The sequence below is a fragment of the Pseudomonas anguilliseptica genome (assembly GCF_021375795.1).
GTDB lineage: Bacteria > Pseudomonadota > Gammaproteobacteria > Pseudomonadales > Pseudomonadaceae > Aquipseudomonas > Aquipseudomonas anguilliseptica_A.
On record NZ_JAEIOI010000001.1, the window covers coordinates 1,015,892 to 1,127,046 of the forward strand.

A 111,155-nucleotide genomic window follows, 5' to 3' on the forward strand; every position below is an offset into this window, starting at 1 on the left:
ATGGCGGTGTGGAACTTGGTGTCCCAGTTGACCAGACGCTTGCCGCGGTAGATCAGGCCGTCCTGATGCAGGCGCACAAAGGCTTCCTTCACTGCTTCCGAGAGACCTTCATCCATGGTGAAGCGCTCGCGCGACCAGTCCACCGAGGAGCCCAGGCGACGGATCTGCCGGGTGATGGTGCCGCCGGACTGTTCCTTCCACTCCCAGACCTTCTCCAGGAACTTCTCGCGGCCCAGGTCGTGACGACCGATGCCGTCGGCAGCCAGCTGGCGCTCGACCACCATCTGCGTGGCGATGCCCGCGTGGTCGGTGCCCGGCTGCCACAGGGTGTTGCGGCCCTGCATGCGACGGAAGCGGATCAGGCAGTCCATGATCGAGTTGTTGAAGCCATGGCCCATGTGCAGGCTGCCGGTGACGTTCGGCGGCGGGATCATGATGGTGTAGGGCTCGCCGGAACCTTGCGGGGCGAAGTAGTTGTTCTTCTCCCAGTTCTGGTACAGGGCGGTTTCGATGGCGTGCGGCTGGTAGGTCTTGTCCATGCGCGGCGGGACCCTTATGACGGCTAGACGGAAAAGCCGGCAAGTATAGCGGGGAAGACCTGTGTGGCGTAAGGGTAGGCGCGCGGTGGCTGACTTACGGCCGGCGCGGTGGCAATAGGCGACTTAGGCGGGCGTCCAGGCGGCGCTTCAGTTCGGCTTCGATCTGCGGCACGAAGTCGTCGATCACATCCTGCAGGATCAGCTGGGCGGCGGCGCGCAGTTCGCTGTCCAGGCGGTTCAGTTCGCTGTCGCGGCTGACGCTCTGGCTCACGGTTTCACGCAGGGTTTGTGCAATCGCTGGCTTGGGCGCAGGCGCTGGCACGGCGGTCACGGGCGGCGGCGTGACGATTTCCGAGAGCAGGGGGATGCTGTCCGGGTCGAGCGTGTCGATCAGCAGCGGCGGTTCGAGGTTTTCATCGCCCAGCAGTTGTCGGATCGACTCCAGGTCGTTCAGCAATTGAGCGGGTTTTTGCGGCGGTTTTGGGGTGTCCATGGTGTGCAACTAGAGTTCGACTCGTTTGGGATCATACCCGCGCTGCCGGTAGCTGCGGAAATTCTCCCGGCAGGCGGTCAGCAGATCGGGTTCCTGGTTGACGATTTCAATCACCCGGCTGAAGTGCTCAACTTGTGGTGACAGCGTGCTGCCCAGGTTAATCAGTACGCCCTGCGCGCGTGCAGGTTCCTCATCCAGGCCAATGACCACTTGGGCTTGGGCGTCTTCTTCGTAGAGGCTGTGCGGCACAAAGCTTTCCGCTTTGAAGCGCCACAGCAGTTCATCCACCTCGCTGCACTGCGCTGCATCGCTGCCGCGCAAAAAAACCGGCATACCCGCGCGCCAGGCTTTCATCGCCAACTGGCAGGCCGCACGCAGACGGTCGCCCGGGATGGCGGAAGAAAGGACGTAAAACTCAATTCGGGGCATTGCGATTCCGCGTATGGAAAAGCGTAGCCCGGATGCGGTCCGGGCTACAGGGTGGTCAGGCCTTGGCGCGATCCAGCAGGTATTGGGTCAGCATTGGCACCGGACGACCGGTTGCGCCTTTGTCTTTACCGCCGCTGATCCAAGCCGTACCGGCGATATCCAGGTGCGCCCAATGGAAATTTTTGGCAAAGCGCGAGAGGAAGCAGCCCGCGGTAATGGTGCCGGCTTTCGGGCCGCCGATATTGGCGATGTCGGCAAACGGGCTATCCAGTTGCTCCTGATATTCGTCATAAAGCGGCAGCTGCCAGGCGCGGTCGTCGGCGCTCAGGCCGGCGCCGAGAATCTGCTGCACCAGTTCGTCGTTATTGCCCATCAGACCGGAGACATTGCTGCCCAGGGCGACGATACAGGCACCAGTGAGGGTGGCGATGTCGATGACTGCTTGCGGCTTGAAGCGCTCGGCGTAGGTCAGGGTGTCGCACAGCACCAGACGGCCCTCGGCGTCGGTGTTGAGGATTTCCACGGTCTGCCCGCTCATGGTGGTGACGATGTCGCCGGGGCGAGTCGCGCCGCCACTCGGCATGTTCTCGGCACAGGCCAGCAGGCACACCAGGTTGATTGGCAGTTGCAGCTCTAGCACGGCCTTGAGGGTGCCGAATACGCTGGCAGCGCCGCACATGTCGTACTTCATCTCATCCATGCCGGCTGCCGGCTTGATGCTGATGCCGCCGGTGTCGAAAGTGATGCCTTTGCCGACCAGGGCGTAGGGTTTCTCGGATTTTTTGCCGCCCTGGTAGTGCATGACGATCATCCGTGGCGGCTGATCGCTGCCTTGGGCCACGGCGAGGAACGCACCTGCACCGAGTTCCTTGAGTTTTTTCTCGTCAAGGATGTCGACTTTCAGGTTTTTGTAAGCCTTGCCCAGTGTCTTGGCCTCTTCTGCCAGGTAGCTGGGATGGCAAAGATTTGGCGGCAGGTTACCGAGGTCTTTGGTAAAGGCCATGCCGCTGGCAATCGCCTGGGCGTGCGTGCTGGCGCGCTCGGCATCGGCCAGGTTGGCTTTTTCCGTGAGCAGGGTGATTTTTTTCAGCGCGCCGGCTTCGGCCTTCTGGCTCTTGAAACGGTCGAAGCAGTAGCCAGCATCGGCCAGGCTTTCCACCATCAGGCGGGTTTTGCCGTAGGCGTCGCGGCCTTTGACCTGCAGCACGTCGAGGGCCAGGACTGCATCGCTGCCCGCGAGGTTTTTCAGGCTGGCATAAACAGCAGTGATCAATTTGCGCAGTTGGCGGTCAGACAGTTCACTGTCTTTACCGGTGCCGACCAGCAGCAGGCGTTCGGCCTTGAGGCCGGTCAGGTTGTGTATTAACAGGGTCTGGCCGAGCTTGCCGGCCAGGTCGCCGCGCTTGAGCAGTGCGCTGAGGGCGCCAGTGCAGGCGGCATCGACAGCCTTGGCTGTAGTACCAAGGGTGCGGCCTTCGCCAACAGGGACAACCAGAGTGGCGGTTTTCAGTGTTTCCGGGCGTGCGCTTTTAACAATAAATTCCATTACGTGGTGTCCCCAAGACAACAAGTCGGTATTGCAGGATAATGCCGGCTATTTTCCGATGGTTCGTCAGTTGGGCGAGCCGGCAAGCAGTGCGGCTAGTTTGATCTTAGCCGCCTGAGCCTGACAACCCTGGAGTGTCTGGTTTGATCGTCTTCCGCTATCTGTCCCGTGAAGTGTTGCTGACCCTGAGTGCTGTAAGCGCTGTGCTGCTGGTCATCATTATGAGTGGTCGCTTTATCCGTTATCTGGCCCAGGCGGCGCAGGGGTTGCTTGACCCTGGGGTGCTGCTGCTGATCATGGCCTATCGGATTCCCGGCTTTTTGCAGCTGATTCTGCCGCTGGGATTGTTTCTCGGCATCCTGCTGGCCTATGGGAGGATGTACCTAGACAGCGAAATGACCGTGCTGTCGGCCACGGGTATGAGCCAGCAGCGGCTGTTTACCTACAGCCTGGCTCCGGCCGCAATTGTTGCCCTGTTGGCCGGCTGGCTGAGCCTGGGGTTGGCGCCACAGGGTGTTGAGCATGTAGCACGGATTCTCAACCAGCAAAGCGCAATGACAGAGCTGGATACCCTGGTGCCAGGGCGTTTCCAGTCCATGAAGAATGGCGCGCGGGTCACCTACACCGAGCAATTGTCCGAAGACCGTGGCTCGCTGGCTGGGGTGTTTATTTCCGAGAAACAGCTGACGAGCAAGGGTGACAAGGAGCGCGGGATTTCCGTCTTGGTGGCAGAGTCAGGCCATCAGGAAATCCAGCCAGACGGCAGCCGCTACCTGATTCTGGAAAACGGCTACCGCTATGACGGCAATCCGGGACAGGCCGATTACCGCGCCATCAAATATGAAACCTACGGTGTACTGCTGCCCAAGCCCGAGGTGGCTGCCGAGGTGACTGATCGCGAAGCCATACCAACCCGCCAGCTGATTGGTAGTACCAAAGAGCGGCTGCAATCTGAGCTGCAATGGCGTTTATCCATCCCTGTTCTGGTTTTTGTCGTCACCTTGCTGGCGGTGCCGTTGTCGCGGGTCAATCCAAGGCAGGGGCGGTTCCTTAAGCTGTTGCCGGCCATCTTTCTCTATATGGCGTACCTGGCGATGTTGATTGCAGCGCGTGGCGCGCTGGATAACGAGAAAATTCCCGCAGCGCTTGGCTTGTGGTGGGTGCATGGGGTGTTTGTGTTGATTGGGCTGTTGCTGCTGTACTGGGAACCCCTGCGTTTGCGCTGGGCTGCTCGCCGTGCCGTATTGGAGGTGGCCCGTGGTTAAGCTGGATCGCTACATCGGCGCACAGGTGTTTGTCGCCATTCTTGGGGTGCTGGGGATTATCGTCGGCCTGGCTCTGTTGTTTGCCTTTATCGATGAGCTGGGGGATGTCGAAGGGGGCTACAGCCTGCTCGATGCCAGCTGGTACGTACTGCTGACCGCGCCACGTCGCCTGTACGAAATGCTGCCGATGGCGGCCCTGATTGGCTGCTTGATCGGCCTGGGCTCATTGGCCAGCAACAGTGAACTGACCATCATGCGCGCGGCTGGGGTGTCGATCGGGCGTATCGTCTGGGCCGTGATGAAGCCGATGCTGGTGCTGATGCTGGTCGGCGTGCTGATTGGCGAATACCTGGCGCCGTATACCGAGAACCAGGCGCAGGCCACTCGGGCCATGGCGCAGGGCGGTGGCGAGGCGCAGACCGCCAAGCGTGGTTTGTGGCACCGCCAGGGGCAGGAATATGTGCACATCAACGCTGTGCAGCCCAATGGTGTGCTGTTCGGGGTGACCCGTTATCGTTTCGATGAAAACAAACGCATGCTCTCCGCAAGCTTTGCGCGACGGGCCCAGTACGAGGGTGATCACTGGCAGCTGGAAGAGGTGGCGACCACGCACTTCCAAGAGCGCAGCAGTGAAGTGATCAAGCAGGATCGCGAGCGCTGGGATGTCGAGCTGACGCCGCAGCTGCTCGGTACCGTAGTGCTGGCTCCCGATGCGCTGTCGATTACCGGGCTGTGGGGCTATATCCACTATCTCGCGGAGCAAGGGCTCAACAATAGCCAGTATTGGCTGTCGTTCTGGACCAAGGTGCTGCAGCCGTTGGTGACGGCGGCGCTGGTGCTGATGGCGATTTCCTTCATCTTCGGCCCGCTGCGCTCGGTGACCCTCGGTCAGCGCGTGTTCACCGGCGTGCTGGTGGGCTTCGTGTTCCGCATCGCCCAGGACCTGCTGGGTCCATCGAGCCTGGTGTTCGGCTTCTCGCCATTGTTTGCGGTGCTTATTCCTGCGGGTATCTGTGCCTTGGCGGGCGTCTGGTTGCTGCGCCGGGCCGGCTGATCAGGCATCAAAAAGCCGGCGTGTGCATCACTGCACACGCCGGCTTTTTTGTGCCTGGACACTGCCGCTCGGGTTCTGGCGGGATTAATCATCGCGCCGGGTTACTGGCAGGGTGAGCTACTTCTTGTGAATGTTCTTTGGCAGTTGGACGACCTGGCTCTCTGAATAGATGTCATGCCAGCTGCGCTTCTCTTTGTCCCAGAGCACCCAGAAAAAGCCCAAGCCACACAGCAGCCAGGAGCCAATCGCGACCAGAAAACGCAGCAGTGCCTGCCACAGGCTAATGGCGCTGCCGTCATGATTCTGGATGCGCAACCCCCACACCTGCATGCCCAGGGTCTGGCCATTGTGCGTCCAGAACTTGGCAAAGAAGCCGAACAGGCTGAGAAACAGCAGTGTCGATAGTAGAGGGTCGCCATCCAGTGCGCCGGCGTCGGACATCTGTTTGAGCTGCGCTTCGCCGTAGAAGCCCATCAGAATCAGCTTGTAGATAAAGGTCACTACGATCAGCAGTGCCACACACAGCAGAAAGTCATAAAACATGGCAGCAAAGCGGCGGATCAGTCCGGCGCTGGGGAAGTCACCCTGCGGGCGCAGCAGGTGGTTGGGCATAGTCGGCTCTTTACTCAATCGGCTGGCGGGATGGCGGCAAACAATACGGTATTCGCGGACGCCAGGGGGGTATTTTGCCTGCCGACTGGCGTTGCTGCGACTTTTGCGCTCATAAAAAAACCCCTGATGCTGCCATCAGGGGTTCTTCGAAGCGGCAGGATTACTCCTGGATTTGCACTTCGTCAGCTTGCATGCCTTTTTGGCCCTGCACAGCGATAAAGCTGACTTTCTGGCCTTCTTTCAGGCTCTTGAAGCCGTTGCCTTGGATCGCGCGGAAGTGCACGAACAGATCCGGACCGCTTTCAGGAGTGATAAAACCAAAACCTTTCTCGTCGTTAAACCACTTGACGGTACCGTTCTGACGATTCGACATGTTGTATTTCCTTGAAACTAGAGTTGATGACAGCCGCTACTCAAGATGAGGGGCTGATACTGGTTGCAAGGAGTAATGCGGCGTCGAGCGGGATGTAGCGGATCGCGATGATCTACTGCACCAGGTCACGATTTTCGGCGACCCATGCAAACACAGTGCGGAAACTCTACGCTAACTTTCGCGCAAATGCCAACCCCCGCCAGGGCATGCAAACGCTGGGCTTTGACAGGGTTTTACAGGGTTTTCGCTGGAGTATTTACTGCGCCTGAATATCGCATGCGAGGGTGGTCATGGAATTGCGCCAAGATTACGCCAGGCAATAAAAAAGGCCTTGAGTATCAAGGCCTTTCTTCGAATCTATGGTGCCCGGGGGAGACTCGAACCAAGCGCTACATGCTGCGTTTCTTATGGGGTGGCGTGCTGTGTGGTTTTCTATCTACTCACAAATCTACTCACTATTTTTTTTGTGCCTACCAAAACGCGGATTTTGGAGATGCACAAAAAAGGCTCCCCCCGTCGTTCGGAGGCAGGCAAAGCGCGGACTTTTTACCCTCCCCCTCCCTGGCTGCGAGCGGGGCGGTTTGGACGGGTTTTCGGTTCCGGTTCTGCGTTGGGCTGCGGCCAGTGTTTGCGAAGCCTCCGGGGCCACCAGGAACCGGAAGCGGGCAGCGCATGAAACACTCGTACATAGTCCGGCGGCGGGGCCCGAATTACCCGCAAGGGGCCACCCCTCCCGGAGTACCTTTTGGGGTGGGGGGGTGCCAGGGCATGAGAAGTAACGGCCATGTAACGTTGCAGTAACGCACGCGGCGTTACCAGCACCCGGTGGCGTGTGGTGTCAGCTCTATGGATATGCGGGGGAACCGGGGGAACTGGGGGAACCTCCAGCAATGGCGCGGCCTCCAGCGGTTCCCCCAGTAAAATGCTTGAGGGAACCGGGGGAACCGCTGGCAGTGGTGGCAGTGCCACACCGTGGCGTTTCCACCACAGTGGCGCAGCGCATACATATCCGGCATCGGGGGGGCAGCAAGAGCAAGGCCAGCATGGTTAATGCCCGGTGCCAGCACCAGGCGAGCACGGTGCAGACGCCGGCAGAGTCGGGGCAGGCTTGGGGGCGTCCGGTGGTGTGGTGTTCGATGCCTGGGCGCGTGGCTGCCACTCAGGATGCAGACGACGGTAGCGCTTAACGTCTTGGCGGGTGCGCTCTAGCAGCTCAGCCAGGGCGGCGGGGTCTAGTCGTGGGGGTGTGGTCTTGGTCATGCGTATGGCCTCCTTGCCTGCCCACTGAGCATAGCAACAGTGAAACCGCGTGCCACCTTGCTATGGCCTTTGGTGCGCTCTGCTGGTGGTGCTTTCGCGTGTGTGGGGGTGTTAACTCGGTTGTTAATCAACCCCTCTCGCGGGTTTCTTCGATTGAAAGCGTTGGGAGCGCCTAGTTACCGTTGGGTCACCAGCTTGTACCCACATTGGTCATAGCTGAACGTCGATACTGGTCTTATGATAATCGCTTCAATGTAGGATCAGGGAGATTGCCATGGATAGACGATTTATTGTGCTTGCTCTCGCGTTTGTGGCAGTAGATGCCAGCGCTACAAGGCTAAATAAGTGTGTGGATGAGAATGGACATGTAACGTTTACTCAGACAGCGTGCCCAGGTGGCCTGCCGGGCGAGTCAATAAATGTACTCAAGGGTGGTGCTGGCATGTCGCTGGGGCCATCAGGTCAGGTTACTGATAGTGAGTTGGCCGCCGAGTCTGAGCCAGGTGGCACCAAGTTCACTATTGTGGGTGATGATTCTGTATCTGACTGTGGCACTAGCTCTGATCAAGAAATCAGAGCGGCAGTTGTTCGAAATCAGGTGTTTGAAGGAATGACCGGCAAACAGGCAATCCAGTCTTGGGGTTCGCCTGATGTGATTAATCGCAGTTCCAGTGGCAGTGATCAGTGGGTCTATTATCGAGACGAAGTTCTGGCGCAGTACGTATATGTAGATAAGAAAGGGTGTGTGACCGGCTGGAACTAAAATCTCCCCTAAATTGAACCCGCTTCGGCGGGTTTTTATTGCTTGGTGAAAACTAATTCAGTATCAGAACCACTTAACTTTACTGCGTGTCGGGTGATTTTTCATGATGCCAGCCAATACCTTGACGATGCTCTGATTCATGATTCCATTCTCAAATTGGTTTGTGTCGGGGTACGGTTTTCCCGTAGTCACTCCATAGGCGTCTGGTCATACCGCTGGCGCAGCTCAGCACCAGCAAGGCAGTAGCGCCCCGTCGGTGCGTGACAGGATCGGCACGGCATGATGTGGTTATAGAAAGCGTTACGCGCTGCCAGCCATTCGCGTGACGCGGTGACGGCGGTTTGTATGTAGTGCTGCGGCGGGTCTTCTGCTTCTTTCGCCATATCGGGCAACAGGTGTTCAACAGGTGTTGCCTTTCGCACTCTGTGCTGTTTTCGACACTCTGGCGTTCGCTCGCTGCTCGGTTGCTGGTGCTGCTCCAGGTGTGCGGCTGGTGCTGTCGTGTGCGCCACGTTTTCGCTCACAACAAAACGTGGCGCGCTGCCTGTTTTCGCCTCGGTAAACAGGCCCGAAAGCAGGCTCATTGCCCACCCCCGCGCAGCGTAAACACCAATACACATGTTGCTCTAGTTTCAAAAAGTGTGGGAACAGTGGGAACAGTGGGAACAAGCGCTCTAAACCGGGCCTTCCAGACGTTCCCAAACCCTCGTTTTTGTTCCCACTTATTTTTTTGTGGGAACAGTGATAACCAAAATGCACAGTAGTGGCAGGTTCTTATATTCAGAATCTGGTTTGTGTTCCCACCTGTTCCCACTTCTTTTATTAGGTGGGAACGGCTACAACCCCCGTCGTTACTGGCTGTTCCCACTGTTCCCACTGTTCCCACCGATTTTAGGTTCCTGTGTAATTGTGTTTGTGGGGTAAGGGCTGTTTTTGGCGTTTTCATGCCTCGTTGCCCTCGCTGTCGATTGCCTCCGGGCTGATTGCATAAAGCCCGGATGTGCCGCCTCCAGGTAGGCGGTATTTCTTGGTGTGGCGCTTGCGGTCGGTGTCACGTTTGGCGATAGCGCCGGCACCCTCAAGCGCCTTGATGATCCGGCTCAAGCCGTACCCGTGGGCTGCCTCCACAAGTGCCGACTTGTTGAACAGGTACAGTCGTTTGGTGCCGAACAACTCCCAGTATCCGGCCCGGTTAAACACCTTGGCGTCGGGCGTAGGGTCGTCCACGTTTGAGAATCGGCTACTGCCGTGCTTGTCGATAAAGTCGAGTACACCAGCCAGGATTTGCCGGTCTTCTGCGTTGCCGCTACCCACTCGGCTTAGCCACTCTCCATACAACAACAGGCAGTCGGCCAAGGCATTGCCAGCGGCCCAAGGCAGCAAGCCATAAGCAACGGCCATTTCACCGGCCAGGGCGATCACGGCAAAGCGGTCTGCTACCCGTCCGGCCTGTGCGTTGTCTTGTACGAACTGTGCGCGCACTTGGGCGAAGTCTTGCAGTAGGCCGGGGCGGTCGTCGGTATCCAGCAGCCGCTCGACAAATGCCGGGCCTAAGTGGCCGTGCTGGTGCGCTACAGCGACGGTTAGTAGGCGGTGGAAGTCGGCACCCTCCATACCGTGCAACTGGTCAAAGGCGCGGTGTGTGCGTGTACCGGCGTTCACGTCCACCATGCGCAACTCAGCACCAGCATGGGCGGCGTTGCCTGATATAGCGGCGTGCTCAGCTAACGAACGCTCGCCACTGGATAGCGCCAGCAAGCGCCACGTCAGCTTAGGCCGGGCCTCACGTTCGCGGGTCATGGTGCCCTTGCCTTGCCCGTTGGCGAGTGAGTAGGCCATAGCCTGTACTTGCTTGGGGTCAGCGCGCTTGATTTCATCTAGGGGAAGGATGGTGTCGTTACGGCTTGAGGCTTCAATCTCAAGCCCGCCCTTGCTCATATCCCAGCTAGCGGCAAATACACCAGGATCACCCCATACCGACGATCCAACCAACTGCGCCAGTGACTTCCCGCTTGAGCTGTCGCCTACCAAGTGAACGCCGCCACCGACTACGCCAACCAAGCTCAGCAGCGGCCCCGCCAATGCGCAGCCAATGGCCAAGGTCAGTACCGGATTGCCCGCGCACTTAGCGGCCACCTCGGTTTGCCATTGCGCAAGCGAGCCGCTGGTGCTGTACAGGTTCAAACTGCGCGCCCCAGCCTGATAGCGCACGGTGTCGCTGCCTATGGTGCGGTGTGGCAGTACGAACGCGCCGGAGACGTGCCAGCCGGGCCGCGCCGTTGTGGTTATGGTTTGGTCGGGGCGCTGCTCTAGCAGGTACTCCATAAATTGCCCGCGCTTGCGTGGGGCGATGATTGCACCCATGCCGAACAGTGCGCGGCGGGCGTCTTCACCGCTACCCCCAAACACCTCCATTGGAATGATCCACTCCTTAGCGCCGTTATCGGTTAGCAGGCGCAGCAAGCGGCCCTCGCTGCCGTCGTCGCTGTTGATCGTGCGCGCCACTACGGTCATCGGTGTGGCTAGCCAATCGTCGGTGATAGGCCGGGCGCTTTCTTCGCCGTCATCGTCACCCACGGCGGCACGCTTGAAGCCATGCCAGTACACGCCAGGGCGCAGCTTGCGGCCCGTTTCATTTGCCACCCAATGCTCATAAACACCCCAGCATGGGCGGTCTGGTGCGATGGTTGGCGAGGCAGGCGACGGTACAAGGGATAAGGTCGGTTCGGCGCTCATTGGGCAGCCCTCCAGTTGGCGAGGTCGTTAAAGTCGGTTAACTCCAATGGTTCGGCACCTGACCACGGTGGCAGCACCAGCCCACAGCCCAGCGCGGCGGCGGCATTATTGGCTGCGGTCTTGCCGGGGTTGCCGTCGGTCATGCGGTCGTCGTCACCGGCTACGATCAACACGGCGTCGGGGTGCTGGCGCTGCAATCGCTGGCCAACTGGTAGCAGGTTCCCGGCATTCATCGCGCAGGCCACAGCGGCGCCGGTTTCCTCGTGAATGCTGGCCCCGGTTGCCCAGCCTTCGCAGATGTACAGCGGCTGGCCGGCAGTGATGGCGCCCAGGGTCGAACAGCAGCCCTTAACCATGCCCCCACTCAAAAACCGCTTGGAGCCGTCCAGGTAGATGCGCTGCAGATTGACCAGCACCCCGTCACGGCTCAGAGGCACCAGCAAGGCCCCGCCCCGCTGGCGTAGGGTGTGCGCTCGGCAGCCCTTGGCGACCAGGTACGGGTGGCCCGGATCGGCGCGCCGGGCATCACGCCACAGCCTGGCCGCATATTCGGCGGCGGCCTGCTGGCGCTGGTGCTGCTCGGCCTCACGCTGGCGGCGGGCCTGCTCGATACGCTGGCGCAGCTGCTCATGCTCTTGCGGGCTTGCTGCTGCCCGGCTGCTCCATTGGTGCCAGGTGCCGGCATCCTTCCAGCTGCCAAAGGCACCCGCTGCGATGCCGTCCAGGTGGAGCACATACCAGCCGTTGAAGGTGCCGGTCTTGTCTCCGGGGACGTGGAAGCGGTGAAGGGTGCCGTCTGCTACTGGCAGCCAATCAAGCGGGCCATAGGTGGCCTGCAGAGCGTCACGGAAAGCCGGCTCTACTTTCTCCAGGCAAGCCGAACCCGTCAGCGCACTTGCGCCGTTTTTGGTGTGCATAGGGCTATTCATGGCCTACCCCCACCCATGCGGTGCCGTCGAAGCGTTGAATGCGGACATCAGCCAGCGACACGGCGCTAAGCGTGGCTACCCAATCGGAAGGCGAACCGCCACGTTTGCGGCCTACCGTCTCCAGTTTGCGGCGTGTGGTGCTGCTCATTCCGGCTGTCTTGCAGGCGTCCGCCCAATTCATCAGGCGCGGATCATCAGCAGGCAGCGAGAACCGCACACAGCCAAACGTCGATAGCTGCTCCTTGAAGGTCAGCAGGCGCGGGCCATTGGGTGCCGTGACCATCTTTGTGGCGGTTGCCTCCCAGCGTGACGCACGGGAAAACCACAACAATGGCGTCTCGTTTTCAGCTCCGGCATTACTGGGTAGCAGCTCCCCATCAGCGAGAATCAAAGGCAGGTGGTGGTGCTCGGTTGTGTAGTGGTAGACCAAGCCAACAGCTTTATCAGGGCAAGCCGAACCCATCGGCGCACGGGCGCCGTTTTTGATGTGCATGGTGGTTACTCCTGCTGGGCGGGTTGCCAGAACCCGGTGGCTGCCAAAAAGGCGTGGCCGGGTTGCTCGGTTTCTCGGGCCTCGATTACCTGGCGCTTGATAGCGTGCGTCAGCTGCTCGGCCTGCTCGCGCTCAGTGCCGGGCAGATCAACCCGCACAATGCTCACCAGGGCAGCGGGCAGTGCGTCGCGGATCATGCCGGCCAGCTCCAGGGCCAGGCCGCCAATGGTCAGCGGTGGCAGTTCGCGGCGTCGCCCATCGCTGGGCTGGCAGACGGTGACGACGTGACCACGGGTGAGGCTGTGCGCCTCGATGTGATGATTCATTGCGCACCCCCGGTAGCGTTCTGCTCGTTAGCAACAGCCAGTTGCCCGGCTTCGTACAGTTCAGCGCCAGCGGCCAAGGCATAGCCACCCAAGGCGCGGACAGCGTGCGCCAGCCCATCAACGTCTTGTGCGCTTAGGTGATGCTCGGAACCGTCAGCGCCCAGCAAATTGCCCAGCGCTTCGAGCGCATGACCGAGGCTTAACAGACGGTCGCCATGATCCATAGCGCGGGCCGGTAATTGATTAAGCATGGCGCACCTCCTGGGCTTCCAGGGCGCGAGCGCGGGCCATAGCTGCGTTGTAGCGGTTCAGGCGAACGGACAGAGAAGAATCAGCGCGCAGGGCGGCCAGTGCTCGGGCCTTCCAGGCTGCTGCGTGTGATGCGGTCGGATTGAGGGTGTGCGAGTGATTCATGGGTGCGGCTCCTAGAGTTGAGGAGCTGCCACGATTCGCCGTCAAACGAATTGGGGTGGCAGCTGTTACGCATGGGTTGACGGACCGGGACTCTAGGAACCCGGCGCACCCGAAGGTGCCCCACACATAACAGCCGCCATAACGCTGAACTACAGGCACAAAAAAAGCGCCTGATGTCGTATGGTCGGCGCTTGTGCGCCTAGAAGTGTTCGGGCCGTCAAACCCGGTCACTGAATTTGCAGTGACGGCCACACGATAGCGCCGACGGTGACGCTTGGCAATGGTCGGGATGTTTTGCGCACTCATGCTGCGGCCACCCTCTTACCTTTGCGGCTCAGCATATCCAGCACCCGCTGGGCGCGGCGGCGCTCACTGCTGGGCAGGCTGTAGCGGATCACGTCACACGGGTGGCCCCAGTGGTTGGGCACCTTCTCCGGGATGCGCTCGAAGGTAAGGCCGTGGTCGTTGGCCAGGTCGCTGATGGTGCTGTTTAAGCAGTGGTCGCCAATGCGCTCAGCCTCGAAGCGGTTAAGCGGGCCTTGGCGCAGAAGGTGTGCCAGGACGCGACTAATCTTGCTCGGTGCCTTGGTATTGGTGCTGCTAAAATTGCCGGGCGAGTGGCTGGCTTCTGCATGTATTGGGGGGCTGGCCTTTTCCATTTTTAGGCCACCTCGCGCTGTGCGGCCAGCGAATCGCACCAGGCCAGCACCTCGGCTTCGATCCAGGCGACTGACTTCGGGCCAAGGGTGACTTGAGCGGGAAAGGTGCCAGCGGCAATGCGGCGGTAAATCTCGGACGTGGAAAGAGTGGTTAGGGTTTTGACTTCGGCCAGCTTGATAAAGCGGCGCGGGAATTGGGTCGGGGTGGTATGTGCGGCCATGGTGTAAGCCCTCCGGGCATTGCAAAGCGTTAATCAGGAATCAACGGCTGCAATGTTGGGCGGCGCGGCTCTGCAAGTCAGGGGACAAAATAACGCATTATTTTGTCTTTGCGCGGACTAGCCTTTTGCGCAGTTTTTCATCTGCTGCTTCGATGTCATCAAGGGAGAAGGTTTCTTTGGCTGCCGCAAGTTTCTTAAGGTCCAGGCGGCCCATAAAGTCTTCAGCCTCCTGGCGTGTCATGCCTTGGCGCATAAGGTCTTTTATTAGCCAATCAAGTTGTTTTGAATACCAAACGCCATATTTCTTTTTACGGTTCAGCCCTAGCGCTTTATTTGCGTCTTCACCGCACCCTATTTTTCTTAGTGCCTCGCCTAATACAGCAATGGTTCTTGGCCCTAAGTCTTGGCCTCTTCCCATTGCAATCAAATCGCCCAGGCTAAGCAGCGCTTCCCTAACCTCTTGGGTTGTACCGTGCTCGAGCATGTCAGCGTTGCTCGGGGCATAGGCCAGTTCGATTGCTGCCAAGTTAACAGTCACTCTGGGGCGTTTTCTTTGCTCGGCCACTGTCACGCCTCCCGGGCGTTACCCATGCTGAATAGATCGGCTGGTCAGGCGGGTGGGTGCCCGCTTTTCTCCCCGTCGGGATAGGCCAGCCAAAACCGTTAAGCCTTGCGCTTGATGCTCACCACGTTGGCGCCAGAGCAAAGCGCGTCTATCGAATCGGCCCACGCTTGCATCATGTCCCGGCGTTGCTCCAGGTAGGTGGCGTGGTTGTAGGTGTCGCGGATTTCGTCGTCATCACCGTGGGCAAGCTGGCGCTCGATCCAATCCCGGTTATAGCCACGCCCATTAAGTTCGGTGCTCAGCAGGTGGCGGAAGCCGTGGCCGGTTTGCCTGCCTTTATAGCCGGCGTCAGCCAATGCCTTGTTGATGGTGTTCTCACTCATTGGGCGGCTGGTGTTGTTGCGCCCGGCAAATACCAAGGCATAACCCCCGGTGACTTCTTGAAGCTGGCGCAGGATGGCAACGGCCTGACGTGGCAGTGGCACCGAGTGGTCGCGGCGGGCTTTCATGCGCTCTTTCGGAATCGTCCAAGTTGCGGCCTCAAGGTCGAACTCGGCCCAGGGGGCGGCGCGCAATTCACCAGGGCGCACAGCCGTCAGCACCAGCAGGCGGATGGCGTGGCGGGTCAGGGTATTGATGTTGGCTGCTTCGATCTTGCTCAGCAGTTCGGGTAACTCTGCACAGGTGACGTGCGGGTGGTGCCGCGTTGCTGGGGCGTGTGCGGCGATCACGTCCAGGTCGGTTGCTGGGTTGGCTTCTACTGCTCCCTGTGCCAGGCCAAAGCGGAAAATCTGGCTTAGCCACTGGCGGGTTTTCTTGGCGACGTTGTGTGCGCCCCGTGATTCGATCTTGCGAATAAGCGCGACCAACTCAGGGCGGGTAATCGCTTGGGCGGGGCGATGGCCAAGGGCGGGCAGCAAATCCGACTCTAGGTAAGCCGCCACTTTATCGGCGGTAGATTTTGCCCAGCGTGGCGAGCGGTAAGCGTGCCATTCCCGCGCCAGTGTCTCGAATGACAATGCCTCAAGTGCTTGCGCCTGTTTGGTGGCTTGGCGTTCTGCGCCGGGGTCGGTGCCTTCGTCCAGCAGTAAGCGGGCGTCATCACGTTTGCGGCGGGCGGCGGCCAAAGGCACGGCAGGGTAGGCACCCAAGGAAAGCATTTTAGCTTTGCCGTTGAAGCGGTAGCGGTAGCGCCACAGCTTGGAGCCGGTTGGGGCGACCTCTAAGCACAGGCCGTTGCTGTCGGCTAAGCGATACAGCTTGTCCTTGGGCTTGGCTGTTTTGATTGCGGAATCGGTCAGCGGCATGGTGCCCCCGTGTGAGCCATGCCGGGCGGCGTTTGGTGGCTCAGGTGTGAGTAGATTTATCGACCAAACTCGATCTACTCACAAATCTACTCACAATCCAGTGGGCTTACAAGGTAACGGTAGGGAACTGCGGGCAATAAAAAACCGGCTCAAGTGGCCGGTTCTCTAGGGTTTCAGGTCGTTTCGGTACGTCCTGAAATGTTTGTATGGTGCCCCGGGGGAGACTCGAACTCCCACTTCTTTCGAAAACGGATTTTGAATCCGCCGCGTCTACCGGTTCCGCCACCGGGGCACAATGGCGGCGCAGTATAGGGATGAGGTGGGGGTTGGTCAATCCACTTGCGTGGTCAGTTTGCATGATTTCCGGTAAGCTTTGCCGCCCTGCTAGACGACCCCCTTCCGACCATGCGCGTTGCCGACTTCAATTTCGAGCTGCCAGACGCTCTGATTGCCCGCCATCCTCTTGCCGAGCGCCGTGCCAGCCGTTTGCTGGTGCTGGACGGGCCGACGGGTGAGCTGGCGCATAAACAATTCAGTGATCTGCTGGACTATCTGCGTCCTGGCGACCTGATGGTGTTCAACAATACCCGGGTGATCCCGGCGCGGCTGTTTGGCCAGAAAGCCTCGGGCGGCAAGCTGGAGATTCTGGTCGAGCGCGTGCTGGACGCTCACCGCGTGCTGGCTCACGTGCGTTCGAGCAAGTCGCCCAAGCCGGGTTCGAGCATCCTGATTGACGGTGGTGGCGAGGCCGAGATGGTTGCTCGCCATGACGCGCTGTTCGAATTGCGCTTTGCCGAAGAGGTGCTGCCGCTGCTGGAGCGGGTCGGGCATATGCCGTTGCCGCCCTATATTGATCGGCCGGATGAGCAGGCCGACCGTGAGCGCTATCAGACGGTATATGCCGACCGTGCCGGTGCTGTCGCGGCACCTACCGCCGGGCTGCATTTTGATCAGCAACTGCTGGCGGCGATTGCCGAGAAGGGCATTGAGCAAGCCTTCGTGACTCTGCACGTCGGTGCCGGCACCTTTCAGCCGGTGCGCGTTGAGCGCATTGAGGATCATCACATGCACAGCGAGTGGCTGGAGGTCAGCCAGGATGTGGTCGATGCCGTGGCCGCTTGCCGTGCGCGTGGCGGGCGGGTGATTGCCGTCGGCACCACCAGCGTGCGTTCGCTGGAAAGCGCGGCGCGCGATGGCGTGCTCAAGGCGTTCAGCGGTGATACCGACATCTTTATCTACCCCGGTCGGCCGCTGCATGTGGTCGATGCGCTGGTGACCAATTTCCATTTGCCGGAGTCGACCCTGCTGATGCTGGTGTCGGCCTTTGCCGGCTATCCGGAAACCATGGCGGCGTACCAGTGCGCTATCGCCGAGGGTTACCGCTTCTTTAGTTACGGTGATGCCATGTTTATCACCCGCAACCCCGCGCCACGCGGGCCAGAGGAACAGCTATGACGCGCACTTGCCGCATGTCTTTTGAATTGTTGGCAACCGAGGGTAAGGCGCGCCGTGGTCGGCTGACTTTCCCACGTGGTGTGGTGGAAACCCCGGCCTTCATGCCGGTGGGCACCTATGGCACGGTCAAGGGTATGTTGCCGCGCGACATCGAGGCGATTGGCGCGCAGATCATCCTCGGCAACACCTTCCACCTGTGGCTGCGTCCTGGCACCGAGGTGATCAAGAAGCACGGCGATCTGCATGACTTTATGCAGTGGCAGGGGCCGATTCTCACCGACTCCGGTGGTTTCCAGGTTTTCAGCCTGGGTGCGATGCGCAAGATCAAGGAGGAAGGTGTGTACTTCGCTTCGCCGGTCGACGGTGCCAAGGTATTTATGGGGCCGGAAGAGTCGATGCAGGTGCAGCGCGACCTGGGCTCGGACATTGTGATGATCTTCGACGAATGCACACCGTATCCGGCCGAGTTCGATGTGGCCAAGCGCTCGATGGAGCTGTCGCTGCGCTGGGCCAAGCGCTCGAAAGAAGCCCATGGCGAAAGCACGGCAGCGCTGTTCGGCATCGTCCAGGGCGGCATGCATGAGGAATTGCGCAAAGTTTCCCTGGATGGCCTGGAGCAGATCGGTTTTGACGGTTACGCCATTGGCGGCCTGTCGGTCGGCGAGCCGAAAGAGGAGATGATCAAGGTGCTGGATTACCTGCCGCCGCAGTTGCCGGCCGATAAGCCGCGCTACCTGATGGGTGTCGGCAAGCCGGAGGATTTGGTGGAGGGCGTGCGCCGCGGTGTGGATATGTTCGACTGCGTAATGCCGACCCGCAATGCGCGTAACGGTCACCTGTTTATCGATACCGGCGTGCTGAAAATCCGCAATGCTTTCCACAAGCACGACGATTCGCCGCTGGATCCGACCTGCGACTGTTACACCTGTAAACATTTCTCCCGCGCCTATCTGCATCATCTGGATAAATGCGGCGAAATGCTGGGTAGTATGCTCAATACAATCCACAACTTACGGCATTATCAGGTGCTGATGGCTGGTTTGCGCGAGGCTATTCAACAGGGTACATTGGCCGCCTTTGTCGATGCCTTCTATGCCAAGCGCGGGCTGCCAACGCCGCCTCTGGATTGATCCCCAACTGTTTAAAGACCCTTGCAACAGGAGTGTTACATGAGCTTTTTTATCCCCGCTGCTTTCGCTGAAGGCGCCGCACCGGCTGCCGGTCCTGCTGGTAGTGGCTTTGAATGGGTGTTTCTGGTCGGCTTTCTGGTCATCTTCTATTTGATGATCTGGCGTCCACAGGCCAAGCGCGCCAAAGAGCACAAGAATCTGATCGGTGGCCTGCAGAAAGGCGACGAAGTGGTAACCAGCGGCGGTATTGCTGGCAAGGTGTCGAAAGTCTCCGATGACTTCGTGGTAATCGAAGTGTCCGATACCGTTGAGCTGAAGATTCAGAAAGTGGCTATCGCCGCTTCGCTGCCCAAGGGCACGCTGAAAGCGATCTAAGCAACACACCTTTACCATTCGACGGGGCGCTTCATGCGCCCCGCGTCATAACGGGCGGCGTCATGCTCAACAAATTCCCTGTCTGGAAATACCTGCTGATTCTGGCCGTGCTGGCAATCGGCGCTCTCTATTCCCTGCCCAATCTGTACCCGGATGACCCGGCGATCCAGATCAGTGGCAACAGCAGCGCGATGCGTGTCGAGCAGGCTGATCTGGATCGCGCAAGCCGCGCGCTGGACGCCGCTGGCATCAGCGTCAAGGCGACAACCCTGGCCAATCAGGGGCGTACAGGTCTGCTGCGTCTGAACAAGGCCGAAGATCAACTGCCGGCCAAAGATCTGGTGCGCAAGGCGCTGAACGATGAGTTCGTGGTGGCCTTGAACTTGGCGCAAACCACGCCGCAGTGGCTGCGTAACCTGGGCGGCAGCCCTATGAAGCTGGGGCTGGACCTTTCCGGTGGTGTGCACTTCCTGATGGAAGTGGATATGGACAAGGCGCTGGATGCGCGTCGCAAAGTCTACGAGGGCGAGGTCAAGAGCCTGCTGCGCAAGGAGCGTGTACGTTACCGCAGTCTGCCTGAGGCCAATGGCGCCATTCAGCTGGGCTTTGCCGATGAAGCTTCGCTGGAAAAGGCGCAGCGTCTGATTCGCAAGGGCTTCACTGATTTTGAACTGACCACTGTGCAGCGTGGTGAGCAGCAGGTGCTGCGTCTGGCATTGACCCAGGCCAAGCTGGCTGAAATTCGCGAGTACTCGATCAAGCAAAACTTGACCACCGTGCGTAACCGAGTCAACGAACTGGGTGTGGCCGAGCCGCTGGTGCAGCGTCAGGGTGCCAACCGTATCGTGGTTGAGCTGCCGGGTGTGCAGGATACCGCCGAAGCCAAACGTATCCTCGGCAAAACCGCCAACCTGGAATTCCGCCTGGCCGCTGAACCGGGCGCTGCCAAGGCCGCGACCGAGAGTTTTGAGTTCCGCCAGGAGGGCCGCCCGCCGGCACAGCTGGAGCGTGAGCTGATCATCACGGGTGATCAGGTAACCGATGCTCAGGCCAGCTTCGATGAGAATGGCAGCCCGCAGGTGAACATCCGTCTGGATGGCCGTGGCGGCGATCTGATGAACCGTGCAACCCGCAGCAATGTTGGGCGCAGCATGGCGGTGATTTTCATCGAGCAGAAGCCTGTCTCCCGTTATGTGCGCCAGGTTGTTGATGGTGTCGAGAAGGAAGTCGAGCTGCAGACCTTCGTTGAAGAGAAGAAGATCATCAGCCTGGCCACTATCCAATCGCCACTGGGCAGTCAGTTCCGTATCACCGGGCTTGACGGTCAGGGCGAGTCGTCCGAGCTGGCCTTGCTGCTGCGTGCGGGTGGTCTGGCGGCACCGATGTACTTTGCTGAAGAACGCACCATTGGCCCGAGCCTGGGGGCTGACAACATCACCAAGGGTATTGAAGCCTCGCTGTGGGGCATGCTCTTTGTGTCGTTGTTCATCATTGCCATCTATCGCTTCTTTGGTGTGCTGGCGACCATCGCTCTGGCGTTCAACATGGTCTTGCTGTTGGCGCTGATGTCGTTGCTCAGTGCCACCCTGACCCTTCCGGGTATTGCCGGCATCGTGCTGACCATGGGTATGGCGGTGGACGCCAACGTGCTGATCTTCTCGCGGATTCGTGAGGAAATTGCCAATGGCATGTCGGTGCAGCGGGCGATCCATGAGGGCTTTGATCGTGCCTATACGGCAATTCTTGATGCCAACCTGACCACCCTGTTGGTTGGCGGCATTCTGTTTGCCATGGGCACCGGGCCGGTCAAGGGCTTCGCCGTGACCATGTCGCTGGGCATCGTGACGTCGATGTTTACCGCCATTCTGGTGACTCGTGCCATGGTCAACCTGGTCTTCGGCGGGCGTGACTTCAAGAAGCTGTGGATCTAAGGGGTTAGATGATGCGTACGATCAACTTTATGGGCGCGCGCAACTTTGCGTTCGCCGTCACGATGCTTCTGACCCTGCTTGCTCTGGGTAGCTGGTTCTACAAGGGCCTCAACTTTGGCCTGGACTTCACCGGTGGCACGCAGATCGAGTTGAGTTACACCCAGCCTGCCGACCTTGGCAAGGTACGTGATCAACTGGCTGCTGCAGGTTATACCGATGCCGTGGTTCAGACCTTCGGTGCCACCACGGATGTGGTGGTGCGTCTGCAGGGTGATGATCCGAACCTGGGCAGTCAGATCGCTGCTGCCCTGCAGGGGGTTGGCGATGAGGCGGTAACCGTCAAGAAAGTCGAGTTCGTCGGGCCGCAGGTCGGTGAAGAGCTGCGTGACCAGGGTGGCCTGGGCATGCTGCTGGCGCTGGGCGGGATCATGCTGTACCTGGCGTTCCGTTTTCAGTGGAAATTCGCCCTGGGTGCCATCGTTTCCCTGGTTCACGACGTGGTTGTGACCCTTGGCATTCTGTCGTTTTTCCAGATCACCTTCGATCTGACGGTGTTGGCGGCTCTGCTGGCAATCATCGGTTATTCGCTGAACGACACCATCGTGGTGTTTGACCGCGTGCGTGAGAACTTCCGGGTGCTGCGCAAAACCAGCCTGATCGACAACATCAACATTTCCACAACCCAGACGCTGCTGCGCACCATGGCCACATCGATTTCGACATTGCTGGCGATTGCCGCGCTGCTGGTCTTTGCGGGTGACAACCTCTACGGTTTCTCCGTGGCGTTGTTCATGGGGGTGTTGGCGGGTACCTATTCGTCGATCTATATCGCCAACGTGGTGCTGATCTGGCTCAACCTGAGTGTGGATGACCTGATTCCCCCGGTAGTGGCTGAAGAGGTTGATGAGCGCCCCTGATTCTGTGCGTTTCATCGCAAATGGTTGAATGAGCCGGGCATGTGTTGAACTTGCCCGGTTTTTTTATGCTCCAAGGCTGGGAGTAAGGTGCGCTGAGCACCGCAGCGATAGGTCGAAGGAGGCGTGCATGAATAAGTCAATGTTGGTGGGTGCGGTACTGGGTGCAGTCGGCGTGACGGCGGGTGGCGCTGTGGCGACTTATAGCCTGGTCAGTGCACCGCAATATGCCGAAGTGCTAGCCGTGAAACCGGTAAAGGAAACTATCAAGACCCCGCGTGAAGTGTGCAAGGACGTTGCCGTGACGCGTCAGGCACCGGTCAAAGATGAGCATCAAATCGCCGGTACCGCCATTGGTGCGGTGGTTGGTGGGTTGCTGGGTAATCAGGTCGGTGGCGGTAATGGCAAGAAGCTGGCAACAGTTGCCGGCGCGGTAGGTGGTGGTTATGCGGGCAACAAGGCGCAAGAACACTTGCAAAGTCGTGACACCTACACCACCACGGAAACCCGCTGCAACACAGTGACCGACACCAGCGAGAAGCTGGTGGGTTATGACGTCAAGTATGAGTTGGATGGCAAAATCAGTCAGGTGCGTATGGCCAGTGATCCAGGTCGGCAGATTCCGGTGCGTGATGGTCAGCTGGTGCTGGTGGACTAAAGGCCGGCAGTTTTTCCAGGCACAAAAAAAGCGCCCCGCAGGGCGCTTTTTTTGTGGTCGCTGGTTAGCGTTTCAGCGAAGCCGACAGGTGCGGCTGAATGGCAGTCAGTACGGCCTTGAAGCATTTGGTGTTGCCGGCAACGATCTGACCTTTCTCCAGGAAGTCGTGGCCACCGCTGAAGTCACTGACCAGGCCGCCTGCTTCCTGAATCAGCAAGGCCCCTGCAGCCATATCCCACTCGGACAGGCCGAACTCCCAGAAGGCGTCGAAGCGGCCGGCAGCCACGTAGGCCAGGTCCAGGCTCGCTGCGCCAGCGCGGCGTACGCCGGCGGTCTGGCCGACCAGGCTGCGGAACATGCCGATGTAGTTTTCCAGGTTTTCCATCTGGCTGTCGCGGAACGGGAAGCCGGTGCCGAGCAGGGCGCCTTCGAGGCTCTTGCGGTTACCCACGCGCAGGCGGCGACCGTTGAGGGCGGCGCCACGGCCGCGGCTGGCGGTAAATTCTTCCTGGCGAACCGGGTCGATGATCACGGCGTGCTCAAGGCGGCCACGGTATTTGCAGGCGATGCTGACGGCGTAATGCGGGATGCCACGGATAAAGTTGGTGGTGCCATCCAGTGGGTCGATGATCCACTGGTAGTCTGCGCCCTCACCGCTGCCTTCACTCAGGCCGCTTTCTTCGCCGAGGATGCCGTGGTTCGGGAAGGCTTTGCGCAGGGCCTGAATGATCAGTTGCTCGGCAGAGCGATCAATTTCAGTCACATAGTCCTTGGCTTCTTTCTCGTCGACCGAGATGACGTCCAAGCGTTCGGTCGAGCGGAAGATCATTTCGCCGGCGCTACGGGCTGCGCGCAGCGCGATATTCAGCATGGGCTGCATGGATGTTCACCTGGGTCGTTAAAGAAAGCCGGCCATTCTAGCAGAAAAGTGCGGCGGTTGAAGTGCAACCTGCGCCTTGCGTGGCGCAAGGCGGGTTGCTTATGTAAGATTTGTCGCCTGACGTCATGCTCTGTGGGTGTTTGTGGTGCTGGAAAATATTCGCGTCGTGTTAGTGGGTACCAGTCATCCGGGGAATATCGGCGGCGCGGCGCGGGCCATGAAAAACATGGGCTTGTCGCAGCTGGTGCTGGTGGATCCACAGGACTTCACCAGTGATGAGGCTGTGGCGAGAGCGTCTGGGGCCACGGATATTCTGCAGGATGCGCAGGTGGTTGGCACCCTTGAGGAGGCACTGGTTGGGTGTCGCCTGGTGCTCGGCACCAGTGCCCGGGATCGGCATATTCCCTGGCCGATGCTGGAGCCGCGCGAGTGTGGTGTAACGGCTTGTGAGCAGGCGCGGCAAGGGGCTCAGGTCGCCCTGGTATTTGGTCGTGAGTATGCCGGCCTGACCAATGAGGAGCTGCAGCGCTGTCATTACCATGTGCACATTCCGTCTGATCCGACGTTCAGTTCGTTGAATCTGGCGGCGGCAGTTCAGGTGCTGGCCTACGAGGTGCGCGTGGCTTGGTTGGCGAGCGAGGGGCAGCCCCTCGCGCAGGTGTCGGTTGCCGACGAGGGTGACGAGCCTGTGACGGCTGACGAGCTTGAATCGTTTTACCGTCACTTGGAGCAGGCGCTGGTTGAGATCGGGTTTCTTGATCCGCTCCGGCCGCGGCATTTGATGAGCCGTCTGCGCCGTCTCTATGGGCGCAGTTCAGTCAGCAAGCTGGAAATGAATATATTGCGCGGCATCTTGACCGAGACCATCAAGGCGGCGCGCGGTGAGCACCATAAGGGGGAGAGGGCAGATGTTTGAGCGCATGCGAGAGGATATCCAGAGTGTGTTTCATCGCGACCCGGCGGCGCGCAATGCGTTTGAGGTGGTCACCTGCTATCCGGGCTTGCATGCCGTTTGGCTGCACCGTTTGGCGCATGCTCTGTGGGTGTCTGGTTGGAAGTGGTTGGCGCGCGTGGTATCAAACTTCGGGCGTTGGCTGACGGGTATCGAGATCCACCCTGGAGCGAAGATCGGTCGGCGTTTCTTTATCGACCATGGTATGGGCATCGTCATTGGTGAAACGGCCGAGATTGGCAATGATGTAACGCTCTATCAGGGGGTCACCCTGGGAGGCACTAGCTGGAACAAGGGTAAACGCCACCCGACGCTGGAGGACGGTGTGGTGGTGGGGGCGGGCGCCAAGGTGCTGGGGCCGTTTACAGTCGGTGCTGGTGCCAAGATCGGCTCCAATGCGGTGGTCACCAAGGAAGTGCCGGCGGGCGCGACAGCGGTGGGTATCCCGGGGCGGATCATTCTCAAGGTGGACGATGAGCAGGAGGCTAAGCGTCAGGCGATTGCCGAGAAGCTTGGGTTCGATGCTTATGGCGTGAGTCAGGACATGCCGGACCCGGTGGCGCGTGCCATTGGTCAGTTGCTGGATCATCTGCACGCGGTGGATGGGCGTCTGGAGGGTATGTGCGGTGCCCTCAAGTCCCTGGGCAGTGATTACTGCGCCAAAGATTTGCCGCAACTGCGTGACGAAGATTTCGCGGGCGTGGTCAAAGATGCGGACAAGCCGGCGGCCTGATGGTGTGAGGGGTGGTGGTTTGCTATGATGCGCGCCCCTTATGCTGCCTAATCCCGACTAACGTGCTAGGTCTTATAGTTGACTTAAATGCTCGGGAATTAGATAATCGCAGCATATTGCGATCACGCGGTAAGCCCTTATGCGATTAACCACCAAAGGCCGTTACGCCGTCACCGCCATGCTGGATTTGGCGCTGCACGCACAGCGTGGGCCGGTGTCACTGGCTGATATTTCCGAGCGGCAGGGCATCTCCCTTTCCTATTTGGAGCAACTGTTTGCCAAGCTGCGGCGCGGCAATCTGGTGTCCAGTGTGCGTGGGCCGGGTGGCGGTTATCAGTTGTCGCGCGACATGCGTGGTATCCAGGTTGCCGAAGTGATCGATGCGGTCAATGAGTCGGTCGATGCTACCCGCTGCCAGGGGCAAGGCGACTGTCACGCGGGTGATACCTGTCTGACCCACCATCTGTGGTGCGACCTGAGCCAGCAGATACACGAATTCCTCAGCGGCATCAGCTTGGCTGATCTGGTAACCCGACGAGAAGTGCAGGAAGTAGCCCAGCGCCAGGATCAGCGCCGCTGCAATGGCAGGACGCCGTTTCTGGATAAGATCGAAGCGTCCGCCGTTGATTGAGCGCAAGGCGCTGGCCAGCTGGCCTGAGACCTGATTAGGAGAAAGTTGATGAAATTGCCGATTTACCTCGATTATTCCGCCACCACGCCGGTTGATCCGCGTGTTGCGCAAAAAATGAGCGAATGCCTGCTGGTTGACGGCAATTTCGGTAACCCAGCATCGCGCTCCCATGTGTTCGGCTGGAAAGCTGAGGAAGCGGTTGAGAATGCTCGCCGCCAGGTGGCTGAGCTGGTCAATGCCGATCCGCGCGAAATTGTCTGGACGTCCGGTGCTACCGAGTCCAATAACCTGGCCATCAAGGGTATTGCCGACTTCTACAAGACGAAAGGCAAGCACCTGATTACCTCGAAGATCGAGCACAAGGCGGTGCTCGACACCATGCGCCAGCTTGAGCGCGAAGGCTTCGAAGTCACCTACATTGAGCCGGGCGAAGATGGTCTGATTACTCCGGCCATGATTGAGGCCGTGCTGCGTGAGGACACCATTCTGGTGTCGGTCATGCATGTGAACAACGAAATCGGCACCATCAATGACATTGCCGCGATTGGTGAGCTGACCCGCTCGCGCGGCGTGTTCTTCCACGTTGATGCGGCGCAATCCACCGGCAAAGTGGCGATCGACCTGGAGACCCTCAAGGTCGACCTGATGTCCTTCTCTGCGCACAAGACCTATGGTCCGAAAGGCGTCGGTGCGCTGTTCGTGCGCCGCAAGCCGCGTGTGCGTCTGGAAGCGCAGACCCATGGTGGCGGTCATGAGCGCGGCATGCGTTCCGGCACTCTGGCGACCCACCAATGTGTGGGCATGGGCGAAGCCTTCCGCATTGCCAAGGAAGAAATGGCTCAGGAAAACCAGCGCATCCTGGCCCTGCGTGAGCGCTTCTTCAAGCAGGTTGATGGTCTGGAAGAGCTGTACATCAATGGCAGCATGACCGCCCGTGTGCCGCACAACCTCAACCTCAGCTTCAACTACGTTGAGGGCGAGTCGCTGATCATGGCGCTCAAGGATCTGGCGGTTTCCTCCGGTTCGGCTTGTACCTCGGCCTCTCTGGAGCCGTCCTACGTGTTGCGCGCCCTGGGTCGCAATGACGAGCTGGCACATAGTTCCATCCGCTTTACCTTCGGCCGCTTCACCACAGATGAAGAAGTCGATTACGCCGCGCAGAAAGTATGCGAGGCAGTCACCAAGCTGCGCGAATTGTCGCCGCTGTGGGATATGTACAAAGACGGTGTCGACATCTCCAAGATCGAGTGGGCGGCGCACTAAGTAGTCGCCGAGCAAGAGCGACTCTCTGATGAGGAAGGAATACCAGCATGGCTTACAGTGAAAAGGTCATTGACCATTACGAAAACCCGCGCAACGTCGGCAAGATGGATGCGGAAGACCCGGACGTCGGCACTGGCATGGTCGGCGCGCCGGCTTGCGGTGACGTGATGCGTTTGCAGATCAAGGTCAACGAGCAGGGCGTTATCGAAGACGCCAAGTTCAAAACCTACGGCTGCGGTTCGGCAATCGCCTCCAGCTCCCTGGCCACCGAGTGGATGAAGGGCAAGACTCTGGATGAAGCCGAAACCATCAAGAACACTCAGTTGGCCGAGGAATTGGCCCTTCCGCCGGTGAAAATTCACTGCTCGGTACTCGCCGAAGACGCCATCAAGGCCGCAGTGCGCGATTACAAGCAGAAGAAAGGCTTGCTCTAAGGAGGTTTGTCGATGGCTATCAGCATGACCGAAGCTGCCGCTCAGCACGTGCGTCGCTCGCTTGAGGGGCGCGGTAAGGGCGAAGGTATTCGCCTGGGTGTGCGCACCACGGGCTGTTCCGGCTTGGCCTATGTGCTGGAGTTTGTCGATGAGGCCGCCAGCGAAGATCAGGTGTTCGAGAATCATGGCGTCAAGGTGATCATCGATCCCAAGAGCCTGGTCTACCTCGATGGCACCGAGCTCGATTTCGTCAAGGAAGGGTTGAACGAAGGCTTCAAGTTCAACAACCCAAACGTGCGCGGCGAATGTGGCTGCGGCGAAAGCTTCAATATCTGAGGCGCGTGTGGGCAGTCCTTGTCACTTTGCATTGTTTGACCTGCAGCCAGGCTTTCGCCTGGATCAGGAGTTGTTGGCCAGCCGTTACCGTGAGCTGGCACGGCATGTCCACCCGGACCGCTTTGCGGATGCCTCCGAGCGCGAGCAGCGCTTGGCGCTGGAGCAGTCCGCCAGCCTTAATGAAGCCTATCGGACGCTGAAGAATGCGCCGCAGCGTGCGCGTTATCTGCTGGCGCTGCGTGGCCCGGAGTTGCCGCTGGAAGTCACTGTGCAGGATCCCGGCTTTCTCATGCAGCAGATGCAGTGGCGTGAAGAGCTGGAAGAACTGCATGAGAGCGCTGATCTGGCCGGCGTGGCGCAATTCAAGCGGCGTCTGAAAGTGGCTCAGGATGAGCTCAACGAAAGTTTTGCCGTTTGTTGGGATGATGCGGCGCGGCGCGAAGAGGCCGAGCGCCTGATGCGTCGCATGCAGTTTCTCGACAAGCTCTCTCACGAGGTGCGCCAGCTGGAAGAGCGCCTCGACGATTAACGCTGGTATGCCCTTGCCGCGTACCTGATACCTAAGCACTGATTAATCATGGCCTTACTGCAGATCGCTGAGCCCGGACAAAGCCCCCAGCCACACCAGCGTCGACTGGCCGTGGGGATTGATCTGGGTACCACCAATTCGCTGGTCGCTGCTGTACGCAGCGGCCTGTCCGAGCCACTGGCCGATGCTGCCGGGCAGGTCATTCTGCCGTCCGCTGTGCGTTACCACGCCAATCGCACTGAGGTGGGGGAGGCGGCCAAGGCATCTGCTTCGGCTGACCCGCTGAATACCGTGTTGTCGGTCAAGCGCCTGATGGGGCGTGGCCTGGCGGATGTCAAACAGCTTGGTGAGCAGCTGCCGTACCGTTTTGTCGGCGGCGAATCGCATATGCCGTTTATCGAGACCGTGCAGGGCCCGAAAAGCCCGGTTGAGGTCTCGGCGGATATTCTCAAGGTGCTGCGTCAGCGCGCTGAAGCGACCCTGGGTGGTGAGCTGGTCGGTGCGGTGATCACCGTGCCGGCTTATTTCGATGATTCGCAGCGTCAAGCCACCAAGGATGCTGCGCGTCTGGCCGGGCTGAATGTGCTGCGTCTGCTCAATGAGCCGACTGCCGCAGCAGTCGCTTATGGCCTGGATCAGCATGCCGAGGGCGTGGTCGCTATTTATGACCTGGGTGGCGGTACCTTCGATATTTCCGTGCTGCGTCTGACTGGCGGTGTGTTTGAAGTGCTGGCCACAGGTGGTGACAGTGCCCTGGGTGGCGATGACTTCGATCATGCAATCGCTGGCTGGATAGTTGAGCAGGCCGGTATTTCCTCTGATCTCGATCCGGCACAGCAGCGCTTGTTGCTGGAGGCTGCCTGTGTCGCCAAAGAAGCCCTGACTGACAGTGCTTCGGCAAGCCTCAGCTATGCCGGCTGGACTGGCCAGTTGAGTCGTGAGCAGTTCGATACGTTGATCGAGCCGATGCTGGCGCGCAGCCTCAAGGCCTGTCGCCGTGCAGTGCGCGATGCCGGTATTGAGCTGGATGAAGTTGAAGCCGTAGTGATGGTTGGCGGCTCCACTCGGGTGCCACGTGTGCGTCAGGCGGTTGCCGAGTTGTTCGCCCGTGAGCCGTTGACCGATATCGACCCTGATCAGGTGGTGGCCATTGGTGCGGCGATTCAGGCTGATGCCCTGGCCGGCAACAAGCGCGGCGATGGCGAAGAGTTGTTGCTGCTGGATGTGATTCCCCTGTCGCTCGGTCTGGAAACCATGGGCGGGCTGATGGAGAAGGTGATTCCGCGCAACACCACCATTCCCGTGGCGCGCGCCCAGGACTTCACCACCTATAAAGATGGTCAGACGGCCATGATGGTGCATGTACTGCAGGGTGAGCGCGAGCTGATCAGCGATTGCCGCTCGTTGGCGCGCTTTGAGTTGCGCGGTATTCCGCCAATGGTCGCCGGTGCGGCGAAGATTCGCGTGACCTTTCAGGTGGATGCCGATGGTCTGCTCAGTGTTGCTGCGCGTGAACTGGCGTCGGGCGTCGAGGCGAGCATCCAGGTCAAGCCGTCCTATGGGCTGACCGATGGTGAAATCGCCCGCATGCTGCAGGACTCCTTCAAGAACGCTGGCGATGACAAGGTCGCCCGTGTGTTGCGCGAGCAGCAGGTCGATGCTCAGCGTCTGCTGGAGGCTGTCGAGGCGGCGTTGCTGGCCGATGGTGAGCGCCTGCTGGACGCTGATGAGCGCCTAGCAATCGAGGCGCAGATGCAGCAGTTGCGTGACTTGATGGCAGGTACTGATGGCTTGGCGATCGAGCAGCAAACCAAACGTTTGACCCAGGTGACGGATGCCTTTGCTGCGCGTCGTCTGGATGCCACGGTCAAGGCTGCATTGGCTGGCCGTAGTCTTGATGAGATTGAGGAATAAGCATGCCGCAGATCATTTTTCTGCCTCACGCCATATTGTGTCCGGAAGGGCTGGTGGTTGAAGTCGAGCCAGGCACGTCGGTGCTTGAGGTGGCGCATGAGCATCACATCGAGATCGAAAGTGCCTGCGGCGGTGTCTGTGCCTGTACCACCTGTCACTGCATTATTCGTGAGGGGTTTGATTCGCTGGCCGAGGCCGATGAGCTGGAAGAGGACATGCTCGACAAGGCCTGGGGCCTTGAAGCGCAGTCGCGTCTGTCCTGTCAGGCGATTGTCGGTACTGAGGATCTGACAGTCGAGATTCCCAAGTACTCACTCAATCACGCCGCTGAAGCACCGCACTGAGTTCAGGAGTTGTTATGAGTCTGAAGTGGGTTGATGTTCTGGAGATCGCCATTCAATTGGCTGAGTCCAAACCTGAGGTGGACCCTCGCTACGTGAATTTTGTTGATCTGCATAAGTGGATTCTGGCGTTGCCGGAGTTCAGTGACGATCCGCAGCGTGGTGGTGAGAAAGTCCTGGAAGCTGTCCAGGCTGCCTGGATCGAAGAGGCCGACTGATACGGCTTGTGTCGCGCCCTACGCATTTAACCGGAACCCGCGTATAATTCGCGGGTTTAATTTTTCGCTTTAATCATTGTTTCTGGAGTTTCACATGGCTGTTCAACGCACTTTCTCCATCATCAAGCCTGATGCCGTTGCTAAAAACGTTGTTGGCGAGATCACCACTCGTTTCGAAAAAGCCGGCCTGCGCGTCGTTGCTTCGAAAATGGTTCAACTGTCCGAGCGCGAAGCTGCTGGCTTCTACGCTGAGCACAGCGAGCGTGGCTTCTTCAAGGATCTGGTTGCATTCATGACTTCCGGTCCGGTTATCGTTCAGGTTCTGGAAGGCGAAAACGCTGTTCTGGCCAACCGTGAGCTGATGGGCGCTACCAACCCGAAAGAAGCAGCTGCCGGCACCATCCGTGCTGACTTTGCCGTTTCCATCGACGAGAACGCTGTTCACGGTTCCGATTCGGAAGCTTCCGCTGCCCGCGAAATCGCTTACTTCTTCGCTGCCACCGAAGTTTGCGCACGCATTCGCTAAGCGAATCGGGTGAGGGTGAAGCCATGACTGCATCGACCGGTAAAATCAATCTGCTGGGGCTGACCCTGGCAGAGATGGAGCAATTCTTCGAAAGCATCGGGGAAAAGCGTTTCCGTGCCGGTCAGGTGATGAAGTGGATTCACCACTTTGGCGTCGATGATTTCGCCGCCATGAGCAATGTCGGCAAGGTCTTGCGCGAAAAGCTCGAGGCCTCTGCTGAAATCCGCGGCCCGGAAGTGGTCAGCGAAGATATTTCTACTGATGGCACGCGCAAGTGGGTTGTGCGAGTGGCGTCAGGCAGCTGTGTCGAAACCGTGTACATCCCCCAGGGCTCGCGTGGCACCTTGTGTGTGTCATCGCAAGCGGGTTGTGCACTGGATTGCAGTTTCTGCTCGACAGGCAAACAGGGTTTCAATAGTGATCTCTCTGCTGCCGAGGTCATCGGTCAGGTGTGGATCGCCAACAAGTCGTTCGGCAGCGTGCCGGCGAAGATCGACCGTGCCATCACCAACGTGGTAATGATGGGTATGGGCGAACCGCTGCTGAATTTCGACAACGTCGTCGCCGCCATGAAGATCATGATGGACGACCTCGGCTATGGCATTTCCAAACGCAAGGTGACGCTGTCCACCTCGGGCGTGGTGCCGATGATCGACAAGCTCGGCGAAGTGATCGATGTGTCGCTGGCGTTGTCGCTGCATGCGCCGAACGATGCACTGCGTAACCAATTGGTGCCGATCAACAAGAAGTACCCGCTGGAAATGTTGCTGGCGGCGTGCAAACGCTATGTCTCGCGTCTTGGCGAGAAGCGCGTGCTGACCATCGAGTACACCCTGCTCAAGGATGTTAACGATAAGGTCGAGCATGCTGAGGAAATGATCGCACTTCTCAAGGATGTGCCTTGCAAGATCAACCTGATTCCGTTTAATCCCTTCCCGCACTCGGGCTACGAGCGGCCGAGCAACAATGCCATCCGCCGTTTCCAGGATCTGCTGCACAAAGCCGGTCACAATGTCACCGTGCGCACTACGCGCGGCGAAGACATCGATGCGGCATGTGGTCAGTTGGTTGGCCAGGTCATGGACCGTACCCGTCGTAGTGAGCGTTATATTGCTGTGCGTGAGTTGAGTAGCGAGGCCGAAACGCCAAGTTCCGCCGCCAATCGAACCTGAGGGGAGGATACCCATGACCTTGCGTCCCGCGTTATTGCTGTTGGCCGCCAGTCTGTTAGCCGGTTGCGTCACGACCGGTAATGTTGACCCAATGAAAACCGGCAAGGGCCGTGAAGAAGCCCGTGATGCTTATGTGCAACTGGGTATTGGGTATCTGCAGCAAGGGGAAACCGAACGCGCCAAGGTTCCGCTGAAAAAGGCGCTGGAACTCGACTCCTCAAATGCGGATGCGCATGCCGCACTGGCTCTGGTCTTCCAGATCGAGATGGAGCCGAAACTGGCTGATGAGCATTTTCGCAAGGCCATTTCACAGCGGCGTGATGATGCCCGTCTGCTGAATAATTACGGCAGCTTCTTGTTCGAGCAAAAGCGTTATCAGGAGGCGATGGAGCGTTATACCCAGGCGGCTCAGGACAACCTGTACCCCGAGCGGTCGCGGGTTTTTGAAAACCTGGGTTTGACTGCCCTGCAGTTGCAACAGCGCGAACATGCCAAGGCTTATTTCGAACGCTCTCTGCGTTTGAACAGTCGTCAACCCCGTGCGTTGATGGAAATGGCCCTGCTGTCTTTCGAGGATAAGCAGTTCGTTCCGGCCCGCAGTTATTACGAGAGCTATCTGCTTCTGGCGCCCCATGATGCGCGCAGCCTGTTGCTTGGCGTGCGCTTGGCGAAGGTGTTTGAGGAGCGCGACAATGCCGCGAGCCTCGGTCTGCAGTTGAAACGGCTTTATCCGGGTACCCCGGAATATCAGCAATACCTGTCGGAGCAATGATGAAAGCGGCGCATCCAGAAGTGCTAGCAGTTCCCCGTATCAATCCGGGTGAGACTTTGCGCAAGGCTCGTGAGAGTCGTGGTTGGACTATTGCCGAGGTCGCTGGCCAGCTTAATTTGACGCCGCAAAGGCTGAGCCAAATCGAGCAAGGCGCGTTTGACAAGTTGCCGGGTAATACCTTTGCCCGTGGTTATGTGCGCGCCTACGCCAAGTTGCTGGAAGTAGACCAGAATCGTCTGGTGCTGGAGTTCGATCAATTTACCGGTAGCGATGCTGCTGGCAGCAGCGTGCATAGCCTGAACCGTATCGAAGAGCCGGTGAGCTATTCGCAGCGTGTGCTGCGTATGGTCAGTTTTGTCTTGCTGCTCGCCTTGGCCGGTTTGAGCTTCTTCTGGTGGCAGGAGCAGGCTGAGCGTCGTGCGGAAGATCTCGCAGCGACCAACCTTGAGCATGTGGAAGTCGACGGCGCTGATGGCACAACGCAGATTCATCCGCTGGATGAGCCCGAAGACCAAGCGGTAGAAGCCGCTCAAGCCGAGGGTGAGGTCCTGCAACCGCTGCTGGATGAAAGTGCCACTGCCGTAACTGAGGCTGCTGCCGATCCGACGGTTACTGCGCCGGTCGCCGCTGTCGATCCGGCCACTACTGCACCGCAAACCCCGGTTACGGCTCCAGCCGTAACTGAAGCCGCAGCAGTTGAGGCGCCTGCACCGTCGGCTGTGGCTGCTCCCCAGCCTGCACCTGCTGCGCCAGTTCAGCTGGCAGCCGGTGAAGCACTGATCAGTGTGACCTTTATTGCTGATTGCTGGACTCAGCTAACCGATGCCAACGGCAAGGTGCTGTTCAGTGCCCTTAAACGTAAAGGCGATAGCCTGGAGTTGGCCGGCAAGGCTCCGTTGGAATTGCGTCTGGGTTTTGCCCGTGGCGCCCAGGTCAGCCTGAATGGCAATCCAGTCGATGTGGCTCCGTTTATCTCTGGTGAAACCGCGCGTCTGAAGTTGGGTGGGCAGTAACATGCATTGCGAGTCACCAATCAAGCGTCGCATTTCACGCAAAATCTGGGTTGGCTCGGTGCCGGTGGGCGGTGATTCGCCCATCGCTGTGCAGAGCATGACCAACAGCGATACCAATGATGTAGCTGCCACCGTGGCGCAGATTCGTCGCCTGGAAGATGCTGGCGCCGATATCGTGCGGGTTTCCGTGCCGGATATGGACGCTGCCGAGGCGTTTGGCCGAATCAAGCAGCAGGTTCGCGTGCCGCTGGTGGCCGATATCCACTTCGACTACCAGATTGCCTTGCGTGTAGCCGAACTTGGCGTCGATTGCCTGCGTATCAACCCGGGCAATATCGGTCGTGAAGACCGCGTGCGTGCAGTGGTTGAGGCTGCGCGCGACAAGGGCATTCCAATCCGCATCGGTGTCAACGCCGGGTCGCTGGAAAAGGACCTGCAGAAAAAGTACGGCGAGCCGACACCAGAGGCGCTGGTTGAATCAGCCTTGCGTCATGTCGAACACCTGGATCGGCTGAATTTCCCGGACTTCAAAGTCAGCGTAAAAGCGTCAGACGTGTTTATGGCTGTCGAGGCCTATCGCTTACTGGCCAAGCAGATCGAGCAGCCGCTGCACCTGGGTATCACCGAAGCCGGCGGTTTGCGCTCCGGTACGGTGAAGTCGGCGGTGGGCCTGGGTATGCTGCTGGCCGAAGGGATTGGCGACACCATTCGCATCTCTCTGGCTGCTGACCCTGTGGAAGAGATCAAGGTCGGCTTCGATATCCTCAAGTCCTTGCGCCTGCGTTCCCGTGGTATCAACTTCATCGCCTGTCCGAGTTGCTCACGGCAGAATTTCGATGTGGTGAAAACCATGAACGAGTTGGAGCAGCGTGTTGAAGACTTGCTCGTCCCGCTGGATGTTGCAGTGATCGGCTGCGTGGTCAACGGCCCTGGCGAAGCCAAGGAAGCCCATATCGGCCTGACCGGTGGTTCGCCCAACCTGATCTATATCGATGGCAAGCCGGCGCACAAGCTGGGTAATGACAACCTGGTCGATGAGCTGGAAAAGCTCATCCGCCAGAAAGCAGCCGACAAGGTTGCTGCTGACGCCGCGGTTATCGTGCGCAGCCAAGACAGCTAAGGAATTGAAGTGAGCAAGCCCCTGCAAGCCATTCGTGGCATGAACGATATCCTGCCCGAGCAGACCCCGCTTTGGCGTTATTTTGAAGGTGCAGTCGCCAGTCTGCTGGACGGTTATGGCTATCGGCAGATTCGCATGCCGATTGTTGAGTTCACCGAGCTGTTCAAACGCTCGATTGGTGAAGTCACCGACATCGTCGAAAAAGAGATGTACACCTTCGATGACCGTAATGGCGACTCTCTGACGCTGCGTCCGGAAGGCACTGCAGCCTGCGTGCGTGCTGTGCTTGAACATGGTTTGTCCGGCGGTGGGCAGACGCAGAAGCTCTGGTACATCGGCCCGATGTTCCGTCACGAGCGCCCGCAGAAAGGCCGTTACCGTCAGTTTCATCAGATCGGTGTGGAAGTCTTCAATATCGATGGCCCGGATATCGACGCCGAGCTGATCGCCCTGACCTGGCGCTTGTGGGGCCTGTTGGGCATTCGTGATGCGGTCAAACTTGAGCTCAACAGCCTGGGCACCAGTGCCGCGCGCGCGGTGTACCGTGATGCGCTGGTCGAGTTCCTGACGGCCCATGCCGATCAGCTGGATGAAGACAGCCGCCGCCGCATGGCAACTAACCCGCTACGCGTGCTCGACAGCAAAGTGCCGGAAACTCAGGCTTTGCTGGTCAATGCACCGAAACTAGCGGATTACCTCGATGAAGAATCACGTGTGCATTTCGAGGGGCTCAAGGCCCGTCTGGACGCCGCGGGTGTGCCCTATGTGATCAACCCCAAGCTGGTGCGTGGGCTGGATTACTACAGCAAGACCGTATTCGAGTGGGTGACCGATCAATTGGGCTCGCAGGGTACGGTGTGTGCCGGTGGTCGCTACGATGGCCTGGTTGAGCAGATGGGCGGCAAGCCGACCCCGGGCGTCGGTTTTGCCATGGGCATCGAACGGTTGGTGCTGTTGCTCGAAACTCTAGGTAAAGTACCGGCTGAAATTGCCCGTACCGTCGATGTTTACCTCTGTGCTTTTGGTGGGCCAGCCGAATTGGCGGCCTTGGCGCTCAGCGAGCGCCTGCGTGACGAGTTGCCGTGGCTGCGTCTGCAGGTGAATGCCGGCGCGGGGAGCTTCAAGAGTCAGTTCAAGAAAGCCGACAAGAGCGGGGCCTTGTATGCCTTGATTCTGGGTGAAGACGAACTGGCTAAGCAAATGGTAGGTTGCAAGCCGCTGCGCGGTCAGGGCGAGCAACAAGATATTGCCTGGTCGGCATTGGCCGATCACCTGGCGAACTGCGCCAATCAGGCCTGAGCGTCTGTTGAGTGATTTAGCGAATAGGAGTGTTGGGGTGGTTTCGCGTACTGATGATGAAGAACTGGCCGTAATCAAGGACTGGTGGCAGCGCAATGGCATGCCATTGCTGACCGGCGTCGTGCTGGCCCTGGTGGTGGTATTCGGCTGGCAGGGCTGGCAGAAGTACCAGAGCAACCAGTCCTATGGTGCTTCGCTGGTGTATCAGCAACTGCTGGAAGCAGCGCTGGACCCAAGCGGTAAACCAGATGCCGGTAAAGTGGCTGAGCTGGCCAACACCCTGAAGAATGATTACTCCGGTAGTCATTACGCTCAATACGGTCGCCTGTTCGTGGCCAAGGTGGCGGTCGAAGCCGGCAAGCTGGACGACGCTGCCAGCGAGTTGCAGGCGATTGTCGACAAACCGGCGGATGACAGCCTGGGCGAGTTGGCGCGTCAGCGCCTGGCACGCGTGCTGGCGGCTCAGGACAAGGCTGAAGACGCCCTGAAACTGCTGGATGCCAAAGTCGCACCGGCGTTTACCGCCAGCCGGGAAGAACTCAAGGGTGATCTGCTGGTGCAACTTGGCCGTGCTGATGATGCCCATGCCGCTTACGAGAAAGCCAAGGCCGCGCTGTCTGACGATGCCGCTGTCGGTGGTCTGCAAATGAAGCTGGATGATCTGGCAAAAGGGGATGCGTGACGTGATGCGCTGGAAGAATGCCGCACTGCTGGCCCTGGCCGTTCTGGCCGTAGGTTGCAGCAGCAATAGCAAGAAGGAACTGCCGCCGGCCGATCTACCCAAGTTCGAGGAAGAGGTGCGCCTGCAGAAGGAATGGAGTCGTTCGATTGGCGAAGGCCAGGGCGAAACCTTCAACATGTTGGTACCGGCGATTGACGGTGAGCAGATCTACGCGGCCGACGTCGAAGGTCTGGTTGTGGCCATGGACCGCATGAACGGCAAGGTCATCTGGAAAGCTGATCTGGAACTTCCGGTCTCTGGCGCTGTGGCTGCCGGCTATGGCCTGGTGGTGGTTGGCACGCTGAAAGGCGAAATCATCGCCCTCGACAGCGCTTCCGGTGAAGAGAAGTGGCGTGCCCGGGTGACCAGCGAAGTGCTGGCGGCGCCGGCACTGAATGGCGATGTGGTACTGGTGCAGACTCAGGATGATCGCCTGATCGCCCTGGATATCAGCACTGGCGCGCAGCGCTGGATCTTTGAAAATACCCCGGCCGTGCTGACCCTGCGCGGTACTGGCAGCCCGGTGCTGACCAACCGTCTGGCGGTTGCCGGCCTGTCCACCGGCAAGGTGATTGCTCTGGACGCGCAGCGCGGCATCCCGGTTTGGGAACAGCGTGTGGCGATTCCGCAAGGTCGCTCGGAACTGGATCGTGTGGTCGACATCGACGGTGGCTTGCTGCTCTCGGCCGGCACCCTCTATGCAGTCAGTTACCAGGGCCGTGTTGCGGCGCTGGATCTGGAAAGCGGTCGTATCCTCTGGCAGCGTGAAGCGTCCAGTTCGGTCGGCGTTGCTCAGGGCTACGGCAGTGTTTACGTAAGCCTGGCCAGCGGTACTGTTGAAGGTATCGACGAGCGTTCGGCTTCGGCATTGTGGAGCAACGATGCCCTGGCACGTCGTCAGCTGTCGGCACCGGAAGTGTTCTCCAGTTACATCGCCTTCGGTGATCTGGAAGGCTATCTGCACCTGGTCAGCCAGGTTGATGGTCGATTCGTCGGTCGTACCCGTATCGACAGTGACGGCCTGCGTGCTCGTCCGCTGGTGGTGGGCGACTGGCTGTATGCCTTTGGCAACGGCGGCAACCTGGTGGCACTGACCATCAAGTAGTGCTGCGCTGAGCGTTGGCTATGCTGCACAACACCTGAGGTGTCGCAGCATGGCCCACGCAATGAATTCCGGCCGCTGCCCCTGCAGCGGCTTTTGTATTTTCTGAAATAACGAAGTGGAGAGCCTAATGGTTCCCGTAATTGCCCTGGTGGGCCGCCCGAACGTCGGCAAGTCCACCCTGTTTAACCGCTTGACCAAGTCCCGTGACGCGATTGTCGGCGACCTGTCTGGTCTGACCCGTGATCGTCAATACGGCGAGGCTAAGTGGCAGGGGCGAACCTATATCGTCATCGACACCGGGGGTATTTCCGGCGATGAGGAAGGCATTGACGCGAAGATGGCCGAGCAGTCGCTGCAGGCGATCGAAGAAGCCGACGCCGTGCTGTTCCTGGTGGATGCCCGCGCCGGTCTGTCGGCCTCCGATCAGATGATTGGCGAGCACCTGCGCCGCCGTAACAAGCGCAGCTTCCTGGTGATCAACAAGGTCGACAACCTCGACACTGACCTGGCGCGCGCTGAGTTTGCCAGCATGGCCATGGGCGAGTCCCTGCCGATCGCTGGTGCTCATGGGCGGGGCATCACGCAGATGCTCGAAGCTGTGCTGGGTTCCTTCCCCAAGGATGCTGCAGAGCCGGAAGAGGGTGAGGAAGAGGAAGTTGTACTCGAAGGTCAGGAAGCCAAGCGCATTCCAGGTCCGAGTGAGAAAGACGGTATCAAGCTGGCCATCATCGGCCGCCCCAACGTCGGTAAATCGACCCTGGTCAACCGCATGCTCGGTGAAGAACGGGTCATTGTGTATGACCAGGCCGGCACCACCCGCGACAGCATCTACATTCCCTTTGAGCGTGATGACGAGAAGTACACCTTGATCGACACTGCCGGCGTGCGCCGCCGCGGCAAGATCTTCGAGGCGGTGGAAAAGTTCTCGGTGGTGAAAACCCTGCAGGCAATTCAGGACTCCAACGTCGTGGTGTTTGTCATGGATGCCCGCGAAGGGGTGGTCGATCATGACCTCAACTTGCTCGGCTTCGTGCTGGAAAGCGGCCGCGCACTGGTGATTGCCCTGAACAAATGGGACGGCATGGAGCCCAGCGAGCGCGACTACGTGAAGACCGAGTTGCAACGCCGGCTGTTCTTTGTCGACTTTGCCGATATCCACTTTATCTCGGCGCTACACGGCACCGGCGTGGGTAATCTGTACAAGTCGGTACAGGCCTCGTTCAAGTCGGCGATCACCCGCTGGCCGACCAACCGCCTGACGCAGATTCTCGAAGACGCCGTCAGCGATCACGCGCCACCCATGGTCAGCGGTCGCCGCATCAAGCTGCGTTACGCTCACCTGGGTGGTGCCAACCCGCCGCTGATTGTGATCCACGGTAACCAGGTCGAAGCGGTACCCAAGTCCTATGTTCGCTATCTGGAAAACACCTACCGGCGTGTGCTTAAGCTGGTCGGCACGCCGATCCGCATCGAGTTCAAGGGTGGTGATAACCCCTATGAGGGCAACAAGAACACCCTCACGGATCGTCAGGTGAACAAGAAGCGCCGTCTGATGAGCCACCACAAGAAGGCTGAGAAGAAGCGTAAAGACAAGCGCTAAGCTTGGATTCAAACGCTCTATAAAGGCACCTGCGGGTGCCTTTTGCGTCTCTGGGGTATCGGCTATCCTGCGCCATCACTAGCGCTTAAGCCGGATGCCGCCTCGATGATTATCAGCAAGCTGCCGAACGTCGGCACTACCATCTTTACTCGCATGTCGCAGCTCGCTGCAGAAACCGGGGCGCTCAATCTGTCCCAGGGTTTTCCGGATTTTGATGGCCCGCAGGGGCTGCGCGAAGCGGTCAGTCGACATGTCGCGGCCGGGCACAACCAGTACGCGCCGATGACTGGTTTGCCAGCCCTGCGTGAACAGGTGGCGGCGAAGATTGCACGCAGTTATGGCCGCAGTGTCAGCGCTGACAGCGAAATCACTATTACGCCCGGAGCGACTCAGGCGATTTTCTGTGCGGTGCAGGCGCTGGTCCGCCCTGGTGACGAGGTGATCGTTTTCGACCCCAGCTATGACAGCTACGAGCCCTCGGTTGAGCTGGCCGGCGGGCGTTGCATTCATGTGCCTCTGGCGTTACCGGGATTCAGCATTGACTGGCAGCGTCTACAGGATGCCTTGAGCAGCCGAACCCGCTTGATCATCCTCAACACGCCGCACAACCCCAGTGGTGCGCTGATTTCCCGCAGTGAGCTGGATCAGTTGGCTGCGCTGATTCGTGGCCGCGACATCTACCTGATCAGCGACGAGGTGTATGAGCACCTGGTGTTCGATGACGTGGCACACGTCAGCGTACTGGCCCATGACGAGCTGTATCAGCGCGCTTTTGTGGTCAGCTCGTTCGGCAAGTCCTATCACGTGACCGGCTGGAAGACCGGCTATGTGGTGGCGCCGCCAGCCCTGAGCGCCGAACTGCGCAAGGTGCACCAATACGTCAGCTTCTGTGGCGTGACGCCGCTGCAATGGGCGCTGGCCGACTATATGGCCGAGCACCCTGAGCATGTGGACGAGCTACCAGCCTTCTATCAGGTCAAGCGTGACTTGTTCTGTGACCTGTTGGAGGCCTCGCGTTTTACCTTTACCCGCGCGGCTGGCACGTTTTTCCAGTTGGTCGACTATTCGGCTATTCGTCCCGACCTGGATGATGTGGCCATGGCCGAGTGGTTGACCCGCGAGCAGGGTGTCGCAGCGATTCCGATTTCCGTGTTCTACCAGGCACCACCCAAGGACTTGCGCCTGGTGCGCTTCTGCTTTGCCAAGCGCGAAGAGACCCTGCGTCAGGCGGCGGAAAAGCTATGCGCGATCTGAGCCAGTGGCCTGATCTTGAACTGGCGCTGATCCAGACCCGTCTGGTCTGGCAGGATCCTGCCGCGAATCGTGCGTATTTCACTGCCCTGCTGGAGCAGGCGCGCGGTGCCGATCTGATCGTGCTGCCGGAGATGTTCAGCACGGGGTTCTCCATGGACTCAGCCGCCTTGGCCGAGCCCGAAGACGGTCCCACCAGCCAATGGTTGCGTGAGCAGGCACAGGCGCTGCAGGCCGTGGTCACCGGCAGCCTGATTATCCAGGCAGCCGATGGTTCCTACCGAAACCGCCTGCTCTGGGCACGCCCGGATGGCACGGTGGCGCATTACGACAAGCGCCACCTGTTTCGCATGGCCGGCGAGCACAAGCACTACAGCGCCGGTGAACAGCAGGTTTTGCTGGAGGTGAAGGGGTGGCAGGTGCGCCCGCTGATCTGTTACGACCTGCGTTTCCCTGTATGGAGTCGCGACCCGCAGCAGACTGATCTGCTGCTTTATACCGCCAACTGGCCTGCCGCACGGCGTAACCACTGGAACCGCCTGTTGCCAGCCAGGGCGATTGAAAACCTGTGCTATGTCGCGGCGGTGAATCGCATCGGCGAGGACGGTAAGGGCCACGCTTACAGTGGCGATAGTCAGGTGCTGGATTATCAGGGTGAGCTGTTGCTGGAGCCCGGGGCTGCGGATGGGGTGTTCCGTGTCAGCCTCAACGCCGCTGGGCTGGCGGCCTATCGGCAGCGGTTCCCGGCGTATCTGGATGCCGACGAGTTCGTGCTGGGTGCCTCCTGCTAGCGCGGGCGTCGTTTGGCCAAGGCCGCCTGTTCGGCAGCGCTGGCTTCCAGTCGCAGTTTCTCGCTACGCAGAAAGTCGCCCAGCTGCTGAAGCTCAGCAATTTTCTGCTCCACCTCGGCCAGTTTACGGCTGACCAGGGCTGCGCCCTGAGCGCAGTCGAGTTGTTGCTCGCGCCGTGCGCGAAGGATTTCGCCGATCTCGCCGAGAGAGAAGCCCATGCTCTGCGCCTGCTGGATAAAGCCCAGGTCATGCAGCGTCTGCAGGCTGTATTCGCGGTAATTGTTGTCGCGGCGCAGGACGCTGATCAGCCCCAGGCTCTCGTAGTAGCGCAGAGTATGGCGGCTGGCACCGCTGCGTTTTTCCAGTTCACCAATGCGCATGCAAATCCCGCTTGACTGTAGAGTTTGCTCGACAGTTTAGCCTGCTTGGGTCATCAACGACTCAGGAGGATTGGCGATGAATCAGCCATGTTTTGTCACCGGCGGCAGCGGTTTTATCGGTCAGCATCTGCTTGCCTTGCTCACTAGCAGAGGTCACCCGGTCAGCGTGCTGATGCGTCGACCGCACAGCCTGCCAGCCTTGCGCGGGCAGATCGAGCAGTTGGGCGGGCGCGGGGATCTGCTCACGGCGGTTGGCGGTGATCTGGGCTTGCCGGGGCTGGGGCTGGATGCCACAGACCGTGAGCAGGTGCGTCAGGCGGCGGTGGTGTTTCACCTGGGTGTGCAGTTTGCCTGGGGGTTGTCGCAGGGGCAGGCACGCCAGGTCAATGTCGAGGGGGCAATTCGGGTGGCAGAGTTGGCGGCGCAGCAGGGTAGCCGCCTGCTGATGGTGGGCGGATTTATGCTGGCCAATCATGCGCATTTACAGCGTATTGGGGTGAACTTGCAGCACCCTGAGCAGACCGACTGGGATCGCCTCTATCGACGTTCTGGGGCGTATGAAGGCAGCAAGCTGGAAGCGCATTTTCGCGTACGCGCCCGTATGGCCGAGCTGCAGGCATCATTGACGCTGGTGCACCCGGCCACTGTCTGCGGCCATAGCCGTAGCGGGCATATCCTGCCGGCGCAGCCGTTGGCGGGCTTGATCGACAATCTGGCTGCGGGCCGGCTTGGGGCGATACCCGGTTCTGCGGCGCATTGGCTTCCCTTGGTCAGCGTGGATTTTCTCGCCGAGTTGATGCTGGCTGCGGCCTTTGATGAGCAGCAGGTCGGCCAGGAAATCCTCGCCCTGGATGCTGCGACGCCCAACCTGCAGGGCATGCTGCAGCAATTGGCTCATACGTTGAGTGTGCAGGCGCCGAGCCGGCACCTGCCGATACCCTTGCTGCGTATGTTGCTGAAAATTCCGGGTGTGCCGCGGCTGCTGCATACCGATGCCGAGTCGTTGGATTTTATCCAGACCACCCGCTTTGATACCGCCGCGACCCAAGCTTTGGTGCAGCGCCATCAACTGCACTGGCCAGACATCGACCAGGCGTTGCAGGCGACGGCGCGTTACCTGGCGCGAACGCCGTCAGTGGCCTGACGGCGTGCACTGCGATCAGGCCGCTTGTTCGGCGGCTTGACCGAGTGCGCGGTTCAGTGCGCTAAACAGTGCACGGAAGCTCGCTGTGGTGAGGTTTTCATCGATGCCCACGCCGTGCAGGGCGCGGCCACCGTTGACGCGCAGTTCGATATAGGCTGCCGCTTTGGCATTGGTGCCGGCGCCGATGGCGTGCTCGCTGTAGTCCATGATTTCCACGTCTACCGGCAGGCCGGCGACCAGGGCTTCCAGCGGGCCTTTGCCGATCCCGCGCCAGTGCTGGGTTTCGCCGGCATTGACCACTTCCACATCGACCGCGCTGGTACCGTTTTCTTCCTGCAGGCGATGGCCTTTCAGGGCGTAGGGTGCAGTGGCCTGCAGGTACTCGGTTTCGAGCAGCTGGTAAATTTGCGCGGCGGTCATCTCCAGGCCGAGGCGGTCGGTTTCCTTCTGCACCACCTGGCTGAATTCGATCTGCATACGGCGTGGCAGGTTGATGCCGTATTCCTGCTCCAGCAGGAAGGTGATGCCGCCCTTGCCAGATTGGCTATTGACGCGAATCACCGCCTCGTAATCACGGCCGATGTCGGCCGGATCGATCGGCAGGTACGGTACTTCCCATACAGCATCGGCCTGCTGCTGAGCAAAGCCCTTGCGAATGGCATCCTGGTGCGAGCCGGAGAAGGCGGTGTGCACAAGATCACCGACGTAAGGATGGCGTGGATGCACCGGAATCTGGTTGCAGTCCTCGACCACCTTGCGCACGGCGTCAATGTCGGAGAAGTCCAGTTCGGGGTTTACGCCCTGGGTGTAGAGGTTCAGCGCCAGGGTCACCAGGCAGACGTTGCCGGTGCGCTCACCGTTGCCGAACAGGCAGCCTTCGACGCGATCAGCACCGGCCATTACGGCCAGCTCGGAGGCGGCGACGCCGGTGCCACGGTCATTGTGGGTGTGTACGCTGATCAGCACGCTGTCACGGCGGTCGACGTGACGACCGAACCACTCGATCTGGTCGGCGTAGTTGTTCGGCGTGGCGCACTCGATGGTGGCGGGCAGGTTGAGAATCAGCTTGTTAGCCGGGGTCGGCTGGAACACGCCGATCACCGCGTTGCATACCTCGACGGCGAAGTCGATCTCGGTGCTGCTGAACACTTCTGGCGAGTACTCGAAGCCCCACTGGGTTTCCGGTGCGGCCTCGGCCAGGCGTTTGATGGTAGTGCCAGCAGACACGGCGATGGCTTTCACACCGGCCTTGTCCTGGTTGAAGACGATCTTGCGGAAGCTCGGCGCACAGGCGTTGTAGTAGTGGACGATGGCCTTCTTGGCACCTTTCAGCGACTCGAAGGTGCGCTCGATAAGGTCATCACGGGCCTGGGTCAGCACCTGAATGGTCACGTCGTCTGGAATGTGGCCGCCTTCGATCAGCTCGCGGACGAAGTCGAAGTCGGTCTGCGAGGCGGACGGGAAGCCCACTTCGATTTCCTTCAAACCTACTGCCAGCAGACATTTGAAGAAGCGCATCTTCTTCTCGGCATCCATCGGCTCGATCAGCGACTGGTTGCCGTCGCGCAGGTCGGTGGACAGCCAGATCGGCGCCTTGTCGATGATCTGATCCGGCCAGGTGCGGTCCGGAATCTGGATCTGGGTGAACGGGCGGTACTTGCTGGACGGGTCTTTAAGCATGGTCATGGCGTTGATCCTTGTGGCGCGGTTGCAAGCGGCGAACCGGGCAAAAACTGAGAAAACAGGCAGGGCGTGGGCTTGAACAATCAGCCACGCAGTCGCTGGCTCACCAGGCAGAGGTTGGCGTGTTGGCGCAGCAGGATAAGGGTGTGATGGGTGTTCATAGCGCCAACCCTAATCTTTGAGGAAAAAGCTGGCAAGTAACGCTTGAAAATTGGTGTTTTAGCGCGTTCTGTATGGTTTAAAACAATATATTTTGCGCAAAAAGCCGTGCTGCGGCATTTGAATTGCGGGCGGCCTCAGGTGCTTAGGCCGCCGCTGTGGCATCAAGGCTAAGCGCCAGGCAGCAAGCTATGTTTCAGTTCACGCATGTCCGCCCCGCTGGGGTGCTGGAAGACCCGCAGACCAAACTCCGGAAGGATGGCCAGCAGGTGGTCGAAGATATCCGACTGAATGGCCTCATAGCGTGCCCAAGCGATGGTGTTGGTGAAGCAGTACAGTTCCAGCGGTAGACCGTCTGCGGTCGGACTCAGCTGGCGGACCAGCTGGGTCATCTCCTGATGGATACCCGGATGCTGGCGCAGGTAGTGCTCGACGTAAGCGCGGAAGGTGCCGATGTTGGTAACCCGCCGGGTGTTTGCGGGCTCCTGGCTGGCCTCGGCCAGGGCGCTGTTCCAGCTGAGCAGCTCGCTCTGCTTGCTGTTCAGGTATTGGCCGAGCAGTAGAAAACGCTGCAGGCGAATGATCTGCTCCGGGCTGAGGAAACTGATGCTGGTTTGATCAAGCAGCAGGCTGCGCTTGATTCGCCGTCCACCGGACTCCTGCATGCCACGCCAGTTCTTGAACGGGTCGCTGATAAAGCGCTTGGTCGGGATGGTGGTGATGGTTTTGTCCCAGTTCTGCACCTTGACCGTGTGCAGGGCGATGTCGATGACATCACCGTCGGCGTTCAGCTGTGGCATCTCGATCCAGTCACCGACACGCACGATATCGCTGGAGGAAATCTGCACGCTGGCGACCAGCGATAGCAAGGTGTCCTGAAAAATCAGCATCAGTACGGCGGCCATCGCGCCCAGGCCAGACAGCAGAATCAGCGGCGAGCGGTCGATCAGGCTGGCTACCATGAGTATTGCGGCAATCGCAAAAAGCAGAATCTTCACCACCTGCACATAGCCCTTGATCGGCTTCAGATGGGCATTCGGGCGCTTCTGGTAGACGTTGTTAAGCAGCGTCAGCACGCCGCTGATGGCCAGGGCGATGGTCAATACGATAAAGGCGCTACAGACATTACCGGTCACCGCCACGACCGCTTCCGGCAGATTGGGCACCAGGGTGATACCCGCAGAAATGATCAGCGCCGGGACGATGTTGGCGAGCCGTGCGATAACCCTTGAGTCATGCAGGCTGCCGTCCTGGCCAATCGGCGTGGCTTTCAGTGCCCGGTACAGGCCGCGCAACAGGATGCGCTTGACCACCCAGTTGGCCAGCCAGGCCGCCAGTAGCAGCAGCGACAGGCCAGTCAGGCTATAGAGTTCGGGATAGTGTTCAAGCCACTGCTGGGCGTTGCTGTACAGGTCGTTCATACCGCTCCTCGGGGTGTTCGTTCAGCGTATTAACGCTGCCACCTTAACAAACGAGCGAAAAACGAGCCGGCTGGGTTGTTTGCTGAACGTGTCTCGGGGCGCTTTACCCGAGCAGGCTCAGTACGGCTTGCGGCCGTTGATTGGCTTGGGCAAGCACGCTTTGCGCGGCTTGCTGAATGATCTGCCGAGAGACCAGGTTGGAGGTTTCTGCCGCAAAATCGGTGTCGAGGATGCGTGAGCGGCTGGCGGCGGCATTCTCGGCAATGCTTTGCAGGTTATTGATGGTGCTTTCCAGGCGATTCTGCAGTGCGCCCATATAGCCACGCTGGCGGTCTATATAGGCCAGTGCGTCATCTATGTCCATGACCGCGAGACCTGGTGTCTTGTTGAGGTCTAGGCGGCTTAAGGCCATCGCATCGGCGCTGAATGCACTGAAGCCGACTTGAATAGTTTCGTAAGCCTCGGCCCCAACCTGGAATTGCGTAATGGCGTTGCCCCCAACGCCGTTGACGTTGAATAGTTCGGGTTCGACCAATTTGAAACCTTTTGAGCCGGGAAGGCCGGTTCCCTGGTTCAGCAGCACATTTTCGGCGGTGAGCACGTTGCCGCCATCGGCATCAAAGCCGCCAATCGCCCCGGTATCGGCATTCGTCAGGTCAAGGCTGGCGACGTAGGTAGCAATGTCTGCGTCAAACTTGGTTTCGAAATCTGCCAGGCTGGTGAAGGCACCCTTACTAGCGTTAGTCAGGGCCTGATCCAGGGTCGATCCGCTGTTCTTTTGCAGGTAGCCCATGATGTCTTTGATGCCCTTGCCGCCGGCCGCCTTGATTTCATCATGCATATAACGCACAGCAGCGTAGCCGCCGGAGTAACCGGGCGAGGCACTGACATCATCGGCATTGAAGGCTGCCAGGATCGCAGCAGTATTGGTGCCACCGGCGGTGTCGGCGGCCAGGCGTTCGTCAGCACCCTGCACGGCTTCGGCCGAGCCTTCGATAAACCAACTGGGCAGCCCGGCAAAGTTCATGGTGCGGCCCATGACTGCGTGGGCCATCTCGTGGGCGATAACCCGGTCGGTGTACTGTGGTGTACTGCCGCCGTTGGGCAGGCTGGAGGCATCGAAATAGGCCAGGTTGACATTGAGCACCTGATCAAAGATTTTCCCGCCAGCGCCGGAGGTGCCAGAAACCGAGGCCAGGGTTTGGCTGGATGAGTCATTGGTAAAGGTTATTTCCAACTCGGCACCGTCGGCGCTCAGGCCAAAGGCATCAAACACGCGCTGTTCACCTTCACTGATCCAGAAACCTTTCAGGGAATTGAGTACGGCGCGCTGATCGAGGTCGCCGAGCACCGAGAAGCTGCCCTGATCAAACACCTTGCGACCGGCAAAGGTAGTGGTTTCGTTGACCCGGTTGATCTCTTGCAGCAACTGTTGTGCTTCCTGGTCTAGCGCGGCACGTTCACTGGCACCGTTAGAGCCGTTCATGGCCTGCAAGCCGAGCGAGCGAATGCGCTGCAGGGCGTCGGTGACGCTTTGCAAAGCGCCTTCCGCTACCTGCAGCAGCGATATGCCGTCGTTGGCGTTGCGCGTGGCCACGTTCAGCCCCCGCACCTGCGAGGTCAGGCGGTTGGAGATCTGCAGTCCAGCAGCATCGTCTTTGGCGCTGTTGATGCGCTGTCCGGTGGACAGGCGCTGCAGCGAAGTACCGAGTGCTGTGCTGTTGCTCTCCAGTTGGCGACGCGTGAACGACGACGAGATGTTGGTATTGACCGTCAGCATCTACGTGCGTACCCGCTCGACCGGGCGGACGGCCCGGTGTCACATAGCGAATCGGCACTGTGCGGATTTACTTGAACTGTTTTTCAGGCAGCCACTGACCAGTGGTCAGGGCTTGAACGCGCCGATAAAAATTGCCGGGTCGACGCGGACGTCGTTCAGACTGACGTTCCAGTGCAGATGTGGCCCGGTAGCGCGGCCGGTGGCGCCTACTTTGCCGAGGACGCCGCCGCGTGGCAGCTCATCGCCGACTTTTACGCCGATGGCAGAGAGGTGGCAGAACATGCTGATCAGGCCCTGGCCGTGGTCGACAAATACGGTTTTACCGTTAAAGAAGTAGTCGCCAATCAGGATCACTTTGCCAGCTGCCGGGGCTTTGATCGGCGTGCCGCTATTGGCGGCGAAGTCTAGCCCTGAGTGCGGGTTGCGTTCTTCGCCATTGAAGAAGCGGCGTAGGCCGAAGGGGCTCGACAGCGGGCCGTTGACCGGCCTGTCGAACAACAGATTGCTCGGCTGGCGCGCGCTGAACTGCTGGTAGGCACGGGTCTGCTCGGCGAGTTCGCGTTCTATACGCGCAAGGTTCTTGGCGTTCGGATTGACCTGCTGCTGGTTCTTGATGGTGATGCGCTGTTCGACGTAATGCTTGCTGCCTACCTGAAAATTCAGGGTCTGGCTGCCGTTGACGCTGATCTGCTGGCTGCCGGGTTTCACGCTTAGCGGGATGCCGACGATGGCGATCCAGCGTTGCTGATCCTCATTAATCACCAGCACGGGTTTGTTCTGATAGCGCACGCTGGGCGCGCTGGCGGCTGGCCCAAGATCGACCACGGCCACGCCGCCTGGTACCGGCTTATTCAGCAGGCGGCTGATAAATCCTTCGGCGTGGATGGGCAGGGCGAGGCAGAACAGGGCGAGTAGAGTGAACAGGCGCATTGAGTATCCGTGGGGTGGATAACGCGAAGCCTATCCACCGCTTTATAAAGGTAAATCGAAAAGGTCAGTCGAGCAGCGAGAGGGTGACCGGCTGCACATGGTTATCTTCGACCCGCACATCCAGCTCGCCGCTGCTTAGCCGCGCCTTCAGGCGCTGACCGGGCTGGGTATCGGCGGCGTTGCGGATGGCGCGGCCGCGCTCATCCAGCAGGATGCTGTAACCACGACCTAGGGTGGCCAGCGGGCTGACCGCGTGCAGCGTCTGTACCTGGCTGTGCAGCTGCAGGCGACGTGCCTTGAGGCTTTCGCGCATGCTGCGTTGCAGGCGCTCGGCTAAGGCCTGCAGGCGTTGATCGAGTAGTTTGAGGTTGCGTTCCGGGTGCAGGCTGAGCATGCGGGTTTGCAGGTGATTCAGGCGTTCGCGGCGACTAGTCAGCTGGCGCTCGAAGGCGCGGGCCAGGCGCATATCCAGATCATCCACGCGCTGGGCATGCTGGCGCAGCCGTTCGCCGGGGTGGCGCAAGCGTCGTTGCAAACCGTCCAGGCGCATACGTTCGCGTTCCAGGCGGTGTTGTATGCGCAGGTTCAGGCGGCGCTTGAGATTATGCAGGCGCTGCACCAGTTCGCTGCTGTCAGGGGCCAGCAGTTCGGCGGCGGCGGAGGGCGTTGGTGCGCGCACGTCGGCAACAAAGTCGGCGATGGACACATCGGTCTCATGGCCCACGGCGCTGACGATGGGCGTGATGCAGGCGGCAATGGCGCGGGCTACCGGCTCTTCGTTAAAACACCAGAGGTCTTCCAGCGAGCCGCCACCACGGGCCAGGATCAGCGCATCGAAGCCTTTTGCATCGGCCATGCCGAGTGCGCGAACAATTTGTGCGGTGGCTTCGCGGCCCTGAACAGCGGTGGGGATCAGGGTCAGCTCGACCTGCGGCGCACGGCGGCGGAATACGCTGATAATGTCGCGAATCACCGCGCCGGTGGGTGAGCTGATAATGCCGATACGTTTCGGGTGAACCGGCAGGGCGACTTTAGCCCCGGTCGCGAACAGCCCTTCGGCGCTGAGTTTTTCCTTCAAGGCTTCGAAGGCCAAACGCAGGGCGCCATCACCGGCCGGCTCTACCGCATCGAGAATCAGTTGGTAGTCGCCGCGCCCTTCAAACAGCGAGACCTTGCCACGCACCTTGACTGCCAGGCCGTCCCGTAGCGCTTGACGCACCTTGGCGGCGTTTTGCCGGAACAGCGCGCAACGCACCTGGGCCTGACTATCTTTAAGGGTGAAGTAGATATGACCGGACGCCGGCTTGGCCAGGTTGGAGATTTCCCCCTCGACCCAGATGCCGCCGAATACATCTTCCAGCAGCAAGCGGGCGCGGTTGTTCAGTTGGCTGACGCTGAGCACCTCGCGGTCGAGGTTCAGGCGTTGGAAGGGATCTTTGATCATGGCCGGCATAGTAAAGGCTTTGTCCGGGCAACTGTAGAGTCTTGACCCGCACTGCCAGCCCATTAAGCTGCGCGCCTTTAATGCAGACCGAGTATCGATATGAGCGAGCAGCAGGCGATCATCGTGCCGCAGATTTCCAGCTTTCCCGGTCATGAGGCGCGGGCGCGGTTGATCGTGCGTTGGTTGGTCAAGCAGAACATCATCGAAGAACAGCTGACCACCTGCGGGCGTACCTTCAAGCATATGGGCTACGGCATTGCCGAGGGGGCGCGGCGGGTGGTCGAGCGTCCCGAGTTATTGCCCTTTGGCCAGGCGGTGCATGGCCTGGAGATTATCTACAAGCGCTGCATCTATACCCCAACGGTAAACTTTCTTGAGGAAGCCGGTTGCCCCGAGTGCCGGCGCGAGGTGGGTGAGCGCCTATTCGACAGCCTGGAAGAGTGGATGCCGGGGCAGACCGATAACTTTATCTGCCCGTTGTGCGGCTTTGAGGACGACATCAACGGCTTTCTGTTTCTGCAGCCCTGCGGCTTTTCCAACCTGGGTTTTATCTTCAATAACTGGGCAGATGCCGGCTTCAAGCAGGGCTTTCTCGACGAGTTTGCTGCGCGTTTGGGCTATCCGGTCTCGCTGGTGCGGGTCGACTTGTAGGACAAGGTGGGCGGCTGGCCAAGGTTCCAGTCAGCCGGTCGATACTTTGCGTTGAGTGCAGGGTGGCGTCTGAGTATAATGGCGCGCTTCCAATTTTCCCGTCCGGGAGCCCCCGCCATGCTGCGTATCAGTCAAGAAGCTCTTACCTTCGACGACGTTCTACTTATTCCAGGTTATTCCGAAGTTCTGCCGAAGGATGTCAGCCTCAAAACGCGCCTGACCCGTGGCATCGAACTGAATATTCCATTGCTCTCTGCTGCCATGGATACCGTGACTGAAGCCCGTCTGGCGATTGCCATGGCTCAGGAAGGCGGCATCGGCATCATCCACAAGAACATGACGCCCGAGCAGCAGGCTGCCGAAGTGCGCAAGGTCAAGCGTTACGAGTCCGGTGTGGTGAAAGATCCGATCACTATCGAGGCCGATGCTACTGTGGGCGACCTGTTCGATCTGACTCGTCAGAACAACATTTCCGGTGTGCCAGTACTGCATCACGGTGATCTGGTCGGCATCGTCACCAGCCGTGACGTGCGTTTCGAGACCAACATGGGCGCCAAGGTGCGCGACGTGATGACGCCGAAAGAGCGTCTGGTTACGGTCAAGGAAGGCGAAGACACCCAGGTTGTGCGCAAGCTGCTGCACAAACACCGCATCGAGCGTGTGCTGATCGTCGACGACCAGTTCCGCCTCAAAGGCATGATGACTGTCAACGACATCGAGAAAGCCAAGGCCTACCCGCTGGCCAGCAAGGACGACCAGGGTCGTCTGCGCGTCGGTGCAGCAGTCGGCACAGGTGCTGATACCGAAGACCGCGTGGCCGCGCTGGTGCATGCCGGCGTTGACGTAATCATCGTTGACACCGCGCATGGTCACTCCAAGGGCGTGATTGACCGCGTGCGTTGGGTCAAACAGAACTTCCCGGACGTGCAGGTGATCGGTGGCAACATCGCCACTGGCGCAGCCGCCAAGGCCCTGGCCGAAGCCGGCGCCGATGCGGTCAAGGTCGGCATTGGCCCTGGCTCGATCTGCACCACCCGTATTGTTGCCGGTGTCGGTGTACCGCAAATCTCCGCCGTGGCCAACGTGGCCGCTGCACTGGCGGGTACCGGTGTGCCGCTGATCGCCGATGGTGGCATCCGCTTCTCCGGTGACCTGTCCAAAGCCATCGTCGCCGGCGCGTCCGCGGTGATGATCGGTTCGATGCTCGCCGGTACCGAAGAAGCGCCGGGCGAAGTCGAGTTGTTCCAGGGCCGCTCCTACAAAGCCTACCGCGGCATGGGCTCGCTGGGCGCGATGGCGCAGGCGCAGGGCTCCTCGGATCGTTACTTCCAGGACTCTTCGGCAGGTGCCGAGAAGCTGGTGCCGGAAGGTATCGAAGGTCGCGTGCCGTACAAGGGTGCGATGGGGGCCATCGTTCATCAGCTGATGGGTGGCCTGCGTGCCTCCATGGGCTACACCGGCTGCGCGACCATCGAAGAGATGCGCAGCAAGCCGGAGTTTGTGCGCATCACCGGCGCCGGCATGGCTGAGTCGCACGTGCATGACGTGCAGATCACCAAAGAGGCGCCCAACTACAGAGTTGGTTGATTCGCTGCAATGTATGAATAACGGGGCTGTTCGATCAGCCCCGTGTCATTTGTGAATACCTACGAGAGACGGCCATGGCCCACGACATTCACGCCCACCGCATCCTCATTCTGGACTTCGGTTCCCAGTACACCCAGCTGATCGCCCGCCGTGTGCGCGAGATCGGCGTCTATTGCGAACTGCACCCCTGGGACATGAGCGACGAGGACATTCGTGCCTTCGCCCCGCGCGGCATCATCCTCGCCGGTGGCCCTGAGTCGGTGCACGAAGCCAACAGCCCGCGCGCACCGCAAGCGGTGTTCGACCTGAATGTACCGGTGCTGGGCATCTGCTACGGCATGCAGACCATGGCCGAGCAGCTTGGCGGCAAGGTGGAAGGTTCCGATCTGCGTGAATTCGGCTACGCCCGTGTCGACGTGGTCGGCAAGAGCCAACTGCTGGCCGGCATCGAAGACCATGTCGACGCCGACGGCGTGCTGGGCCTCGACGTATGGATGAGCCACGGCGATAAGGTTACCCGCCTGCCGGAAGGCTTCCACATCCTCGCCAGTACCCCGAGCTGCCCGATCGCCGCCATGTGCGACGACACTCGCCGCTACTACGGCGTGCAGTTCCACCCGGAAGTGACCCACACCAAGCAGGGTGGCCGCATCCTTTCGCGCTTCGTGCTGGAAATCAGCGGCTGTGAAGCCCTGTGGACCCCGGCCAATATCGTCGAAGACGCCATCACCGCGGTACGTGCCCAGGTTGGCGACGCCAACGTGCTGCTCGGCCTGTCCGGCGGTGTCGATTCTTCGGTGGTTGCGGCGCTGCTGCACAAGGCCATCGGCGACCAACTGACCTGCGTGTTCGTCGACAACGGCCTGCTGCGCCTGCATGAAGGTGATCAGGTCATGGCCATGTTCGCTGAGAACATGGGCGTCAAGGTGATCCGCGCCAACGCCGAAGAGCAGTTCCTCGGTAACCTGGCCGGCGAGTCCGACCCGGAGAAAAAACGCAAGATCATCGGCCGCACCTTCATAGACGTGTTCGATGCGCAGGCTAGCCAGCTGGACAACATCCAGTTCCTCGCCCAGGGCACCATCTACCCGGATGTGATCGAGTCGGCTGGCGCCAAGAGCGGCAAGGCCCACGTGATCAAGAGCCACCACAATGTTGGCGGCCTGCCCGAGGAAATGAACCTCAAGCTGGTCGAGCCGCTGCGTGAACTGTTTAAGGATGAAGTGCGCAAAATCGGCCTGGAACTGGGCTTGCCGTACGACATGGTTTACCGCCACCCGTTCCCGGGCCCAGGCCTGGGCGTGCGCATCCTCGGCGAAGTGAAGAAGGAATACGCCGACCTGCTGCGCCGCGCCGACCACATCTTTATCGAAGAGCTGCGCAAGGCTGACTGGTACCACAAGACCAGCCAGGCGTTCGTGGTGTTCCAGCCGGTGAAATCGGTCGGTGTCGTTGGCGACGGCCGTCGCTATGCCTGGGTCGTCGCTCTGCGCGCTGTGGAAACCGTGGACTTTATGACCGCACGTTGGGCGCATCTGCCTTACGAGCTGCTGGAGACCGTAAGCGGCCGCATCATCAACGAGATCGAAGGCATCTCCCGCGTCACCTATGACGTGTCGAGCAAGCCGCCTGCCACCATCGAGTGGGAGTGATGTAGCCAACAAGGGCAGCGCAAGCTGCCCTTGTTGTTTCAGCTGCGGCATTCTGCCCTCTATCCGGGGTCGTCAGTCCCGTTGCTTAAATGAGAAGATATTGCAATTGGTAGTCCGGCTTAAGTTCGGACCGATATCTTCCCGGACTGCATCCGGGCTACGGGAGTCTCAATGTCTTTTACCCGCAGACAAATGCTGGTCGGCCTGGCTGGCTTAGGTGTCGTTGGCCTTGGTGCTGGCGGTGTTCGCTACTGGCTGGGTCGCCCGGAAAATGTGGCGACTCACGACTACGAGCTGATCGCCGCACCGCTGGATATCGAGCTGGTGCCGGGGCATCGCACGCCGGCCTGGGCATACGGCGGTCAGGCTCCTGGTGTGGAGTTGCGCTGCCTGCAGGGCGAGCGTTTGCGTGTGCGCTTTATTAACAAGCTGGACGTGCCGACCACTATTCATTGGCATGGCATCCGTCTGCCGCTGGAGATGGACGGCGTGCCTTATGTGTCGCAGGCGCCGGTGCTGCCGGGCGAGTTCTTCGATTACAGCTTCATCACCCCCGACGCCGGCAGCTTCTGGTATCACCCGCATGTCGCCAGCGGCGAGCAGCTGGGGCGTGGCCTAGTCGGTGCGTTGATTGTCGAGGAGCGTGAGCCAACAGGGTTTATCCACGATCACGTGCTGAATCTGAAAAGCTGGCATATCGACGGGCAGGGCGCTTTTACTGATTTCAGCGTGCCGCGCGAGGCGGCGCGCGGCGGTACGCCGGGGCGCCTGAGTACGGTCAATGGTGTGCACGCGCCGACCCTGGATTTACCTGCCGGGCAGGTGGTGCGTCTGCGCCTGATCAATCTGGATAACACTCTGACTTATCGCCTCAACCTGCCTGGTGCGGATGCGCGCATCTATGCGCTGGATGGCAATCCGGTCGAGCCGCGACCGCTGGGCAAGGAATACTGGCTGGGGCCGGGGATGCGTATCGAGTTGGGGTTGAAGGTGCCCGTCGCGGGTACAGAGCTGGCGCTGCGTAACGGGCCATTGCGCCTGGCGACCTTGCGGGCGCAGCCCAATGCCGAAGGGGTGGGTGAGTGGCCGCCTGCGCTGCCAGCCAACCCGGTGGCTGAGCCGGACCTGGCCAATGCGCAAATCATCAATTTCAACTTTGAGTGGGCGGGCGCGGTATCGACCGGGCTGGCGCAGGGCGCTGCGCACAGCTTCTGGCAGATCAATGGTCAGGCCTGGGATATCAATGACAAGACCTGCGCCGACCGGCCGATTGCCCGCCTGCAACTGGGTAAGAGTTATATCTTCGAGCTGCGTAACCTCAGTCAGTATCAGCACCCGATCCATCTGCACGGCATGACGTTTAAAGTGTTGGCATCGGATCGTAAATCGATCATCCCGTATTTCACCGACACTTACCTGCTGGGCAAGAATGAGCGCGCACGCGTCGCGCTGGTCGCGGATAATCCCGGGGTGTGGATGTTCCATTGCCATGTGATTGACCATATGGAAACCGGTCTGATGGCATCAATCGAGGTCGTTTAAGCGTGCGCCAACCCCTGATCATTGATCGCAGCCAGGATCAGCACTTTATGCGCGAGGCCCTGGCTCTGGCCGCCGAAGGCGCCGCTTTGGGTGAGGTGCCGGTCGGCGCCGTGCTGGTGCAGGCGGGTGAAATTATCGGGCGCGGTTTTAACTGCCCGATCTCCACCCATGATCCCAGCGCCCACGCCGAGATGGTGGCGATTCGCGCCGCCGCCCAAACCGTGAGCAACTACCGCCTGCCGGGCAGCACTCTGTATGTGACCCTGGAACCGTGCAGCATGTGCGCCGGGCTGATCGTGCATGCACGGGTACAGCGCGTGGTGTATGGCGCCACCGAACCCAAGGCCGGGGTGGCGATCAGCCGAGGACAGTTTTTCAGCCAGGAATTTCTCAATCACCGGGTGTTGATCGAGGGCGGGGTGCTGGCTGAGGAGTGCGGTGCGGCGCTGAGTGCGTTCTTCAAGGCGCGGCGCGAGCAGCGGTAGCGGGGTTTACAACGGCGGGGTCTGTTCGTTGGGCTGGCGCTTGTCGATGCCTGGCAGGTGCTGGCTGCTCTCGGCCAACTGCGAGCCTTCCAGCTGCGGCTGGGTCACCCAGGTGAGGATGTCGTAGTAGCGGCGGATGTTGCGCACAAAGTGCACCGGTTCGCCGCCACGGGCATAGCCGTAACGGGTTTTGCTGTACCACTGCTTCTGCGAGAGGCGCGGCAGGATTTTCTGTACATCCAGCCACTTGTTCGGGTCCAGGCCTTCGGCCTCGGTGAGCTTGCGCGCATCTTCCAGGTGGCCGCCACCGATGTTGTAAGCGGCCAGGGCGAACCAGGTGCGATCGGGCTCCTGAATGCTCTCCGGCAGCTGGTCTTTCACATGCACGATGTATTTGGCCCCGCCGGCGATGCTCTGCTTGGGGTTCAGACGATCCGATACGCCCATGGCCTGGGCCGTGCGCAGGGTCAGCATCATCAGTCCACGTACGCCGGTCTTCGAGGTGGCGTTGGGTTGCCAGAGGGACTCCTGATAGCCCATGGCCGCCAGCAGGCGCCAATCGACCTGATTGGCCTGGGCTGCTTCGCGGAAGTACTTCTCGTAGCGCGGCAGACGCTGCTGCAGGTGCTGGGCGAAGGTGTAGGCGCCGACGTAGCCGAGGACGTCGACGTGGCCGTAGTAGCGGTCCTTGAGGCGTTGCAGACTGCCGTTTTTCTGCGCACGCTCGATAAAGGCGTTCATCTCGTCGAGCAGGCTGCGGTCTTCCCCGGGAGCGGTGGCCCAGGCCAGGTTCTGTGCATCACCGAGGTCGAACGCCACGCGCACGTTGGAAAAATACACCTGATTCATGGCCAGTTCGTTGGAGTCGACCAGGGTCAGGTCTATCTGCCCTTCATCGACCATGCGCAACAGGTCGACCACCTCTACTGCTGCAGACTCTTCATAACTCAGTTCGGGTAATTGCAGCTTGAGTGCCGCCAGCTGTTCGGCGTGGCTGCTGCCTTTAAGCACCAGAATGCGTTTGCCGAGCAGATCATCCGGACGGGTCGGGCGTTGTTGGCCGTTGCGGTAGATCACCTGCGGGGTGACTTCCAAGTAGGGCAGGGAGAAGCGCGCCTGGGTTTGCCGTCCGTCGCTTTGCACCAGGCCGGCAGCAGCGAGCACTGGGCCGTTGGGCTGGTTCAGGCTGGCAAACAGCTCGTCGAGGTTGTCGGCGGTTTCGATTTGCAGTTCGACGCCCAGATCGTCGGCAAAGCGCTTCACCAGCTCATATTCGAAGCCGGTTTCGCCGTTTCGGTCCTGAAAGTAGGTGGCCGGACTGTTACGGGTGATCACCCGCAGTACACCCTCCGCCTGAACGCGCTCGAGTGTGCTGGGTTCTTCAGCACAGCCGCCGAGCAGCAGGAGGATTCCGATCACCGACAGCCAGCAGGCGCAGCGCGCACGGAACGCAGATTGGGCAAACATTGGCGCAGTATACGCAAAGCCTGCTGCGCGCCATATATCGACAGCAACGGTCGTCTCTGTTAGCGCTGCGCGGCGTCGAGCCTGCGGGAGGCGCCCATTTGCAGGGCACGGGCGGCTTGTCCGATGCGGTTAACAGAGCCTGGCCGCCACGGGTGCTGTCGGCGACGCTTTAGGCTAGAATGCACGGCCTCAAAGTACACCCCTTCCCAGAGGCTGTCCCCGATGTTGATCCTGCGCGGCGCTCCCGCCCTTTCTGCTTTCCGTCACGGCAAACTGCTTGAACAACTGACCAGCAAGGTTCCTGCGGTCACCGGCCTGTATGCCGAGTTCGCGCATTTCGCCGAAGTGTCTGGCGTGCTTAACGCCGACGAAGAGCAGGTATTGGCCCGTTTGCTGAAGTACGGCCCGAGTGTGCCGGTGCAGGAGCCCAATGGCCGCCTGTTCCTGACCATTCCGCGTTTCGGCACCATCTCGCCCTGGTCGAGCAAGGCTAGCGACATCGCCCGCAACTGCGGCCTGGCGAAGATTCAGCGCATCGAGCGCGGTTTGGCCTACTACGTCAGCGGCGAGTTGAATGCGGACGAAGCGCAGCAGGTGGCGGATCTGCTGCATGACCGCATGACCCAACTGGTGCTGGATAACCTCGAAGGCGCGGCTGCGCTGTTCAGCCACGCCCAGCCCAAACCGTTGACGGCGATCGACATTCTTGGCGGCGGCCGTGCAGCACTGGAGCAGGCCAACGTCGAGCTGGGCCTGGCCCTGGCCGAAGATGAAATCGACTATCTGCTGAATGCCTTCCAAGGGCTCGGGCGCAACCCCCACGACATCGAACTGATGATGTTCGCCCAGGCCAACTCCGAGCATTGCCGCCACAAGATCTTCAATGCCAGCTGGGATATCGACGGCGAAAGCCAGGACAAGTCGCTGTTCGGTATGATCAAGAACACCTACCAGATGCACAGCGAGAACGTGCTGTCCGCTTACAAAGACAACGCCTCGGTGATCGTCGGGCACACCGCTGGCCGTTTCTTCCCGAATCCGCAAACCCGCCAGTACGGCGCGGTGCAGGAACCGGTGCATATTCTGATGAAGGTGGAAACCCACAACCACCCGACCGCCATTTCCCCGTTCTCCGGTGCGTCCACCGGTTCCGGCGGCGAGATCCGCGACGAAGGCGCCACCGGCCGTGGCGCCAAGCCGAAGGCCGGGTTGACCGGCTTTACCGTCTCCAACCTGAACATCCCGGGTTTCGAACAGCCGTGGGAAGTGCCGTACGGCAAGCCCGAGCGCATCGTGACCCCGCTGGACATCATGATCGAAGGCCCGCTGGGCGGCGCGGCGTTCAACAACGAATTCGGCCGTCCGGCGCTGACCGGCTACTTCCGTACCTTCGAGCAAGCGATCAGCACGCCCCATGGCGACGAAGTGCGCGGCTACCACAAGCCGATCATGCTCGCCGGCGGCATGGGCAACATTCGTGCAGATCACGTGCAGAAAGGTGAGATCACCGTGGGCGCCAAGCTCATCGTGCTCGGCGGCCCGGCCATGCTGATCGGCCTGGGTGGCGGCGCGGCGTCGTCGGTTGCCACTGGTGCCAGCTCGGCTGACCTGGATTTCGCCTCGGTACAGCGCGAAAACCCGGAAATGGAACGCCGTTGCCAGGAGGTCATCGACCGTTGCTGGCAGCTCGGCGACGCCAACCCGATTGCCTTTATCCATGACGTTGGCGCCGGTGGTATTTCCAACGCCTTCCCGGAGCTGGTCAATGACGGCGGCCGTGGCGGCCGTTTCGAACTGCGCAACGTGCCGAATGACGAGCCGGGCATGGCCCCGCACGAAATCTGGAGCAACGAGTCCCAGGAGCGTTACGTACTGGCCGTCAGCGCTGTCGATTTCGAACGGTTCAAAGCCATTTGCGAGCGCGAGCGTTGCCCGTTTGCGGTCGTCGGCGAAGCCACCGAAGAAGCTCACCTGACCGTAACTGACAGCCACTTCGCCAACACCCCGGTGGACATGCCATTGGAAGTGCTGCTCGGCAAACCGCCGCGCATGCACCGTTCGGTGACCCGCGAAGCCGAGCTGGGCGACGATTTTGCTGCCGCTAGTGTGGATATCGACGACGCGGTAACTCGCGTACTTCATCACCCGGCCGTGGCCAGCAAGAGCTTCCTGATCACCATTGGTGACCGCACCATTACCGGTCTGGTTGCTCGCGACCAGATGGTTGGTCCGTGGCAGGTGCCGGTGGCCGATTGCGCCGTGACCGCCACCAGCTTCGATGTGTACACCGGTGAGTCGATGGCCATGGGCGAGCGCACACCGCTGGCGCTGCTGGACGCCGCCGCCTCCGGGCGTATGGCGATTGGCGAGACGCTGACCAACCTGGCGGCCTCGCGCATCGAAAAACTCTCCGACATCAAACTGTCCGCCAACTGGATGGCCGCTGCCGGCCACCCGGGCGAAGACGCGCGCCTGTACGACACCGTGAAAGCGGTCGGCATGCAGTTGTGCCCCGAGCTGGGCATCACCATTCCGGTGGGCAAAGACTCGATGTCGATGAAAACCCAGTGGCGCGATGAAGGCGCGGATAAGAGCGTAACCTCGCCGTTGTCGTTGGTGGTGACCGGCTTTGCCCCGGTCAGCGATATTCGCAAGACCCTGACTCCGCAACTGCGCATGGACAAGGGCGAAACCGACCTGATCCTGATCGACCTGGGCCGTGGGCAGAACCGCATGGGCGCCTCGATCCTCACCCAGGTGTACGGCAAGCTCGGCACCCAGGCACCCGATGTGGATGACGCCGAAGACCTCAAGGCCTTCTTCGCGGTGATCCAGGGCCTGAATGCTGACGGCCATATTCTCGCTTACCACGACCGTTCCGACGGCGGCCTGCTGGTGACCGCGCTGGAAATGGCCTTTGCCGGCCATTGCGGCTTGAACCTGTTCCTCGATGCCTTGGCCGACGACCGCGCTGAGCTGGCGGCCGTGCTGTTCAACGAAGAGCTGGGCGCGGTGATCCAGGTGCATCAGGACGCTACCCCGGAAGTGCTGGCGCAGTTCAGCGCCGCCGGTCTGGGCGACTGTGTGGCGGTGATCGGTCAGCCGGTCAACAGCGATGACGTGGCGATCAGCTTCAACGGTCAGCCGGTATTCGGCGGCCAGCGCCGCTTGCTGCAGCGTCAGTGGGCGCAAACCAGCTACCAGATTCAGCGTCTGCGCGACAACGTGCAGTGCGCCGAGCAGGAGTTCGACGCCATCCTCGATGAGGAAAACCCGGGGTTGTCGGCCAAGCTCAGCTTTGACGTCAATCAGGACATCAGCGCGCCGTATATCCGCAAGGGTGTGCGCCCGCAGATCGCTGTTCTGCGTGAGCAGGGTGTCAACGGTCAGGTGGAAATGGCTGCGGCCTTCGATCGCGCGGGTTTCAGTGCGATCGACGTGCATATGAGCGATATCCTCAGCGGTCGCGTCAGTCTTGAAGAGTTCAAGGGCCTGGTCGCCTGCGGCGGTTTCTCCTACGGCGACGTACTGGGTGCCGGCGAAGGCTGGGCCAAGTCGATCCTGTTCAACAGCCGCGCCCGCGATGGCTTCCAGGCGTTCTTCGAGCGCAAGGACAGCTTTGCCCTTGGCGTGTGCAACGGCTGCCAGATGATGAGCAACCTGCACGAGCTGATCCCCGGTACCGAGTTCTGGCCGCATTTCGTGCGCAACCGCTCCGAGCAGTTCGAAGCGCGTGTGGCCATGGTGCAAGTGCAGGAGTCGGCATCGATCTTCCTGCAAGGCATGGCTGGTTCGCGTATGCCAATCGCCATCGCCCACGGCGAAGGTCATGCCGAGTTCGAGAACGAGGAAGCCTTGCTTGAGGCGGATCTGTCCGGCTGCGTGGCCATGCGCTTTATCGACAACCACGGCAAAGTCACCGAAACCTACCCGGCCAATCCGAACGGTTCGCCGCGCGGGATTACCGGTCTGACCAGCCGTGACGGCCGCGTGACCATCATGATGCCGCACCCGGAGCGGGTATTCCGCGCCGTGCAGAACTCCTGGAAGCCGGATGACTGGCAGGAAGATGCAGGCTGGATGCGCATGTTCCGCAACGCCCGCGTGTGGGTGGATTAACAGCGGCCGCAATGCGGCCCTCTGCTGACCCTCTCCCGCTTGTGGGAGAGGGTGCCCGAAGGGCGGGAGAGGACGTGTGAAGCCGCAATACTCTGTTCTGCCTGAGGTGCGCCAGGTCAAACCTGGTGATACCTTGCTGCTGTGCCGCTGCGGGCGTTCGCCCCAGCTTCCCGATTGTATTTCCGCCTGCCCTGATGCGCTTGAGCTGCAGCCTGAGCGTGAACAGTTTCTGCTGTTGTGCCGCTGTGGCCAATCACAGCGCCTACCCTATTGTGATGGCCGGCATAACCAGCCAGTGCAGGGCTTGAGGGCCCGCTGGCGGCGCTTCTGGCGTGGTCTGTAGCGTGTGTCAGGATTGAACGCTCAGCCAAGGAACAGGTCATAGGAAGCAAGTGTGATGCGCCTCGCGAACCGCCAATAGGGCAAAGTGCCATTGTTGTGTGGCATCATTAGCGCGCTGTTTTAATCAGTCTTGCCGGTGGGGACTTCGATGTACAAACTGTGTTTTTATGTGCCTGAAACCCATCTGGAAACGGTGAAATCCGCCGTGTTCAGCGCGGGTGGTGGCCGTATCGGTCAGTATGATCAGTGCTGTTGGCAGGTGCTTGGGCAGGGGCAGTTTCGTGCCCTGGAAGGCAGTCAGCCGTTTATCGGGCAGCCAGGGCAGGTGACGCAGGTGGCGGAGTGGAAAGTTGAGTTGGTGGTGGCCGACGAGCTGATCCACGATGCGGTCAAGGCCATGAAAAAGCAGCATCCCTATGAGACGCCCGCCTTCGAGGTATGGCGTCTTTCAGACATCCAGTTCTAAGTGCTGAGCGGCTGCGGCAGGCCCGCAGGACTCTGCGTCCGAACATGAAAAAGGCACCTTCAAGGTGCCTTTTTTGTGCCTGCCGCTCAGGGTCGGATTTCGATCAGTGTGCCATCTTTGACCAGTGACCAGACCTCACGCATGTCGATGTTCTTCATGGCGATACAGCCTTCGGTCCAGTCCAGGGTGTGGAAGAACCATTCGGGGTATTCCTCGTCCAACGGCGTGCCGTGGATCATGATCATGCCGCCGGCCGGTACGCCCTTGGCACGGGCTTGCGCCTGGTCGCGGGCGTTGGGGTAGGAGATGTGCATGGACAGGTTGTACTTGTCGCTGGTCTTGCGCCAGTCGATCCAGTAGAAGCCTTCCGGGGTGCGCAGATCGCCTTCGCGCTGCTTGGCACCCTCCGGCTGTTTGCCCAATGAAATACGGTAGGACTTGAGCGTGTCGCCGCGGCTGATCAAGTGCAGCTTGCGCTCGGATTTGACCACCAGCACCTTGTCGATGGTTTTGCCGTTGAGGCTTGGGGTGGTGTTGGCGTGGCCAGTCAGAGCAACGGTCAGGCAGAGTAGGGCGAACAACCAGCGCATCGTAATTCCCATGGATCAAAAGGCTTTCTTGTAATGTGCGCGCAAGGCTTCAAGCGGCTCGTTGCGGACCGGGTAGTGCTGCTGCAGGCGATCCGCGAAGTAGCATTCTAAGGTACGCCCGATGGTCGGGAAAGCCAGCTCTGACCAGGGGATGTCCTGTTCGTCAAACAGCTGCACCTCAAGGCTCTCCTCGCCCGGGGCAAAGTCCAGGTCGACCAGTTCGGCGCGAAACAGCATGTACACCTGATTGATGTGCGGTAGGTCGAACAGGGTATAGAGGCTCAGGCTGCGTACGCGGGCGCAGGCTTCTTCATGGGTTTCACGGGCGGCGGCCTGTTCCAGGGTTTCACCATTTTCCATAAACCCGGCCGGCAGGGTCCAGTAGCCACGCCGTGGTTCGATGGCGCGGCGGCACAGCAATACCTGTTCGCCCCATACAGGCAGGCAGCCGGCAATAATGCGCGGGTTCTGGTAATGCACGGTCTGGCACTGTGCGCAGACATGACGTAGGCGAGTGTCGCCCTGCGGGATGATATGGCTGATCGGGCCGCCACAATTGCTACAGAACTTCATGCCAGGTCCTCGCTGCGTGTCGGCTATCTTGGCGTGCATGCCGGGTGCTCGGCAAGCGACCTGAACACTTGGTTATCGAGCGCCTGAATGATGCTTGGCGGCGGTGCGGGGCTTGGGCCGTGCGCTGCTTTCATGCCATGATCGACGGCAGAATAAAAGACCGAGAATCCCCATGCTGGACGAGTTGCTCCATCGCATGCGCGGCTATAGCCCGCTCAGTTTGCAGATCGATAAACACTACCCTGAAGCTGCAGTGCTGGTGCCCATCACCCGCAGCGACGAGCCGGAAGTGGTGCTGACGCTGCGCGCCAGTGGTTTGTCCACGCACAGTGGCGAAGTGGCCTTTCCCGGTGGCCGGCGCGACCCTGAGGATGCTGATCTGGTACAGACCGCCCTGCGTGAGGCTGAGGAGGAGATCGGCCTGCCGCCGGGCCTGGTTGAGGTGGTGGGGCCGCTCAGTACGCTGGTATCGCGGCACGGTATCAAGGTCACACCCTACGTAGGTCTGGTGCCGGATTTTGTCGAATACCGGCCCAATGACGGTGAGATTGCTGCGGTGTTTGCCGTGCCGCTGGCATTCTTTCGCGACGACCCGCGGGAAACCACCCACCGTATCGATTATCTCGGGCGCAGCTGGTATGTGCCGAGTTACCGCTATGGCGAATATAAAATCTGGGGGCTGACGGCGATCATGCTGGTCGAGTTGGTCAACCTGGTGTTCGATGATGTGCATATCGATATGCATCAGCCCCCCGAGCACTTTATCAAGCTCACCTGAGCTTATGAGGAAGCAACCATGAAATATCGACTGGGTTCGTCCAGCGTCGACGCCCATCCAGAGAGCTGGGTTGCACCTAATGCCACCCTGGTGGGCAAGGTTAAATTGGAATCGGGGGCCAGCGTATGGTTTAACGCCGTGCTGCGCGGCGACAACGAGCTGATTCATATCGGCGAGAACAGCAACGTGCAGGACGGCACGGTGATGCACACTGATATGGGTTTTCCGCTGACTATCGGCAAGGGCGTGACCATTGGCCATAACGCCATGCTGCACGGCTGCACCGTGGGCGATTACAGCCTGATCGGCATCAATGCGGTGATCCTCAATGGCGCGAAAATCGGCAAGAACTGCATCATTGGCGCCAACAGCCTGATTGGCGAAGGCAAGGAAATTCCTGATGGTTCGCTGGTGATGGGCTCGCCCGGCAAGGTGGTGCGTGAACTGACCGAGCCGCAGAAAAAGATGCTCGAAGCCAGCGCCGCACACTACGTGCGCAACGCTCAACGCTATGCCCGTGATCTGGCGGTGCAGGACGACTCATGAGCAACGAACGCCCCGTCGCCTCGCCCTGCGTGCATGTCTGCGCGCTTGACGATGAAGATATCTGCATTGGTTGCCAGCGTTCGGTGGCCGAAATCACCCGCTGGAGCCTGATGGACAACAGCGAGCGCCGCGAGGTGCTGATGCGCTGTCATGAGCGGGCCAAAGCCAAAGGCATTCTGCTGTAACTTTCTTGATCAGTTTGAGGACTCCCCATGCCCCGTATCGGAACCCCTTTGTCGCCGAGCGCGACCCGCGTGCTGTTGTGTGGCTCTGGCGAGCTGGGCAAGGAGGTGGTGATCGAGCTACAGCGCCTCGGCGTCGAGGTGATTGCCGTGGACCGTTACGCCAACGCACCGGCCATGCAGGTGGCGCACCGCAGTCATGTGATCAATATGCTCGACGGCGCCGCCCTGCGTGCGGTGATCGAGCTGGAACAGCCGCACTACATCGTCCCGGAAATCGAGGCGATTGCCACCGCAACCCTGGTCGAGCTGGAGAACGAAGGTTTCACCGTCATCCCCAGCGCCCGCGCTGCACAGCTGACCATGAACCGTGAAGGCATCCGCCGCTTGGCCGCTGAAGAGCTGGGTCTGCCGACCTCGCCTTACCGCTTTGCCGATTCCTTCGACGAGTGTCGCGCGGCGGTCGAGGCGATTGGTTTTCCCTGCCTGATCAAACCGATCATGAGTTCTTCCGGCAAGGGCCAGTCGGTGCTGAAAAGTCTGGATGACCTGCAAGCCGCCTGGGATTACGCCCAGGCCGGTGGGCGTGCCGGCAAGGGCCGGGTGATCGTCGAGGGCTTTATCGATTTTGATTATGAAATCGCGCTGCTTACCGTGCGCCACAGTGGCGGCACCACCTTCTGTGCGCCGGTTGGCCATCGTCAGGTCAAGGGTGATTACCAGGAGTCCTGGCAGCCGCAGCCGATGAGCGCCAAGGCGCAGGCTGAAGCTGAGCGCATCGCTCTGGCGGTGACCGGCTCGCTGGGTGGGCGCGGGCTGTTCGGTGTAGAGCTGTTCGTCAAAGGTGATCAGGTGTGGTTCTGCGAAATTTCGCCGCGCCCTCACGACACCGGCCTGGTCACCCTGATTTCCCAGGATCTGTCCGAATTCGCCCTGCACGCGCGGGCGATTCTCGGTTTGCCGATTCCAGCCATTCGTCAGTTCGGCCCATCGGCTTCTGCGGTGATCTTGGTTGAGGGGGAATCTCAGCAAGTCAGCTTCGGCAACCTCGGCGCGGCCCTGGCCGAGGCGGATACTGCTCTGCGCCTGTTCGGCAAGCCGGAAGTCAGTGGTCAGCGGCGCATGGGTGTGGCGCTGGCGCGAGATGAGTCGTTACAAGCGGCGCGGGCCAAGGCCACGCGTGCGGCGCAGGCGGTCAAGGTCGAACTGTGAGTGCGTTACGCGCCTATGCCTGGTGGCTAGGCTTGGCGCTGTTGGCACCGATTGCCTTGCCGCTGGCGGTGCACACGCGGCGTAACGCGCTGCGTTTACCGCCTGCTCGCGGGCCGCTGAATGGTGTGGCGGGCGCGGATTTGCCCGGCGAGCCATTGCGTCTGCTGGTGTTGGGTGAGTCGACCGTGGTTGGAGTGGGGGTGGATGAGCTGCATGCCGCGCTGGTCGCGCAGTTGGCTGCAGCGCTGGCTGTGCGCAGCGGTCGTCCGGTTGCCTGGCGTGCGTGCGGTGAAAACGGCATTACCGCCACGCAGGCCTATGAGCGGCTGTTGCCGCAGGTGCTGGATCAACCCTTTGATCTGGCGCTGCTGGTGTTTGGCGTCAACGACACTACTCATCTGACGTCTCTGCTGCGGTGGGAGGCGGCGCTTGGCGGTATGGCGCAAGCCTTGACTGCTCGCGGTGTTCGGGTGGCGTTTAGCAGTGTGCCGCCGCTGCAGCATTTCACGGCCTTGCCCTGGCTGCTGCGGCGTTTGCTCGGCATGCGTGCCGCTTTGCTGGATGCATGTCTGCGCCGGCTGGCTACGCGTCAGGGAGCGGGGCATCACGCGGTCGAGTTGGAGTTTTCCGCCGAGTACCTGGCGCGTGATGGTTATCACCCATCAGCCCTGGGGTATCGCGTGTGGGCCGAGGGGTTGGCCCTCAGTCTGCTGCCGGCGGCGCAGCCTTAGGTTTGGCGTTGGCCTGCCAGATGCGCACGCTTTTTACCCGGTTCTCGGCGGCTTGCAGGATTTCCAGGCGGTAAGGGCCGATCTTCAGGCATACCGCGCTATCGGGAATGCTTTCCAGGGCTTCGGTAATCAGACCGTTGAGGGTCTTCGGGCCGTCGCTGGGCAGGTGCCAATCCAATGCCTTGTTGATCTCGCGGATATAAGCCGCGCCGTCGATCACCTGGGTGCCGTCTTCCTGGGGGTGGATATCCGGGCTGCGCAGGGTGTCCTGGTTGCTGAAGTCGCCGACGATTTCTTCGAGGATGTCTTCCAGGGTGACGATGCCAATGACATCGCCATATTCGTCCACCACGATGCCGATGCGTCGCTTCTGCTTCTGGAAGTTGATCAGCTGGGTCGACAGCGACGTGCCTTCCGGTACGAAGTAGGGTTCGTTGCAGGCGGCCAGCAGTGCGTCCTTGCTGAGCTGGTTATGCGTCAGCAGGCGAGCGATCTGGCGCATGTGCACGATGCCTTCGATCTGATTGATGTCCGTGCGAAACAACGGCAGGCGGGTGTGTGTGGTGTTCGTCAGCTGGTTGATGATGCTGTCGAGGTCATCTTCCAGATTGATCCCGGTGACTTCGTTACGCGGGATCATGATGTCATCGACTGTCACCCGCTCCAGGTCGAGAATGCCGAGTAGCATGTTCTGGCGGTTTTTCGGCAGCTCATGGCCGGACTCGCGCACCACGCTGCGCAGCTCCTCGGTGGTCAGGCTGTCACTGCTCTTGCTGGTGGGGTCGACGCCCATCAGTCGGAGTAGGCCATTGCTGATCCAGCCCAGCAGAATGACCAGCGGGTAGAACAGTTTGAGCAGCAGCAGCAATGGCAGGCTGAACGGGTAGGCCACTGCTTCCGGGCGCAGGGCGGCCAGGGTCTTGGGTGTGATTTCACCGAACACCAGCAGGGCCAGGGTCAGGCCAATGGTGGCAATCGCGATGCCAGCCTCGCCCCACAACTGCAGAGCCAGAACAGTGGCAATGGACGAGGCCAGGATATTGACGAAGTTATTGCCGATCAGAATGGTGCCCAGCAGGCGATCCGGGCGGCTCAGCAAAGCGCTGACACGCTTGGCGCCGCGATGACCTTCTTTCGCCAGGTGCTTGAGGCGATAGCGGTTGAGGCTGAGGATGCCGGTTTCTGAGCTGGAGAAAAATGCCGAGCAGAGCAGCAGAAAGATCAGCAGGCCGAAGAGGAAACTGGGGTGTATGTTGTCCACGCAGTGACCTTGGGCGTCAGATGTGCAGGATGAATTCGCGGACCAGCTTGCTGCCGAAATAGGCCAGCATCAGCAGGCAGAAGCCGGCCAGGGTCCAGCGAATCGCTTTATGGCCGCGCCAGCCTAGTTGATGGCGACCCCACAGCAGCACGGCAAATACCACCCAGGCGAAGAATGACAGGAAGGTCTTATGCGCCAGGTGCTGGGCAAACAGGTCATTGATAAACAGCGCGCCGGACAGCAGTGACAGCGACAGCAGTGCCCAGCCAGCCCAGAGGAAGCCGAACAGCAGGCTTTCCATGGTCTGCAGCGGCGGGAAGTTCTTGATCAGCCCGGAGGGGTGCTTGTGCTTGAGCTGATGGTCCTGCAGCAGCAGGAGCAGCGACTGGAACACGGCGATGGTCAGCATGCCGTAAGCCGTTACGGACAGCAGGATATGCGCCAGGATGCCAGGAGCCTCATCAATCGGCCGGCTTGTGCCGCTGGGCATGAACTGCGCGAGCAGGACGGTCAGAAAACCTAATGGGAACAGCAGAATCAGCAGGTTTTCCACGGGGATGCGCGCGCAGGCCAGCAGGGTCAGCAAAATGACCGAGGCGGCAATCAGGCTGGCGGCATTGAAAAAGTCCAGTGACAGGCCTGTTGGGCTGTACATCTGCATGAACAGGCTACTGGTATGAAACAGCAGGGCGAAAACGCCGAGCACAACCAGCAGGCGCTTGTTGATGGTGCTGCGCTGTTGCAGGCGCAGGCCCTGGTAAGACGCGGCTGCCGCGTAGAAGCAGGCGGCGGCGAGGCTGGGTAGCAGAGGGTGCATAAATCCTTGTCAGGCAAACCCGGAAGACGCGCAGTGTGGCATACAACCGCCGCGCCACGAAAGCATCTGGCTGTGCCAAAGGCTCTGGCTCGGTCGCGATGAAACGTCAACAGAGCCGGCCACTCTTCGCTATAATCCGCCGCCTGTTACAAGCCTACCCTCGGCTCAGCTGAGCCTGAAAGGAACGAGCATGTTTGAAAATCTGACAGATCGCCTCTCACAGACCCTGCGTAATGTCACTGGCAAGGCCAAGCTGAGCGAAGACAACATCAAGGATACGCTGCGCGAAGTGCGCATGGCCTTGCTGGAAGCCGACGTGGCACTGCCTGTGGTCAAGGACTTCGTTAATAAGGTCAAGGATCGTGCGGTCGGTACTGAGGTCTCGAAGAGCCTGACCCCAGGCCAGGCATTCGTGAAGATCGTGCGTGCCGAGCTGGAAGAGCTGATGGGCGCGGCCAACGAAGACCTTGCGCTCAATGCCGTGCCGCCCGCCGTGGTGCTGATGGCGGGTCTGCAGGGCGCGGGTAAGACCACCACCGTCGGCAAGCTGGCGCGCTTCCTTAAAGAGCGCAAGAAGAAAACCGTGATGGTGGTCTCGGCTGACGTTTACCGTCCGGCTGCGATCAAGCAGCTGGAAACCCTGGCCAATGATATTGGCGTGACCTTTTTCCCATCTGACATCAGTCAGAAGCCGGTGGCGATTGCCGAGGCGGCGATCAAGGAAGCCAAGCTCAAATTTATCGATGTAGTGCTGGTGGATACTGCCGGTCGTCTGGCCATTGATGCCGAGATGATGGCGGAAATCCAGGCGCTGCATGCTGCGATCAAACCGGTGGAAACCCTGTTCGTGGTCGACGCCATGACGGGGCAAGACGCGGCTAACACCGCCAAGGCGTTCAATGATGCGCTGCCGCTGACCGGGGTCGTACTGACCAAGGTTGACGGTGACGCCCGTGGTGGTGCCGCGCTGTCGGTGCGGCATATCACCGGCAAGCCGATCAAGTTCATCGGCATGGGCGAGAAGACCGAGGCGCTGGAGCCCTTCCATCCGGACCGGATTGCCTCGCGCATTCTTGGTATGGGTGACGTGCTCAGTCTGATCGAGCAGGCTGAACAGACCCTGGATCGCGAAAAGGCCGAGAAACTCACCAAGAAGCTGAAGAAGGGCAAGGGCTTCGATCTCGAAGACTTCCGTGACCAGTTGCAGCAGATGAAAAACATGGGCGGCCTTGGCGGCCTGATGGACAAGCTGCCGCAGATGGGTGGCGTCAATCTGGCGCAGATGGGCAATGCCCAGGGCGCGGCCGAGAAGCAGTTTAAACAGATGGAGGCGATCATCAATTCGATGACGCCGGCCGAGCGTCGCGATCCGGAGATCATCAGTGGCTCGCGCAAGCGCCGTATTGCCATGGGTTCCGGCACGCAGGTGCAGGACATCGGCCGCCTGATCAAACAGCACAAACAGATGCAGAAGATGATGAAAAAATTCACTGCTAAAGGCGGTATGGCCAAGATGATGCGCGGCATGGGTGGGATGATGCCGGGCGGTCTGCCGAAGCTGTAATAGCAGTAATAAAGACGGCGTGCGGGTTGGCGAGATTGTTTGCCAGCCTGATGCACAGTCAGCACCGACCGGCGGCTTGAAAAAGAGATTTGCAAAAAGCCGGATAATCCTTAGAATATGCGGCCTTTCGGGCCTAGTGCCCTATGCTTGCATTTCAGTTTTGCAGCACCGACTACAGGAAAGAAGTTCAATGGTAACCATCCGTCTTGCCCGTGGCGGCTCCAAAAAGCGCCCGTTCTACCACCTGACCGTGACCAACAGCCGCAATGCGCGCGATGGTCGCTTCGTTGAGCGTATTGGTTTCTTCAACCCGGTTGCTTCGGGTGCAGAAGTCAAACTGTCTGTTAACCAAGAGCGTGCCGCTTACTGGCTCGGTCAAGGTGCACAGCCGTCTGAGCGCGTAGCTCAGCTGCTCAAGGAAGCTGCTAAGGCTGCAGCCTAAGCATCATGAGCATGACGCCAGCTCCCGCCGAGGACCTTGTAGTTCTCGGCAAGATTGTCTCGGTGCATGGCGTAAAGGGTGATGTGAAGGTCTATTCCTTTACCGAGCCTCTGACCAACGTGCTCAATTACCCTCACTGGACGCTCAAGCGTGACGGCGAGGTTAAGCAAGTTGAAGTAGCCAGTGGACGTTTGCAGGGCAAAGTCCTGGTGGCAAAGCTTAAGGGTCTGGATGATCGCGAAGTGGCTCGTACCTTCGCGGGTTTTGACATTTGTGTACCCCGTAGCCAGTTACCGGAACTCAGCGACGGCGATTACTACTGGTATCAGTTGGAAGGCCTCAAGGTCATTGATCAGGCAGGGCAATTGCTCGGCAAGGTTGATCACCTGTTTGAGACTGGTGCCAACGATGTGATGGTGGTCAAACCCTGCACCGACAGTTTGGACGGTCGTGAGCGCCTGTTGCCCTATATCGAGCAATGCGTGCTGTCGATTGATCTGGCTGCTGGCGAAATGCGGGTCGACTGGGACGCGGACTTCTAAGCCTGATGTCAAATCTGCGCGTTGAAGTTATTACGTTGTTCCCGGAAATGTTTGCCGCTATCAGCGAGTACGGCATTACCAGCCGAGCGGTGAAGCAGGGCTTGTTGCAACTGACCTGCTGGAATCCGCGCAGCTACACCACGGACCGCCATCACACCGTTGATGACCGGCCTTTTGGTGGTGGCCCAGGCATGGTGATGAAGATCAAACCGCTTGAAGATGCTTTGCTTGACGCAAGGCAGGCTACAGGTGGTGCGGCCAAGGTGATTTACCTGTCGCCGCAAGGTCGCCAGCTGACGCAGTCAGCAGTACGCGAACTGGTTAACGAAGAGGCTTTAATCCTCATCGCAGGTCGCTACGAAGGCATCGATGAGCGCTTTATTGAGGCGCATGTCGATGAAGAATGGTCGATTGGGGATTACGTCCTGTCTGGCGGTGAGCTGCCGGCCATGGTGCTGATCGACGCGGTAACGCGCCTTTTGCCTGGTGCATTGGGTCATGCAGACTCGGCCGAGGAAGACTCCTTTACGGATGGCTTGCTCGACTGCCCGCACTACACCCGTCCGGAGGTGTATGCGGATAAACGTGTTCCCGAAGTGTTGCTTAGTGGCAACCACGAACACATCCGGCGTTGGCGTTTGCAGCAGTCCCTTGGTCGGACCTACGAGCGACGCGCCGATCTTCTGGAAAGCCGCTCGCTTTCTGGAGAAGAGAAAAAGCTGCTGGAGGAATACGTCCGCCAGCGGGACGATAGTTAATGTATCGATGACCGGCCAAGGCCTGTCTTAGGAGCGCAGCATGACCAACAAGATTATTCAGCAGATCGAAGCTGAGCAGATGAGCAAAGTGATCCCGACTTTCGCACCAGGTGACACTGTTGTTGTCCAGGTTAAAGTGAAAGAAGGCGACCGTCAGCGTCTGCAGGCGTTCGAAGGTGTTGTTATCGCCAAGCGTAACCGTGGTCTGAACAGTGCGTTCACTGTTCGCAAGATCTCCAACGGTGTTGGCGTTGAGCGTACTTTCCAGACCTACAGCCCGCTGGTCGACAGCCTGGCTGTGAAGCGTCGCGGTGACGTACGTAAAGCCAAGCTGTACTACCTGCGTGACCTGTCCGGTAAGGCAGCTCGCATCAAGGAAAAACTGAGCTAAGGCTTGTTTTTCCAATAAAAAAGCAGCCTTCGGGCTGCTTTTTTCGTTTCTGCGCCGGTGACTGGTGAGTTTTTCCCGGCCTCAACACTGCCCATTTGGCAGCGTGAAAATAACCATAAGAACCCGCGGCACTGTGGCAGCCACATCCGATTGAATCTGGCAGTAGTGGCATGACCCCGAGAGAGCAGGAAATTCAGCGGCGCACCGCATTATCGGAAACTCGCGTGGCCAAGGCGGTATTTCCGCCGACCACCAATCATCACAACACCCTCTTCGGTGGTACGGCGCTGGCTTGGATGGACGAAGTGTCGTTTATCGCTGCCACGCGCTTCTGTCGCTTGCCGCTGGTGACGGTGTCGTCGGATCGCATCGATTTCAAGCACGCGATACCGGCCGGCTCAATCGTCGAGCTGATTGGTCGGGTGATCAAGGTAGGCACCACCAGCCTCAAGGTTGAGGTCGAGGTATTTGTCGAAAGCATGAACAGTGACGCCCGCGAGCGGGCGATCAGTGGTGTGTTCAGTTTTGTTGCGATCGATGAGCAGCAGAAACCGGTGCCTGTGCTGCCGTGCTGAGCGTAGGCCCTGTTCCTACTGATGCAGGCTGATCTTCAGGGAGGCCTGCGACAGGTCGATATCGTGCAGGCTGATGCTGCCCATGCTTTGGCCCTGTGGTGCGCCAGCGACACGGATATTGTCGAAGCGCAATTCACCAATCGAGCTGGGTAGGCGCACATTGACCGAGCCATCAGCGTTGATCACCGAGGTCAGCTTGCTGGTGTCGTACTGCACGTCTTTCATCGAGGTTTCTGCCTCAAGGCTGCTCAGTACCGGCATCACCAGTTTGCTCAGTTGGCCTACGGTGCCTAGGCCGTCGCCGCTACCGGCCTGAAGAAACAGGCCCTGCAGCACATCGTCGAGGCCTTGGGCGCTGACATTGCTCATTTCCAGGTCGCTCAAGGGGCGCAGGCCTCGCGGTGTCTGCTCCTGGCTGACCGCGCTGACTTGCGAGCGCGGCGCGTCAGCGCTGGCGATCTGGAAGGGGGTGAGCAATGCAGCAATCAGAGTGGCGGCGAGGCGCAGGTTGCTTTGTTTGCTGAGGGCTTTTTTCAGCTGGCGTTCGCTCAGCAAGCCCTGTTCGACAAGAATTTCGCCCAGGCGCTTCTGGCTGGTGAGTTGCAGTTTGATGGCAGCATCCAGCTGACCGCGGTTAATCAGTCCCTTGTTGATCAAAATCTGACCAAGGCGTGAATGCTGTTGGCTGGACATTGCGTGGGCCCATTGTGCTGTAGTGGCGTGATGCAATCATGGTCTGCAAGCTGCTGTCTGTCACCCACCCAAAGATAGGGTGACGTTGGCTTTAAGGGGTGGTCTGGCGACCGTTGGTCGGCTGCATTCTGTCGGCAGATGCGCTGTATGAGGCTGGCCGAGGCTGCTGTGCTCGTGGACACTAGCCGAACTGTCCAACGAGGTTGTCTGATGCCTGCTATTGATCATCCATTGATTGACCGTTTTCTGGAGTCGCTCTGGCTGGAAAAGGGCTTGTCAGCTCATACGCGGGCGGCGTATCGCAGTGATCTGGCGTTGTTCAATGGTTGGTTGCAGGCGCGTGATGTACAGCTGGCAGATGTTGGGCGTGAACTTATTCTGGATCACCTGGCCTGGCGCCTGAACGAAGGCTACAAGGCGCGCTCCACGGCGCGGCTGCTCTCGGGGTTGCGCGGGTTCTACCGGTTTCTCCTGCGTGAACAGTTGATCAGTCGTGATCCGACCTTGCAGGTTGACTTGCCGCAGCTGGGGCGGCCACTGCCTAAGTCGCTGTCCGAGGCGGATGTCGAGGCGTTGCTGGCCGCGCCGGAGCTGGACGATCCGATTGGCCTGCGCGACCGGGCGATGCTGGAGGTGCTGTATGCCTGTGGCCTGCGGGTCAGTGAGCTGATTGGTCTGACGCTGGAGCAGGTTAACCTGCGCCAGGGCGTGCTGCGGGTGTTTGGCAAAGGCAGTAAGGAGCGCCTGGTGCCGCTGGGAGAAGAGGCGATTGCCTGGATTGAACGTTACAGCAAGGAGGCGCGGCCGTTTCTGTTGGATGGCAAGCCCAGTGATGTGCTGTTTACCAGTCTGCGTGGCGAGCAGATGACTCGGCAAACCTTCTGGTATCGCATCAAGCACCAAGCCAAGGTGGCGGGGATCAACAAGAGCCTGTCGCCGCACACCTTGCGCCATGCGTTCGCCACCCATTTGCTCAACCATGGTGCTGATTTGCGCGTGGTGCAGATGCTTCTTGGGCACAGCGATCTGTCGACCACGCAGATCTACACCCATATCGCCCGGGCGCGGTTGCAAGAGCTGCATGCGCAGCACCACCCGCGCGGCTGAGAGTGCCGCCTGGCCTGCCGTGGTCGGTCTGTTCGGGCTTCTATGGTAGGCTGTGCCTATTATTCGTCAGAGTGTCTTTCGACAGGAGTTTGTATGCGTTTCAACCGCATTGTTGTCACGTTGGCCTTGAGCCTGGTCAGCACCATTGGCGTTGCTGCCGATCCTGATCAGGCTATCCGTAGCACGCTCAAGGCGATTGACCCTGAGCTGCCAATCGAAGCTATTGCCGAAAGCCCGATGACCGGTCTGTACCAAGTTCAGCTGCAAGGTGGCCGCCAGCTGTATGCCAGTGAAGATGGCCAGTTCCTGTTGCAGGGCTACCTGTTTCAGGTCAAGGATGGCAAGCCGGTCAACCTGACCGAAGCGGCCGAGAGCAAGGGTGTGGTCAAGCTGCTGGAGGCCATTCCTGCTGCAGAAATGGTGGTGTTTGCGCCCAAGCAACCCAAGACTCATATCACCGTGTTTACCGACACCGATTGCGGCTATTGCCAGAAATTGCACAGCGAAGTGCCTGAGTTGAACCGCTTGGGTGTTGAAGTGCGTTACCTGGCCTACCCGCGTCAGGGTCTGGAAAGTCCGGCGGCCAAGGAGCTGTCGAACGTGTGGTGCGCCAAGGATCGTCAGAATGCGATGAACCGTGCGAAAACCCGTCAGAGCGTAGCCGATGCGCAATGCGACAGTCCGGTCGCCAAGCAGTATGCCCTGGGTCAGATGATCGGGGTCAGCGGCACGCCGGCCATCGTGCTGGCCAACGGCAAGATTATTCCGGGTTATCAGCCGGCTCCGCAGCTGGCGAAAATTGCTCTGGAATCCAAGTGATCTGAGGCGTGCGCCTGATTGACTATTAAACAGCCGCTTCGTATGGTGCGGCTCTTTTTCTACGGCCGGGGCTTGCTCCGGCCGTTTTACGCAGTGCAGATGGGGAGTTCAGTGTGAAACCGGTGAAAGTAGGCATCTGTGGGCTGGGTACCGTCGGTGGCGGTACGTTCAATGTGCTCAAGCGCAACGCCGAGGAAATCGCGCGTCGTGCCGGGCGTGGTATTGAAGTGGCGCAGATTGCCCTGCGTTCGCAGAACCCGCAGTGCGACATTACCGGTACCCCCATTACCCAGGATGTCTTCGAGCTGGTTAATAACCCGGACATCGAGGTTGTTGTTGAGCTGATTGGTGGTTACACCCTGGCCAAGGAGCTGGTGCTCAAGGCCATCGACAATGGCAAGCACGTGGTCACCGCGAACAAGGCGCTGATCGCCGTGCACGGCAATGAAATCTTCGCCAAGGCCCGTGAAAAAGGCGTGATCGTCGCCTTCGAAGCGGCGGTTGCTGGCGGTATCCCGGTGATCAAGGCGATTCGTGAAGGCCTGGCGGCCAATCGGATCAACTGGCTGGCCGGTATCATCAATGGCACGGGCAACTTCATTCTCAGCGAGATGCGCGAAAAAGGCCGTGCCTTTGCCGATGTGCTGGCCGAAGCGCAGGCGCTGGGGTATGCCGAAGCTGATCCGACCTTCGACGTTGAGGGTATCGACGCCGCGCACAAGCTGACCATCCTGGCGTCCATCGCCTTTGGTATCCCGCTGCAGTTCGACAAGGCCTACACCGAAGGCATCACCAAGCTGACCACTGCCGACGTGAACTACGCCGAAGCGCTGGGCTATCGCATCAAGCACCTCGGTGTGGCTCGTCGCACTGACGCCGGTATCGAGCTGCGCGTACACCCGACGCTGATCCCGGCGGATCGCCTGATTGCCAACGTCAATGGCGTGATGAACGCGGTGATGGTCAATGGCGATGCTGCAGGCAGCACGCTGTTCTACGGTGCTGGTGCTGGCATGGAGCCGACCGCGTCTTCGGTGATCGCCGATCTGGTTGACGTTGTGCGTGCGCTGACCGCTGATCCGACCAACCGTGTGCCGCACCTGGCCTTCCAGCCGGACTCGCTGTCCGATCACCCGATTCTGCCGATCGAAGCCTGCGAGAGCGCTTATTACCTGCGCATCCAGGCCAAGGACCATCCGGGCGTGCTGGCTCAGGTGGCGAGCATCCTGTCGGCGCGTGGCATCAACATCGAGTCGATCATGCAGAAGGAAGCAGAGGAGCAGGACGGCCTGGTGCCGATGATCCTGGTCACGCATCGCGTGCTCGAAGCGCAGATCAACGAGGCCATCAGCGCACTTGAGGCGCTTGAAGATGTGGTCGGCAGCGTTGTGCGTATCCGCGTCGAGCAGCTGAACTAATCCGCTTTTGGTCGCCGCACTTAGGCTGCGGCGGCTCTTGAAGATTCAACCGAAGGTTTGCCCCTATGCGCTATATCAGTACCCGTGGCCAGGCACCGGCCCTGAATTTCGAAGACGTGCTGCTCGCCGGCCTGGCCAGCGATGGTGGCCTGTATGTACCGGAAAACCTGCCGCGTTTCACCCAGGAGGAAATCGCTTCGTGGGCCGGCCTGCCTTACCACGAGCTGGCCTTCCGCGTGATGCGCCCGTTCGTCACCGGCAGTATTCCGGATGCGGACTTCAAAAAGATCCTCGAAGAAACCTACGGCGTATTTGCCCACAACGCTGTGGCGCCGCTGCGTCAGCTGAACGGCAATGAGTGGGTGCTGGAGCTGTTCCACGGCCCGACTCTGGCGTTCAAGGACTTTGCCCTGCAGCTGCTCGGCCGTCTGCTTGATTACGTGCTGGCCAAGCGCAATGAGCGCGTGGTGATTATGGGGGCGACCTCCGGTGATACCGGCTCGGCGGCCATCGAGGGCTGCAAGGCCTGCGAGAACGTCGACATTTTCATCATGCACCCGCACAACCGGGTGTCCGAGGTGCAGCGCCGGCAGATGACCACCATCCTCGGCGACAACATCCATAACATCGCCATCGAAGGCAACTTCGATGACTGCCAGGAAATGGTCAAGGACAGCTTCGCTGACCAGGGCTTCCTCAAGGGTACGCGCCTGGTGGCGGTCAACTCGATCAACTGGGCGCGGATCATGGCCCAGATCGTCTACTACTTCCACGCAGCGCTGCAGCTGGGCGGTCCGGCGCGTTCCATCGCGTTCTCGGTGCCCACCGGTAACTTCGGCGACATCTTCGCAGGCTACTTGGCGCGCAACATGGGCCTGCCGATCAGCCAGCTGATCGTCGCGACCAACCGCAACGACATCCTGCACCGCTTTATGAGCGGCAATCAGTACGTCAAGGAAACCCTGCACCCAACCCTGTCGCCGTCGATGGATATCATGGTCTCGTCGAACTTCGAGCGACTGCTGTTCGACCTGCACGGCCGTAACGGTGCGGCGATTGCCGAGCTGATGGCCACCTTCAAGCAGGGTGGCGGTTTCAGTGTCGATCAGGATCGCTGGACCGAAGCGCGCAAGCTGTTCGATTCTCTGGCGGTGGACGATGCGCAGACCTGCGAAACCATCACCGAGGTGTTCAACGAGTGTGGCGAGCTGCTCGATCCGCATACGGCGATCGGCGTGCGTGCCGCCCGTGAGTGCCGTCGCAGCCTGGCTACGCCGATGGTCATCCTCGGTACCGCGCACCCGGTTAAATTTCCGGAAGCCGTGGAGAAGGCCAATGTCGGTCAGGCGCCTGCATTGCCGGCGCACCTGGCGGATCTGTTCGAACGTGAAGAGCGTTGCACCGTGCTGGCCAATGACCTGAAAACCGTACAGGCCTTTGTGGCCCAGCATGGTAACCGCGGCAAGCCGCTGTAACGGTCACTGCGTCCATAAAAGAACGGCACCCGCGTGGTGCCGTTTTTTATGGGCGCAGGTTAAGTGCCGAGGCTGAAGGACTGGCGCACGCACAAGGGGCTGAACAACTGGCGTGCCCGGTAGTGGGCAAATTGCAGGCTGTTGACCGGCAGCCAGCGTGACTGTTCTTCTGCCAGCTCAGCCAGGCGTGCGCGCATCAGGGTGGTGTCTACACGCTGGCGATACAGGCCGAGGGTGATGTGCGCGTGATAGGGGCTTTGCCGCACCTCTTGGCTGTGCTCGCTCAATAAGGTGCGCCAATGCTGCAACTGGCCCGAGGGGTCGCTGACCGGCAAGAAGGCGGCGCTGGCAAAGCTGTCAGGCTGGCCAATCTGTAGTGTCAGCGGGTGGCGAGAAGCGCGTCCGATCGCCTTGAATTGCTGCTGGCGTTGTCGCTTGCTGATGTCATCATGGTGCCGCGCCCGGCCGCTGATAAAGCCGCAAACAAAGACCGTGATGTGCGCCTGACGGCGTCCGGGCGGGTGCAACCAGTCGCTAAGCGCATGTTGCAGGCGGGTGATATGCGCCAGCAGGTGCGGGCATTGCACGGGCAGTACCCAGGCGGCATAACGGCTTCTCCCCAGGTGCCACTCGGGGTAATCGCGCTGCTCCGTGATCAGGCTGTGCGCAGGGCTGGTGAGTGGATCGGAAATCAGCACGACTCAAATCGCGCCCTGACGTTTCAGCTCGGCGATTTGCGCCTCGCTGTAGCCCAGCGCAAGCAGCACGGTTTGGTTGTGTTCGCCGAGAGTGGGGCCGACCCATTCCACCGCACCGGGTGTGTCACTGAGTTTGGGCACGATGCCCGGCATTTTGAAGGCCTTGCCGTCAGGCAGCTTGGCCGCAAGCAGCATCTCGCGGGCGAGAAATTGCGGGTCGTGGAACATGTCTTCGGCGCTGAAAATGCGGCTGGCGGGCACGTCGGCCTGATTCAGGGTGGTCAGTACCTGCTCCAGTGGCAGTGCGCCAACCCAGCGATCGATCACGCCATACAGCTCATCGCGTCGCGCATCGCGGCCGTCATTGCTAGCCAGTGTCGCATCGTCGGCCAGATCCTGGCGGCCGATGGCCTGCATAAAACGTTTGAAGATTGCATCGCCGTTGGCGCCGATCTGGACATGTTTGCCGTCGGCACTGGTGTGGATTGAGGAGGGCGTGATGCCGGGCATGATGTTGCCGGTGCGCTCGCGGATAAAACCGAACACGTCGAACTCCGGCACCATGGACTCCATCATGGCGAAGATCGCCTCATACAGCGCCACGTCCACCACCTGACCGCTGCCGCCGTTCACTTCGCGGTGACGCAACGCCATCAGCGCGCCGATCACGCCCCATAGCGCGGCAATTGAGTCGCCAATGCTGATGCCGGTGCGCACCGGTGGGCGATCCTCGAAGCCAGTGATATAGCGCAGCCCGCCCATGGATTCGCCCACGGCGCCGAAGCCCGGTTGATCCTTCATTGGGCCGGTCTGGCCGAAACCGGACAGGCGCACCATCACTAGCTTGGGATTGAGTGCATGCAGCACCTCCCAGCCCAAACCGAGCTTTTCCAGCACGCCGGGGCGGAAGTTCTCAATCAGAATGTCCGCCTCGCTGAGCAGTTTCTTCAGCACTTCGCGCCCGGCCTCATGCTTGAGGTTGAGGGTGATCGACTGCTTGTTACGCGCTTGTACAAACCACCACAGCGACGTGCCCTCGTACAGCTTGCGCCACTTGCGCAGCGGGTCACCACCATCCGGTGATTCGACCTTGATCACCTCGGCACCGAATTCAGCGCAAATACGTGAGGCGAAAGGCCCGGCGATCAGGGTGCCGAGCTCGATCACTTTCAGGCCGGTGAGGGGTTTGCTGGGCAGCTGCATCGGGTTTCCATCCATCTGGCAGAGTGCGTGACTCTAACGTGAGCAGGCGGCATCGGGTAGACTTGCTGGCTTATTCGATCAGTCAAGAAACCCATCCATGGCCCTGCCGTCTACCACCTACAAAATCGAGCTGAACCTCACTGACATGGACCGCAGCGTCTATGAAAACCTGCGTTTCACCGTGGCCCGTCACCCTTCGGAAACCGAAGAGCGCCTGGCAGCGCGGTTGGTAGCCTATGCCTTGTTCTATCACGAGCACCTGGCGTTCGGTCGCGGCCTGTCGGATGTGGATGAGCCGGCGCTGTGGGAAAAGAGCCTGGATGACCGTGTGCTGCACTGGATTGAAGTCGGCCAGCCGGACAGCGAGCGCATCACCTGGTGCTCGCGGCGTACCGAGAAGTTCAGCCTGGTGGCCTACGGCAACCTGCGCGTATGGCAGACCAAGGCGCTCGATCCGGTGCGCAGCCTGAAAAATATCAACGTCGTTGCCCTTGATCAGGAGGCCCTGGCCAAGCTGGCGCTGGATATGCCGCGTTCGCTGAACTGGAGCGTGATGATCAGCGATGGCGAGCTGTTCGTCACCGATGAGCGCGGCCAGCATGAGCTGCCTATTGAGTGGTTGGCTGGCGAGCGCTGAGCTTTTCTGTAGGAGCCAGCCTGCTGGCGATGTGGGGGGCCATGATCGCCAGCAAGCTGGCTCCTACAAAACCCGTCCTTCATGACAAAGAATGCCCATGCGTATCGAATCCCGCCCGTTGCCCGAAACCCTGCCTGACCTGGGCGCGCTACCGCCATTGCTGACCCGTCTGTATGCCGCCCGTGGTGTGCAATCCGCTGCTGAGCTGGATAAGGGCTTGGCGCGGCTGATTCCCTATCAGCAGCTCAAGGGTATGGGCGCGGCGGTCGATTTGCTGGTGTTGGGGCTGCAGCACGGCCAGCGCATGCTGATTGTCGGCGACTTCGATGCTGATGGCGCCACCGCCAGCACGGTTGGCGTATTGGGCCTGCGTATGCTCGGCGCAGCGCACGTCGATTATCTGGTGCCCAATCGTTTCGAATACGGCTACGGCCTGACCCCGGAAATCGTCGCGGTGGCGCTGGAGCGCGAGCCTCAGCTGTTGATCACTGTGGATAACGGTATTTCCAGCGTCGAAGGTGTGGCGGCGGCCAAGGCAGCGGGTTTGATGGTGCTGGTCACCGATCACCACTTACCCGGTGCCGAGTTGCCGGCGGCGGATGCCATCGTCAACCCGAATCAGCCGGGCTGTGAGTTTCCCAGCAAAGCGTTAGCCGGCGTTGGCGTGATGTTCTACGTGTTGCTGGCGCTGCGTGCTCGGTTGCGTGACATGGGTTGGTTTACTGCGCAGCGACCGGAGCCGAATCTCGGCGAGCTGCTGGATCTGGTGGCCTTGGGCAGCGTCGCCGACGTGGTGCCGCTTGATGCCAACAACCGTATTTTGGTGCATCAGGGCCTGGCGCGAATCCGCGCTGGGCGTGCGCGGCCTGGACTGCGGGCGATTTTGGAGGTGGCCGGGCGCGATCATCGGCGCATTACGTCCACGGATCTGGGTTTTATCCTCGGGCCTCGCCTGAATGCCGCGGGTCGGCTGGACGATATGGCGCTGGGCATCGAGTGCCTGCTGTGCGAGGACGAGGCGCTGGCCCGTGACATGGCCGTGCAGCTGGATCAGCTTAATCAGGATCGCAAGGCCATCGAGCAGGGCATGCAGCGCGAGGCGCTAGCCCAGCTCAAGGACCTGCCTTTGCAAGACATGCCCTTTGGTCTGTGCCTGTTCGAGCCAGACTGGCACCAGGGGGTGATCGGTATTCTCGCCTCACGGATGAAAGAGCGTTATCACCGCCCGACCGTCGCCTTTGCCGATGCAGGTGATGGCGTACTGAAGGGCTCGGCACGTTCGGTGCCGGGTTTTCATATTCGTGATGCACTGGATGCGGTCGCCGCCAAGCATCCTGAGCTGATCAGCAAGTTCGGTGGGCATGCCATGGCGGCCGGGCTGTCACTGCCACAGGCGAATTTTGCAGCTTTTGCAGCGGCCTTTGATGCCGAAGTACGTCGCCAGCTGTGTGAGGATGACCTGACCGGTCGTTTGCTATCCGATGGTGCCCTGTCCATCGAAGAGTTTCATCTGCCGTTGGCCAAGGAACTGCGCAATGCCGGGCCTTGGGGCCAGCATTTTCCCGAGCCGCTGTTTCATGGCGTATTTCAGCTGGTGCAGCAGCGCGTGGTTGGCGAGCGACATCTCAAGGTGGTGCTGAAAAGCGAGTGCGGCAGCGTACAGCTCGATGGCATTGCCTTTGGTGTGGATCGCGATATCTGGCCGAACCCGACGGTGCGCTGGGTTGAACTGGCCTACAAACTGGACGTCAATGAATACCGTGGGCAGGAAAGCGTGCAGTTACTGATCGCTCATATCAGCCCGCGCTGAGCCTAGCTCTGCGGTAATGGCGTGGCCGAACCATCGGCCATGGCCCGCTCGCTCAGCTCATTCCAGCGTGCGAGAAACTCGGGTGGCTGGCTGACGCGCTGCGGGTTTTTCGCCAGAAACACGCCGTGGTTGTTGAATGAATACACCGGTAGCAGATCCTGGCGCTCGCTGGCCGGGCGGATGCGTGGGTCGAGGTTGTCGAGAATCAGCGGTTGTGCGCTGGGCGTCGGGTAGTAGGCCAGTACCATATGTGCCTGCTGAGCGCTAAGCGCCTTGACGAAGGTCAGGCGCAGTTTTTCGCTGGGTACGCCCATGCGCACCAGGCTGAAGTATTTGGCGATGGCAAAATCTTCACAGTCCCCTTTTCCCAGGCTCAGCGTTTGCGCGGGGGTGGCCCAGTAATCATCTGCGCCCCAGGCCTGCTGGTCGCTGACGAAGCTGATCGAGCGATTGATGAAGTGGTTGACCCGCTCCAGCTGTTCGCGCTCCTCGTCACCTGCTGAGTTGTCGAGCAGGCTGAGCCAACTGGCCAGGCGGGCGTCACTCAGTGCCGTCGCCAGGGCGCTGGGCTGCGGTGGGGTCGCATCAGCCACCAGCAACGGGCTGAACAGCCAGCAACTGGCAAGCAGGCTGCGTAGCAGGCGATGTGCGGTGGAATGCGCCATGGGCGAAGTCTCTGGCGTCGGCTCTTGATAGCCTTTTGCCGTAGTGTTTTTCCGAAGTGCCATCCTATCGGCGCCAAATATAGAACGACCATGGCGAAAGTGTGACCGTGACCACTCTTTGACAGGTTTTGTGACGACTAACCGACGAACAGTCGCTTTTACCTGTGTTTGGCAATCTTTCGAAGCACACTGGCGTTAGGTTGAGGCAAACCTTGCTCTCTAGAATCGGTCTGTCTTGCCACACCATGTTTAGGGAGCGCGCGTCATGAATACCCGTGGATTGCTTGATCAATTGCTGAAATCCGGCCAGGACCTGTTGCAGCAGAAGTCCGGTGGTGCCTCCGCCGGCGGCCTGGGTGGTTTGCTGGGTGGTGTGGCTAAAGGCGGGCAGGGTGGCGACCTTGGCACCTTGCTCAAGGGCGCTGGCGGCGGGGCGCTAGCTGCCGGTGCGCTAGGGTTGCTGCTCGGTAACAAGAGTGCGCGCAAGATGGGCGGCAAAGCCCTGACCTATGGCGGGCTGGCGGCGCTTGGGGTGGTGGCCTACAAGGCCTACAGCAATTGGCAGGCGCAGCAGGCCAGTGCGCCGCAGGCCGAGCCGCAAACCCTGGACCGTCTGCCTGCTCCGCAGGCCGAGTTGCACAGCCAGGCGATTCTCAAGGCGCTGGTCGGTGCCGCCAAGGCTGATGGGCATGTCGATGCCCGTGAACGGCAACTGATCGAGGGTGAACTGGTCAAGCTGACTCAGGATGCCTCACTGCAACATTGGTTGCAGGCCGAACTGAACAAGCCGCTGGACCCCGCTGAGATTGCCCGTGCAGCGAGTACACCGGAAATGGCTGCGGAAATGTACGTGGCCAGTGTGCTGATGGTGGATGAGGAGCATTTTATGGAGCGCGCCTACCTGGAAGAGCTGGCTCGTCAGCTCAAGCTGGACCCGGCGCTTAAGCGCGAGCTTGAAGCACAGGTGCGCCAGGAGCTGGTACAGGGCTAAGCCTGTACGGCTGAGTTGAGGGTTCTGGCCGCTGCCCGGCGGCCTCCCTATAATCGGCGTTTTTCCCGCAATGGATGGATGCCCGATGCGCCGCACCTACACAAATTGTCTGCTGAGCCTGGCGATGGTTTTTTTCAGCTCGATGTTGCAGGCGGCGCCCGACGTGGCGTTGGCGCAGGTGCAACAGGCTCAGGTGCAGGTGTTTCGCGCCAGCACGGACCTGTTCATTCATCGCGGTGAGGGCGGGCATGCCGAGCTGGCGGCCAAGGTGCAGGCTGATCTGGGCAAGCTGCGTGAAAGTCTGGCTACGCTGCAGGCGCAACCGCTGACCGACTCGGCTCGGCTGGCCATGCAACAGCTGCAGGCACCACTGACAGCCTTTACTGCGCTGGTTGAGCAGACTCTGGCCTACAAGCCGGGTGAGCCGGACCTGCCGTGGGAATTCAACTTCCAGTACAGCAAGGCTCAGCGCGAGTTGGTCGCAGCCCTGGAAACCCTCGAGCAGCAATTGCTCAAGGGGCTGGCGCAGCCATTAACCGCTGCCGAGCAGCGCTTGCAGAGCCTGCCGGCCAAGGTGCAGTACCTGGCCGCGCGCTACACCGCTCGCGCTTATGTCGGCGATATCGAAACCCTGCCGGAACAACAGCAGCACTACCTGAATCAGGATATCGACGTGCTGGCCAAACAGGTGGATGGCGAGTTGCTCGGCCTGGCAAGCGAGCTAACCGATGCCCAGGCGCAGCAGCGTTTGCAGCGGGCTCTGCCGCGCTGGAAGTTCATCTACCCGCGTTTGCTGGATTACAGCGAGGATCTGGTGCCGTTGATTGTTGAGCGTCACGCCGCCGAACTGGCTGGCCAGCTACTGCGGCTGCAAGGGCAATAACTTCACTGCGGGCGCGCAGCATGGAACATTGCGCAGTTTTTACCGGCGTGTTTGGCGCGGTATAGCGACTGGTCGGCCAGCTCCAGGGTTTCCGCCATGTTGCTGCTGTCCAGGGGCCAGAGTGCGCCGCCGATGCTGCAGCCGATCTGCACCCGGTTGTCACCCAGGTCGATCGGCTCGCGCAGGGCCAGCAGGGTGCGCTCGGCCACTTGCTGGGCTTGGGCCAGGGCCTCGTTGTTGGGCACCAGCAGCACCATTAAAAACTCATCGCCGCCCAGGCGCGCCACCAGGTCGCCTTCGCGCAGGCAGCCGCGCAGACGTACGGCCACCTCGCGCAGTAACTGATCGCCGGCCGCATGGCCGAACTGATCGTTAACCGGTTTGAAACCATCCAGGTCCAGGTAGAACAGGGCCAGGCAATTGTTATGGGCCTGGCTGTGCTGTTGTGCGCGGGGCAGGTAGCTTTCCAGCGCCACACGGTTGGGCAGGCCAGTGAGTGCGTCGTGGTGGGCGAGGTTTTCCATCACGCCGAGGGCGTTTTGCTGGTGGGTCAGGCTTTCCACCAGGTGGCGGATCGAGTTGCACAGCGTTTCGATTTCACGGGTGCTTTTCAGCTCTGGAATCACGCTGATTTCGCCCGCACTGAGGCGGTCGGCGGCTTCGGCGATCTGCCGCAACGGGCGGGTGAAGTAACCGGCGATCAGCCAGCCGAGCAGGGCGAAGAGGATGGCCAATAAGCTGCCCCAGAGCATGATGTTGCGCGTGGTGGCGCGGGCCGGTGCGTAGGCTTCATCCAGCGGTTGGCGGGCGATAACCGTCCAGCCCAGACCCTGATAATCCAGGTGACCCTGGCTGAGGGCCAGGCCGGTGAGGTACTCCTGACCGTCGGGCCACTTTTGTACGGCCCAGATATCCTGCTTTGGGGGCAGTTCGTTGAGGGCGGGCAGGTGCAGGCGCTGGCCGATCATCTCCTTGGGTGCCAGGAGAATCGTGCGGTCCTTGCCAATCACGAAGAACTCGACATGGCGACGCTGCTGGATTGGCTCAAGGATGGCCAGGCGCACTTCGTCAGCCCAGGACCAGGATAGGTGCGACGCCAACACGCCAACCAGGCTGCCATCGGCGGCGAATACCGGCAGGCTGATGTCGACAAACTTCATCGCCTCGCCTGTAGGGTTGGGCAGCAACTTGGCCAGCAACACCGCTTCGTGTACATCACCGATAAACAGTTTCTCCCGCGCTTCCAGGTAGACCGGACGCTGGGCAATGCTGGCGCCTTCCAGAACACCGTCGCTGGAAGCCAGTACCGTGCCTTGCGCATCGGTGAAGCCGATCCAGGCGATGCTGGGGAACTCGGTCTGCAGACGATCAAGCAGTACGCGGACTTCACTGATGTCATCCGGCTGGCTCAGGGCGCGCAGCTTGCCGATCACCTGCAGCATGGCGGCGCGGCTCTGCATGTCACGGTCCAGTCGATCAACCATCATGTAGGCGATTTCGGCCAGGTCATGGCCAACCTCCTGGCGAATACGCTGGCTGGCATCCTGGCCGATCAGGGTGCCGAGCAACCAGCTCAGGCTGGCGACCAGTAGGGCGATCAGGATGGCGAAACGACTGCGCAGGCTGTGCGATGAACGCATGGCACGACGGCTCCTGTGAAGGTCGGCTGAGCGACAAGTGGGGTTCAGTATAGTGGCCGTTGGTCTGCGTTGCTGCGTATCACTGCCGATTGCGGGCTGCCAGGCGTGGAGTGACTGCGTTATACTCGCCGGCTTTTCCGAAAGTTTGACCTACGAGTGCTGCCAGCCATGGAAATCAACCCGATCCTTAATAGCATCAAGGACCTGTCCGAGCGCACCCAGACTATTCGGGGGTATCTTTGACTACGATCACAAGCATGATCGTCTGGTCGAAGTAAACCGCGAACTCGAAGACCCGAACGTCTGGAACAAGCCTGAATACGCCCAGAGCCTGGGCCGTGAGCGCGCCATGCTGGCGCAGATCGTCGAGACCATCGACGACCTCACCGGCAGCCTGGCCGACTCGCGCGATCTACTCGATATGGCCGTCGAAGAAGACGATCAGGGTGCCGTCGACGATGTTGCCGCTGAAATCGAACGCCTGCGCGAAATTCTCGAGAAGCTGGAATTCCGCCGCATGTTCAGCCACGAGATGGACCCGAACAACTGCTACCTGGATATCCAGGCCGGCTCTGGCGGTACCGAGGCGCAAGACTGGGCCAACATCCTGCTGCGCATGTACCTGCGCTGGGCTGATAAGCGCGGTTTCAGTGCCGAGATCGTCGAGTTGTCCGAAGGTGAAGTTGCCGGTATCAAAGGTGCCACCGTGCACATCAAGGGTGAGTACGCCTTCGGCTGGCTGCGCACCGAAATCGGCGTGCATCGCCTGGTGCGCAAGAGCCCGTTTGATTCCGGCGCTCGCCGCCACACCTCGTTCTCGGCGGTGTTCGTCTCGCCCGAGATCGACGACAAGGTCGAGATCGAGATCAACCCGTCCGACCTGCGCATCGACACCTACCGCTCCTCCGGCGCCGGTGGTCAGCACGTTAACACCACTGACTCGGCCGTACGTATTACCCACGTACCGACCAACACCGTGGTGGCTTGCCAGAACGAGCGCTCGCAGCATGCCAACAAGGACACCGCGATGAAAATGCTGCGGGCCAAGTTGTACGAGCTGGAGATGATGAAGCGCAACGCCGCATCCCAGGCTTTGGAAGACTCCAAGTCGGACATCGGCTGGGGCCACCAGATTCGCTCCTACGTGCTTGATGACTCACGCATCAAGGATCTGCGTACTGGCGTTGAGCGTAGCGACTGCCAGAAGGTGCTTGATGGCGATCTCGATGGATACCTCGAGGCCAGCCTCAAGCAGGGTCTGTAACAGCAGCCACAAGCCTCAAGCTGCAAGCCATCGGGTTTGCAGCCTCTTTTCAAGAATGATGATTTAACCGGGACGACCCGAAATGAGCGACCAACAACTCGACCAGCACGAACTGCAGCAGGAAGAAAACAAGCTGATTGCCCAGCGCAAGGAAAAGCTTGCCGCTATCCGTGAGCAGGGTAACGCCTTCCCCAACGACTTCCGCCGCGAAAATTACTGTGCCGACCTGCAGAAGCAGTACGCCGAATCGAGCAAGGAAGAGCTGGCCGAGGCAGCCATTCCGGTCAAGGTAGCGGGTCGCATCATGCTTAACCGTGGCTCGTTCATGGTGATTCAGGACATGACTGGGCGCATTCAGGTCTACGTCAACCGCAAGACCTTGTCTGAAGAGACCCTGGCCGCGGTGAAAACCTGGGACATGGGCGACATCATCTCCGCCGTTGGTACCCTGGCCCGATCCGGCAAGGGCGACCTGTACGTGGAAATGACCGACGTGCGGCTGCTGACCAAGTCGCTGCGCCCGCTGCCGGACAAACACCACGGCCTGACCGACACCGAGCAGCGCTATCGCCAGCGCTATGTCGATCTGATGGTCAACGAAGACGTGCGCCAGACCTTCCGTGTGCGTTCGCAGGTTATTGCACACATCCGCAGCTTCCTGATGAAGCGCGATTTCCTCGAAGTGGAAACGCCGATGCTGCAGACCATCCCTGGTGGCGCGGCGGCCAAGCCGTTCGAGACCCACCACAACGCCCTGGATATGCAGATGTTCCTGCGTATCGCGCCGGAGCTGTACCTCAAGCGGCTTGTTGTTGGCGGGTTTGAGAAAGTGTTTGAGATCAACCGCAACTTCCGTAACGAAGGCGTCTCGACTCGTCATAACCCTGAATTCACCATGCTCGAGTTCTACCAGGCCTACGCCGACTACGAAGACAACATGGACCTGACCGAGGAGCTGTTCCGCGAGCTGGCCCAACTGGTGCTCGGCACTACTGACGTGCCTTACGGCGACAAGGTGTTCCACTTCGGCGAGCCGTTCGTGCGCCTGTCGGTGTTCGACTCGATCCTCAAGTACAACCCGGACATCACCGCGGCTGACCTGCAGGATATCGACAAGGCCCGCGAGATTGCCAAGAAGGCCGGCGCCAAGGTGCTCGGCTTCGAAGGTCTGGGCAAGCTGCAGGTGATGATTTTCGAAGAGCTGGTCGAGCACAAGCTGGAGCAGCCGCACTTCATCACCCGCTACCCGTTCGAAGTCTCGCCGCTGGCCCGTCGCAGCGACGACGATCCGAGCGTCACCGACCGCTTCGAGCTGTTTATCGGTGGCCGCGAGATCGCCAACGCCTACTCCGAGCTGAACGATGCCGAAGACCAGGCTGCGCGCTTTATGCAGCAGGTGGCCGACAAGGATGCCGGTGACGACGAAGCCATGCACTACGACGCCGACTTCGTTCGCGCCCTGGAGTACGGTATGCCGCCGACCGCCGGTGAGGGCATCGGCATCGACCGCCTGGTGATGTTGCTGACCAATTCACCGTCGATTCGCGACGTGATCCTGTTCCCGCATATGCGCCCGCAAGCCTGATGGTTGAAAGCCGCCTCCGGGCGGCTTTTTATTACCTGGTTTTTTAGCTAGCCATTTTTATTAGCGCGCAGTGGATTAATTTTGCGATTTACTGACTAAGTCATTATTAATCCTGAATAACCGACAGAGGATCGTCTTGCAGTGACAGCCAAGCCCGCCCAAGAGAGTGCCACTCTGGTTGCCAACGCCGTGGTCGAAAGCGTGCAGTATCAGGGACGCAAAGCCAGTCGTCAGGGCAGTGAGCAACGACGTCAGGCCATTCTCGATGCTGCCATGCGCATCATCGTGCGCGACGGTGTGCGCGCTGTGCGCCACCGCGCGGTCGCTGCCGAGGCGGATGTGCCGTTGTCAGCGACCACCTATTACTTCAAAGATATCAACGATCTGATCACCGATACCTTCGCTCAGTTTGTCGAGCGCAGCGCTGCGCACATGGGCCAGTTCTGGAGCGGTACCGAAGGGCTTCTGCGTGAGCAGGTCAGCCGTTTGGACGGCAGCGCCGAGGCGCGTCGTCGGCTGGCCAATGAGATTGCCCGGTTGGCTGTGGAGTACGTGCGCCAGCAATTGCTTACGCGGCGCGAGCATCTGCTGGCCGAGCAGGCCTTTCAGCAGGAAGCGCTGCTCAACCCGCGTTTGCATGGTTTGTTGCGGGCTCACCGGCAAATCCTGCTGCAAGGCGTGACGCACTTCTTCGAGGTGCTGGGCTCGCAGCAGGCCGAGCAGGATGCCAAGCTATTGACGGCGATTATTGTGCGCATGGAGTATCAGGGGCTGCTCGATGGTATCGACCATCTGGACAGTGAAGAGATGTTGGCCATGCTTAAACGTTATATGCATCTGGTACTGGGCCTCTAACCAACCTGGCCCGCTCAATCCGTTCACAAGGAGAGCTGAATGAACGCCTGGCGCGCGCTGCTTGCCGTGTCCTTCCTGTTACTGGGTGGCTGTCTGGTGACCTTCAAGGATCCGATACCCGCCAATGAGGCAGCCCCGATTCCCCTGCTTGGCGAGTGGTCGCGCAAGAACGAGTGGGGTGAGCAGCTGTATCTGCAGATCACCCGTGCCGGTTCCAACGTGTACAAGGCGCGGGCCTATGTCGACAGCCTGGATAACCTCGACAGCGTTGAGGAGTATGGTTTCACCGTGGCCCACCATGGTCGGCGCTGGTACCTGTCTGCCGGGTTGCCGAAACGCATGGGGGCCAACTTTGCCATCGCTGGCTTCGAGCTGACCACCGGCAATGAGCTGGTGATCTACAACCTCGACGTCGACCGCATTCTCCAGGAGTTGGAGCAGGGCACGTTGCAGGGCGAGGTGATTGATGCCGCCGAAGGTGATGGTGTGCTGATCAGCAGCCCGCTGGAGCAGGTATTCAGCTACCTCGATGATCAGGCCAACTCGGATGTATTTATCGAAGTGGCGCGCTATCAGCGTGTTGGGGACTAGCAATGAACAGCCACACCGGTTTGGACGACTATCAACTGATCGTACGGGCCCTGTCTGACCGGATTGTCGAAGCGCAGACGCCGATCCGTGTGCTTGATGCGGTGAAGTGGGACGACTCGATCCGCAGTGAGTTTCTCAAGCACAAGGGCAAGCAGTTGCCCAAGGTGGATCGCGAGTATTACGCCAGTCGGCCCTTGGCGTTCGAGGCCGCCGCGAAGAAGCTGGAGTTCCAGAATATCGAGCGCGATATCACCCGCCAGTTGGGCCAGTTCAATCCGGTTGGGCAGATCATGCGCCGCATGTGCCGCGAGTACCGCATGGTCATTCGCATGCTCGAAGCGCGCGGCACCGAGGACTTTGGCCTGATCAGCCAGGAGCTGTATGGCGCCGCTTCCGATGCCTTCCATGCCGGCGACCCGACTCTGGCTGACCTGGGCATGATGTTTTCCGATTTTCTCAACAACATCGACAAGCGCGGTGACCTCAAGGACGAAGCCAAGAACCTCAATGCCAAGGAAGCAGTCAACCTGCTGCAACAGCGCCTGAACAAGGTGTTTGGCGAGGAGGAGGGCACCATTCGTGTGTTTGAGTCCGACGGTATCCTCGCTGATGCCGCCGCCGGGGCCGATTACATCAAGATCCGCAGCGACGCGATGTTCAACGAACGCGATGTGCGTGCCCTGGAAGTACATGAAGGCCTGGTGCACGTGGCCACCACCCTGAATGGGCTGAACCAGCCGGTCTGTACCTTTCTGGCCAAGGGGCCGCCCTCGTCCACGGTGACTCAGGAAGGTCTGGCGATCCTGATGGAGGTGATCACCTTCGCTTCCTACCCAACCCGTTTGCGCAAGCTGACCAACCGCACCCGCGCTATTCACATGGCCGAGGAGGGCGCGGATTTCCTCCAGGTGTTCGATTTCTACCGCGAGCAGGGTTTCAGCCAGGAGCAGAGTTACAGCAACGCTAACCGCGTGTTCCGTGGGTCTACCCCCGTTGGCCTGCCTTTCACCAAGGACCTGTCCTACCTGAAAGGATTCATCATGATTTACAACTACATCCAGTTGGCCGTGCGCAAAGGCAAGCTGGAGCAGATCCCGCTGCTGTTCTGCGGCAAGACCACCCTGGAAGACATGCGCACCCTGCGCCAATTAGTGGATGAAGGGTTGGTCACACCGCCCAAGTACCTTCCGCCGCAATTCAGCGACCTCAACTCGCTGTCGGCTTGGATGTGTTTCTCCAACTTCCTCAATCACCTCAGCCTGGACCGTATCGAAGCGGACTACGCGAACATCCTCTGACGCGCCCGCTGCGTCATCCGTAGGAGCCAGCTTGCTGGCGATCGGTTGTTCCGTTTGGTGACCGGATCGCCAGCAAGCTGGCTTCTACAATATCCCTTCATTATTCGTGGAGCCTGCCATGCCCAGCCATCAACTCGACTACGAAATCCTTGGCGCCTCCGCGCAGAGCGTGGAGGTCATTCTTGATCCGGGCGAAACGGTGATCGCCGAAGCTGGGGTGATGAATTACATGACTGACGGCATTCGCTTTGAAACGCGGATGGGCGACGGTGCCGCCACTGGGGTGCTGGGCAAGCTGTGGAGCGCCGGCAAGCGCATGCTGACCGGCGAGTCGCTGTTTATGACGCACTTTTCCAATGCCGGTAAAACCCCGGCGCGCGTAGCCTTCGCGGCGCCTTACCCCGGCACCGTAGTGCCGATTCAGCTGGCCGAGCATGGCGGCACGCTGATCTGTCAGAAGGACGCCTTTCTCTGCGCCGCCTACGGTACGGCTGTGGGCATCAGTTTTAACAAACGTCTGGGCGCCGGTTTCTTCGGCGGTGAGGGGTTTATCCTGCAGAAGCTTGAAGGCGATGGCCTGGCGTTTGTGCACGCCGGCGGTACGGTGATCCGCAAGCAGCTGAATAACGAAACCCTACGCCTGGACACCGGCTGCCTGGTGGCGTTCAGCAGCGGTATTGACTATGACATTGCCCTGGCTGGTGGCCTGAAAAGCATGCTGTTCGGTGGCGAAGGTATTCTGTTGGCCACGCTCAAGGGCACCGGCACCGTGTGGGTGCAGAGCCTGCCGTTCTCGCGCCTGGCCGAACGCATCTATGAGGCCACGTTCAAGGCCCGCGAAGAAGTCCGTGCCGGCGGCAAGTGATGCGGCAATCTGGGGCTTTGCAGGCGCACGGGTTTGTAGCAAGCTGCGCCGCCTGTTGCTCAGCCCGCCAACTGATAACTCCGAGAGCCTGTTATGAGTGAAGTTAATCCCATCCCGTTGATCCTTACCGCTGTTGGCAGCATCTGCGCCACGGTGGCCGTGCTCGGTTACTACGGTTATCTGCATGTGGCCAAGCCGGAAGATGCCCTGCTGCTGGCCGAGTTCACCATGCTCAAGACCGTGCCGGGCGAGGACTACAAGGTCTCGGTCAAACCCGCCAGCCAGGTCGCCCAGTGCATCGATGGCGTGCTGGTGCTGTTTGACCTGGAGCAGAAAGGCCTCAGCGGTGTGCTGGTCGATCCGCGCAAACAGGCCGTGCGTTGCAGCGAAGGCCAATAGCCTTAGCCAGCCTGTTTTTGCTGCTCGCTAAGACGCTGTAGATGTCGGCGCGACAGGGCAAGAAAGCGCGGTGTCAGGCCGATGTCTTCATACAGTGGATCGCCCTGTTCATCGGTGGCCACCACCTTGCTGCCCTTGACGTAGGGCAGGCTGGCCTCCAGCTCATCAAGTGCCGCGCCGAGCAGTTCGCCCAATAGTTCTTCAACGTGGTGCTTGGGGTACATCTCCTGCAAGGCCGCCAGGCGTGCGGCGGCTTCCAGATCAAGTCTTATCTGATAAGGCGTTGCGCTCAGCCGCCCCTGGGCGTTTTCCTGCCAGTGCTGAACAAGCTCGCGAATCTTCATGATTGCCTCGTGTCTGTTCTATGCCCGCCGAGTCAGTCTGCGCCGGGCTTGCCTAACTAAGACTAGTGCCTGCCCCGATAAGTGCGGGCAAGGCGTCGCGCACTTGTAAGAAGTTGGCGCGCTGGGCACTCTGGGCACAGGATCACTGGAGGCAATAGTCATGGCAGAAATCGACGCGCGCCTGCGCGAGGACGTCCACCAGCTCGGCGAACTATTGGGTAACACCATCAGCGTGCAGCATGGTGCAGCCTTTCTCGACAAGATTGAACGTATTCGCAAGGGCGCCAAGGCCTCGCGCCGTGGTTCGCAGGAGGGCGCAGAGCAACTCAGTGCAACCCTGAACCAGCTGGATGATGACGAACTGCTGCCTGTGGCGCGGGCCTTCAACCAGTTCCTCAACCTGGCCAATATCGCCGAGCAGTATCACCGCGTGCGGCGCCGCGCACCGGATGAGCCGGAGCCATTCGAAGACAATATCCTTGCCGATCTGCTTCAGCGTCTCTTGGCCCACGGCCACAAGGGCGAAGCGTTGGCCCGCCAGGTTGGTCGGTTGGATATCGAGCTGGTGCTGACGGCGCACCCCACCGAGGTGGCCCGGCGCACGCTGATTCAGAAATACGACGCGATGGCCGAGCAGCTGGCAGCCGGCGACCACAGCGACCTTTCTTCGGGGGAACGTGAGCAGGTCAAGCAACGCCTGCAGCGGTTGATTGCCGAGGCCTGGCACACCGAAGAAATTCGCCGCAGCCGGCCCAGCCCGGTGGATGAAGCCAAATGGGGGTTTGCGGTGATCGAGCATTCGCTCTGGCACGCCATCCCCAATGTGCTGCGCAAGGCCGATCAGGTGCTGCACAGCGCCACTGGGTTGCACCTGCCGCTGGATGCCGCGCCGATTCGCTTTGCTTCCTGGATGGGCGGCGACCGTGACGGCAACCCGAATGTCACGGCCAGTGTCACTCGCGAGGTGCTCCTGCTGGCACGCTGGATGGCGGCGGATCTGTACCTGAGGGATGTCGACAACCTGGCTGCCGAGCTGTCTATGCAACAGGCCAGTCCGGCATTGCTGGCGCGGGTCGGCGAGAGCGCCGAGCCCTATCGCAGCCTGCTCAAACAGCTGCGTGAGCGCCTGCGCGCCACTCGCAGTTGGGCTCAGGCCGCGTTGCATGAGCAGATCCCTGCGTCCACCGCAGTGTTGCAGGACAACCGCGAGCTACTTGAGCCGCTGACCTTGTGTTACCAGTCGCTGCATGAGTGCGGGATGGGTGTGATTGCCGATGGCCCGCTGCTCGATTGCCTACGCCGTGCGGCGACCTTCGGGCTGTTTCTGGTGCGCCTGGATGTGCGTCAGGATTCCAGTCGCCATGCTGCGGCCATGAGTGAAATCACCGATTACCTCGGCCTGGGGCGTTACGCCGAGTGGGATGAAGAGGCGCGCCTGGCGTTTCTGCTGCAAGAGCTGGAAAACCGCCGACCACTGCTGCCGGGGCATTTCAAGCCCAGTGGTGAAACCGAAGAAGTGCTGGCGACTTGCCGTGAAGTGGCGCGGGCACCGGCGGCGTCCCTGGGTTCTTACGTGATTTCCATGGCCGGTGCAGCCTCCGATGTGCTGGCGGTGCAACTGCTGCTTAAAGAAGCCGGGTTGCAACGACCGATGCGCGTGGTGCCGCTGTTTGAAACCCTGGCCGATCTGGACAATGCCGGCCCGGTGATCAGCCGGCTGTTGGCGTTGCACGGCTATCGCGCGCGGCTACATGGCCCGCAGGAAGTGATGATCGGCTATTCCGATTCGGCCAAGGACGCCGGCACCACGGCAGCAGCCTGGGCGCAGTATCGCGCGCAGGAAACCCTGGTGAAGGTGTGCCGTGAGCAGCAGGTCGAGTTGCTGTTGTTCCATGGTCGTGGTGGCACGGTGGGGCGTGGTGGTGGCCCGGCGCATGCGGCGATTCTGTCGCAGCCGCCCGGTTCGGTGGCGGGGCGCTTCCGCACCACCGAGCAGGGTGAAATGATTCGTTTCAAATTCGGCCTACCGGATATCGCCGAGCAAAACCTCAATCTGTACCTGGCGGCGGTGCTGGAAGCCACCTTGTTGCCGCCGCCCAGTCCGGAGCCGGCCTGGCGCGACCTGATGGACAAACTGGCCAGTGATGGCGTCAGTGCCTACCGCGCAGTGGTGCGTGAACATCCCCAGTTTGTTGCCTATTTCCGCCAGGCCACGCCGGAGCAGGAACTGGGCCGATTGCCGCTGGGCAGCCGTCCGGCCAAGCGCCGCGAGGGTGGGGTGGAGAGTCTGCGCGCCATTCCATGGATTTTTGCCTGGACCCAAACGCGCCTGATGCTGCCGGCCTGGCTGGGCTGGGAGGCGGCATTGAACAACGCCCTGCAACGCGGCGAAGGCGAGCTGCTGGCGCAGATGCGCGCGCAGTGGCCGTTTTTCCGTACGCGCATCGACATGCTGGAAATGGTGCTGGCCAAAGCCGACGAGTCGATTGCCCTGCTGTACGACCAACGCCTGGTCGAGCCGGCCCTGCAACCGCTGGGTGCGCATTTGCGCGGCCTATTGTCGCAGGCGGTGGTTGCGGTGCTGGGTCTGACCGGCCAGTCGCAGCTGTTGGCGCACAGCCCGGAAACCCTGGAGTCGATCAGCGTGCGCAACACCTATCTGGACCCGCTGCACCTGCTCCAGGCTGAGCTGCTGGCGCGTTCACGGTCACGTGATAATCAGGCTGAAAGCCCTCTGGAACAGGCTCTGCTGGTCAGTGTTGCGGGTATCGCGGCGGGGTTGCGCAACACTGGGTGAGGCGGCCGGCCGGGCCTGCCAGCGCATTGTGCAGCAGGCCCGGCAGGTCACCGGCAGCGCTGCCTGGCGGCTGCCTTGGTCGTAGGCGTATCCGACTTTCGGTGGCTTGTGCGCTATGGGTGCGCTGTGTATCTTGAGCGGCCTTTCGGCACTCTGGCCCATGTTGGCAGCGCTGCCTGGACAATTCTGAGATTGGCCCCACGAGGCGAGTCCGACGATTTTTACTTAAATCTTGAGGAGCACATCGATGCGCGTGATTCTGCTGGGGGCGCCCGGTGCCGGCAAAGGTACCCAGGCTGGTTTCATCACCAAGAAATTTGGTATTCCGCAAATCTCCACTGGCGACATGCTGCGTGCTGCGGTCAAAGCGGGCACCGAACTCGGCCTGCAAGCCAAAAGCGTGATGGACAGCGGTGGTCTGGTCTCCGATGAACTGATCATCAATCTGGTCAAAGAGCGCATTGCCCAGGCCGATTGTGCCAATGGCTTCCTCTTCGATGGCTTCCCGCGCACCATTCCTCAGGCTGAAGCCCTGAAAGAAGCCGGCGTGGTTATCGACAACGTGGTCGAAATCGCGGTGGACGACGAAGAAATCGTCGGTCGCATTGCCGGTCGCCGTGTACACGAGGCCAGCGGCCGCGTTTACCACATCGTCTACAACCCGCCGAAAGTCGAAGGCAAGGACGATGCAACCGGTGAAGACCTGGTGCAGCGTAAAGACGACACCGAAGAAACCGTGCGCCACCGCCTGTCCGTCTACCACTCGCAGACCAAGCCGCTGGTGGATTTCTACCAGAAGCTCGCCGCCGCTGAAGGCACGCCGAAGTACAGCGCCATTGCCGGTGTTGGCTCGGTCGACGAGATCACTGCCAAGGTCTTTGCTGCGCTCAGCTAAGCCTTGTTGTAGTCAGCCAACGGCCCGCTTTTGCGGGCCGTTGTCGTTTCTGCGGTTGGCGCGCAGGGTTCGCTGAGCGTCGTTCATGGAACAGTAACCTTGCTCACCTAAGTTAGCATCGGATTGGTCTATACCAGGATGCGATGGTCATAGACGTCAAGCCTTAACCCCCACTAAGGAAGAGAGCGCGTTCAATGACCGAGAAAACAGCTAAGAGTGCTATCTGGTTAGGCCTTGCATTAGCGCTGGCGGGCAGCTCGGCAGCGTTTGCCGACACCGCAGCGAAGCCCAAGACCGATTGCAGCGTGGCCGAGTTCACCATGGGGCTGCGTTTCCAGCAGCAATCGGCGGAGGTGCAGGCCCTGCAACTGCAGGCCTATAACATTGCCACCCTGAAGCTGGATGCGGCCGTGGCTGCGGCGAAAGATCCATCCAAGCTGGCCATCGTCACCGACCTGGACGAAACCGTTATTGATAACAGTGCGCTGTTGGCGCGTGACCTGGCCAATTGTCACACCTATGACGCCTGGGACACCTGGCTGCCCTGGGAACGTGATGGCACCCCGGCACTGATTCCGGGCGCGAAGCAATTTCTGGAGCACGCCGACCAGCTCGGCGTGACCATTCGCTACATCTCTGATCGCGCTGATGATCAGAAGAAGTACACCCTGGCCACGCTGAGCAAGCTCGGCCTGCCGCAGGTCTCTGAACAGAGCGTACTGCTGCTGGGTCCGCCCAAGGTGGAGCGCCGTGCCATCGTCAGTGCTGATCATCAGATCGTGTTGCTGCTGGGTGACACCCTGCATGACTTCGACGCGCGTTTCCGCAAGACACCTCTGGCCGATCAGCGCGCCACTGTCGCCGCTGAAGGCGGCAAGTGGGGCACCGAGTGGATCGTCTTCCCCAACGCTACTTATGGCACCTGGTCGAAAGCGCCTCTGCAGGGTTGGGACGCCAAGCCCGTGATTGAGGCCTGGTAAGCACGCGTTAGTCAGGCAGCAGCGGGTCTGTTCGGGCCCGCTGCTGCCTGGTGGCGCTGTGAGCTCGCTCGCGTGACAGGCGCGGGCGGCTGTGATTGCGCTGGAAAAAAATGCTTCAAGCCGGTCTAATGCCCGTCCTTTTCCTCACCTGTCCGACTGCAATGACCACTCTCCTGGCCCTGGATACCGCCACCGAAGCCTGCTCCGTTGCCCTGCTGCATAACGGCCAGGTGCTCAGCCATTACGAAGTGATTCCGCGTCTGCACGCCCAGCGTCTGCTGCCCATGATCAAGCAGCTACTGGCGGATGCCGAGGTGCCGTTGTCGGCGCTCGACGCGATTGCCTTTGGCCGGGGCCCGGGCGCTTTTACCGGCGTGCGGATTGCCATCGGCGTGGTGCAGGGTCTGGCGTTTGCCCTGGAGCGCCCGGTTTTGCCGGTGTCCAACCTGGCGGTGCTGGCGCAACGCAGCCTGCGTGAGCATGGCGCGCAGCAGGTTGCTGCAGCCATCGATGCGCGTATGGATGAAGTCTATTGGGGCTGCTACCGCGCCGAGCAGGGTGAAATGCGTCTGGCCGGTGTCGAGGCTGTCGTGGCGCCCGAGCTGGCTGGACTGCCGCGTGATGCAGCGGGTGACTGGTTTGCTGCGGGCACCGGCTGGGGCGCCTTTGCTGAGCGTATTCCGGTTGCGGTCAGTGGACAGGATGCCGCCATGCTGCCGCACGCCGAAGACCTGCTCAGCCTGGCGCGCTTTGCCTGGGCCCGTGGTGAAGCGCTGGACGCTGATCAGGCGCAGCCCGTCTACCTGCGTGATCAGGTGGCCACGCCGAAGGCGGCAGTCTGAAGCTCGCCTTGGTGACACCTTCTGTCGTGCTTGTCGCCGTGTGGCGGTTGCTTGATTGCCAAGCTGCCCGGCTGGGGCTAAATTGCCATCACCTGTGTCCATCGTTGGCCAAGTGGCCGAGCAGTCATTGATGCGTATCGACGGTTTTACCTCCTCCTATTCGCCAGACCGCAGTGCCCGCCCGGGCTCTGCGGTCACGCCATTTCGCGAAGCGCAGCGCGAAGTTGAGGAGCGTCGTGAGCAGCCAACGGCACCGGCGAGCACTCAGGGCCTGGAAACTGTTGCCCAGGCGCGCCGGGTTGAGCCCAGCAATGCCAGCAGCGACAGCTTGCCTGCCCGCCTGCAAGACCAGCTGTACCAGCCGCCGTTGAACAATCGCGCCGCTCAGGCCTTGGCCAGCTACAGCACAACCGCCAGTTTCGCCAGCGAGGCGGATGCCCAGCAGGTAATGGGCCTCGATCTCTACGCCTAGAAGACCCTTGCGAAACTACTGCACTCGGCTATGCCGCGTTGAGATCAGCCTCGGAATGCTCATGTACAACTCGTACACTGCGCTTCCTCGGCTGATCTCGCCTTGCCTAGCCTTCGCTCGCTACATTTCTCAACGGTCTTCAAATTAATGCTGCCTTACTACCTCGGCTGCCCGTCATGGAGCGAGCCCGCCTGGCGCGGTTTCTTGTATCCAGAGAGCAGTCCTAGCGCTGACTTTTTGCCGTTGTATGCCCAGGTGTTCAACGCCGTTGAGGGCAACACCACTTTCTACGCTAAACCTTCCGTCGATACCGTGGCCCGCTGGGCTGAGCGCATGCCGGCGCATCTGCGTTTTTGCGCCAAGCTGCCACGTGAGATCAGCCATAACGGCGATCTGCGTGACCAGCTGAGTGCCACTGAGGATTTCCGCCGTTTGCTGGCGCCACTGGGCAAGCGGGTCGCGCCGTTCTGGCTGCAACTGCCTGCCAGCTTTGGCCCGCAGCGTTTGGCGGAGCTGAGCGCGTTTATCGAGCCCTGGCAGGCCGAGGAGTTGGCCGTCGAGGTGCGGCATCCGGCGTTCTTTGCCAAAGGCGAGGAGGAACGCAGCCTTAATCGTCTGCTGCATGGCCGGGGTATCGAACGTATCTGTCTGGATTCGCGTGCGCTGTTCAGCTGTGTATCCACCGCTCCGGCGGTGCTGCATGCGCAGGCCAAGAAGCCGCGCTTGCCGCTGCGCCCCACGGCCTTTAGTCAGGCTCCGCAACTGCGCTTTATTGGCCACCCCGAGCTGCTGGCCAATGATCCGTTTATGGCGCCCTGGCTGGACAAGGTGGCGAGCTGGATCGACGAAGGCCGCACGCCTTACGTTTTTCTGCATACCTCAGACAACCGTCTGGCACCGCAGCTGGCGCAGCGCTTTCATCAGCAGCTGATGCAGCGTCTGCCGGGATTACCGGCGTTACCACAGGTACAGCTAGAGGATGAGGTCGAGCAGTTGGGCCTGCTTTGAGTCTGCCCAAACACCCAGAGGTGGTTGATCAGCGTTGTGCGAGCAGCAGGTCAGCGGCCTGACCGCTGCGACCATCGGCGAATTCGAAGCGGCCGAGTTGGGCGATTTCGTCGTAGGCGCCCAGGGCAATCTTCACGTCACGTACTTGCAGGTAAATGGCGCTGACCCCGGCTTCGCTCAGCGACTGGCTGGATTGCCGGCCCTGAGCATCGAAGCGCAACAGGCTCAGGCGCTCGAAGATCGCATCCTGGCTGTCGATACGGCCATCGCCGTTGTCATCGTATTTGCGCAGTTCGGCAAAGCCGTTGGCTGCACCGTTCTGGTCGCCGAACAGCTCGCGGCCATCGTCGATGCGGCCGTTGCCGTTGCGGTCATAGGCGAGCAGGGCGTCGTCACCGGTGGGCACGCTGATCTGGTCGAGTGTGCCGTCGCCATCCAGGTCGAAGCGTACCGAACGGGCCAGGCCGCTGGTGCTGAAGCCGTTGCCGGCCAGATCGAGCACCAGTGGATCGGTTTTCTTCGGTTCGGCGTTGATGTTGACGTTCAGCTCCAGCTCGCGCTGGGCTGCCATTTCCTGAAAATCACTGGCCTGAGCAGTGACAGCGGGCGGCTCGCTGGGCGTTTCCGGCGCTTTGGCAGGCGCTTCGGCTTCCACCTCATCGGGCATCAGGGTGCGCCGCAGAATCTGGTAGTCCAGCGAGGCGCGCTTGCCTTCATCCAGCGTTTCGCTGATTGAACTGGTGTTGGCGGCCGTTGGCGCGGCACCACGTGGGGCGGAAATCACATCAAACATGGCGAACTCGGTGCGGCTGGAAGCTGCCGGGTCTGGCAAAATGCCGCTCAGGCAGGTTATCGGCTGCTGAGGCGGTCAATTGAGTGATTTTTGAGCACATTTTCTGATGAGTGATGAGCGGCTAATAGCCAGAATTCGTATGCAAGCCTTGGCTCCCCACCTGCAGTCGACGGCTGAAGCCTGGGCAGCGCGCCTGGGTTTGCCGCTGGAAGGCGACAGCGAGTTTGCCTTGCAACTGGGCGAGGGTGGCTTGCAGCTGGTGGAGCTGGGCCCGCAGGCGCCAGGGCCAGTGAAGGTGGATTTTGTCGAAGGTGCGGTGGCGCATCGCCGGCTGTTCGGTGGCGGCAGTGGGCAGATGATTGCCAAGGCGGTGGGTGTGCAGCCCGGGGTGCGCCCGACGGTGCTGGATGCCACGGCCGGCCTCGGTCGTGATGCCTTTGTGCTGGCCAGCCTGGGTTGCCGCATGACCTTGATCGAGCGCCTGCCACTGATTGCTGCGCTGCTGGAAGATGGCCTGGCGCGTGCTGCGCTGGACCGCGATGTGGCGCCGATTGCCGCGCAGATGCAGCTACTTAATGGCAATGCCATCGAGCTGATGCGCGCCTGGCAGGGTGAGCCGCCGCAGGTGATCTACCTCGATCCGATGTTCCCGCACCGCGACAAGAGCGCGTTGGTGAAAAAGGAGATGCGCCTGTTCCGACCGTTTGTCGGCGATGATCTGGATGCCCCGGCGTTGCTGGAAGCGGCGTTGGCGCTGGCCAGTCACCGGGTGGTGGTCAAGCGCCCGCGCAAGGCACCGCTGATTGAAGGCGCCAAGCCGGGCTATGCCCTGGAAGGTAAATCCAGCCGCTACGACATCTACCCGAAGAAGAAGCTGCAAGCCGCCAGCGAGTAAGTTTGCAGCTTGTTCACGGGTTAGGCGTCGCATTGCGTAGGTTGGGTGAGGCACGCAGCCCAACACATTCAGCGTCCTTGCGTTGGGCTTCGCAAGCTCAGCGCCAACCTACGAAGCTTGCTCGGCGCGAAACGCGCGCAGAAACACCTCGACCGCATCGCGCACATGGGCTTCGGCCTCAGCGCCTTGCAGCGCCTCACCGCAGCCGATCAGCAGGCGGAAGTTGGCGCCGCCCTTGATCAGGCAGAAGAACTGATCCGCCGCGCTCAGCGGGTCGGGGACGCGCAGCTTGCCGCTCTGGTCAGCGCGCCGCAGCAGTTCCTCCATGCCGTGCAGCACGCGCTGCGGGCCGGCCTCGTAGAACATCCGCGAGAGCGTGGAGTCCTGCGCGGCCAGGCTCACCATCACCCGGTGCAGCTCCACCGATTCGCGGCTGTTGATCAGCTCATTGAAGCCCCGGCCGATACTCAGCAGCACCTGTGCCACTGGCACCTCGTCGTCCAGTTCGAACAACAGCTCGGGCAGTTGCTCCTCGCACTTGGATTTCACCGCTTCGGCAAACAGCTTCTCCTTGTCGGTGAAGTGGCTGTACACCGTGAGCTTGGAAACTCCGGCTTCCGCGGCAATTGCATCCATACTGCTACCGTCATAGCCATTGCTGAGAAACAGGGTTTTCGCCGCTTCCAGAATGGCTTTGCGCTTGGCCAGGTCTTTCGGGCGACCGGGGCCGCTGGTTGGCAACACTTTGTTTGGCATTGGTCGTTTTTAATACTGGACTAGTGAGTTTGCTATTTTTACTATACCCGCCAGTATAAATATTCAAAAGCCTCCACAAAGGTTAGTCATCATGTTTCGTCATGCACTGTCTGTTGCGTTGCCTGTCAGTCTTATCCTGTTGCTCGGCGCTTGCGGCAATGGCGAGCCCGCCAAGGTTGCCGTGCGTCCGGCCATGGTGGTGCAGCCACAACTGGCTGGCGACCTGATGGATGCCTACCCCGGTGAGGTGCGTGCGCGCCTGGAACCGGAGCTGGCGTTCCGTATCGGTGGCAAGGTGGCCAAGCGCCTGGTCGATGTCGGTGCGCGGGTGAAGAAGGATCAGCCCCTGGCCGAACTGGACCCGCAGGACGTGCGCCTGCAGCTGGAAGCCATCCGCGCCCAGGTGGCAGCGGCCGAGGCCAACCTGCAACTGGTGCGCGCCGAACGTGATCGCTACAAGGCATTGCTGGCACGCAACCTGGTCAGCCGCTCGCAATACGACAATGCCGAGAACACCTACCGTTCCGGTGAAGCGCGCCTGAAACAGGTGAAAGCCGAATTCAACGTGGCCAACAACCAGGCCGGTTATGCCGTGTTGCGCGCCTCCCAGGATGGCGTGGTGGCGCGGCGCATGGTCGAGGTCGGCCAGGTGGTCGCCGCCGGGCAGACCGTGTTCACCCTGGCCGCTGACGGTGAGCGTGAAGTGCTGATCAACCTGCCGGAGCAAGCCTTTGAGCGCTTTCAGGTCGGCCAGGAAGTGGCGGTTGAGCTGTGGTCGCAGCCGGATCAGCGCTTCCCTGGGCGTATTCGTGAAATGTCGCCATCGGCCGATCCGCAGTCGCGCACCTTCGCCGCCCGCGTAGCCTTTGGCGAAGGCAAGGTGCCGGCTGAACTGGGCCAAAGCGCCCGCGTATTTATTGCCCACAACGGTGATGTGCCGCTGGCTGTGCCGCTGTCGGCGCTGACGGCGGAGAAGGGCCAGCCCTACGTCTGGGTAGTCGATCCGAAGGACTCCACCCTCAAGCGCACCGACGTGCGCATCGGTGCCTACGGCGAGAAGACCGTGCCAGTACTCGAAGGCCTGCAAGCGACGGATTGGGTAGTGGCAGCTGGTGGTCAGGTACTGCGTGAAGGCCAGCAGGTGCGTCCGGTTGACCGCGACAACCGTGCGGTGCAGCTGACGGCCAAGGCCGACCTGACGGTTGAGGAGTAAGCCTGATGGATTTCAACCTGTCCGCCTGGGCGCTGCGTAACCGCCAGATCGTCCTGTACCTCATGCTGCTGCTGGCGGTGGTGGGGGCTATTTCCTACACCAAGCTGGGTCAGAGCGAAGACCCACCCTTTACCTTCAAGGCCATGGTGGTGCGCACCAACTGGCCGGGGGCGAGCGCCGAGGAAGTCTCGCGCCAGGTCACCGAACGCATCGAAAAGAAGCTGATGGAGACCGGCGACTACGACAAGATCGTCTCGTTCTCGCGCCCCGGCGAATCCCAGGTGACCTTTATCGCCCGTGATTCGATGCACTCCAAGGACATCCCCGAACTTTTCTACCAGGTGCGCAAGAAGGTCAGCGATATCCGCCACACCTTGCCCCAGGGCATCCAGGGGCCGTTCTACAACGACGAATTCGGCACCACCTTCGGCAATATCTACGCCCTGACCGGCGAAGGTTTCGACTACGCCGTGCTCAAGGATTACGCCGACCGCATCCAGCTGCAGCTGCAACGGGTCAAGGACGTCGGCAAGGTTGACCTGCTCGGCTTGCAGGACGAGAAGGTATGGATCGAGCTGTCCAACACCAAGCTGGCCACCCTCGGCCTGCCGTTGGCCGCCGTGCAGCAGGCGTTGGAAGAACAGAACGCCGTGGCCGCAGCAGGCTTCTTCGAAACCGCTTCTGATCGCGTGCAACTGCGCGTCACCGGGCGTTTCGAAACGGTCGATGAAATCCGTAATTTCCCGATTCGCGTGGCCGATCGCACCTTCCGCATCGCCGATGTGGCCGAGGTCAAACGCGGCTTTAACGATCCACCCGCACCGCGTATGCGCTACATGGGCGAAGACGCCATCGGCCTGGCGGTTTCGATGAAAACCGGCGGCGACATTCTGGTGCTGGGTCAGGCCCTGGAAGGCGAGTTCGCCCGTCTGCAGGAAACCCTGCCGGCCGGCATGCAACTGAGCAAGGTGTCGGACCAGCCCGCAGCGGTGAAAACCGGGGTGGGCGAGTTCGTTCGCGTGCTCACCGAGGCGGTGATCATCGTGCTGCTGGTGAGCTTCTTCTCCCTCGGCCTGCGCACCGGTCTGGTGGTGGCGCTGTCGATTCCGCTGGTGCTGGCGATGACCTTTGCCGCCATGTACTACTTCGGCATCGGCCTGCACAAGATTTCCCTCGGCGCGCTGGTGCTGGCGCTGGGTCTGATGGTGGATGACGCGATCATTGCCGTGGAGATGATGGCGATCAAGATGGAGCAGGGCTACGACCGTATCAAAGCGGCCAGTTATGCCTGGACCAGCACCGCCTTCCCGATGCTCACCGGCACCCTGATTACCGCCGCCGGCTTCCTGCCGATTGCCACCGCGCAATCCGGCACCGGCGAATACACCCGCTCGATCTTCCAGGTGGTGGCGATTGCCCTGCTGGTGTCGTGGATCGCTGCCGTGGTGTTTGTGCCGTACCTCGGCGCCAAACTGCTGCCGGACCTGGCCAAGTTGCACGCGGCCAAACACGGCGGCCGCGATGATGGCCATGACCCTTACGGCACGCCGTTCTATCAGCGTGTGCGCCAGGCGGTGGAGTGGTGCGTGCGCCGACGTAAAACCGTGATTGTGCTGACCATTGCGCTGTTCATTGCCTCGATTGCCCTGTTCCGCTTTGTCCCGCAGCAGTTCTTCCCGGCCTCCGGCCGCCTGGAACTGATGGTCGACCTCAAACTCAGCGAAGGCGCATCCCTGGCCGCCACTGAAGAGCAGGCCAAGCGTCTGGAAGAGCTGCTGCGTGGGCGGGAAGGGGTGGACAACTTTGTCGCCTACGTCGGCACCGGTTCGCCGCGCTTCTACCTGCCGCTGGATCAGCAACTGCCAGCCGCCAGCTTTGCCCAGTTCGTGGTGCTGGCGAAAAGCATCGAGGACCGCGAGAAAATCCGCACCTGGCTGATCGACGTGCTGCACGATGAGTTCCCAACCCTGCGCACACGTATCTCGCGCCTGGAGAACGGCCCGCCCGTGGGCTATCCGGTGCAGTTCCGGGTTTCCGGCGAGCATATCGACGAAGTACGTCATCTGGCCCGCCAGGTGGCCGACAAGGTGCGCGAGAACAGCCACGTGACCAACGTGCACCTGGACTGGGAAGAACCGAGCAAGGTGGTGCGGCTGAACATCGACCAGGAACGCGCCCGTGCCCTGGGCGTGAGCACCGCAGACCTGTCGCGCTTCCTGCAAAGCTCGCTCACCGGCTCGCCGGTGAGCCAGTACCGCGAAGGCAACGAGCTGATCGAAATCCTGCTGCGCGGCACCCTGAGTGAGCGTCAGGAACTCAGCCTGCTGCCGAGCCTGGCGGTGCCGACCGACAATGGCCGCAGTGTGCCACTGTCGCAGATCGCCACCCTAGAGTACGGCTTCGAGGAAGGCATCATCTGGCACCGCAACCGCCTGCCAACGGTCACCGTGCGCGCCGACGTGTACGGCAAAGAGCAGCCGGCCAGCCTGGTCAAACAGATCCTGCCGACCCTCGAACCGGTGCGTGCGCAACTGCCGGACGGCTACCAGCTGGACGTTGGCGGCACCGTGGAGGACTCCAGCCGTGGGCAGAAGTCGGTAAACGCCGGTATTCCGCTGTTTATCGTGGTGGTGCTGACCCTGCTGATGCTGCAGTTGAAGAGCTTCTCGCGTTCGGCCATGGTGTTCCTCACCGCGCCGTTGGGGCTTATCGGCGTGACCCTGTTCCTGCTGGTGTTCCAGCAACCGTTTGGCTTTGTGGCCATGCTCGGCACCATCGCCCTGTCGGGGATGATCATGCGTAACTCGGTGATTCTGGTTGACCAGATCGAGCAGGACATCGAAGCCGGCATGGACCGCTGGCACGCGATCATCGAAGCCACCGTGCGGCGTTTCCGGCCCATCGTGCTGACTGCCCTGGCGGCGGTACTGGCGATGATTCCGCTGTCGCGCAGCGTGTTCTTCGGGCCGATGGCCGTGGCCATCATGGGCGGTCTGATCGTCGCCACCGCGCTGACCCTGTTGTTCCTGCCGGCGCTGTATGCCGCCTGGTTCCGGGTCAAGGAAGTGGAAGCGAAACCGGCCTGAAGCGGATCCCGCAGATAAGAAACCAGGCCCTTTGGCCTGGTTTTTTATGCCCGACGGTTGCTGCCAGGCGTCGTTTTGCGTTAGGCGAGTGTCAAAAATATGCAACTGTCTGCTGCGGTGCTTGCACGACTTACGCAGCGATTACAGTCGGTTACATGGGCGTTAAGGGCGATTAAACGAATTATCTACTTACATTTCGTCGTTTTTGTTTGACATATTTTACGTATTTGCCAGACTGCGCGACCTTGATGGGCGCGTGCGCTACCCGTCATGAATGGTCATAACAAAAACCTGTAGCCCATCGATCCGTCCTGCGCTGCCTGCGCGGGCCATGCATGCGGTGGGCTGACGTCTGTGGAACGGGAAAGCATGCTGATCTGGTTCGTTGCGCTCTACCTGCTGGTGACTGTCGCCATCGGTTTCTACGCCTCCACCCGGGTGCACAACACCCGCGATTTCGCCTCAGGTGGCCGCAGCATGGGCTTCCCCATCGTCGCCGCCATGGTGTTTGCCACCTGGTTTGGCAGCGAGGCGGTACTGGGCATCCCCGCCACCTTCCTCGAAGAAGGCTTTGCCGGCATCGTCGAAGACCCGTTCGGCTCCTTCGGCTGCCTGTTCCTGGTCGGCCTGATCATCGCCCGCCCGCTGTACCGGATGAACCTGCTGACCATCGGTGACTACTTCAAAAAGCGCTATGGCCCGCAGGTCGAGCTGATCATCAGCCTGGTCATCGTCATGTCCTACCTGGGCTGGATCGCCGCGCAGCTGATCGCCCTCGGCCTGGTGTTCAACGTCATCTCCGACGGCAGCATCAGCACCACCCAGGGCATGTTCCTCGGCACCTTTATCGTGCTGCTGTACACCCTGTTCGGCGGCATGTGGTCGATTGCCCTGACCGACTTCTTCCAGATGATCATCATCGTGGTCGGCCTGGTGTACCTGGTCTGGCTGTTCAGCGACATGGCCGGCGGCGCCGACCTGGTGATCAACAAGGCGGCCAGCGATGGCAAATTCACCTTTATGCACGCCTTCGAGCCCAAGGATATCGTCGCCTTTATCGGCGCGGCGGTGACCATGATGCTCGGCTCCATCCCGCAGCAGGACGTGTACCAGCGCGTGATGTCGGCCAAGAGTGAGAACATCGCCGCCCGCGCCTCGATGACCGGCGCGGTGTTCTACCTCGGCTTCTGCATGCTGCCGGTGTTTCTGGTGTACGCCGCCTCGATGATCGACCCGGCGCTGGTCGAGAAGTGGCTGGCCGAAGATTCGCAGATGATTCTGCCGCTGATGATCCTGGAAAAGACCCCGCTGTTCGCCCAGATCATGTTCTTTGGTGCGCTGCTCTCGGCGATCATGTCCACCGCCTCTGGCACTTTGCTGGCGCCGTCGGTGACCCTCACCGAGAACGTTCTCAAACGCTTTTTGCCGGTGCTTAACGACAAGCAGTTCCTGCTGCTGATGCGCGTCACCATCGTGGTCTGCGCCGTGGCTACCTTGAGCTTTGCCCTGTACTCGGATGCGAGCATCTACGAGATGGTCGGCAATGCCTACAAGGTGACCCTGGTGGCGGCCGTGGTGCCGTTGTTCGCCGGGCTGTTCTGGAAGCGCGCGACCACCCAGGGCGCACTGGTGGCCATCGCCTTTGGTCTGGTGTCGTGGATCTACCTGGAATACACCTGGAGCGAAGCCGCCTTCTGGCCGCCACAGCTGGCGGGCCTGTTGTTCAGCATGGCCGGTATGTTGATTGGTACGCTGCTGCCGCAGTGGAGCCGTAACCACAACGGCATGCTGGTGGCGCAGGCGGAATAAGCCTGGCGCTTGCCTGACCAAACCCCGCTGATTGGCGGGGTTTGGTTTTTTGGGCCTTGTAAAGGCGGGGTGCGCATTCATCCCGTGGGAGGGGCTTTAGCCGCGAG

General features: G+C 60.4%; 113 protein-coding genes and 1 tRNA gene (1 of these 114 cut by a window edge). 75 read left to right on the forward strand and 39 right to left on the reverse strand.

Going from position 1 to position 111,155, the window contains the following annotated elements; all coding sequences use genetic code 11:
* The 4 genes from IOD17_RS04625 to IOD17_RS04640 all read right to left on the reverse strand — a co-directional run.
* Positions 1-539, reverse strand: the 5' portion of a protein-coding gene (locus IOD17_RS04625) for a valine--tRNA ligase (RefSeq protein ID WP_233683912.1). It extends 2,293 nt beyond the left edge of the window; the window shows 539 of its 2,832 coding nt (coding positions 1-539); it begins with the start codon at positions 537-539; its stop codon lies off the left edge, out of view.
* Between the two features lie 94 nt (positions 540-633).
* Entirely contained in the window at positions 634-1,032 is a 399-nt protein-coding gene (locus IOD17_RS04630) for a DNA polymerase III subunit chi (protein ID WP_233683913.1), read from the reverse strand.
* 9 nt (positions 1,033-1,041) lie between these two features.
* Positions 1,042-1,461: a DNA polymerase III subunit chi gene (locus IOD17_RS04635; RefSeq protein WP_233683914.1), complete on the reverse strand. Its 420-nt coding sequence runs from the start codon at positions 1,459-1,461 to the stop codon at positions 1,042-1,044.
* Between the two features lie 55 nt (positions 1,462-1,516).
* Positions 1,517-3,007, reverse strand: a complete 1,491-nt coding sequence (locus IOD17_RS04640; RefSeq protein ID WP_233683915.1) for a leucyl aminopeptidase — start codon at positions 3,005-3,007, stop codon at positions 1,517-1,519.
* Positions 3,008-3,150: 143 nt separating this feature from the next.
* Between IOD17_RS04640 and lptF the strand changes: the two genes are divergently transcribed.
* On the forward strand, positions 3,151-4,272 hold the full coding sequence (gene lptF, locus IOD17_RS04645) for an LPS export ABC transporter permease LptF (protein WP_233683916.1): 1,122 nt from the start codon (positions 3,151-3,153) through the stop codon (positions 4,270-4,272).
* The gene (gene lptG, locus IOD17_RS04650; protein ID WP_233683917.1) at positions 4,265-5,326 is read left to right on the forward strand and encodes an LPS export ABC transporter permease LptG; all 1,062 of its coding nucleotides are present in this window, start codon (positions 4,265-4,267) and stop codon (positions 5,324-5,326) included. Before lptF ends, lptG begins: the two co-directional genes overlap by 8 nt.
* Positions 5,327-5,443: 117 nt before the next feature.
* On the opposite strand, the gene IOD17_RS04655 is transcribed toward lptG, so the two are convergent.
* The 3 genes from IOD17_RS04655 to IOD17_RS04665 all read right to left on the reverse strand — a co-directional run bounded on the left by IOD17_RS04655 (position 5,444) and on the right by IOD17_RS04665 (position 7,571).
* Positions 5,444-5,938, reverse strand: a complete 495-nt coding sequence (locus IOD17_RS04655) for an RDD family protein (protein ID WP_233683918.1) — start codon at positions 5,936-5,938, stop codon at positions 5,444-5,446.
* Positions 5,939-6,098: 160 nt separating this feature from the next.
* The gene (locus IOD17_RS04660; RefSeq protein WP_090248782.1) at positions 6,099-6,311 is read right to left on the reverse strand and encodes a cold-shock protein; all 213 of its coding nucleotides are present in this window, start codon (positions 6,309-6,311) and stop codon (positions 6,099-6,101) included.
* Positions 6,312-7,358: 1,047 nt separating this feature from the next.
* The gene (locus tag IOD17_RS04665) at positions 7,359-7,571 is read right to left on the reverse strand and encodes a hypothetical protein (protein WP_233683919.1); all 213 of its coding nucleotides are present in this window, start codon (positions 7,569-7,571) and stop codon (positions 7,359-7,361) included.
* A 274-nt stretch (positions 7,572-7,845) separates the two neighbouring features.
* On the opposite strand from IOD17_RS04665, the gene IOD17_RS04670 reads away from it, so the two are divergent.
* Positions 7,846-8,334 (forward strand): DUF4124 domain-containing protein, encoded by a 489-nt coding sequence (locus IOD17_RS04670; RefSeq protein WP_233683920.1) that lies wholly within the window; start codon positions 7,846-7,848, stop codon positions 8,332-8,334.
* 188 nt (positions 8,335-8,522) lie between these two features.
* On the opposite strand, the gene IOD17_RS04675 is transcribed toward IOD17_RS04670, so the two are convergent.
* The 12 genes from IOD17_RS04675 to IOD17_RS04730 all read right to left on the reverse strand — a co-directional run bounded on the left by IOD17_RS04675 (position 8,523) and on the right by IOD17_RS04730 (position 16,276).
* Positions 8,523-8,918 carry a hypothetical protein gene (locus IOD17_RS04675; RefSeq protein WP_233683921.1) on the reverse strand — a complete coding sequence of 132 codons (396 nt, stop codon included), beginning with the start codon at positions 8,916-8,918 and terminating at the stop codon, positions 8,523-8,525.
* A 358-nt stretch (positions 8,919-9,276) separates the two neighbouring features.
* A complete protein-coding gene (locus IOD17_RS04680) occupies positions 9,277-11,070 on the reverse strand; it encodes a DUF927 domain-containing protein (protein ID WP_233683922.1) in 1,794 nt (597 codons plus the stop codon).
* Positions 11,067-11,987: a toprim domain-containing protein gene (locus tag IOD17_RS04685; RefSeq protein ID WP_233683923.1), complete on the reverse strand. Its 921-nt coding sequence runs from the start codon at positions 11,985-11,987 to the stop codon at positions 11,067-11,069. Before IOD17_RS04685 ends, IOD17_RS04680 begins: the two co-directional genes overlap by 4 nt.
* Before the next feature lie 4 nt (positions 11,988-11,991).
* Complete coding sequence (locus IOD17_RS04690) at positions 11,992-12,492, reverse strand: hypothetical protein (protein ID WP_233683924.1); 501 nt, start codon at positions 12,490-12,492, stop codon at positions 11,992-11,994.
* Between the two features lie 5 nt (positions 12,493-12,497).
* Positions 12,498-12,818 carry a hypothetical protein gene (locus IOD17_RS04695; protein WP_233683925.1) on the reverse strand — a complete coding sequence of 107 codons (321 nt, stop codon included), beginning with the start codon at positions 12,816-12,818 and terminating at the stop codon, positions 12,498-12,500.
* Positions 12,815-13,069, reverse strand: coding sequence for a hypothetical protein (locus IOD17_RS04700; protein WP_233683926.1), 255 nt, complete (start codon positions 13,067-13,069; stop codon positions 12,815-12,817). Before IOD17_RS04700 ends, IOD17_RS04695 begins: the two co-directional genes overlap by 4 nt.
* Positions 13,062-13,232 carry a hypothetical protein gene (locus IOD17_RS04705; RefSeq protein WP_233683927.1) on the reverse strand — a complete coding sequence of 57 codons (171 nt, stop codon included), beginning with the start codon at positions 13,230-13,232 and terminating at the stop codon, positions 13,062-13,064. Before IOD17_RS04705 ends, IOD17_RS04700 begins: the two co-directional genes overlap by 8 nt.
* Before the next feature lie 302 nt (positions 13,233-13,534).
* Positions 13,535-13,891: a hypothetical protein gene (locus tag IOD17_RS04710; RefSeq protein ID WP_233683928.1), complete on the reverse strand. Its 357-nt coding sequence runs from the start codon at positions 13,889-13,891 to the stop codon at positions 13,535-13,537.
* A gap of 2 nt (positions 13,892-13,893) precedes the next feature.
* Positions 13,894-14,112, reverse strand: coding sequence for a helix-turn-helix transcriptional regulator (locus tag IOD17_RS04715; protein WP_233683929.1), 219 nt, complete (start codon positions 14,110-14,112; stop codon positions 13,894-13,896).
* 97 nt (positions 14,113-14,209) lie between these two features.
* Positions 14,210-14,677 carry a hypothetical protein gene (locus IOD17_RS04720; protein WP_233683930.1) on the reverse strand — a complete coding sequence of 156 codons (468 nt, stop codon included), beginning with the start codon at positions 14,675-14,677 and terminating at the stop codon, positions 14,210-14,212.
* Between the two features lie 98 nt (positions 14,678-14,775).
* Positions 14,776-15,984 carry a tyrosine-type recombinase/integrase gene (locus IOD17_RS04725; protein ID WP_233683931.1) on the reverse strand — a complete coding sequence of 403 codons (1,209 nt, stop codon included), beginning with the start codon at positions 15,982-15,984 and terminating at the stop codon, positions 14,776-14,778.
* 207 nt (positions 15,985-16,191) lie between these two features.
* Positions 16,192-16,276, reverse strand: a tRNA-Leu gene (locus tag IOD17_RS04730).
* Positions 16,277-16,389: 113 nt separating this feature from the next.
* On the opposite strand from IOD17_RS04730, the gene queA reads away from it, so the two are divergent.
* The 6 genes from queA to IOD17_RS04760 all read left to right on the forward strand — a co-directional run bounded on the left by queA (position 16,390) and on the right by IOD17_RS04760 (position 22,447).
* Positions 16,390-17,439, forward strand: coding sequence for a tRNA preQ1(34) S-adenosylmethionine ribosyltransferase-isomerase QueA (queA, locus tag IOD17_RS04735; protein ID WP_233683932.1), 1,050 nt, complete (start codon positions 16,390-16,392; stop codon positions 17,437-17,439).
* A 14-nt stretch (positions 17,440-17,453) separates the two neighbouring features.
* Positions 17,454-18,569 (forward strand): tRNA guanosine(34) transglycosylase Tgt, encoded by a 1,116-nt coding sequence (gene tgt, locus IOD17_RS04740; RefSeq protein ID WP_233684517.1) that lies wholly within the window; start codon positions 17,454-17,456, stop codon positions 18,567-18,569.
* A gap of 39 nt (positions 18,570-18,608) precedes the next feature.
* Positions 18,609-18,944 (forward strand): preprotein translocase subunit YajC, encoded by a 336-nt coding sequence (yajC, locus tag IOD17_RS04745; RefSeq protein ID WP_090375534.1) that lies wholly within the window; start codon positions 18,609-18,611, stop codon positions 18,942-18,944.
* A 62-nt stretch (positions 18,945-19,006) separates the two neighbouring features.
* Positions 19,007-20,875: a protein translocase subunit SecD gene (gene secD / locus IOD17_RS04750; protein WP_233683933.1), complete on the forward strand. Its 1,869-nt coding sequence runs from the start codon at positions 19,007-19,009 to the stop codon at positions 20,873-20,875.
* A gap of 8 nt (positions 20,876-20,883) precedes the next feature.
* Positions 20,884-21,792: a protein translocase subunit SecF gene (secF, locus tag IOD17_RS04755; RefSeq protein ID WP_233683934.1), complete on the forward strand. Its 909-nt coding sequence runs from the start codon at positions 20,884-20,886 to the stop codon at positions 21,790-21,792.
* A gap of 127 nt (positions 21,793-21,919) precedes the next feature.
* The gene (locus tag IOD17_RS04760) at positions 21,920-22,447 is read left to right on the forward strand and encodes a glycine zipper 2TM domain-containing protein (RefSeq protein ID WP_233683935.1); all 528 of its coding nucleotides are present in this window, start codon (positions 21,920-21,922) and stop codon (positions 22,445-22,447) included.
* A gap of 64 nt (positions 22,448-22,511) precedes the next feature.
* On the opposite strand, the gene suhB is transcribed toward IOD17_RS04760, so the two are convergent.
* Positions 22,512-23,327, reverse strand: coding sequence for an inositol monophosphatase family protein (gene suhB / locus IOD17_RS04765; protein WP_233683936.1), 816 nt, complete (start codon positions 23,325-23,327; stop codon positions 22,512-22,514).
* A gap of 142 nt (positions 23,328-23,469) precedes the next feature.
* Here suhB and trmJ point away from each other — a divergent pair, with 142 nt between their 5' ends.
* The 21 genes from trmJ to IOD17_RS04870 all read left to right on the forward strand — a co-directional run bounded on the left by trmJ (position 23,470) and on the right by IOD17_RS04870 (position 42,048).
* Positions 23,470-24,243: a tRNA (cytosine(32)/uridine(32)-2'-O)-methyltransferase TrmJ gene (trmJ, locus tag IOD17_RS04770; RefSeq protein WP_233684518.1), complete on the forward strand. Its 774-nt coding sequence runs from the start codon at positions 23,470-23,472 to the stop codon at positions 24,241-24,243.
* On the forward strand, positions 24,236-25,012 hold the full coding sequence (gene cysE / locus IOD17_RS04775) for a serine O-acetyltransferase (protein ID WP_233683937.1): 777 nt from the start codon (positions 24,236-24,238) through the stop codon (positions 25,010-25,012). Before trmJ ends, cysE begins: the two co-directional genes overlap by 8 nt.
* Positions 25,013-25,151: 139 nt before the next feature.
* Entirely contained in the window at positions 25,152-25,643 is a 492-nt protein-coding gene (iscR, locus tag IOD17_RS04780; protein WP_233683938.1) for a Fe-S cluster assembly transcriptional regulator IscR, read from the forward strand.
* Between the two features lie 48 nt (positions 25,644-25,691).
* Complete coding sequence (locus IOD17_RS04785) at positions 25,692-26,906, forward strand: IscS subfamily cysteine desulfurase (protein WP_233683939.1); 1,215 nt, start codon at positions 25,692-25,694, stop codon at positions 26,904-26,906.
* Positions 26,907-26,953: 47 nt separating this feature from the next.
* Positions 26,954-27,340, forward strand: a complete 387-nt coding sequence (gene iscU, locus IOD17_RS04790) for a Fe-S cluster assembly scaffold IscU (RefSeq protein ID WP_040261926.1) — start codon at positions 26,954-26,956, stop codon at positions 27,338-27,340.
* Positions 27,341-27,352: 12 nt separating this feature from the next.
* The gene (gene iscA, locus IOD17_RS04795; RefSeq protein WP_090248639.1) at positions 27,353-27,676 is read left to right on the forward strand and encodes an iron-sulfur cluster assembly protein IscA; all 324 of its coding nucleotides are present in this window, start codon (positions 27,353-27,355) and stop codon (positions 27,674-27,676) included.
* Between the two features lie 7 nt (positions 27,677-27,683).
* Positions 27,684-28,205, forward strand: a complete 522-nt coding sequence (gene hscB / locus IOD17_RS04800) for a co-chaperone HscB (RefSeq protein ID WP_233683940.1) — start codon at positions 27,684-27,686, stop codon at positions 28,203-28,205.
* A 48-nt stretch (positions 28,206-28,253) separates the two neighbouring features.
* A complete protein-coding gene (gene hscA / locus IOD17_RS04805; protein ID WP_233683941.1) occupies positions 28,254-30,119 on the forward strand; it encodes a Fe-S protein assembly chaperone HscA in 1,866 nt (621 codons plus the stop codon).
* A gap of 2 nt (positions 30,120-30,121) precedes the next feature.
* On the forward strand, positions 30,122-30,463 hold the full coding sequence (gene fdx / locus IOD17_RS04810) for an ISC system 2Fe-2S type ferredoxin (RefSeq protein ID WP_233683942.1): 342 nt from the start codon (positions 30,122-30,124) through the stop codon (positions 30,461-30,463).
* 14 nt (positions 30,464-30,477) lie between these two features.
* Positions 30,478-30,678 carry a Fe-S cluster assembly protein IscX gene (iscX, locus tag IOD17_RS04815; RefSeq protein ID WP_233683943.1) on the forward strand — a complete coding sequence of 67 codons (201 nt, stop codon included), beginning with the start codon at positions 30,478-30,480 and terminating at the stop codon, positions 30,676-30,678.
* Between the two features lie 94 nt (positions 30,679-30,772).
* Positions 30,773-31,204, forward strand: coding sequence for a nucleoside-diphosphate kinase (ndk, locus tag IOD17_RS04820; protein ID WP_090248631.1), 432 nt, complete (start codon positions 30,773-30,775; stop codon positions 31,202-31,204).
* Between the two features lie 23 nt (positions 31,205-31,227).
* Positions 31,228-32,376, forward strand: coding sequence for a 23S rRNA (adenine(2503)-C(2))-methyltransferase RlmN (gene rlmN / locus IOD17_RS04825; protein ID WP_233683944.1), 1,149 nt, complete (start codon positions 31,228-31,230; stop codon positions 32,374-32,376).
* A 13-nt stretch (positions 32,377-32,389) separates the two neighbouring features.
* Positions 32,390-33,148, forward strand: a complete 759-nt coding sequence (gene pilW / locus IOD17_RS04830; RefSeq protein ID WP_233683945.1) for a type IV pilus biogenesis/stability protein PilW — start codon at positions 32,390-32,392, stop codon at positions 33,146-33,148.
* On the forward strand, positions 33,148-34,161 hold the full coding sequence (locus IOD17_RS04835; RefSeq protein WP_233683946.1) for a RodZ domain-containing protein: 1,014 nt from the start codon (positions 33,148-33,150) through the stop codon (positions 34,159-34,161). Before pilW ends, IOD17_RS04835 begins: the two co-directional genes overlap by 1 nt.
* 1 nt (position 34,162) lies before the next feature.
* Positions 34,163-35,281: a flavodoxin-dependent (E)-4-hydroxy-3-methylbut-2-enyl-diphosphate synthase gene (gene ispG, locus IOD17_RS04840; RefSeq protein ID WP_233683947.1), complete on the forward strand. Its 1,119-nt coding sequence runs from the start codon at positions 34,163-34,165 to the stop codon at positions 35,279-35,281.
* Between the two features lie 9 nt (positions 35,282-35,290).
* The gene (hisS, locus tag IOD17_RS04845; protein WP_233683948.1) at positions 35,291-36,580 is read left to right on the forward strand and encodes a histidine--tRNA ligase; all 1,290 of its coding nucleotides are present in this window, start codon (positions 35,291-35,293) and stop codon (positions 36,578-36,580) included.
* A 100-nt stretch (positions 36,581-36,680) separates the two neighbouring features.
* The gene (locus IOD17_RS04850) at positions 36,681-37,262 is read left to right on the forward strand and encodes a tetratricopeptide repeat protein (protein ID WP_233684519.1); all 582 of its coding nucleotides are present in this window, start codon (positions 36,681-36,683) and stop codon (positions 37,260-37,262) included.
* Positions 37,255-38,406, forward strand: a complete 1,152-nt coding sequence (bamB, locus tag IOD17_RS04855) for an outer membrane protein assembly factor BamB (RefSeq protein ID WP_233684520.1) — start codon at positions 37,255-37,257, stop codon at positions 38,404-38,406. Before IOD17_RS04850 ends, bamB begins: the two co-directional genes overlap by 8 nt.
* Positions 38,407-38,533: 127 nt before the next feature.
* Entirely contained in the window at positions 38,534-40,006 is a 1,473-nt protein-coding gene (gene der / locus IOD17_RS04860; RefSeq protein WP_233683949.1) for a ribosome biogenesis GTPase Der, read from the forward strand.
* 105 nt (positions 40,007-40,111) lie between these two features.
* Positions 40,112-41,260: a pyridoxal phosphate-dependent aminotransferase gene (locus IOD17_RS04865; RefSeq protein WP_233683950.1), complete on the forward strand. Its 1,149-nt coding sequence runs from the start codon at positions 40,112-40,114 to the stop codon at positions 41,258-41,260.
* On the forward strand, positions 41,248-42,048 hold the full coding sequence (locus IOD17_RS04870) for an amidohydrolase (RefSeq protein WP_233683951.1): 801 nt from the start codon (positions 41,248-41,250) through the stop codon (positions 42,046-42,048). The genes IOD17_RS04865 and IOD17_RS04870 overlap by 13 nt, the downstream gene beginning before the upstream one ends.
* On the opposite strand, the gene IOD17_RS04875 is transcribed toward IOD17_RS04870, so the two are convergent.
* On the reverse strand, positions 42,045-42,428 hold the full coding sequence (locus IOD17_RS04875; RefSeq protein WP_233683952.1) for a MerR family DNA-binding protein: 384 nt from the start codon (positions 42,426-42,428) through the stop codon (positions 42,045-42,047). The genes IOD17_RS04870 and IOD17_RS04875 overlap by 4 nt on opposite strands.
* 76 nt (positions 42,429-42,504) lie before the next feature.
* On the opposite strand from IOD17_RS04875, the gene IOD17_RS04880 reads away from it, so the two are divergent.
* Positions 42,505-43,572 carry an SDR family oxidoreductase gene (locus IOD17_RS04880; RefSeq protein WP_233683953.1) on the forward strand — a complete coding sequence of 356 codons (1,068 nt, stop codon included), beginning with the start codon at positions 42,505-42,507 and terminating at the stop codon, positions 43,570-43,572.
* Between the two features lie 15 nt (positions 43,573-43,587).
* Here the strand turns inward: IOD17_RS04880 and leuA are convergent, their stop codons facing one another.
* The 5 genes from leuA to xseA form a co-directional block, all read right to left on the reverse strand.
* Positions 43,588-45,258, reverse strand: a complete 1,671-nt coding sequence (leuA, locus tag IOD17_RS04885; RefSeq protein ID WP_233683954.1) for a 2-isopropylmalate synthase — start codon at positions 45,256-45,258, stop codon at positions 43,588-43,590.
* Positions 45,259-45,584: 326 nt separating this feature from the next.
* Positions 45,585-46,835, reverse strand: coding sequence for a mechanosensitive ion channel family protein (locus IOD17_RS04890; RefSeq protein ID WP_233683955.1), 1,251 nt, complete (start codon positions 46,833-46,835; stop codon positions 45,585-45,587).
* Positions 46,836-46,938: 103 nt separating this feature from the next.
* Positions 46,939-48,615: a flagellinolysin gene (locus tag IOD17_RS04895; RefSeq protein WP_233683956.1), complete on the reverse strand. Its 1,677-nt coding sequence runs from the start codon at positions 48,613-48,615 to the stop codon at positions 46,939-46,941.
* A 105-nt stretch (positions 48,616-48,720) separates the two neighbouring features.
* Complete coding sequence (locus IOD17_RS04900; protein WP_233683957.1) at positions 48,721-49,545, reverse strand: peptidoglycan DD-metalloendopeptidase family protein; 825 nt, start codon at positions 49,543-49,545, stop codon at positions 48,721-48,723.
* Positions 49,546-49,609: 64 nt separating this feature from the next.
* A complete protein-coding gene (xseA, locus tag IOD17_RS04905) occupies positions 49,610-50,989 on the reverse strand; it encodes an exodeoxyribonuclease VII large subunit (protein WP_233683958.1) in 1,380 nt (459 codons plus the stop codon).
* A 99-nt stretch (positions 50,990-51,088) separates the two neighbouring features.
* On the opposite strand from xseA, the gene IOD17_RS04910 reads away from it, so the two are divergent.
* The 5 genes from IOD17_RS04910 to tadA all read left to right on the forward strand — a co-directional run bounded on the left by IOD17_RS04910 (position 51,089) and on the right by tadA (position 56,906).
* A complete protein-coding gene (locus IOD17_RS04910) occupies positions 51,089-51,640 on the forward strand; it encodes a sugar ABC transporter ATPase (RefSeq protein ID WP_233683959.1) in 552 nt (183 codons plus the stop codon).
* A 117-nt stretch (positions 51,641-51,757) separates the two neighbouring features.
* Entirely contained in the window at positions 51,758-53,227 is a 1,470-nt protein-coding gene (gene guaB / locus IOD17_RS04915; protein WP_233683960.1) for an IMP dehydrogenase, read from the forward strand.
* A gap of 74 nt (positions 53,228-53,301) precedes the next feature.
* Positions 53,302-54,879 (forward strand): glutamine-hydrolyzing GMP synthase, encoded by a 1,578-nt coding sequence (gene guaA / locus IOD17_RS04920; protein ID WP_233683961.1) that lies wholly within the window; start codon positions 53,302-53,304, stop codon positions 54,877-54,879.
* Positions 54,880-55,050: 171 nt separating this feature from the next.
* On the forward strand, positions 55,051-56,421 hold the full coding sequence (locus tag IOD17_RS04925) for a multicopper oxidase family protein (RefSeq protein WP_233683962.1): 1,371 nt from the start codon (positions 55,051-55,053) through the stop codon (positions 56,419-56,421).
* A 2-nt stretch (positions 56,422-56,423) separates the two neighbouring features.
* Positions 56,424-56,906, forward strand: coding sequence for a tRNA adenosine(34) deaminase TadA (tadA, locus tag IOD17_RS04930; RefSeq protein ID WP_325175657.1), 483 nt, complete (start codon positions 56,424-56,426; stop codon positions 56,904-56,906).
* A 6-nt stretch (positions 56,907-56,912) separates the two neighbouring features.
* Here the strand turns inward: tadA and mltF are convergent, their stop codons facing one another.
* Positions 56,913-58,373: a membrane-bound lytic murein transglycosylase MltF gene (mltF, locus tag IOD17_RS04935; protein WP_233683963.1), complete on the reverse strand. Its 1,461-nt coding sequence runs from the start codon at positions 58,371-58,373 to the stop codon at positions 56,913-56,915.
* A gap of 222 nt (positions 58,374-58,595) precedes the next feature.
* Here mltF and purL point away from each other — a divergent pair, with 222 nt between their 5' ends.
* From purL to IOD17_RS04950, 3 genes are all read left to right on the forward strand, one after another.
* Positions 58,596-62,492: a phosphoribosylformylglycinamidine synthase gene (purL, locus tag IOD17_RS04940; protein ID WP_233683964.1), complete on the forward strand. Its 3,897-nt coding sequence runs from the start codon at positions 58,596-58,598 to the stop codon at positions 62,490-62,492.
* Positions 62,493-62,598: 106 nt separating this feature from the next.
* Complete coding sequence (locus tag IOD17_RS04945) at positions 62,599-62,835, forward strand: CDGSH iron-sulfur domain-containing protein (protein ID WP_233684522.1); 237 nt, start codon at positions 62,599-62,601, stop codon at positions 62,833-62,835.
* A gap of 147 nt (positions 62,836-62,982) precedes the next feature.
* Complete coding sequence (locus tag IOD17_RS04950) at positions 62,983-63,300, forward strand: YqfO family protein (RefSeq protein WP_233683965.1); 318 nt, start codon at positions 62,983-62,985, stop codon at positions 63,298-63,300.
* Positions 63,301-63,386: 86 nt separating this feature from the next.
* On the opposite strand, the gene IOD17_RS04955 is transcribed toward IOD17_RS04950, so the two are convergent.
* Complete coding sequence (locus IOD17_RS04955) at positions 63,387-63,890, reverse strand: L,D-transpeptidase family protein (protein ID WP_233683966.1); 504 nt, start codon at positions 63,888-63,890, stop codon at positions 63,387-63,389.
* 15 nt (positions 63,891-63,905) lie between these two features.
* Positions 63,906-64,463: an NUDIX hydrolase gene (locus IOD17_RS04960; RefSeq protein ID WP_233683967.1), complete on the reverse strand. Its 558-nt coding sequence runs from the start codon at positions 64,461-64,463 to the stop codon at positions 63,906-63,908.
* Between the two features lie 172 nt (positions 64,464-64,635).
* Between IOD17_RS04960 and IOD17_RS04965 the strand changes: the two genes are divergently transcribed.
* Genes IOD17_RS04965 through IOD17_RS04985 form a run of 5 tightly spaced genes read left to right on the forward strand, consistent with a single transcriptional unit; the run spans position 64,636 to position 67,912 of the window.
* Positions 64,636-65,241: a CoA pyrophosphatase gene (locus IOD17_RS04965; RefSeq protein ID WP_233683968.1), complete on the forward strand. Its 606-nt coding sequence runs from the start codon at positions 64,636-64,638 to the stop codon at positions 65,239-65,241.
* A gap of 18 nt (positions 65,242-65,259) precedes the next feature.
* Positions 65,260-65,787 carry a gamma carbonic anhydrase family protein gene (locus IOD17_RS04970; RefSeq protein WP_233683969.1) on the forward strand — a complete coding sequence of 176 codons (528 nt, stop codon included), beginning with the start codon at positions 65,260-65,262 and terminating at the stop codon, positions 65,785-65,787.
* Positions 65,784-65,972, forward strand: a complete 189-nt coding sequence (locus IOD17_RS04975) for a DUF1289 domain-containing protein (RefSeq protein WP_233683970.1) — start codon at positions 65,784-65,786, stop codon at positions 65,970-65,972. The genes IOD17_RS04970 and IOD17_RS04975 overlap by 4 nt, the downstream gene beginning before the upstream one ends.
* Before the next feature lie 27 nt (positions 65,973-65,999).
* Positions 66,000-67,181 (forward strand): formate-dependent phosphoribosylglycinamide formyltransferase, encoded by a 1,182-nt coding sequence (gene purT, locus IOD17_RS04980; protein WP_233683971.1) that lies wholly within the window; start codon positions 66,000-66,002, stop codon positions 67,179-67,181.
* The gene (locus tag IOD17_RS04985) at positions 67,178-67,912 is read left to right on the forward strand and encodes an SGNH/GDSL hydrolase family protein (protein WP_233683972.1); all 735 of its coding nucleotides are present in this window, start codon (positions 67,178-67,180) and stop codon (positions 67,910-67,912) included. Before purT ends, IOD17_RS04985 begins: the two co-directional genes overlap by 4 nt.
* On the opposite strand, the gene IOD17_RS04990 is transcribed toward IOD17_RS04985, so the two are convergent.
* Both IOD17_RS04990 and IOD17_RS04995 read right to left on the reverse strand, forming a co-directional pair.
* Entirely contained in the window at positions 67,884-69,173 is a 1,290-nt protein-coding gene (locus IOD17_RS04990; RefSeq protein ID WP_233683973.1) for an HlyC/CorC family transporter, read from the reverse strand. The two genes, IOD17_RS04985 and IOD17_RS04990, sit on opposite strands and share 29 nt — an antisense overlap.
* Before the next feature lie 16 nt (positions 69,174-69,189).
* The gene (locus IOD17_RS04995; protein ID WP_233683974.1) at positions 69,190-69,990 is read right to left on the reverse strand and encodes a cytochrome C assembly family protein; all 801 of its coding nucleotides are present in this window, start codon (positions 69,988-69,990) and stop codon (positions 69,190-69,192) included.
* 190 nt (positions 69,991-70,180) lie between these two features.
* On the opposite strand from IOD17_RS04995, the gene ffh reads away from it, so the two are divergent.
* The 6 genes from ffh (at position 70,181) to IOD17_RS05025 (ending at position 74,262) form a co-directional block, all read left to right on the forward strand.
* A complete protein-coding gene (gene ffh, locus IOD17_RS05000) occupies positions 70,181-71,554 on the forward strand; it encodes a signal recognition particle protein (protein ID WP_233683975.1) in 1,374 nt (457 codons plus the stop codon).
* Positions 71,555-71,744: 190 nt separating this feature from the next.
* Positions 71,745-71,996: a 30S ribosomal protein S16 gene (gene rpsP / locus IOD17_RS05005; RefSeq protein ID WP_090442998.1), complete on the forward strand. Its 252-nt coding sequence runs from the start codon at positions 71,745-71,747 to the stop codon at positions 71,994-71,996.
* A gap of 5 nt (positions 71,997-72,001) precedes the next feature.
* Positions 72,002-72,538: a ribosome maturation factor RimM gene (gene rimM, locus IOD17_RS05010; RefSeq protein WP_233683976.1), complete on the forward strand. Its 537-nt coding sequence runs from the start codon at positions 72,002-72,004 to the stop codon at positions 72,536-72,538.
* A gap of 5 nt (positions 72,539-72,543) precedes the next feature.
* Positions 72,544-73,296, forward strand: coding sequence for a tRNA (guanosine(37)-N1)-methyltransferase TrmD (gene trmD / locus IOD17_RS05015; protein WP_233683977.1), 753 nt, complete (start codon positions 72,544-72,546; stop codon positions 73,294-73,296).
* Between the two features lie 40 nt (positions 73,297-73,336).
* On the forward strand, positions 73,337-73,687 hold the full coding sequence (gene rplS / locus IOD17_RS05020) for a 50S ribosomal protein L19 (RefSeq protein ID WP_233683978.1): 351 nt from the start codon (positions 73,337-73,339) through the stop codon (positions 73,685-73,687).
* A 170-nt stretch (positions 73,688-73,857) separates the two neighbouring features.
* Complete coding sequence (locus IOD17_RS05025) at positions 73,858-74,262, forward strand: acyl-CoA thioesterase (protein ID WP_233683979.1); 405 nt, start codon at positions 73,858-73,860, stop codon at positions 74,260-74,262.
* A 15-nt stretch (positions 74,263-74,277) separates the two neighbouring features.
* Here the strand turns inward: IOD17_RS05025 and IOD17_RS05030 are convergent, their stop codons facing one another.
* On the reverse strand, positions 74,278-74,955 hold the full coding sequence (locus IOD17_RS05030) for a hypothetical protein (RefSeq protein ID WP_233683980.1): 678 nt from the start codon (positions 74,953-74,955) through the stop codon (positions 74,278-74,280).
* Between the two features lie 210 nt (positions 74,956-75,165).
* Between IOD17_RS05030 and xerD the strand changes: the two genes are divergently transcribed.
* The 4 genes from xerD (at position 75,166) to thrC (ending at position 79,774) form a co-directional block, all read left to right on the forward strand.
* Positions 75,166-76,062, forward strand: a complete 897-nt coding sequence (xerD, locus tag IOD17_RS05035) for a site-specific tyrosine recombinase XerD (protein ID WP_233683981.1) — start codon at positions 75,166-75,168, stop codon at positions 76,060-76,062.
* 93 nt (positions 76,063-76,155) lie between these two features.
* Entirely contained in the window at positions 76,156-76,881 is a 726-nt protein-coding gene (dsbC, locus tag IOD17_RS05040; protein ID WP_233683982.1) for a bifunctional protein-disulfide isomerase/oxidoreductase DsbC, read from the forward strand.
* 113 nt (positions 76,882-76,994) lie between these two features.
* A complete protein-coding gene (locus IOD17_RS05045) occupies positions 76,995-78,299 on the forward strand; it encodes a homoserine dehydrogenase (RefSeq protein ID WP_233683983.1) in 1,305 nt (434 codons plus the stop codon).
* Between the two features lie 65 nt (positions 78,300-78,364).
* On the forward strand, positions 78,365-79,774 hold the full coding sequence (thrC, locus tag IOD17_RS05050) for a threonine synthase (RefSeq protein WP_233683984.1): 1,410 nt from the start codon (positions 78,365-78,367) through the stop codon (positions 79,772-79,774).
* Positions 79,775-79,833: 59 nt separating this feature from the next.
* On the opposite strand, the gene IOD17_RS05055 is transcribed toward thrC, so the two are convergent.
* The gene (locus IOD17_RS05055; RefSeq protein WP_233683985.1) at positions 79,834-80,472 is read right to left on the reverse strand and encodes a 2'-5' RNA ligase family protein; all 639 of its coding nucleotides are present in this window, start codon (positions 80,470-80,472) and stop codon (positions 79,834-79,836) included.
* Positions 80,473-80,475: 3 nt separating this feature from the next.
* Positions 80,476-81,675 (reverse strand): CaiB/BaiF CoA transferase family protein, encoded by a 1,200-nt coding sequence (locus tag IOD17_RS05060; protein ID WP_233683986.1) that lies wholly within the window; start codon positions 81,673-81,675, stop codon positions 80,476-80,478.
* A 97-nt stretch (positions 81,676-81,772) separates the two neighbouring features.
* Here IOD17_RS05060 and IOD17_RS05065 point away from each other — a divergent pair, with 97 nt between their 5' ends.
* On the forward strand, positions 81,773-82,312 hold the full coding sequence (locus IOD17_RS05065; protein WP_233683987.1) for a YaeQ family protein: 540 nt from the start codon (positions 81,773-81,775) through the stop codon (positions 82,310-82,312).
* Positions 82,313-82,409: 97 nt separating this feature from the next.
* The gene (gene recJ / locus IOD17_RS05070) at positions 82,410-84,122 is read left to right on the forward strand and encodes a single-stranded-DNA-specific exonuclease RecJ (protein ID WP_233683988.1); all 1,713 of its coding nucleotides are present in this window, start codon (positions 82,410-82,412) and stop codon (positions 84,120-84,122) included.
* 2 nt (positions 84,123-84,124) lie between these two features.
* Here recJ and IOD17_RS05075 read toward each other — a convergent pair whose 3' ends face one another.
* Complete coding sequence (locus IOD17_RS05075; protein WP_233683989.1) at positions 84,125-84,787, reverse strand: transglutaminase-like cysteine peptidase; 663 nt, start codon at positions 84,785-84,787, stop codon at positions 84,125-84,127.
* A gap of 265 nt (positions 84,788-85,052) precedes the next feature.
* On the opposite strand from IOD17_RS05075, the gene IOD17_RS05080 reads away from it, so the two are divergent.
* Together IOD17_RS05080 and IOD17_RS05085 are read left to right on the forward strand one after the other, a co-directional pair.
* Complete coding sequence (locus IOD17_RS05080; protein WP_233683990.1) at positions 85,053-85,778, forward strand: tellurite resistance TerB family protein; 726 nt, start codon at positions 85,053-85,055, stop codon at positions 85,776-85,778.
* An 85-nt stretch (positions 85,779-85,863) separates the two neighbouring features.
* Positions 85,864-86,661: a hypothetical protein gene (locus IOD17_RS05085; RefSeq protein WP_233683991.1), complete on the forward strand. Its 798-nt coding sequence runs from the start codon at positions 85,864-85,866 to the stop codon at positions 86,659-86,661.
* Between the two features lie 2 nt (positions 86,662-86,663).
* Here IOD17_RS05085 and IOD17_RS05090 read toward each other — a convergent pair whose 3' ends face one another.
* A complete protein-coding gene (locus tag IOD17_RS05090; protein WP_233683992.1) occupies positions 86,664-88,301 on the reverse strand; it encodes a sensor domain-containing diguanylate cyclase in 1,638 nt (545 codons plus the stop codon).
* A gap of 168 nt (positions 88,302-88,469) precedes the next feature.
* Between IOD17_RS05090 and prfB the strand changes: the two genes are divergently transcribed.
* From prfB to IOD17_RS05125, 7 genes are all read left to right on the forward strand, one after another.
* A protein-coding gene (prfB, locus tag IOD17_RS05095; protein WP_233683993.1) for a peptide chain release factor 2 occupies positions 88,470-89,565 on the forward strand; the annotation gives its coding sequence in 2 pieces (ribosomal slippage) (positions 88,470-88,541 and positions 88,543-89,565; 1,095 coding nt in all).
* An 82-nt stretch (positions 89,566-89,647) separates the two neighbouring features.
* Entirely contained in the window at positions 89,648-91,150 is a 1,503-nt protein-coding gene (gene lysS, locus IOD17_RS05100; protein WP_233683994.1) for a lysine--tRNA ligase, read from the forward strand.
* 141 nt (positions 91,151-91,291) lie between these two features.
* The gene (locus tag IOD17_RS05105) at positions 91,292-92,005 is read left to right on the forward strand and encodes a TetR/AcrR family transcriptional regulator (protein WP_233683995.1); all 714 of its coding nucleotides are present in this window, start codon (positions 91,292-91,294) and stop codon (positions 92,003-92,005) included.
* Positions 92,006-92,044: 39 nt separating this feature from the next.
* Positions 92,045-92,596 carry a hypothetical protein gene (locus IOD17_RS05110; RefSeq protein WP_233683996.1) on the forward strand — a complete coding sequence of 184 codons (552 nt, stop codon included), beginning with the start codon at positions 92,045-92,047 and terminating at the stop codon, positions 92,594-92,596.
* Positions 92,597-92,598: 2 nt separating this feature from the next.
* A complete protein-coding gene (locus tag IOD17_RS05115; protein ID WP_233683997.1) occupies positions 92,599-93,894 on the forward strand; it encodes a flavohemoglobin expression-modulating QEGLA motif protein in 1,296 nt (431 codons plus the stop codon).
* Positions 93,895-94,012: 118 nt separating this feature from the next.
* The gene (locus IOD17_RS05120; RefSeq protein ID WP_233683998.1) at positions 94,013-94,759 is read left to right on the forward strand and encodes a TIGR00266 family protein; all 747 of its coding nucleotides are present in this window, start codon (positions 94,013-94,015) and stop codon (positions 94,757-94,759) included.
* A gap of 93 nt (positions 94,760-94,852) precedes the next feature.
* Positions 94,853-95,158, forward strand: a complete 306-nt coding sequence (locus IOD17_RS05125) for a hypothetical protein (RefSeq protein WP_233683999.1) — start codon at positions 94,853-94,855, stop codon at positions 95,156-95,158.
* A gap of 2 nt (positions 95,159-95,160) precedes the next feature.
* Here IOD17_RS05125 and IOD17_RS05130 read toward each other — a convergent pair whose 3' ends face one another.
* Positions 95,161-95,502 carry a pilin assembly protein gene (locus tag IOD17_RS05130; RefSeq protein ID WP_233684000.1) on the reverse strand — a complete coding sequence of 114 codons (342 nt, stop codon included), beginning with the start codon at positions 95,500-95,502 and terminating at the stop codon, positions 95,161-95,163.
* Between the two features lie 160 nt (positions 95,503-95,662).
* Here IOD17_RS05130 and ppc point away from each other — a divergent pair, with 160 nt between their 5' ends.
* The 6 genes from ppc to IOD17_RS05160 all read left to right on the forward strand — a co-directional run bounded on the left by ppc (position 95,663) and on the right by IOD17_RS05160 (position 102,496).
* Positions 95,663-98,299: a phosphoenolpyruvate carboxylase gene (gene ppc, locus IOD17_RS05135; protein ID WP_233684001.1), complete on the forward strand. Its 2,637-nt coding sequence runs from the start codon at positions 95,663-95,665 to the stop codon at positions 98,297-98,299.
* 247 nt (positions 98,300-98,546) lie between these two features.
* Positions 98,547-99,194, forward strand: a complete 648-nt coding sequence (gene adk / locus IOD17_RS05140; protein WP_233684002.1) for an adenylate kinase — start codon at positions 98,547-98,549, stop codon at positions 99,192-99,194.
* A 194-nt stretch (positions 99,195-99,388) separates the two neighbouring features.
* Complete coding sequence (locus IOD17_RS05145; protein ID WP_233684003.1) at positions 99,389-100,174, forward strand: 5'-nucleotidase, lipoprotein e(P4) family; 786 nt, start codon at positions 99,389-99,391, stop codon at positions 100,172-100,174.
* A gap of 161 nt (positions 100,175-100,335) precedes the next feature.
* Positions 100,336-101,016 (forward strand): tRNA (adenosine(37)-N6)-threonylcarbamoyltransferase complex dimerization subunit type 1 TsaB, encoded by a 681-nt coding sequence (gene tsaB, locus IOD17_RS05150; RefSeq protein ID WP_233684004.1) that lies wholly within the window; start codon positions 100,336-100,338, stop codon positions 101,014-101,016.
* Between the two features lie 130 nt (positions 101,017-101,146).
* Complete coding sequence (locus tag IOD17_RS05155) at positions 101,147-101,488, forward strand: hypothetical protein (protein ID WP_233684523.1); 342 nt, start codon at positions 101,147-101,149, stop codon at positions 101,486-101,488.
* A gap of 147 nt (positions 101,489-101,635) precedes the next feature.
* A complete protein-coding gene (locus IOD17_RS05160) occupies positions 101,636-102,496 on the forward strand; it encodes a DUF72 domain-containing protein (RefSeq protein WP_233684005.1) in 861 nt (286 codons plus the stop codon).
* A 28-nt stretch (positions 102,497-102,524) separates the two neighbouring features.
* Here IOD17_RS05160 and IOD17_RS05165 read toward each other — a convergent pair whose 3' ends face one another.
* The gene (locus IOD17_RS05165; RefSeq protein ID WP_233684006.1) at positions 102,525-103,289 is read right to left on the reverse strand and encodes a hypothetical protein; all 765 of its coding nucleotides are present in this window, start codon (positions 103,287-103,289) and stop codon (positions 102,525-102,527) included.
* Between the two features lie 106 nt (positions 103,290-103,395).
* On the opposite strand from IOD17_RS05165, the gene IOD17_RS05170 reads away from it, so the two are divergent.
* The gene (locus IOD17_RS05170; protein ID WP_233684007.1) at positions 103,396-104,184 is read left to right on the forward strand and encodes a class I SAM-dependent methyltransferase; all 789 of its coding nucleotides are present in this window, start codon (positions 103,396-103,398) and stop codon (positions 104,182-104,184) included.
* A 108-nt stretch (positions 104,185-104,292) separates the two neighbouring features.
* On the opposite strand, the gene IOD17_RS05175 is transcribed toward IOD17_RS05170, so the two are convergent.
* Positions 104,293-104,940: a TetR/AcrR family transcriptional regulator gene (locus IOD17_RS05175; protein ID WP_233684008.1), complete on the reverse strand. Its 648-nt coding sequence runs from the start codon at positions 104,938-104,940 to the stop codon at positions 104,293-104,295.
* A gap of 91 nt (positions 104,941-105,031) precedes the next feature.
* Between IOD17_RS05175 and IOD17_RS05180 the strand changes: the two genes are divergently transcribed.
* From IOD17_RS05180 to IOD17_RS05190, 3 genes are all read left to right on the forward strand, one after another.
* On the forward strand, positions 105,032-106,153 hold the full coding sequence (locus tag IOD17_RS05180; RefSeq protein ID WP_233684009.1) for an efflux RND transporter periplasmic adaptor subunit: 1,122 nt from the start codon (positions 105,032-105,034) through the stop codon (positions 106,151-106,153).
* A 5-nt stretch (positions 106,154-106,158) separates the two neighbouring features.
* Positions 106,159-109,239 (forward strand): efflux RND transporter permease subunit, encoded by a 3,081-nt coding sequence (locus IOD17_RS05185; RefSeq protein ID WP_233684010.1) that lies wholly within the window; start codon positions 106,159-106,161, stop codon positions 109,237-109,239.
* Between the two features lie 369 nt (positions 109,240-109,608).
* Positions 109,609-111,048, forward strand: coding sequence for a sodium:solute symporter family protein (locus IOD17_RS05190; RefSeq protein WP_233684011.1), 1,440 nt, complete (start codon positions 109,609-109,611; stop codon positions 111,046-111,048).
* The last annotated feature ends 107 nt before the right edge of the window (positions 111,049-111,155 follow it).

Bases quoted from the DNA above. Each gene is read 5' to 3' on its own strand.
- trmD (WP_233683977.1), top strand. From the start codon at position 72,544: ATGTCAAATCTGCGCGTTGAAGTTATTACGTTGTTCCCGGAAATGTTT.
- der (WP_233683949.1), top strand. From the start codon at position 38,534: ATGGTTCCCGTAATTGCCCTGGTGGGCCGCCCGAACGTCGGCAAGTCC.
- IOD17_RS05090 (WP_233683992.1), bottom strand. From the start codon at position 88,301: ATGCGTTCATCGCACAGCCTGCGCAGTCGTTTCGCCATCCTGATCGCC.
- cysE (WP_233683937.1), top strand. From the start codon at position 24,236: ATGTTTGAGCGCATGCGAGAGGATATCCAGAGTGTGTTTCATCGCGAC.
- purL (WP_233683964.1), top strand. From the start codon at position 58,596: ATGTTGATCCTGCGCGGCGCTCCCGCCCTTTCTGCTTTCCGTCACGGC.
- iscR (WP_233683938.1), top strand. From the start codon at position 25,152: ATGCGATTAACCACCAAAGGCCGTTACGCCGTCACCGCCATGCTGGAT.
- queA (WP_233683932.1), top strand. From the start codon at position 16,390: ATGCGCGTTGCCGACTTCAATTTCGAGCTGCCAGACGCTCTGATTGCC.
- thrC (WP_233683984.1), top strand. From the start codon at position 78,365: ATGCGCTATATCAGTACCCGTGGCCAGGCACCGGCCCTGAATTTCGAA.
- purT (WP_233683971.1), top strand. From the start codon at position 66,000: ATGCCCCGTATCGGAACCCCTTTGTCGCCGAGCGCGACCCGCGTGCTG.
- iscU (WP_040261926.1), top strand. From the start codon at position 26,954: ATGGCTTACAGTGAAAAGGTCATTGACCATTACGAAAACCCGCGCAAC.
- IOD17_RS04725 (WP_233683931.1), bottom strand. From the start codon at position 15,984: ATGCCGCTGACCGATTCCGCAATCAAAACAGCCAAGCCCAAGGACAAG.
- secD (WP_233683933.1), top strand. From the start codon at position 19,007: ATGCTCAACAAATTCCCTGTCTGGAAATACCTGCTGATTCTGGCCGTG.
- IOD17_RS04955 (WP_233683966.1), bottom strand. From the start codon at position 63,890: ATGCGCTGGTTGTTCGCCCTACTCTGCCTGACCGTTGCTCTGACTGGC.
- tsaB (WP_233684004.1), top strand. From the start codon at position 100,336: ATGACCACTCTCCTGGCCCTGGATACCGCCACCGAAGCCTGCTCCGTT.
- yajC (WP_090375534.1), top strand. From the start codon at position 18,609: ATGAGCTTTTTTATCCCCGCTGCTTTCGCTGAAGGCGCCGCACCGGCT.
- IOD17_RS04965 (WP_233683968.1), top strand. From the start codon at position 64,636: ATGCTGGACGAGTTGCTCCATCGCATGCGCGGCTATAGCCCGCTCAGT.
- fdx (WP_233683942.1), top strand. From the start codon at position 30,122: ATGCCGCAGATCATTTTTCTGCCTCACGCCATATTGTGTCCGGAAGGG.
- IOD17_RS04675 (WP_233683921.1), bottom strand. From the start codon at position 8,918: ATGAGCCTGCTTTCGGGCCTGTTTACCGAGGCGAAAACAGGCAGCGCG.
- IOD17_RS04630 (WP_233683913.1), bottom strand. From the start codon at position 1,032: ATGGACACCCCAAAACCGCCGCAAAAACCCGCTCAATTGCTGAACGAC.
- IOD17_RS05130 (WP_233684000.1), bottom strand. From the start codon at position 95,502: ATGAAGATTCGCGAGCTTGTTCAGCACTGGCAGGAAAACGCCCAGGGG.
- IOD17_RS04680 (WP_233683922.1), bottom strand. From the start codon at position 11,070: ATGAGCGCCGAACCGACCTTATCCCTTGTACCGTCGCCTGCCTCGCCA.
- IOD17_RS04835 (WP_233683946.1), top strand. From the start codon at position 33,148: ATGAAAGCGGCGCATCCAGAAGTGCTAGCAGTTCCCCGTATCAATCCG.
- xerD (WP_233683981.1), top strand. From the start codon at position 75,166: ATGCCTGCTATTGATCATCCATTGATTGACCGTTTTCTGGAGTCGCTC.
- leuA (WP_233683954.1), bottom strand. From the start codon at position 45,258: ATGACCATGCTTAAAGACCCGTCCAGCAAGTACCGCCCGTTCACCCAG.
- ispG (WP_233683947.1), top strand. From the start codon at position 34,163: ATGCATTGCGAGTCACCAATCAAGCGTCGCATTTCACGCAAAATCTGG.
- IOD17_RS04900 (WP_233683957.1), bottom strand. From the start codon at position 49,545: ATGCGCCTGTTCACTCTACTCGCCCTGTTCTGCCTCGCCCTGCCCATC.
- IOD17_RS04685 (WP_233683923.1), bottom strand. From the start codon at position 11,987: ATGCACACCAAAAACGGCGCAAGTGCGCTGACGGGTTCGGCTTGCCTG.
- IOD17_RS04910 (WP_233683959.1), top strand. From the start codon at position 51,089: ATGAGCGAGCAGCAGGCGATCATCGTGCCGCAGATTTCCAGCTTTCCC.
- IOD17_RS04865 (WP_233683950.1), top strand. From the start codon at position 40,112: ATGATTATCAGCAAGCTGCCGAACGTCGGCACTACCATCTTTACTCGC.
- bamB (WP_233684520.1), top strand. From the start codon at position 37,255: ATGCGTGACGTGATGCGCTGGAAGAATGCCGCACTGCTGGCCCTGGCC.
- IOD17_RS05145 (WP_233684003.1), top strand. From the start codon at position 99,389: ATGACCGAGAAAACAGCTAAGAGTGCTATCTGGTTAGGCCTTGCATTA.
- IOD17_RS04660 (WP_090248782.1), bottom strand. From the start codon at position 6,311: ATGTCGAATCGTCAGAACGGTACCGTCAAGTGGTTTAACGACGAGAAA.
- iscX (WP_233683943.1), top strand. From the start codon at position 30,478: ATGAGTCTGAAGTGGGTTGATGTTCTGGAGATCGCCATTCAATTGGCT.
- xseA (WP_233683958.1), bottom strand. From the start codon at position 50,989: ATGATCAAAGATCCCTTCCAACGCCTGAACCTCGACCGCGAGGTGCTC.
- pilW (WP_233683945.1), top strand. From the start codon at position 32,390: ATGACCTTGCGTCCCGCGTTATTGCTGTTGGCCGCCAGTCTGTTAGCC.
- IOD17_RS04715 (WP_233683929.1), bottom strand. From the start codon at position 14,112: ATGGCCGCACATACCACCCCGACCCAATTCCCGCGCCGCTTTATCAAG.
- suhB (WP_233683936.1), bottom strand. From the start codon at position 23,327: ATGCAGCCCATGCTGAATATCGCGCTGCGCGCAGCCCGTAGCGCCGGC.
- IOD17_RS05030 (WP_233683980.1), bottom strand. From the start codon at position 74,955: ATGTCCAGCCAACAGCATTCACGCCTTGGTCAGATTTTGATCAACAAG.
- IOD17_RS04880 (WP_233683953.1), top strand. From the start codon at position 42,505: ATGAATCAGCCATGTTTTGTCACCGGCGGCAGCGGTTTTATCGGTCAG.
- IOD17_RS04710 (WP_233683928.1), bottom strand. From the start codon at position 13,891: ATGGAAAAGGCCAGCCCCCCAATACATGCAGAAGCCAGCCACTCGCCC.
- IOD17_RS04850 (WP_233684519.1), top strand. From the start codon at position 36,681: ATGCCATTGCTGACCGGCGTCGTGCTGGCCCTGGTGGTGGTATTCGGC.
- IOD17_RS04705 (WP_233683927.1), bottom strand. From the start codon at position 13,232: ATGAATCACTCGCACACCCTCAATCCGACCGCATCACACGCAGCAGCC.
- dsbC (WP_233683982.1), top strand. From the start codon at position 76,156: ATGCGTTTCAACCGCATTGTTGTCACGTTGGCCTTGAGCCTGGTCAGC.
- IOD17_RS05025 (WP_233683979.1), top strand. From the start codon at position 73,858: ATGACCCCGAGAGAGCAGGAAATTCAGCGGCGCACCGCATTATCGGAA.
- IOD17_RS05165 (WP_233684006.1), bottom strand. From the start codon at position 103,289: ATGTTTGATGTGATTTCCGCCCCACGTGGTGCCGCGCCAACGGCCGCC.
- IOD17_RS05170 (WP_233684007.1), top strand. From the start codon at position 103,396: ATGAGTGATGAGCGGCTAATAGCCAGAATTCGTATGCAAGCCTTGGCT.
- IOD17_RS05110 (WP_233683996.1), top strand. From the start codon at position 92,045: ATGAACGCCTGGCGCGCGCTGCTTGCCGTGTCCTTCCTGTTACTGGGT.
- IOD17_RS04785 (WP_233683939.1), top strand. From the start codon at position 25,692: ATGAAATTGCCGATTTACCTCGATTATTCCGCCACCACGCCGGTTGAT.
- IOD17_RS04700 (WP_233683926.1), bottom strand. From the start codon at position 13,069: ATGCTTAATCAATTACCGGCCCGCGCTATGGATCATGGCGACCGTCTG.
- ffh (WP_233683975.1), top strand. From the start codon at position 70,181: ATGTTTGAAAATCTGACAGATCGCCTCTCACAGACCCTGCGTAATGTC.
- IOD17_RS04970 (WP_233683969.1), top strand. From the start codon at position 65,260: ATGAAATATCGACTGGGTTCGTCCAGCGTCGACGCCCATCCAGAGAGC.
- iscA (WP_090248639.1), top strand. From the start codon at position 27,353: ATGGCTATCAGCATGACCGAAGCTGCCGCTCAGCACGTGCGTCGCTCG.
- ppc (WP_233684001.1), top strand. From the start codon at position 95,663: ATGGCAGAAATCGACGCGCGCCTGCGCGAGGACGTCCACCAGCTCGGC.
- IOD17_RS04635 (WP_233683914.1), bottom strand. From the start codon at position 1,461: ATGCCCCGAATTGAGTTTTACGTCCTTTCTTCCGCCATCCCGGGCGAC.
- IOD17_RS04760 (WP_233683935.1), top strand. From the start codon at position 21,920: ATGAATAAGTCAATGTTGGTGGGTGCGGTACTGGGTGCAGTCGGCGTG.
- IOD17_RS05060 (WP_233683986.1), bottom strand. From the start codon at position 81,675: ATGCAGCTGCCCAGCAAACCCCTCACCGGCCTGAAAGTGATCGAGCTC.
- IOD17_RS04640 (WP_233683915.1), bottom strand. From the start codon at position 3,007: ATGGAATTTATTGTTAAAAGCGCACGCCCGGAAACACTGAAAACCGCC.
- IOD17_RS05185 (WP_233684010.1), top strand. From the start codon at position 106,159: ATGGATTTCAACCTGTCCGCCTGGGCGCTGCGTAACCGCCAGATCGTC.
- rplS (WP_233683978.1), top strand. From the start codon at position 73,337: ATGACCAACAAGATTATTCAGCAGATCGAAGCTGAGCAGATGAGCAAA.
- IOD17_RS04670 (WP_233683920.1), top strand. From the start codon at position 7,846: ATGGATAGACGATTTATTGTGCTTGCTCTCGCGTTTGTGGCAGTAGAT.
- IOD17_RS05175 (WP_233684008.1), bottom strand. From the start codon at position 104,940: ATGCCAAACAAAGTGTTGCCAACCAGCGGCCCCGGTCGCCCGAAAGAC.
- IOD17_RS04665 (WP_233683919.1), bottom strand. From the start codon at position 7,571: ATGACCAAGACCACACCCCCACGACTAGACCCCGCCGCCCTGGCTGAG.
- secF (WP_233683934.1), top strand. From the start codon at position 20,884: ATGATGCGTACGATCAACTTTATGGGCGCGCGCAACTTTGCGTTCGCC.
- IOD17_RS04925 (WP_233683962.1), top strand. From the start codon at position 55,051: ATGTCTTTTACCCGCAGACAAATGCTGGTCGGCCTGGCTGGCTTAGGT.
- IOD17_RS05180 (WP_233684009.1), top strand. From the start codon at position 105,032: ATGTTTCGTCATGCACTGTCTGTTGCGTTGCCTGTCAGTCTTATCCTG.
- hscA (WP_233683941.1), top strand. From the start codon at position 28,254: ATGGCCTTACTGCAGATCGCTGAGCCCGGACAAAGCCCCCAGCCACAC.
- IOD17_RS04890 (WP_233683955.1), bottom strand. From the start codon at position 46,835: ATGAACGACCTGTACAGCAACGCCCAGCAGTGGCTTGAACACTATCCC.
- IOD17_RS04950 (WP_233683965.1), top strand. From the start codon at position 62,983: ATGTACAAACTGTGTTTTTATGTGCCTGAAACCCATCTGGAAACGGTG.
- IOD17_RS05115 (WP_233683997.1), top strand. From the start codon at position 92,599: ATGAACAGCCACACCGGTTTGGACGACTATCAACTGATCGTACGGGCC.
- IOD17_RS05075 (WP_233683989.1), bottom strand. From the start codon at position 84,787: ATGGCGCATTCCACCGCACATCGCCTGCTACGCAGCCTGCTTGCCAGT.
- mltF (WP_233683963.1), bottom strand. From the start codon at position 58,373: ATGTTTGCCCAATCTGCGTTCCGTGCGCGCTGCGCCTGCTGGCTGTCG.
- ndk (WP_090248631.1), top strand. From the start codon at position 30,773: ATGGCTGTTCAACGCACTTTCTCCATCATCAAGCCTGATGCCGTTGCT.
- IOD17_RS05125 (WP_233683999.1), top strand. From the start codon at position 94,853: ATGAGTGAAGTTAATCCCATCCCGTTGATCCTTACCGCTGTTGGCAGC.
- IOD17_RS05080 (WP_233683990.1), top strand. From the start codon at position 85,053: ATGAATACCCGTGGATTGCTTGATCAATTGCTGAAATCCGGCCAGGAC.
- IOD17_RS04875 (WP_233683952.1), bottom strand. From the start codon at position 42,428: ATGCGCATTGGTGAACTGGAAAAACGCAGCGGTGCCAGCCGCCATACT.
- IOD17_RS05120 (WP_233683998.1), top strand. From the start codon at position 94,013: ATGCCCAGCCATCAACTCGACTACGAAATCCTTGGCGCCTCCGCGCAG.
- rlmN (WP_233683944.1), top strand. From the start codon at position 31,228: ATGACTGCATCGACCGGTAAAATCAATCTGCTGGGGCTGACCCTGGCA.
- IOD17_RS05085 (WP_233683991.1), top strand. From the start codon at position 85,864: ATGCGCCGCACCTACACAAATTGTCTGCTGAGCCTGGCGATGGTTTTT.
- IOD17_RS04895 (WP_233683956.1), bottom strand. From the start codon at position 48,615: ATGCTGACGGTCAATACCAACATCTCGTCGTCGTTCACGCGTCGCCAA.
- IOD17_RS04960 (WP_233683967.1), bottom strand. From the start codon at position 64,463: ATGAAGTTCTGTAGCAATTGTGGCGGCCCGATCAGCCATATCATCCCG.
- IOD17_RS05160 (WP_233684005.1), top strand. From the start codon at position 101,636: ATGCTGCCTTACTACCTCGGCTGCCCGTCATGGAGCGAGCCCGCCTGG.
- rimM (WP_233683976.1), top strand. From the start codon at position 72,002: ATGAGCATGACGCCAGCTCCCGCCGAGGACCTTGTAGTTCTCGGCAAG.
- IOD17_RS04695 (WP_233683925.1), bottom strand. From the start codon at position 12,818: ATGAATCATCACATCGAGGCGCACAGCCTCACCCGTGGTCACGTCGTC.
- adk (WP_233684002.1), top strand. From the start codon at position 98,547: ATGCGCGTGATTCTGCTGGGGGCGCCCGGTGCCGGCAAAGGTACCCAG.
- recJ (WP_233683988.1), top strand. From the start codon at position 82,410: ATGCGTATCGAATCCCGCCCGTTGCCCGAAACCCTGCCTGACCTGGGC.
- IOD17_RS04690 (WP_233683924.1), bottom strand. From the start codon at position 12,492: ATGCACATCAAAAACGGCGCCCGTGCGCCGATGGGTTCGGCTTGCCCT.
- IOD17_RS04870 (WP_233683951.1), top strand. From the start codon at position 41,248: ATGCGCGATCTGAGCCAGTGGCCTGATCTTGAACTGGCGCTGATCCAG.
- guaB (WP_233683960.1), top strand. From the start codon at position 51,758: ATGCTGCGTATCAGTCAAGAAGCTCTTACCTTCGACGACGTTCTACTT.
- IOD17_RS04975 (WP_233683970.1), top strand. From the start codon at position 65,784: ATGAGCAACGAACGCCCCGTCGCCTCGCCCTGCGTGCATGTCTGCGCG.
- tgt (WP_233684517.1), top strand. From the start codon at position 17,454: ATGTCTTTTGAATTGTTGGCAACCGAGGGTAAGGCGCGCCGTGGTCGG.
- rpsP (WP_090442998.1), top strand. From the start codon at position 71,745: ATGGTAACCATCCGTCTTGCCCGTGGCGGCTCCAAAAAGCGCCCGTTC.
- guaA (WP_233683961.1), top strand. From the start codon at position 53,302: ATGGCCCACGACATTCACGCCCACCGCATCCTCATTCTGGACTTCGGT.
- IOD17_RS04995 (WP_233683974.1), bottom strand. From the start codon at position 69,990: ATGCACCCTCTGCTACCCAGCCTCGCCGCCGCCTGCTTCTACGCGGCA.
- IOD17_RS04655 (WP_233683918.1), bottom strand. From the start codon at position 5,938: ATGCCCAACCACCTGCTGCGCCCGCAGGGTGACTTCCCCAGCGCCGGA.
- IOD17_RS05190 (WP_233684011.1), top strand. From the start codon at position 109,609: ATGCTGATCTGGTTCGTTGCGCTCTACCTGCTGGTGACTGTCGCCATC.
- IOD17_RS05065 (WP_233683987.1), top strand. From the start codon at position 81,773: ATGGCCCTGCCGTCTACCACCTACAAAATCGAGCTGAACCTCACTGAC.
- IOD17_RS05155 (WP_233684523.1), top strand. From the start codon at position 101,147: ATGCGTATCGACGGTTTTACCTCCTCCTATTCGCCAGACCGCAGTGCC.
- lysS (WP_233683994.1), top strand. From the start codon at position 89,648: ATGAGCGACCAACAACTCGACCAGCACGAACTGCAGCAGGAAGAAAAC.